The sequence below is a fragment of the Hydrogenophaga sp. genome, from assembly GCF_011772445.1.
GTDB lineage: Bacteria > Pseudomonadota > Gammaproteobacteria > Burkholderiales > Burkholderiaceae_C > Hydrogenophaga.
Window position 1 is genome coordinate 55696 of the sequence record NZ_WVZN01000036.1, and the last position, 104635, is coordinate 160330.

Annotated in this window: 110 protein-coding genes, 2 tRNA genes and 1 pseudogene (1 of these 113 cut by a window edge); 35 read left to right on the forward strand and 78 right to left on the reverse strand. The window is 68.2% G+C overall.

Features of this window, described 5'->3' with window-relative positions; translation table 11 throughout:
* The 5 genes from GTO19_RS14835 to GTO19_RS14855 all read left to right on the forward strand — a co-directional run.
* Positions 1-797 carry the 3' portion of a sigma-54 dependent transcriptional regulator gene (locus GTO19_RS14835; RefSeq protein ID WP_291021949.1) on the forward strand. 706 nt of this gene lie to the left of the window's left edge, so the window shows 797 of its 1503 coding nt (coding positions 707-1503); the start codon falls outside the window, past its left edge; it ends in the stop codon at positions 795-797.
* The gene (ampD, locus tag GTO19_RS14840) at positions 772-1404 is read left to right on the forward strand and encodes a 1,6-anhydro-N-acetylmuramyl-L-alanine amidase AmpD (RefSeq protein WP_291021951.1); all 633 of its coding nucleotides are present in this window, start codon (positions 772-774) and stop codon (positions 1402-1404) included. Before GTO19_RS14835 ends, ampD begins: the two co-directional genes overlap by 26 nt.
* Before the next feature lie 331 nt (positions 1405-1735).
* Entirely contained in the window at positions 1736-4624 is a 2889-nt protein-coding gene (locus GTO19_RS14845) for a ribonucleoside-diphosphate reductase subunit alpha (protein ID WP_291021953.1), read from the forward strand.
* Positions 4625-4770: 146 nt separating this feature from the next.
* The gene (locus GTO19_RS14850) at positions 4771-5955 is read left to right on the forward strand and encodes a ribonucleotide-diphosphate reductase subunit beta (protein ID WP_291021955.1); all 1185 of its coding nucleotides are present in this window, start codon (positions 4771-4773) and stop codon (positions 5953-5955) included.
* 216 nt (positions 5956-6171) lie between these two features.
* A complete protein-coding gene (locus tag GTO19_RS14855) occupies positions 6172-6690 on the forward strand; it encodes a histone H1-like DNA-binding protein (protein WP_291021957.1) in 519 nt (172 codons plus the stop codon).
* A 66-nt stretch (positions 6691-6756) separates the two neighbouring features.
* Here the strand turns inward: GTO19_RS14855 and GTO19_RS14860 are convergent, their stop codons facing one another.
* The 7 genes from GTO19_RS14860 to GTO19_RS14890 form a co-directional block, all read right to left on the reverse strand.
* Positions 6757-7656, reverse strand: a complete 900-nt coding sequence (locus tag GTO19_RS14860) for a carbohydrate kinase family protein (RefSeq protein WP_291021958.1) — start codon at positions 7654-7656, stop codon at positions 6757-6759.
* An 18-nt stretch (positions 7657-7674) separates the two neighbouring features.
* Positions 7675-8910: a DUF3426 domain-containing protein gene (locus GTO19_RS14865; protein WP_291021959.1), complete on the reverse strand. Its 1236-nt coding sequence runs from the start codon at positions 8908-8910 to the stop codon at positions 7675-7677.
* A gap of 34 nt (positions 8911-8944) precedes the next feature.
* On the reverse strand, positions 8945-9862 hold the full coding sequence (gene prmA / locus GTO19_RS14870; protein ID WP_291021960.1) for a 50S ribosomal protein L11 methyltransferase: 918 nt from the start codon (positions 9860-9862) through the stop codon (positions 8945-8947).
* Positions 9852-11201, reverse strand: a complete 1350-nt coding sequence (gene accC, locus GTO19_RS14875) for an acetyl-CoA carboxylase biotin carboxylase subunit (RefSeq protein WP_291021962.1) — start codon at positions 11199-11201, stop codon at positions 9852-9854. Before accC ends, prmA begins: the two co-directional genes overlap by 11 nt.
* A 13-nt stretch (positions 11202-11214) precedes the next feature.
* A complete protein-coding gene (gene accB / locus GTO19_RS14880) occupies positions 11215-11679 on the reverse strand; it encodes an acetyl-CoA carboxylase biotin carboxyl carrier protein (RefSeq protein WP_291021964.1) in 465 nt (154 codons plus the stop codon).
* A gap of 175 nt (positions 11680-11854) precedes the next feature.
* On the reverse strand, positions 11855-12385 hold the full coding sequence (locus GTO19_RS14885) for a TlpA disulfide reductase family protein (protein ID WP_291021966.1): 531 nt from the start codon (positions 12383-12385) through the stop codon (positions 11855-11857).
* 61 nt (positions 12386-12446) lie between these two features.
* Positions 12447-13058, reverse strand: a complete 612-nt coding sequence (locus tag GTO19_RS14890) for a hypothetical protein (RefSeq protein WP_291021968.1) — start codon at positions 13056-13058, stop codon at positions 12447-12449.
* Between the two features lie 66 nt (positions 13059-13124).
* Between GTO19_RS14890 and mpl the strand changes: the two genes are divergently transcribed.
* The gene (gene mpl, locus GTO19_RS14895; RefSeq protein WP_291021970.1) at positions 13125-14510 is read left to right on the forward strand and encodes a UDP-N-acetylmuramate:L-alanyl-gamma-D-glutamyl-meso-diaminopimelate ligase; all 1386 of its coding nucleotides are present in this window, start codon (positions 13125-13127) and stop codon (positions 14508-14510) included.
* 9 nt (positions 14511-14519) lie between these two features.
* Here the strand turns inward: mpl and GTO19_RS14900 are convergent, their stop codons facing one another.
* The 7 genes from GTO19_RS14900 to rodA form a co-directional block, all read right to left on the reverse strand.
* Positions 14520-14840 carry a hypothetical protein gene (locus GTO19_RS14900; RefSeq protein ID WP_291021972.1) on the reverse strand — a complete coding sequence of 107 codons (321 nt, stop codon included), beginning with the start codon at positions 14838-14840 and terminating at the stop codon, positions 14520-14522.
* Between the two features lie 79 nt (positions 14841-14919).
* A complete protein-coding gene (locus tag GTO19_RS14905) occupies positions 14920-16047 on the reverse strand; it encodes a 3-deoxy-7-phosphoheptulonate synthase (protein ID WP_291021974.1) in 1128 nt (375 codons plus the stop codon).
* Between the two features lie 214 nt (positions 16048-16261).
* Entirely contained in the window at positions 16262-17605 is a 1344-nt protein-coding gene (gene chrA, locus GTO19_RS14910) for a chromate efflux transporter (RefSeq protein WP_291021976.1), read from the reverse strand.
* The gene (locus GTO19_RS14915; protein WP_291021978.1) at positions 17602-18438 is read right to left on the reverse strand and encodes a chromate resistance protein ChrB domain-containing protein; all 837 of its coding nucleotides are present in this window, start codon (positions 18436-18438) and stop codon (positions 17602-17604) included. The genes chrA and GTO19_RS14915 overlap by 4 nt, the downstream gene beginning before the upstream one ends.
* 122 nt (positions 18439-18560) lie before the next feature.
* Positions 18561-20021 (reverse strand): metalloprotease TldD, encoded by a 1461-nt coding sequence (tldD, locus tag GTO19_RS14920; protein WP_291021980.1) that lies wholly within the window; start codon positions 20019-20021, stop codon positions 18561-18563.
* 37 nt (positions 20022-20058) lie between these two features.
* Positions 20059-20964: an NAD(P)-dependent oxidoreductase gene (locus GTO19_RS14925; protein ID WP_291021982.1), complete on the reverse strand. Its 906-nt coding sequence runs from the start codon at positions 20962-20964 to the stop codon at positions 20059-20061.
* Positions 20965-20966: 2 nt separating this feature from the next.
* Positions 20967-22124 (reverse strand): rod shape-determining protein RodA, encoded by a 1158-nt coding sequence (rodA, locus tag GTO19_RS14930; RefSeq protein WP_291021984.1) that lies wholly within the window; start codon positions 22122-22124, stop codon positions 20967-20969.
* A 22-nt stretch (positions 22125-22146) separates the two neighbouring features.
* Between rodA and GTO19_RS14935 the strand changes: the two genes are divergently transcribed.
* Genes GTO19_RS14935 through ruvC form a run of 7 tightly spaced genes read left to right on the forward strand, consistent with a single transcriptional unit; the run spans position 22147 to position 28673 of the window.
* Entirely contained in the window at positions 22147-22761 is a 615-nt protein-coding gene (locus tag GTO19_RS14935; RefSeq protein ID WP_291021986.1) for a YqiA/YcfP family alpha/beta fold hydrolase, read from the forward strand.
* A 58-nt stretch (positions 22762-22819) separates the two neighbouring features.
* Complete coding sequence (locus GTO19_RS14940) at positions 22820-24883, forward strand: RNB domain-containing ribonuclease (RefSeq protein WP_291021988.1); 2064 nt, start codon at positions 22820-22822, stop codon at positions 24881-24883.
* 8 nt (positions 24884-24891) lie between these two features.
* Positions 24892-25770 (forward strand): energy transducer TonB, encoded by an 879-nt coding sequence (locus GTO19_RS14945; RefSeq protein WP_291021990.1) that lies wholly within the window; start codon positions 24892-24894, stop codon positions 25768-25770.
* Complete coding sequence (mtgA, locus tag GTO19_RS14950; RefSeq protein ID WP_291021992.1) at positions 25770-26519, forward strand: monofunctional biosynthetic peptidoglycan transglycosylase; 750 nt, start codon at positions 25770-25772, stop codon at positions 26517-26519. The genes GTO19_RS14945 and mtgA overlap by 1 nt, the downstream gene beginning before the upstream one ends.
* Positions 26516-27133 carry a lysophospholipid acyltransferase family protein gene (locus GTO19_RS14955; protein ID WP_291021994.1) on the forward strand — a complete coding sequence of 206 codons (618 nt, stop codon included), beginning with the start codon at positions 26516-26518 and terminating at the stop codon, positions 27131-27133. Before mtgA ends, GTO19_RS14955 begins: the two co-directional genes overlap by 4 nt.
* Positions 27133-28119 carry a phosphatidate cytidylyltransferase gene (locus GTO19_RS14960; protein WP_291021996.1) on the forward strand — a complete coding sequence of 329 codons (987 nt, stop codon included), beginning with the start codon at positions 27133-27135 and terminating at the stop codon, positions 28117-28119. The genes GTO19_RS14955 and GTO19_RS14960 overlap by 1 nt, the downstream gene beginning before the upstream one ends.
* A gap of 5 nt (positions 28120-28124) precedes the next feature.
* Positions 28125-28673, forward strand: coding sequence for a crossover junction endodeoxyribonuclease RuvC (gene ruvC, locus GTO19_RS14965; protein ID WP_291021998.1), 549 nt, complete (start codon positions 28125-28127; stop codon positions 28671-28673).
* Here ruvC and GTO19_RS14970 read toward each other — a convergent pair.
* The 18 genes from GTO19_RS14970 to GTO19_RS15055 form a co-directional block, all read right to left on the reverse strand.
* Positions 28667-30409 carry an ATP-dependent DNA ligase gene (locus tag GTO19_RS14970; protein ID WP_291022000.1) on the reverse strand — a complete coding sequence of 581 codons (1743 nt, stop codon included), beginning with the start codon at positions 30407-30409 and terminating at the stop codon, positions 28667-28669. The genes ruvC and GTO19_RS14970 overlap by 7 nt on opposite strands.
* Complete coding sequence (locus GTO19_RS14975; protein WP_291022001.1) at positions 30406-31458, reverse strand: ligase-associated DNA damage response exonuclease; 1053 nt, start codon at positions 31456-31458, stop codon at positions 30406-30408. Before GTO19_RS14975 ends, GTO19_RS14970 begins: the two co-directional genes overlap by 4 nt.
* Before the next feature lie 31 nt (positions 31459-31489).
* On the reverse strand, positions 31490-32746 hold the full coding sequence (gene clsB / locus GTO19_RS14980) for a cardiolipin synthase ClsB (protein WP_291022151.1): 1257 nt from the start codon (positions 32744-32746) through the stop codon (positions 31490-31492).
* Positions 32747-32763: 17 nt separating this feature from the next.
* Positions 32764-33504: an endonuclease/exonuclease/phosphatase family protein gene (locus GTO19_RS14985; RefSeq protein WP_291022003.1), complete on the reverse strand. Its 741-nt coding sequence runs from the start codon at positions 33502-33504 to the stop codon at positions 32764-32766.
* 52 nt (positions 33505-33556) lie between these two features.
* Complete coding sequence (locus tag GTO19_RS14990) at positions 33557-34099, reverse strand: hypothetical protein (protein WP_291022005.1); 543 nt, start codon at positions 34097-34099, stop codon at positions 33557-33559.
* Positions 34100-34200: 101 nt separating this feature from the next.
* Positions 34201-34680, reverse strand: coding sequence for a dihydroneopterin triphosphate diphosphatase (nudB, locus tag GTO19_RS14995; RefSeq protein WP_291022007.1), 480 nt, complete (start codon positions 34678-34680; stop codon positions 34201-34203).
* On the reverse strand, positions 34670-34975 hold the full coding sequence (locus tag GTO19_RS15000; protein WP_291022009.1) for a hypothetical protein: 306 nt from the start codon (positions 34973-34975) through the stop codon (positions 34670-34672). The genes nudB and GTO19_RS15000 overlap by 11 nt, the downstream gene beginning before the upstream one ends.
* A complete protein-coding gene (locus GTO19_RS15005; RefSeq protein WP_291022011.1) occupies positions 34975-35349 on the reverse strand; it encodes a phage holin family protein in 375 nt (124 codons plus the stop codon). Before GTO19_RS15005 ends, GTO19_RS15000 begins: the two co-directional genes overlap by 1 nt.
* Before the next feature lie 8 nt (positions 35350-35357).
* Positions 35358-35672, reverse strand: a complete 315-nt coding sequence (locus GTO19_RS15010; RefSeq protein ID WP_291022013.1) for a YqjD family protein — start codon at positions 35670-35672, stop codon at positions 35358-35360.
* A 134-nt stretch (positions 35673-35806) separates the two neighbouring features.
* The gene (aspS, locus tag GTO19_RS15015; protein WP_291022015.1) at positions 35807-37609 is read right to left on the reverse strand and encodes an aspartate--tRNA ligase; all 1803 of its coding nucleotides are present in this window, start codon (positions 37607-37609) and stop codon (positions 35807-35809) included.
* Positions 37610-37628: 19 nt separating this feature from the next.
* The gene (locus GTO19_RS15020) at positions 37629-38303 is read right to left on the reverse strand and encodes a DUF502 domain-containing protein (RefSeq protein WP_291022017.1); all 675 of its coding nucleotides are present in this window, start codon (positions 38301-38303) and stop codon (positions 37629-37631) included.
* A gap of 10 nt (positions 38304-38313) precedes the next feature.
* Positions 38314-38682, reverse strand: coding sequence for an FmdB family zinc ribbon protein (locus tag GTO19_RS15025; RefSeq protein ID WP_291022019.1), 369 nt, complete (start codon positions 38680-38682; stop codon positions 38314-38316).
* 112 nt (positions 38683-38794) lie between these two features.
* Entirely contained in the window at positions 38795-40360 is a 1566-nt protein-coding gene (ubiB, locus tag GTO19_RS15030; RefSeq protein WP_291022021.1) for a ubiquinone biosynthesis regulatory protein kinase UbiB, read from the reverse strand.
* Positions 40357-40959, reverse strand: a complete 603-nt coding sequence (locus tag GTO19_RS15035; protein ID WP_291022023.1) for a hypothetical protein — start codon at positions 40957-40959, stop codon at positions 40357-40359. Before GTO19_RS15035 ends, ubiB begins: the two co-directional genes overlap by 4 nt.
* Before the next feature lie 49 nt (positions 40960-41008).
* Entirely contained in the window at positions 41009-42031 is a 1023-nt protein-coding gene (locus GTO19_RS15040) for a Tim44 domain-containing protein (RefSeq protein ID WP_291022025.1), read from the reverse strand.
* 58 nt (positions 42032-42089) lie between these two features.
* Complete coding sequence (gene ubiE / locus GTO19_RS15045; protein WP_291022027.1) at positions 42090-42821, reverse strand: bifunctional demethylmenaquinone methyltransferase/2-methoxy-6-polyprenyl-1,4-benzoquinol methylase UbiE; 732 nt, start codon at positions 42819-42821, stop codon at positions 42090-42092.
* A 15-nt stretch (positions 42822-42836) separates the two neighbouring features.
* Positions 42837-43262, reverse strand: coding sequence for a DUF971 domain-containing protein (locus GTO19_RS15050; protein WP_291022029.1), 426 nt, complete (start codon positions 43260-43262; stop codon positions 42837-42839).
* A 17-nt stretch (positions 43263-43279) separates the two neighbouring features.
* A complete protein-coding gene (locus GTO19_RS15055; protein ID WP_291022031.1) occupies positions 43280-47146 on the reverse strand; it encodes an FAD/FMN-binding oxidoreductase in 3867 nt (1288 codons plus the stop codon).
* A gap of 178 nt (positions 47147-47324) precedes the next feature.
* On the opposite strand from GTO19_RS15055, the gene ugpB reads away from it, so the two are divergent.
* The 5 genes from ugpB to ugpQ all read left to right on the forward strand — a co-directional run bounded on the left by ugpB (position 47325) and on the right by ugpQ (position 52262).
* Complete coding sequence (ugpB, locus tag GTO19_RS15060) at positions 47325-48644, forward strand: sn-glycerol-3-phosphate ABC transporter substrate-binding protein UgpB (RefSeq protein WP_291022033.1); 1320 nt, start codon at positions 47325-47327, stop codon at positions 48642-48644.
* 105 nt (positions 48645-48749) lie between these two features.
* Positions 48750-49631, forward strand: coding sequence for a sn-glycerol-3-phosphate ABC transporter permease UgpA (gene ugpA / locus GTO19_RS15065; RefSeq protein ID WP_291022035.1), 882 nt, complete (start codon positions 48750-48752; stop codon positions 49629-49631).
* 13 nt (positions 49632-49644) lie between these two features.
* Complete coding sequence (gene ugpE, locus GTO19_RS15070) at positions 49645-50499, forward strand: sn-glycerol-3-phosphate ABC transporter permease UgpE (RefSeq protein ID WP_291022153.1); 855 nt, start codon at positions 49645-49647, stop codon at positions 50497-50499.
* A gap of 12 nt (positions 50500-50511) precedes the next feature.
* Positions 50512-51522, forward strand: coding sequence for a sn-glycerol-3-phosphate import ATP-binding protein UgpC (locus tag GTO19_RS15075; RefSeq protein ID WP_291022037.1), 1011 nt, complete (start codon positions 50512-50514; stop codon positions 51520-51522).
* The gene (gene ugpQ, locus GTO19_RS15080) at positions 51519-52262 is read left to right on the forward strand and encodes a glycerophosphodiester phosphodiesterase (RefSeq protein ID WP_291022038.1); all 744 of its coding nucleotides are present in this window, start codon (positions 51519-51521) and stop codon (positions 52260-52262) included. The genes GTO19_RS15075 and ugpQ overlap by 4 nt, the downstream gene beginning before the upstream one ends.
* Positions 52263-52266: 4 nt before the next feature.
* Here the strand turns inward: ugpQ and GTO19_RS15085 are convergent, their stop codons facing one another.
* On the reverse strand, positions 52267-52527 hold the full coding sequence (locus GTO19_RS15085) for a hypothetical protein (RefSeq protein ID WP_291022040.1): 261 nt from the start codon (positions 52525-52527) through the stop codon (positions 52267-52269).
* 49 nt (positions 52528-52576) lie between these two features.
* Here GTO19_RS15085 and hemA point away from each other — a divergent pair, with 49 nt between their 5' ends.
* The 5 genes from hemA (at position 52577) to GTO19_RS15110 (ending at position 57399) form a co-directional block, all read left to right on the forward strand.
* On the forward strand, positions 52577-53869 hold the full coding sequence (gene hemA / locus GTO19_RS15090) for a glutamyl-tRNA reductase (RefSeq protein WP_291022042.1): 1293 nt from the start codon (positions 52577-52579) through the stop codon (positions 53867-53869).
* A 62-nt stretch (positions 53870-53931) separates the two neighbouring features.
* Entirely contained in the window at positions 53932-54963 is a 1032-nt protein-coding gene (gene prfA, locus GTO19_RS15095; RefSeq protein ID WP_291022044.1) for a peptide chain release factor 1, read from the forward strand.
* A gap of 61 nt (positions 54964-55024) precedes the next feature.
* A complete protein-coding gene (prmC, locus tag GTO19_RS15100) occupies positions 55025-55858 on the forward strand; it encodes a peptide chain release factor N(5)-glutamine methyltransferase (RefSeq protein ID WP_291022046.1) in 834 nt (277 codons plus the stop codon).
* 42 nt (positions 55859-55900) lie between these two features.
* On the forward strand, positions 55901-56224 hold the full coding sequence (gene grxD / locus GTO19_RS15105; RefSeq protein WP_291022048.1) for a Grx4 family monothiol glutaredoxin: 324 nt from the start codon (positions 55901-55903) through the stop codon (positions 56222-56224).
* Positions 56225-56391: 167 nt separating this feature from the next.
* Positions 56392-57399, forward strand: a complete 1008-nt coding sequence (locus tag GTO19_RS15110; RefSeq protein ID WP_291022050.1) for an AAA family ATPase — start codon at positions 56392-56394, stop codon at positions 57397-57399.
* Between the two features lie 6 nt (positions 57400-57405).
* On the opposite strand, the gene GTO19_RS15115 is transcribed toward GTO19_RS15110, so the two are convergent.
* Positions 57406-58032, reverse strand: coding sequence for a lytic transglycosylase domain-containing protein (locus GTO19_RS15115; protein WP_291022052.1), 627 nt, complete (start codon positions 58030-58032; stop codon positions 57406-57408).
* A complete protein-coding gene (locus GTO19_RS15120; protein WP_291022054.1) occupies positions 58029-59774 on the reverse strand; it encodes a proline--tRNA ligase in 1746 nt (581 codons plus the stop codon). The genes GTO19_RS15115 and GTO19_RS15120 overlap by 4 nt, the downstream gene beginning before the upstream one ends.
* Before the next feature lie 167 nt (positions 59775-59941).
* On the opposite strand from GTO19_RS15120, the gene GTO19_RS15125 reads away from it, so the two are divergent.
* Positions 59942-60595, forward strand: a complete 654-nt coding sequence (locus tag GTO19_RS15125) for an RNA pyrophosphohydrolase (RefSeq protein ID WP_291022055.1) — start codon at positions 59942-59944, stop codon at positions 60593-60595.
* Positions 60592-61104, forward strand: coding sequence for a CNP1-like family protein (locus GTO19_RS15130; RefSeq protein ID WP_291022057.1), 513 nt, complete (start codon positions 60592-60594; stop codon positions 61102-61104). The genes GTO19_RS15125 and GTO19_RS15130 overlap by 4 nt, the downstream gene beginning before the upstream one ends.
* 6 nt (positions 61105-61110) lie before the next feature.
* Here the strand turns inward: GTO19_RS15130 and proB are convergent, their stop codons facing one another.
* From proB to rplU, 4 genes are all read right to left on the reverse strand, one after another.
* Positions 61111-62268 (reverse strand): glutamate 5-kinase, encoded by a 1158-nt coding sequence (gene proB / locus GTO19_RS15135; RefSeq protein WP_291022059.1) that lies wholly within the window; start codon positions 62266-62268, stop codon positions 61111-61113.
* An 18-nt stretch (positions 62269-62286) separates the two neighbouring features.
* Positions 62287-63357: an Obg family GTPase CgtA gene (cgtA, locus tag GTO19_RS15140; RefSeq protein ID WP_291022061.1), complete on the reverse strand. Its 1071-nt coding sequence runs from the start codon at positions 63355-63357 to the stop codon at positions 62287-62289.
* 73 nt (positions 63358-63430) lie between these two features.
* The gene (gene rpmA, locus GTO19_RS15145; RefSeq protein ID WP_009516509.1) at positions 63431-63688 is read right to left on the reverse strand and encodes a 50S ribosomal protein L27; all 258 of its coding nucleotides are present in this window, start codon (positions 63686-63688) and stop codon (positions 63431-63433) included.
* Positions 63689-63699: 11 nt separating this feature from the next.
* Positions 63700-64011 (reverse strand): 50S ribosomal protein L21, encoded by a 312-nt coding sequence (gene rplU / locus GTO19_RS15150; protein ID WP_009516508.1) that lies wholly within the window; start codon positions 64009-64011, stop codon positions 63700-63702.
* A gap of 289 nt (positions 64012-64300) precedes the next feature.
* On the opposite strand from rplU, the gene GTO19_RS15155 reads away from it, so the two are divergent.
* The 8 genes from GTO19_RS15155 (at position 64301) to GTO19_RS15190 (ending at position 70956) form a co-directional block, all read left to right on the forward strand.
* On the forward strand, positions 64301-65230 hold the full coding sequence (locus tag GTO19_RS15155; protein WP_291022154.1) for a polyprenyl synthetase family protein: 930 nt from the start codon (positions 64301-64303) through the stop codon (positions 65228-65230).
* Between the two features lie 50 nt (positions 65231-65280).
* Positions 65281-65357: transfer RNA gene (locus GTO19_RS15160), tRNA-Pro, on the forward strand.
* Positions 65358-65510: 153 nt separating this feature from the next.
* Positions 65511-67241 (forward strand): type IV-A pilus assembly ATPase PilB, encoded by a 1731-nt coding sequence (gene pilB / locus GTO19_RS15165; protein ID WP_291022064.1) that lies wholly within the window; start codon positions 65511-65513, stop codon positions 67239-67241.
* Positions 67242-67275: 34 nt separating this feature from the next.
* Positions 67276-68493, forward strand: a complete 1218-nt coding sequence (locus tag GTO19_RS15170) for a type II secretion system F family protein (RefSeq protein WP_291022066.1) — start codon at positions 67276-67278, stop codon at positions 68491-68493.
* Positions 68493-69350 (forward strand): A24 family peptidase, encoded by an 858-nt coding sequence (locus tag GTO19_RS15175; protein WP_291022067.1) that lies wholly within the window; start codon positions 68493-68495, stop codon positions 69348-69350. Before GTO19_RS15170 ends, GTO19_RS15175 begins: the two co-directional genes overlap by 1 nt.
* Positions 69347-69955: a dephospho-CoA kinase gene (coaE, locus tag GTO19_RS15180; RefSeq protein ID WP_291022069.1), complete on the forward strand. Its 609-nt coding sequence runs from the start codon at positions 69347-69349 to the stop codon at positions 69953-69955. Before GTO19_RS15175 ends, coaE begins: the two co-directional genes overlap by 4 nt.
* A 43-nt stretch (positions 69956-69998) precedes the next feature.
* Positions 69999-70754, forward strand: a complete 756-nt coding sequence (zapD, locus tag GTO19_RS15185; protein ID WP_291022071.1) for a cell division protein ZapD — start codon at positions 69999-70001, stop codon at positions 70752-70754.
* 4 nt (positions 70755-70758) lie between these two features.
* Positions 70759-70956: a DNA gyrase inhibitor YacG gene (locus tag GTO19_RS15190; RefSeq protein ID WP_291022073.1), complete on the forward strand. Its 198-nt coding sequence runs from the start codon at positions 70759-70761 to the stop codon at positions 70954-70956.
* A gap of 13 nt (positions 70957-70969) precedes the next feature.
* Here the strand turns inward: GTO19_RS15190 and GTO19_RS15195 are convergent, their stop codons facing one another.
* From GTO19_RS15195 to petA, 11 genes are all read right to left on the reverse strand, one after another.
* Positions 70970-71419 carry a (deoxy)nucleoside triphosphate pyrophosphohydrolase gene (locus GTO19_RS15195; protein WP_291022075.1) on the reverse strand — a complete coding sequence of 150 codons (450 nt, stop codon included), beginning with the start codon at positions 71417-71419 and terminating at the stop codon, positions 70970-70972.
* A complete protein-coding gene (locus tag GTO19_RS15200; RefSeq protein ID WP_291022077.1) occupies positions 71416-72294 on the reverse strand; it encodes an ATP-binding protein in 879 nt (292 codons plus the stop codon). The genes GTO19_RS15195 and GTO19_RS15200 overlap by 4 nt, the downstream gene beginning before the upstream one ends.
* On the reverse strand, positions 72291-73538 hold the full coding sequence (gene argJ / locus GTO19_RS15205; RefSeq protein ID WP_291022079.1) for a bifunctional glutamate N-acetyltransferase/amino-acid acetyltransferase ArgJ: 1248 nt from the start codon (positions 73536-73538) through the stop codon (positions 72291-72293). Before argJ ends, GTO19_RS15200 begins: the two co-directional genes overlap by 4 nt.
* Before the next feature lie 52 nt (positions 73539-73590).
* Complete coding sequence (secA, locus tag GTO19_RS15210) at positions 73591-76344, reverse strand: preprotein translocase subunit SecA (protein ID WP_291022081.1); 2754 nt, start codon at positions 76342-76344, stop codon at positions 73591-73593.
* 175 nt (positions 76345-76519) lie between these two features.
* A complete protein-coding gene (locus GTO19_RS15215; protein WP_291022083.1) occupies positions 76520-77473 on the reverse strand; it encodes a M23 family metallopeptidase in 954 nt (317 codons plus the stop codon).
* Between the two features lie 402 nt (positions 77474-77875).
* Positions 77876-77951, reverse strand: a tRNA-Thr gene (locus tag GTO19_RS15225).
* A 19-nt stretch (positions 77952-77970) separates the two neighbouring features.
* Positions 77971-78447: a ClpXP protease specificity-enhancing factor gene (locus tag GTO19_RS15230; RefSeq protein WP_291022087.1), complete on the reverse strand. Its 477-nt coding sequence runs from the start codon at positions 78445-78447 to the stop codon at positions 77971-77973.
* Between the two features lie 25 nt (positions 78448-78472).
* Positions 78473-79084: a glutathione S-transferase N-terminal domain-containing protein gene (locus tag GTO19_RS15235; protein ID WP_009516494.1), complete on the reverse strand. Its 612-nt coding sequence runs from the start codon at positions 79082-79084 to the stop codon at positions 78473-78475.
* 106 nt (positions 79085-79190) lie between these two features.
* On the reverse strand, positions 79191-79946 hold the full coding sequence (locus GTO19_RS15240) for a cytochrome c1 (RefSeq protein ID WP_291022089.1): 756 nt from the start codon (positions 79944-79946) through the stop codon (positions 79191-79193).
* 29 nt (positions 79947-79975) lie between these two features.
* Positions 79976-81376 carry a cytochrome bc complex cytochrome b subunit gene (locus GTO19_RS15245; protein ID WP_291022091.1) on the reverse strand — a complete coding sequence of 467 codons (1401 nt, stop codon included), beginning with the start codon at positions 81374-81376 and terminating at the stop codon, positions 79976-79978.
* 50 nt (positions 81377-81426) lie between these two features.
* Complete coding sequence (gene petA, locus GTO19_RS15250) at positions 81427-82044, reverse strand: ubiquinol-cytochrome c reductase iron-sulfur subunit (RefSeq protein ID WP_291022093.1); 618 nt, start codon at positions 82042-82044, stop codon at positions 81427-81429.
* A gap of 161 nt (positions 82045-82205) precedes the next feature.
* On the opposite strand from petA, the gene mscL reads away from it, so the two are divergent.
* Complete coding sequence (gene mscL, locus GTO19_RS15255; RefSeq protein ID WP_291022095.1) at positions 82206-82628, forward strand: large conductance mechanosensitive channel protein MscL; 423 nt, start codon at positions 82206-82208, stop codon at positions 82626-82628.
* A 7-nt stretch (positions 82629-82635) separates the two neighbouring features.
* On the opposite strand, the gene pdxA is transcribed toward mscL, so the two are convergent.
* Together pdxA and GTO19_RS15265 are read right to left on the reverse strand one after the other, a co-directional pair.
* Positions 82636-83667, reverse strand: coding sequence for a 4-hydroxythreonine-4-phosphate dehydrogenase PdxA (gene pdxA / locus GTO19_RS15260; RefSeq protein ID WP_291022097.1), 1032 nt, complete (start codon positions 83665-83667; stop codon positions 82636-82638).
* Entirely contained in the window at positions 83667-84422 is a 756-nt protein-coding gene (locus tag GTO19_RS15265) for a Nif3-like dinuclear metal center hexameric protein (protein ID WP_291022099.1), read from the reverse strand. Before GTO19_RS15265 ends, pdxA begins: the two co-directional genes overlap by 1 nt.
* Before the next feature lie 93 nt (positions 84423-84515).
* Between GTO19_RS15265 and GTO19_RS15270 the strand changes: the two genes are divergently transcribed.
* The gene (locus GTO19_RS15270) at positions 84516-85670 is read left to right on the forward strand and encodes a Do family serine endopeptidase (RefSeq protein ID WP_291022101.1); all 1155 of its coding nucleotides are present in this window, start codon (positions 84516-84518) and stop codon (positions 85668-85670) included.
* A gap of 22 nt (positions 85671-85692) precedes the next feature.
* Here GTO19_RS15270 and tatC read toward each other — a convergent pair whose 3' ends face one another.
* The 26 genes and pseudogenes from tatC to GTO19_RS15400 form a co-directional block, all read right to left on the reverse strand.
* Positions 85693-86490: a twin-arginine translocase subunit TatC gene (gene tatC / locus GTO19_RS15275; RefSeq protein WP_291022103.1), complete on the reverse strand. Its 798-nt coding sequence runs from the start codon at positions 86488-86490 to the stop codon at positions 85693-85695.
* Positions 86490-86993: a Sec-independent protein translocase protein TatB gene (gene tatB / locus GTO19_RS15280; RefSeq protein ID WP_291022105.1), complete on the reverse strand. Its 504-nt coding sequence runs from the start codon at positions 86991-86993 to the stop codon at positions 86490-86492. The genes tatC and tatB overlap by 1 nt, the downstream gene beginning before the upstream one ends.
* 49 nt (positions 86994-87042) lie before the next feature.
* Complete coding sequence (gene tatA / locus GTO19_RS15285) at positions 87043-87288, reverse strand: Sec-independent protein translocase subunit TatA (protein WP_291022106.1); 246 nt, start codon at positions 87286-87288, stop codon at positions 87043-87045.
* A gap of 107 nt (positions 87289-87395) precedes the next feature.
* Positions 87396-87761: a histidine triad nucleotide-binding protein gene (locus GTO19_RS15290; RefSeq protein WP_291022108.1), complete on the reverse strand. Its 366-nt coding sequence runs from the start codon at positions 87759-87761 to the stop codon at positions 87396-87398.
* A 7-nt stretch (positions 87762-87768) separates the two neighbouring features.
* Positions 87769-88158 carry a hypothetical protein gene (locus tag GTO19_RS15295; RefSeq protein WP_291022110.1) on the reverse strand — a complete coding sequence of 130 codons (390 nt, stop codon included), beginning with the start codon at positions 88156-88158 and terminating at the stop codon, positions 87769-87771.
* A 4-nt stretch (positions 88159-88162) separates the two neighbouring features.
* The gene (locus GTO19_RS15300; protein WP_291022112.1) at positions 88163-88531 is read right to left on the reverse strand and encodes a phosphoribosyl-ATP diphosphatase; all 369 of its coding nucleotides are present in this window, start codon (positions 88529-88531) and stop codon (positions 88163-88165) included.
* Between the two features lie 4 nt (positions 88532-88535).
* Entirely contained in the window at positions 88536-88925 is a 390-nt protein-coding gene (gene hisI, locus GTO19_RS15305; protein ID WP_291022114.1) for a phosphoribosyl-AMP cyclohydrolase, read from the reverse strand.
* Positions 88925-89686 carry an imidazole glycerol phosphate synthase subunit HisF gene (gene hisF / locus GTO19_RS15310; RefSeq protein ID WP_291022116.1) on the reverse strand — a complete coding sequence of 254 codons (762 nt, stop codon included), beginning with the start codon at positions 89684-89686 and terminating at the stop codon, positions 88925-88927. Before hisF ends, hisI begins: the two co-directional genes overlap by 1 nt.
* 88 nt (positions 89687-89774) lie before the next feature.
* The gene (gene hisA / locus GTO19_RS15315; protein WP_291022118.1) at positions 89775-90515 is read right to left on the reverse strand and encodes a 1-(5-phosphoribosyl)-5-[(5-phosphoribosylamino)methylideneamino]imidazole-4-carboxamide isomerase; all 741 of its coding nucleotides are present in this window, start codon (positions 90513-90515) and stop codon (positions 89775-89777) included.
* A gap of 27 nt (positions 90516-90542) precedes the next feature.
* Entirely contained in the window at positions 90543-91202 is a 660-nt protein-coding gene (gene hisH, locus GTO19_RS15320) for an imidazole glycerol phosphate synthase subunit HisH (RefSeq protein ID WP_291022120.1), read from the reverse strand.
* Between the two features lie 19 nt (positions 91203-91221).
* A complete protein-coding gene (gene hisB / locus GTO19_RS15325) occupies positions 91222-91851 on the reverse strand; it encodes an imidazoleglycerol-phosphate dehydratase HisB (RefSeq protein ID WP_291022122.1) in 630 nt (209 codons plus the stop codon).
* Entirely contained in the window at positions 91848-92948 is a 1101-nt protein-coding gene (hisC, locus tag GTO19_RS15330) for a histidinol-phosphate transaminase (protein WP_291022124.1), read from the reverse strand. Before hisC ends, hisB begins: the two co-directional genes overlap by 4 nt.
* Positions 92945-94333 (reverse strand): histidinol dehydrogenase, encoded by a 1389-nt coding sequence (gene hisD / locus GTO19_RS15335; RefSeq protein ID WP_291022126.1) that lies wholly within the window; start codon positions 94331-94333, stop codon positions 92945-92947. Before hisD ends, hisC begins: the two co-directional genes overlap by 4 nt.
* On the reverse strand, positions 94330-94977 hold the full coding sequence (gene hisG / locus GTO19_RS15340; protein ID WP_291022128.1) for an ATP phosphoribosyltransferase: 648 nt from the start codon (positions 94975-94977) through the stop codon (positions 94330-94332). The genes hisD and hisG overlap by 4 nt, the downstream gene beginning before the upstream one ends.
* The gene (gene murA / locus GTO19_RS15345; RefSeq protein ID WP_291022130.1) at positions 94974-96254 is read right to left on the reverse strand and encodes a UDP-N-acetylglucosamine 1-carboxyvinyltransferase; all 1281 of its coding nucleotides are present in this window, start codon (positions 96252-96254) and stop codon (positions 94974-94976) included. The genes hisG and murA overlap by 4 nt, the downstream gene beginning before the upstream one ends.
* A gap of 4 nt (positions 96255-96258) precedes the next feature.
* On the reverse strand, positions 96259-96498 hold the full coding sequence (locus GTO19_RS15350) for a BolA family protein (protein WP_291022156.1): 240 nt from the start codon (positions 96496-96498) through the stop codon (positions 96259-96261).
* Positions 96499-96503: 5 nt separating this feature from the next.
* Positions 96504-97259, reverse strand: a complete 756-nt coding sequence (locus GTO19_RS15355; RefSeq protein WP_291022132.1) for an ABC transporter permease — start codon at positions 97257-97259, stop codon at positions 96504-96506.
* On the reverse strand, positions 97256-98203 hold the full coding sequence (locus GTO19_RS15360) for an ABC transporter ATP-binding protein (RefSeq protein ID WP_291022134.1): 948 nt from the start codon (positions 98201-98203) through the stop codon (positions 97256-97258). The genes GTO19_RS15355 and GTO19_RS15360 overlap by 4 nt, the downstream gene beginning before the upstream one ends.
* A 115-nt stretch (positions 98204-98318) precedes the next feature.
* Positions 98319-98591, reverse strand: a complete 273-nt coding sequence (locus GTO19_RS15365; protein ID WP_291022136.1) for a lipid asymmetry maintenance protein MlaB — start codon at positions 98589-98591, stop codon at positions 98319-98321.
* On the reverse strand, positions 98591-99223 hold the full coding sequence (locus tag GTO19_RS15370; protein ID WP_291022138.1) for a phospholipid-binding protein MlaC: 633 nt from the start codon (positions 99221-99223) through the stop codon (positions 98591-98593). The genes GTO19_RS15365 and GTO19_RS15370 overlap by 1 nt, the downstream gene beginning before the upstream one ends.
* Positions 99224-99348: 125 nt before the next feature.
* Entirely contained in the window at positions 99349-100083 is a 735-nt protein-coding gene (locus GTO19_RS15375; RefSeq protein WP_291022139.1) for a VacJ family lipoprotein, read from the reverse strand.
* A 26-nt stretch (positions 100084-100109) separates the two neighbouring features.
* Positions 100110-100598 carry an outer membrane lipid asymmetry maintenance protein MlaD gene (gene mlaD, locus GTO19_RS15380; RefSeq protein WP_291022141.1) on the reverse strand — a complete coding sequence of 163 codons (489 nt, stop codon included), beginning with the start codon at positions 100596-100598 and terminating at the stop codon, positions 100110-100112.
* Between the two features lie 20 nt (positions 100599-100618).
* Positions 100619-101404 carry a lipid asymmetry maintenance ABC transporter permease subunit MlaE gene (gene mlaE / locus GTO19_RS15385; RefSeq protein ID WP_291022143.1) on the reverse strand — a complete coding sequence of 262 codons (786 nt, stop codon included), beginning with the start codon at positions 101402-101404 and terminating at the stop codon, positions 100619-100621.
* On the reverse strand, positions 101404-102219 hold the full coding sequence (locus GTO19_RS15390; RefSeq protein ID WP_291022145.1) for an ABC transporter ATP-binding protein: 816 nt from the start codon (positions 102217-102219) through the stop codon (positions 101404-101406). Before GTO19_RS15390 ends, mlaE begins: the two co-directional genes overlap by 1 nt.
* A gap of 95 nt (positions 102220-102314) precedes the next feature.
* Positions 102315-103781, reverse strand: coding sequence for a glutamate synthase subunit beta (locus GTO19_RS15395; RefSeq protein ID WP_291022147.1), 1467 nt, complete (start codon positions 103779-103781; stop codon positions 102315-102317).
* A 39-nt stretch (positions 103782-103820) separates the two neighbouring features.
* Positions 103821-104635: pseudogene (locus GTO19_RS15400) on the reverse strand (glutamate synthase subunit alpha); the annotation flags it as partial.

Below are 104635 nucleotides of genomic sequence, written 5' to 3' on the forward strand. Positions count from 1 at the left end.
CCGACCGCGAGGGCTACTTCCAGGCCGCGCACGGCGGCACGCTGTTCCTCGACGAGATCGGCGACCTGCCGCTGGCCATGCAGGCCAAGCTGCTGCGCGTCATCCAGGAGCGCCGCGTGCGCGCGCTCGGCGCCGTGCAGGAAGACGCCATCGACGTTCGCCTGGTCAGTGCCACCCACCGCGACCTGCCCGCGCTGGTGCAGGCCGGCCAGTTCCGCCAGGACCTGTACTACCGCCTCAACGTCATCGGCCTGCGCACTCCCGCGCTGCGCGACCGCCCCGAGGACCTGCCCCTGCTCGCGCAGGCGCTGCTGGAGCGCCTGTGCGCCGAGGCCGGCCAGGCCGTGCCCGAGCTGTCGTCCGCCGCGCTGGCCTGGCTGCAGGCGCGCGAGCTGCCGGGCAACGTGCGCGAACTCGAGAACCTGCTGCAGCGCGCGCTCGCGCTCGCCAGCGGCCCGGTGCTCCATTCCGCCGATTTCGGTGAGACCGGCGACACCGAACCCGCCACGCTGCCCGATCCACTGCCCGAGGCCTCGGCGAGCGAGCCCTACCGCTTCGTGCCGCTGAACCCGCCCGAGGCGGGCGGTGACGAGGCGCTGCCCAGCGACCTGCAGCGCTACCTCGACGACCAGGAGCGCCAGGTGCTGCTCAAGGCCCTGCAGGAATGCGGCTTCAACCGCACCGCGGCGGCCGCCCGCCTGGGCCTGAACCTGCGCCAGATCCGCTACCGCATCCAGCGCCTGGGCATCGTGGTGCCCGGCGCGCCCGGCCATGGCGACAGCGACACCGCGGACTGAGCCCGGCTGGCGCGGCGGCTGGTGGCGCGGCGCGCGGCGCGTCGAATCACCCAACCACGGCCAGCGGCCCCGCGACACGGCGGTCGATCTGATCGTGGTGCACTCCATCAGCCTGCCGCCCGGCGTGTACGGCGGCGATGAGGTCGAGCGGCTGTTCACCAACCGGCTCGACTGGGACGCGCACCCCTATTTCCAGGCCATCCGCGGCATCGAGGTGTCGTCGCACTTCTTCGTGCGGCGCGACGGGCGTGTGCTGCAGTTCGTCTCCACCGCGCGCCGCGCCTGGCACGCAGGCGCCTCGCACTGGCTGGGACGCGACAACTGCAACGACTTCTCGGTGGGCATCGAACTCGAAGGCCTGGAAGGCGAGACCTTCGAAGCACCCCAGTACGAGGCGCTTGCACGCCTGTGCCAGGCCTTGCGTGCGCGCCACCCCATCCGGCACATCGCCGGCCACGAGCACATCGCCCCCGCTCGCAAACACGATCCGGGGCCCGGCTTCGACTGGGCCCGGTTGCGGCAGCTCGTCGGCTGGCCGCCCTCGTGTTTTCCCGAAGCCACACGCGAAGGAACCGCGGGCGCTCCAGTCGACACCGGCCACGATTGATCCGGCCATCGCAGGCCGCGCGCGGCCTGCAGCGCCGAATCGCGCCGCATCCCGCATGAATGCTTCGCTCCACGACCGAAACGCAGTCATGGCCGACGCTCTGCGCAAGTCGCCGCGTTCCGACGCATCGGCACCATCGATGCGTTGAGCGCTCCGGATGACAAAACGCTATCGGTAGTGCCTTGTTGCCCTCCGACACACCAGATATAGTGTGCCCCCAGATACCCCCCAGGCCTGTTTTCCGCGCCCCTCATCCGCATGAGCACCGCACCAGAAAACGGCGCCCGACCCGACCTGATCACCCAGAACAAATCCTGAATCGAGAGGAAACATGCTGAGCGCAGCCACCCCCCAGTCCCCCGTCGCCCCCGCACAGAAGTCCGTGCCCGGCGCTTCGCCCACCTCCTCCACCCCCGTGTCCGCCTACACGCAGTACCAGATCATCCGCCGCAACGGCGCCGTGGTGCCGTTCGAGCCCAGCAAGATCGCCGTCGCCATGATGAAGGCCTTCCTGGCGGTGCACGGCACGCAGGGCGCGGCCTCGGCCAGCGTGCGCGAAACCGTGGACGAGCTCACGCAGAACGTCGTGCGCGCGCTCATGCGCTCGCGTCCGGGCGGCGGCACCTTCCACATCGAGGACGTGCAGGACCAGGCCGAACTCGGCCTGATGCGCAGCGGCCACCATGAAGTCGCCCGCGCCTATGTGCTGTACCGTGAGCGCCGCGCCGCCGAACGCGCCACCCAGGCCGCCGCCGCGCGCGCCGCCGAGCCCGTGCTGCACGTGCTCGACGGCGGCCAGCGCGTGCCGCTGGACATCGACGCCCTCACCCGCCTGATCACCGACGCCTGCGCCGGCCTGGGCGCCGACGTCAAGGCCGACCCCATCGTCGCCGAGACCAAGCGCAACCTGTACGACGGCGTGCCGATCGACGAGGTCTACAAGGCCGCCATCCTGGCCGCGCGCACGCTGATCGAAAAAGACCCCGACTACACCTACGCCACCGCGCGCCTGCTGCTGCATACCATCGTGCGGGAGATCCTGGGCGCCGAGGTGCCGCAGGCCGAGATGGGCCAGCGCTACGCCGACTACTTCCCGCAGTTCATCCGCAAGGGCGTGGACGCCGAGCTGCTCAACCCCGACCTGCTGCAGTTCGACCTGGCGCGCCTGGGCGCCGCGCTCAAGCCCGAGCGCGACCTGCAGTTCGACTACCTGGGCCTGCAGACGCTGTACGACCGCTACTTCCTGCACGTGCGCAAGACGCGCATCGAACTGCCGCAGGCTTTCTTCATGCGCGTGGCCATGGGCCTGTCGCTCAATGAAATCGACCGCGAGGCCCGTGCGATCGAGTTCTACGAGATCCTGTCCACCTTCGACTTCATGAGCAGCACGCCCACGCTGTTCAACAGCGGCACGCTGCGCTCGCAGCTCTCCAGCTGCTACCTCACCACCGTGCCCGACGACCTCGACGGCATCTACGAGTCCATCAAGGACAACGCCATGCTGTCCAAGTTCGCCGGCGGTCTCGGCAACGACTGGACCCGCGTGCGCGGCATGGGCTCGCACATCAAGGGCACCAACGGCAAGTCGCAGGGCGTCGTGCCGTTCCTCAAGGTCGTCAACGACACGGCGGTGGCCGTCAACCAGGGCGGCAAGCGCAAGGGCGCGGTCTGCGCCTACCTGGAGACCTGGCACCTGGACATCGAGGAATTCCTGGAGCTGCGCAAGAACACCGGCGACGACCGCCGCCGCACCCACGACATGAACACCGCGAACTGGATTCCGGACCTGTTCATGAAGCGCGTGCTGGAAAAAGGCGAGTGGAGCCTGTTCTCGCCCTCCAACACGCCTGACCTGCACGACAAGTTCGGCACCGACTTCGAGAAGGCCTACGTCGCCTACGAAGAAAAGGCCGCGCGCGGCGAGATCAAACCCTACCGCAAGGTCCCCGCGTCCGACCTGTGGCGCAAGATGCTCTCGATGCTGTTCGAGACCGGCCACCCCTGGATCACCTTCAAGGACGCCTGCAACGTGCGCAGCCCGCAGCAGCACGCCGGCGTGGTGCACAGCTCCAACCTCTGCACCGAGATCACGCTCAACACCTCCGACACCGAAACCGCCGTCTGCAACCTCGGCTCGGTCAACCTGCTGCGCCACCTGAAGGACGGCGCCATCGACCACGACAAGCTCAAGAAGACCATCGCCACCGCGATGCGCATGCTCGACAACGTGATCGACATCAACTACTACGCGGTCAAGAAGGCGCGCGATTCCAACCTGCGCCACCGCCCGGTGGGCATGGGCATCATGGGTTTCCAGGACGCGCTGTACGAACTTCGCATTCCCTACGCCTCCAACGAAGCCGTCGAATTCGCCGACCGCTCCATGGAAGCCGTCTGCTACTACGCCTACTGGGCCTCCACCGAGCTCTCCCGCGAGCGCGGCCGCTACAGCAGCTTCAAGGGCTCGCTGTGGGACAAGGGCATCCTGCCGCCCGACACCCTGGACCTGCTGGCCAAGGAGCGCGGCGGCTACGTCGACGTGGACCGCTCCAGCAGCCTCGACTGGGACGCCCTGCGCCAGAAGATCGCCCGCGACGGCATGCGCAACTCCAACTGCGTGGCCATCGCCCCCACGGCGACCATCTCCAACATCATCGGCGTGGACGCCTCCATCGAGCCTTGCTTCGGCAACCTCTCGGTCAAGTCCAACCTGTCGGGCGAGTTCACCGTCATCAACAGCTACCTCGTCAAGGACCTGAAGCGCCTGGGCCTGTGGGACGACGTGATGGTCATGGACCTCAAGCACTTCGATGGCTCGCTGCGCCCCATCGACCGCGTGCCGCAGGATGTGAAAGCCCTGTACGCCACCGCGTTCGAGGTCGAGCCGGTGTGGCTGGTGGAAGCCGCCGCGCGCCGCCAGAAGTGGATCGACCAGGCACAGAGCCTGAACATCTACATGGCCGGTGCGTCGGGCAAGAAGCTCGACGAAACCTACAAGCTCGCCTGGCTGCGCGGCTTGAAGACCACCTATTACCTGCGCACCACCTCGGCCACGCAGATCGAGAAATCCACCGGCCGCACGGGACAACTCAATGCGGTGTCGGTGACGCCGAGCGCACCGATGGCCGCGGCCGCGAGTGCAACGACGGTTGCGAGCGAACCCGCCACCGACGTGAAGTTCTGCGCCATCGATGACCCGGGTTGCGAGGCCTGCCAGTGAATCGGATTGCGTGCAATCGAAGCCGCAGCGGTGCAATGCGTTGATTCATTCGATGCAACACCGCAACAAAATTCGTGAGCATGCGGCCTGATTGCTTTGCAATTCGCGCAGACACTTTGATAATTCGCTGAATCGGACCGACCCCTATGTTGAACTGGGACGAACCCACAACACCTTCTTCGACGTCGACGCACAGCCCCCGCCCTTCCGGCCAGCCGGGCTTGCAAGTCTCATCCATCGGTGAGACCACCTCCGCCGTCACCCGTCACGTCGCCTCCTCCGCCACGCCGTCGAGCCAGGCGGCCGCGCCGCAGCGCCGCATCAACGTGGCCGACAAGCGCATCATCAACGGCCAGACCGACGTCAACCAGCTCGTCCCCTTCAAATACAAGTGGGCCTGGGAGAAGTACCTGGCCACCTGCGCCAACCACTGGATGCCGCAGGAAGTGAACATGAGCCGCGACATCGCGCTCTGGAAAGACCCGAACGGCCTCACCGAGGACGAGCGCCGCATCGTCAAGCGCAACCTCGGCTTCTTCGTCACCGCTGACTCGCTGGCCGCCAACAACATCGTGCTGGGCACCTACCGCCACATCACGGCGCCCGAGTGCCGCCAGTTCCTGCTGCGCCAGGCTTTCGAAGAAGCGATCCACACGCACGCCTACCAGTACATCGTGGAATCGCTGGGTCTCGACGAGTCCGAGATCTTCAACGCCTACAACGAGATCCAGTCGATCCGCGACAAGGACGAGTTCCTGATCCCCTTCATCGAGGCGATCATGGACCCGAACTTCCACACCGGCACGCCCGAGAACGACCAGACCTTGCTCAAGAGCCTGATCGTTTTCGCCTGCCTGATGGAGGGCATGTTCTTCTACGTCGGCTTCACCCAGATCCTGGCGCTGGGCCGCCAGAACAAGATGACCGGCGCCGCCGAGCAGTACCAGTACATCCTGCGCGACGAGTCGATGCACTGCAATTTCGGCATCGACCTGATCAACGCCATCAAGATGGAGAACCCGCTGCTCTGGACGGCGGAGTTCAAGGCCGAGATCAAGGAGCTGTTCCTCAAGGCCGTCGAGCTCGAGTACCGCTACGCCGAGGACACCATGCCGCGCGGCGTGCTGGGCCTCAATGCCTCCATGTTCAAGGGCTACCTGCGCTACATCGCCAACCGGCGCGCCACGCAGATCGGCCTGGAACCCCTGTTCCCGAACGAAGAGAACCCGTTCCCCTGGATGAGCGAGATGATCGACCTCAAGAAGGAACGCAACTTCTTCGAAACACGGGTGATCGAGTACCAATCGGGCGGAGCGCTTTCCTGGGACTGATGTCCCGGCCGGGCCTCCGCATTGCCAGCGAACAAGAAGACGAATCGAATCATCAGGACAGCCGCAGGGCGCGCAGACGCCCGCACTGGCCTGAGCCCGGATTCAGGGCCCTGGGGTCTGTTGTGGATGCATCCACCTGACCGCAGAACCTTGAATCGCTTCACCGGCCATCCGACCGGCTGAAGTGCTCTTTGCAACTTGATCAAGGAGAAAGCAATGGCAACTGCGAAGAAAGCCCCGGCCAAGAAGGCTGCGGCGAAAAAGGCGCCGGCGAAGAAGAAAGTCGCCGCCAAGAAAGCCCCGGCGAAGAAGGTCGTGGCCAAGAAGGCTCCGGCGAAGAAAGTCGCGGCCAAGAAGGCCCCGGCGAAGAAGAAAGTCGCCGCCAAGAAGGCCCCGGCGAAGAAAGTCGCGGCCAAGAAAGCCCCGGCGAAGAAGAAAGTCGCGGCCAAGAAGGCTCCCGCCAAGAAAGCGGCAGCCAAGAAGGCCCCGGCGAAGAAAGCCGCGGCCAAGAAAGCGCCGGCGAAGAAAGCCGCTGCGAAGAAGGCGCCCGCGAAGAAAGCGGCAGCTAAAAAGGCCCCTGCGAAAAAGGCAGCCCCTGCGAAGAAGGCAGCCCCCGCAAAAAAAGCTGAGCCGGCCAAGAAGCCGGCTGCCCCTGCTCCCGCGGCCGCTCCCGCCGCTCAGACCAAGCTCAACCCTCAAGCCGCCTGGCCGTTCCCGACGTCCAGCAAGCCCTGAGTCAGCCTTGAGTTGATCTGAAAGCCCGGTGCGAAAGCACCGGGCTTTTTTCATTCCGGACCACGTTCAGGCCCGCAGCGTGGGATCCACCGTGTAGTTCTGCGGACCGCGGACCGCAATCTTGAGCGCCCCCAGGCGGTTGCCCAATTCCGCGCAGCGCGTCAGCGGCCAACCCTTGGAGAGGCCGTGCAGCAGCGCCGCGCGAAAGGCATCGCCACAACCCGTGGGATCGACCACGGCTTCGGCCTTCACGCCAGGCACGCGCGTGGCCACGCCGTTTTCCCACACGTCGCAGCCCTGGTCGGCGAGCGTGACCACGAGGCCGCGCACGCGCTGAGAGATGTCGGCCAGTGACAGGCCGGTGCGGTCGCAGAGCATGCGGCCTTCGTAGTCGTTCACCGCCACCCAACTCGCCTGGTCGATGAAGCGCAGCAGCTCCTCGCCATTGAACATGGGCAGGCCCTGACCCGGATCGAACACGAAGGGCACGCCTGCGGCCTTGAGTTGCGCGGCGTGGGAGACCATGCCCTCGCGGCCATCGGGCGCGATGATGCCCAGGGTGAGGTCCTTTCGCGCGGGCACCGGTGTGTCGTGCGCGAAGGACATCGCGCCCGGGTGGAAGGCCGTGATCTGGTTGTTGTCGCGGTCGGTCATGATCATGGCCTGCGCGGTGTAGGCGTCGGCCACGGTGCTCACGTGGGCCGTGTCCACGCCCAGCTCGCGCATGCGGGCAAGGTAGTCGGCGCCATCGCTGCCCAGCGCCGCCAGCGGGGCCACCTCGGCGCCCAGTTGCCGCAGCCCGTAGGCGATGTTGCCTGCGCAGCCGCCGAAGTCGCGCCGCAGGCCGGGCACCAGGAAGGACACGTTGAGGATGTGCAACTGGTCGGGCAGGATCTGGTCGGCGAACCGGCCTTCGAAGGTCATGATGGTGTCGAAGGCCAGCGAGCCGCAAACGAGGATGGGCATGGTGTCGAAGGGGGGGGTTCAGGGATAGAAGACGAGGGCGCGATAACCCGCGGTGGGCACGCCCTCGCCGAGCGAGATGGAGAGGCGGAAACTGACCGACACGCGCTCATGGGGCGGCAGTGCCGCCACACCGGCGGGCCAGTCTTGCGGCAGGAAGACACGGCGGGCCACGACCACCTGTTGGGTGTCGGTCAAGGTCAGCTCGAGCGCCGGCAGGGCCACTTCCAGCGGTGACTGGTTGTGCAGCACGATGTCGAACGAATGGAAGTTGCCGAGCCGGCGCACCAGCTCGGCGCTGTCGATCACGATGGCGTCGATCTGGCGCACCGGTGCGAGGTCGCAACCCAGGTGGTCGCAGGCCTGCAAGATCCAGGGCTTGAGCGCCGGCTGCGCCGCCACCAGACGGTGGCGCTCCTGGATGGCCCATTGCGCCGCGAGAAGCAGCGCGAGCATCAGTGTCAGCAGCGCGAGCCCGACGCGCATGCCCGGTGAGTTCCAGAACGCGCGGCGGCGCGCCTGGCGCACGAAGCCGGGCTCCGCGTCGGGGGCGTCCGCGTCGCGGTCGCGAGCGGCCGGTGCGGGCGGCGCGGCTTCGGCGGTCTCGGGGGCATCCGCCAAGGCCGTGTCCGGCGGGGCCGCGGGCAATGGCGCTCGCGTGGAGTGCGCAAAGCGTTCCAGCTCGGCGTGGAAGTCGGATTCGGGTTCGTCCCGCGACGCCACGGCGAGCGTGTTCGATACGCTGGGCATCCACACATCGTCGGGCTCGGACTCCGGCTGGGGCTCGGGCACCGGCTCGGTCACCGCTTCGGCGACGGGCTTCGGCTGTGCGGGTTCGGGCGCGGGCTCGGCCACCGGGGCGACTTCCTCGACGCGCGGCTCGGTGACCGGCGACGCATCGAGCGGGCCATCGCCAAACCAGGCCCGCAGGTCGTCGTCCTCGGGCGGCTGCGCGGGTGGGGCCGGCATGTCATCGGCCGCGTCCGGCAAGGTGGGTTCAGGAACCGGCGGGGGTGGCACCGCGGGTTCCACCATGGCGGTTGGCGCGGGCACCGGTGCGCTTGCCGGCGCGGCCGGGGCTGCATCAGCGGACGCAGCCGGGGCCGCGGCCGACGGCACCCAGGCTTCCAGGTGGATGGTGGCGTCGAACACATCGGAGCAGTGTCCGCAGCGCACCCAGCCGTCCGAGATCTTGAGTTGATCGGCCACCACGCGGAACACGGTGCCGCAAGCCGGACAGCGGGTGGTGAAACTCATGGGGCCGATTATCGCGGGCCGCGACGCGCGGGGCTCAGGGCTTGCGCGCGGTCATGAGGATCCAGCCGTCCTCTTCGTCGCTGACCTCGAGCGCGAGCCAGGGCGCATAGGCCTCGCGCAGTTCATCGGCCTGGCGCGCCAGGATGCCCGCGAGCACCAGGTGGCCACCCGGGCGCACGTGCGAACACAGCAGCGGCGCGAGCACCTTCAGCGGCGTGGCCAGGATGTTGGCGAGCACCAGGTCGTGCTCGCCCTTCGCGGCATCGGGCAGGCCAGCCTGCAACGCGACGCTGTTCGCGTCGGCGTTCAGGCGCGTGGACTCCACCGCCGCCGGGTCGATGTCGACGGCAAGGATGTCGCGCGCGCCGTGCTTGGCCGCGCCGATGGCCAGGATGCCCGAGCCGCAGCCGTAGTCGAGCACGCGCGGTCCCACGGGGGCCTGCGCGGCCGTCCAGCGCAGGCACATGCGCGTGGTGGGGTGGGTGCCGGTGCCGAAGGCCAAGCCCGGGTCGAGCCGGATCACCTCGCGCGCCTGCGCGGGCGGCTCGTGCCAGGAGGGCACGATCCAGAAGGTGGGCGTGATCTCGACCGGCTCGAACTGCGACTGCGTCAGGCGCACCCAGTCCTGTTCGGGCACGGCGCGCACGCCTTGCACGCGGCAGCCATCAAAGAAGTCCTGTGCCGACAGCAGCGTGGCGGCCTCGCGCGCGGCGGCCTCGTCGGGAAACAGCGCGACCACGCGCGAGCGCTGCCAGCCTTCCTTGGGTGGCGGCATGCCGGGCTCGCCGAACAGGGCCTGCTCGGCCTCGGTCATGGCGTCGGCGTCTTCCACCGACACGCTGAGCGCATCCAGCGCGTCGAGCGCCTCGCCCACGGCCTCGATGGCCGCCTCGGGCACCACCAGGACCAGCTCGAAAGGCGTGGCCGCGCCAGCGGCGGAATCAGCGCTCACGCTGCGACAGCCACTCTTCGAGGTAGTGGATGTTCGTTCCACCGGCCACGAAATTGGCATCGACCATCAGCTCGCGGTGCAGCGGGATGTTGGTCTTGATGCCCTCGACCACCGTTTCGGCCAGCGCGGTGCGCATGCGCGCCAGCGCCTGCTCACGCGTGTCGCCGTGCACGATGATCTTGCCGATCATGGAGTCGTAGTTGGGCGGCACGAAGTAGTTGTTGTAGACGTGCGAGTCGACGCGCACCCCCGGCCCACCCGGCGGGTGCCACAGGGTGATGCGGCCCGGTGAGGGCGTGAACTTGTAGGGATCCTCGGCGTTGACGCGGCATTCGATGGCGTGGCCCTTGAGCTGCACCTGGCGCTGCGTGAACGGCAGCTTCTCGCCGGCGGCCACGGCGATCTGCGTGCGCACGATGTCGATGCCGGTGATCCACTCGGTCACCGGGTGCTCCACCTGCACGCGCGTGTTCATCTCGATGAAATAGAACTCGCCGTTCTCGAACAGGAACTCGAAGGTGCCCGCGCCGCGGTAGCCGATCTTCTTGCAGGCGGCCGCGCAGCGCTCGCCGATCTTTTCGATCAGGCGGCGTGGAATGCCGGGCGCCGGCGCTTCTTCGATGACCTTCTGGTGGCGCCGCTGCATGGAGCAGTCGCGCTCGCCCAGGTGGACGGCGTTGCCGTGCTGATCGGCCAGCACCTGGATCTCGATGTGCCGCGGGTTCTGGAGGAACTTCTCCATGTAGACCTCGGCGTTGCCAAAGGCCGCGCCGGCCTCGGCCTTGGTGGTCTGCACGGCGTGCAGCAGCGCCGCTTCGGTGTGCACCACGCGCATGCCGCGTCCGCCGCCACCGCCTGCGGCCTTGATGATGACCGGGTAGCCCACGGCCTTGGCCGTGCGCTTGATGACCACGGGGTCGTCGGGCAGCGCCCCATCGGAGCCGGGCACGCAGGGCACGCCCGCGCGGATCATGGCCTGCTTGGCCGAGACCTTGTCGCCCATGAGGCGGATGGAATCGGGCGTGGGTCCGATGAAGGTGAAGCCGCTGCGCTCCACGCGTTCGGCGAAGTCGGCGTTCTCGCTCAGGAAGCCGTAGCCGGGGTGGATGGCCTCGGCGTCCGTCACCTCGGCGGCCGAGATGATGGCGGGCATGTTCAGGTAGCTCTGACCCGACTGCGCCGGACCGATGCACACCGCCTCATCGGCGAGCTTGACGTACTTGGCGTCGCGATCGGCCTCGGAATAGACCACCACCGTCTTGATGCCCATCTCGCGGCAGGCGCGCAGGATGCGCAGGGCGATCTCGCCGCGGTTGGCGATCAGGATCTTCTTGAACATGGGTGCGCGGCCCTCACTCGATCGCGAACAGCGGCTGGCCGTATTCCACGGCCTGGCCGTTCTGGACCAGGATCTGGGTCACGGTGCCGCTCTTGTCGGCCTCGATCTCGTTGAGGATCTTCATCGCTTCGACGATGCAGATGGTGTCCCCCTCCTTCACCGTGTCCCCGACTTCGACAAAAGGCTTGGCGCCGGGGGCCGAAGCGCGGTAGAACGTGCCGACCATGGGCGACTTGACCGTGTGGCCGGCCGGCTGCGCGGGCGCGGCGGCCGCCGCAGCGGGCGACGCCACTTCCACCACCTGCGCGGCAGGCGCGGTGGGGGCCACGGGGGGCATGCTGTAGGTGATGGGGGCGGGCATCACGGCCGGCGTGGCCTTGACGATGCGGACCTTGCCCTCCGCTTCGGTGATCTCGAGCTCCGACACGTTCGATTCCGACACCAGATCGATCAGCGTCTTGAGTTTTCGCAAATCCATGATTTCTCCAACGAAGTTCGGCGAAGTTGGTACTAAATGCTCTCAATTTCGTCGAATGGAGATGCCCCAACCGCCAAAGGGTGGGGCAGTGTACACGAAGTCACACCTGATACCAGCCCGGCAGTCCAGGCCCGAAATCAATGCAGAAGAACGCGCTTGCCGTCTGTTCAATGCATCAGGCCAGTTCGGCCCATTGCGACAGGTCGGACTCGTGCACCTGGCCGATCTTGCGGTGGACCACGCGGCCATCGGCACCGAACACCACGGTGAACGGCAGGGCGCCCGTGGCGTTGCCCAGCGTTCGGCTGAGCTCGGTGCCGGCGAAGCCGGTCATGCCGACGGGAAAGGACAGCGGCAGGCGCTGGAGGAACTGGCGCACCGGCTCCACGCGATCGACCGCCAGCCCCAGCAACTGCCAGCCCTTGGGCGATTGCTTCTGGTGAAAGGCGTTGAGCAGCGGCAATTCCTCCACGCAGGGCGGGCACCAGGTGGCCCAGAAGTTCACGAGCAAGGGGCGGCCGCGCAGAGCGGCCACCGCCAGCGGGGCGCCGCCTTCGGGCGTTTCGAACGAGGTCTGCCAGAACGCGGTCTCGGCGCCATCCATCAAGGGCGCCGGGCTCAGGCGCCGCTCGGCCCACCACACCCCGGCACCGGCCGCGGCGAGCGCGACGCCACCCGCCAGCCAATGGCGACGCTGCAATTTCATCGGAACACCTCCGCGCGCTGCGTTGCGGTGCAAGCGCCTTCGGGCGGCCGTGCGGCGCCCATCACGCCCCCTCCCCGGCCTCGGCCGCCAGGCGCTCGCGCAGCGCGGCGGCGTCGCCGCGCGGCTTGCGCCCCTGGCTGTCGGGCTTGAGCGCGCCGCGCAGGCCGTCGAGGTCGTGCACCAGCAGGTGCATGAGAACCCACTGGCCGAGCGCTTCGCTGCGCGTGCGCACCGTGAGCGCCTCGACCGGTTCGCCGCGCCAGCCCGTGCCCGTTCCGGGGTGGTAGTCCACGCGGTGGTCGATCAGGGCCCATTCGGCCTGCTTGGGGTCGTCGCAGAAGAGGTGCATGTGAAGGTCGCTGTGGCGCGTGGCCGTGCCATGCCAGGCGGCGCCACCCAGGTGCGGGCGGAAGACCTGGAGTCGATCCATCCAGACCAGCGCCAGTTCCCGCAGCGCGCGCAGCTCGGCGGGCTGGGTGTCGGCGCAGAACACGGCGATGTGCTCGCGCACGGCGGCTTCCAGCGTGTCGTTGTCGGGCAGCGGGGTGCGGGCAGGCAGGCCCAGCTGGCGGATGGCGGCGCGCTTGGCCGCGGCGTAGTCCTGGCCTTCGTCGACCACCAGGCGCGCGGCCACGGCGGCGATCTCGGCGGCGGTGTCGTCTCGCGAGAGCATCCCGGGATTGTGCCCCGTGGGCGATGCCTGCCGGGCGGGCACTGCCCACGTCCCTAGAATCCGCGCATGCATATTCATATCCTGGGCATCTGCGGCACCTTCATGGGCGGTGTCGCGGCCCTGGCCCGCGAGGCGGGTCACCGCGTGACGGGCTGCGACGCCGGCGTCTACCCGCCCATGAGCGACCAGCTCCGCGCCCTTGGCATCGACCTCATCGAGGGTTTCGATGCGGACCAGATGGCGCTCAAGCCCGACGTCTGGGTCATCGGCAACGTGGTCAGCCGCGCGCGACTGCCCGACGGCACGCCCAAGTTCCCGCTGATGGAAGCCATCCTGGAGGCCGGCGCACCCTACACCAGCGGCCCGCAGTGGCTGGCCGAGCACGTGCTGCAGGGCCGTCATGTGCTGGCCGTGGCCGGCACGCACGGCAAGACGACCACCACCTCGATGCTGACGTGGATCCTGGAAGCTTGTGGCCAGAAGCCCGGCTTTCTCGTGGGCGGCGTGCCCATGAACTTCGGGCTTTCAGCCCGGCTGGGCCAGGGCAAGGCCTTCGTTATCGAAGCAGACGAGTACGACACCGCCTTCTTCGACAAGCGCCCCAAGTTCGTGCACTACCGCCCGCGCACGGCCGTGCTGAACAACCTCGAGTTCGACCACGCCGACATCTTCGACGACCTCAAGGCCATCGAGCGGCAGTTCCACCACCTGGTGCGCACCGTGCCCGGCAGCGGCCGCGTGGTGGTCAACGGGCTGGAGGACAGCCTGGAGCGTGTGCTGCACCAAGGCTGCTGGAGCGAGGTTCGCAGCTTCGGCGCGGCCGTGAGCGACTTCACTGCCCAGGGCGAACCGCACGATTTCGACGTGCTGGTGCGTGGTCAGGCCATGGGCCATGTGCGCTGGGCGCTCAGCGGCGTGCACAACCAGCTCAATGCGCTGGCGGCCATCGCGGCGGCCGACCACCTGGGCGTGCCGCCCGCCGAGGCCGCGCAGGCCCTGGCGCGTTTCGAGAACGTGCGCCGCCGCATGGAGCTGCGCGGCGTCGTGCCGCGCGCGGGCGGCGACATCACCGTCTACGACGACTTCGCCCACCACCCCACGGCCATCCGCACCACGCTCGATGGCCTGGCGCGCCGGCTCGGCCAGCCGCGCGGGCGCATCCTCGCGGTGTTCGAGCCGCGCAGCAACACCATGAAACTGGGCACGATGAAAGCACAACTGCCCTGGAGCCTGGAGAACGCCGACCTGGCCTTCTGCCACTCGGGCGGGCTCGACTGGGACGCCGCGGAGGCGCTGGCGCCCATGGGCGCGCGCGCGGTGGTGGGCGCGAACATCGAGACGGTGGTGAACCAGGTGACGCAGGCCGCGCGGGCCGGCGACCACATCGTGTGCATGAGCAACGGCGGCTTCGGCGGCATCCACGAGCGCCTGCTCAAGGCGCTGGCCGGCTGATTCAATACTTCAATAACTCAGCGACTGGGCCGGCACGTCCACGGTGACGATGGGCTTGGCCAGCGCCGCGCTGGCCGCGCGCGCGAAGGCCAGGGCCCAGTCGCGGTGCGCCGCGTCCTGGAAGCGCGGCTGGCCCGCGGCCTGCGCGATGCACAGGATCTTGTCGGCCGTGAGTACCTTGCCCGTGAGGCGGATCGGCTCGCAGCCCATCTGCGTGAACTGCTCGTCGAGCCAGTGCCGCGCCTGATCGTGCGGCATGGGCTGCACCTCTTCCAGGTCGATGCGGTAGGTGGCGGGCTCGCCCCAGGTGACGATGACTTGGCTGCGCATGGGTGTGTCTCCGCGAGGCTGGTTGTCGGGCCATTGTGCCGCGCCCACCGGGCGCGGCACCGCGGAAAACCCTCCTCGCTCAGCGGCGGCGCGCGGCCTCAACCGACTGCGACAGGATCTCCAGCGCCTGCACCGAATCGCTCCAGCCCAGGCAGGCGTCGGTGATGCTCTGGCCGTACCGCAGCGCGGCGGGGTCGTCCTTGCCCGGGGTGAACTTCTGCGCGCCGGCCTCGATGTGGCTCTCGATCATCACACCGAAGATCGACTTCGAACCACCCGCGATCTGCGCGCCCACGTCGCGCGCCACATCGATCTGCTTCTCATGCTGCTTGCTGCTGTTGGCGTGGCTGAAGTCGATCATGAGGCGCGGCACCTGCTTGGCCGCTTCCAGGTCCTTCACGGCGGCGGCCACGCTGTCGGCGTCGTAGTTGGGCGCCTTGCCGCCGCGCAGGATCACGTGGCAGTCCTTGTTGCCCTTGGTCTGCACGATGGCGACCTGGCCGTTCTTGTGCACCGACAGGAAGTGGTGCCCACGGCCCGCCGCCTGGATGGCGTCGGTGGCGATCTTGATGTTGCCGTCGGTGCCGTTCTTGAAGCCGACGGGCATCGACAGGCCGGAGGCCAGCTCGCGGTGGACCTGGCTCTCGGTGGTGCGCGCGCCGATGGCGCCCCAGCTGATGAGGTCAGCGATGTACTGCGGGGAGATCACGTCGAGGAACTCGCTGCCCGCCGGCAGGCCCTGGCGGTTGATCTCGATGAGCAACTGGCGCGCGATGCGCAGGCCCTCGTCGATGCGGAAGCTCTCGTCGAGGTAGGGGTCGTTGATGAGGCCCTTCCAGCCCACCGTGGTGCGCGGCTTCTCGAAGTAGACGCGCATCACGATCTCCAGCGTGTCGGCGTACTGTTCGCGCAGCGGCTTCAGGCGCCGGGCGTAGTCCAGGGCGGCGCCGGGATCGTGGATGGAGCAGGGGCCGATCACCACGAGCAGCCGATCGTCCTTGCCGTGCAGGATGCGGTGGATGCGCTGGCGCGTCTGGCTGATCAAGGCCTCCGTCGCCGTGCCGGCGATGGGGAAGAAGCGGATGAGGTGTTCGGGCGGCGGAAGCACGGTGATGTCCTGAATGCGTTGGTCGTCGGTCTCGCTGGTCTTGTCGAGAGGACGCGCATACCAGGCGTCGCTGGCGGCATTGGTGGCTTTGGCGTTCATCAGGTGCTCCTGGTGGGGGGGTCTAGGGGAAAACGGTGAGGGCGAAAAAAAACCGCCGGGCTTGAGGCTCCGGCGGTTTGTGTTCGAGATGCTTGGCGCGCTTACGTCTTCGCCTCTCGTCCGCCGGGGACAGAGAACCAAAAGTAAAAGGCGAAGTAAACGGCGCGCGAGGGCATGGGGCGCAATGTAGCACAGGGCCTGTGACGAACCGGCGTCAGGCCACCCAGCCGGTGGTTTTGAGCAACACCCCCAGCGCGCCGCAGGCCGCGATCACCGGGATGACACCCAGCTTGAACCGCACCAGTGCCAGCGCCGCCAGCGCCGCAATGGCCAGCGCCGCGACATCCACCGGCCCGCCCGGCACGGGCCGCGCGATGTGGGCCAGGAAGAACACACCCAGGCTCGCGATCACGCCCACCACCGCCGCCGAGATGCCGGTGAGCGGCGCGGTGAAATGCATCTGGCCGTGCGTGCTCTCCACCAGCGGGCCACCCGCCAGGATGAACACGAACGAGGGCAGGAAGGTGAACCAGGTGACCACCGTGGCCGCCAGCGCCGCGCCCCAGAAACGGGCGTCCAGGCCCAGCACCTCGGTGTGCCAGCCACCGAGGAAGCCGACGAAGGCGACGACCATGATCAGTGGCCCCGGCGTGGTCTCACCCAGCGCCAGCCCGTCGATCATCTGCGGCCCGCTGAGCCAGCCGTGCTGCAGCACCGCGCCCTGGTACACGTACGGCAACACCGCGTAGGCGCCGCCAAAGGTGAGCAGCGCCGCCTTGGAGAAGAACAGGCCCATGGTGGACAGCACCCCCTGCGCGCCCTGCCAGGCGAGCAGCGCGGCCATGGGCGCCGCCCACAGCATGCCGCCCACCAGCAGCACACGCGCCAGCCGGCCGCGCGAGAAGCGCGCGTGCGCCGGCGGAGGGGTGTGGTCGTCAATGAGCGCCGGCGCGTGAGTCGCCGCGGCGGCGGCGTGGCCGCTGGCGGGCAGGAACTGCGCGGGCGCGAGCCGCCCCCCCAGCCAGCCCAGCGCCAGCGCCGACAGCACCACCAGCGGGAACGGCAGCTGGAGCACCGCGATCGCGATGAAGCTGCCGATGGCCAGGGCCCACAGCCAGGGCGCGCGGCGCGGCGAGCGCAGCACCTTGCCGCCGATGCGCCACACCGCCTGCACCACGATGGCCGCCACGGCGGGCTTGATGCCATAGAGCACACCCGCCACCCAGCCCACGTGGCCATAGACGAGGTAGGCCCAGCTCAAGCCGATGAGCAGCAGCAGCGAGGGCAGCACGAACAGCACACCGGCCGCGATGCCACCCCAGGTGCGGTGCAGCAGCCAGCCGATGTAGGTGGCGAGCTGCTGGGCCTCCGGGCCGGGCAGCAGCATGCAGTAGTTGAGCGCGTGCAGGAAACGCCGCTCGCTGATCCAGCGGCGCTGCTCCACGAGTTCGCGGTGCATCACCGCGATCTGCCCCGCCGGGCCGCCGAAGCTGATGAAGCCGAGCTTGAGCCAGAAGCGCAGGGCTTCGCCGAAGGACACGGTACGGGCATCGCTCACGCGGGCCTCCAGGTATGGGTTTCGTTGTCGCGGCGCTGCTCGGCCGCGCACCAGGCGTACAGGGCGTCGTAGACCGGCACACCGGCAGCCAGCAGGGCGTGGTCGTCGCCCTCGTGCAGGCGTGCCAGGCCGAGCGAGACGGCCAGCAGGCCGGCGCTGACGGGATCGAGGTCGAGCCGGTCGGTGTCGGCACCGCGCACGATGGTGGCGAGCCGGTCGAGCGCGGGCAGTTGCAGGCCGAAGGCATCGATCAAGGCGTCGAAACTGCAGCGCTCGCCCACGTGGGTGATGGGCGCGCCGGGAATATCGAACGCCACCGCACCCAGGGCCTGCGCGCGCGCCAGCACCTCGGCCGTGGGTGCGAAGTGGAACTCGGCCAGCGGGTCGATGAAGCGGCGCACCAGCCAGGGACAGGCGATGCGGTCGATGCGGGGGCGTTCGCGCGTGATCCAGCGACTCGGTGCTTCACCGCTCACGCCGAGATCGCGCCGCTGGCGCAACACGGGCAAGGGTTCGGCGCGCACGCGGCCAATGAAGGCGCTGCCATCGACCCCGGGCTCGCCACCGTCGATGCCGCCTTCCAGCGCCCAGGCCCGGCGGCCGGCCGCGCGCAGCTCGCGCGCCGCGCGCTGGCTCACCTCGTGGCCATGCACGCAGTACACGATCACTTCGCGGTCGGCATCGTCTGGCGGGAGGGTGCGCAGCGCACCCGCCACCCGATGGGTACTGGCGTCGAAGCGTTCGGGGCGGCGCACATCCAGGATCCAGGGCGCGCCAGCGTGGCCCAGGCGCGCGGCCAGGGCTGTGCGTGAAATGAAAAGATCGTCGTCCATGACAGGCTCCGTGAAGGGCTGTTCAGCGCTTGGACGACGTGTCTTGGCCCGGTGCGGGCCGCGGGAGGCTGTGGTCCCGAGGGGCGCAGTGTAGCGCCGCTTGACCGGCGGCGCTACCGGGATCAGGCCGTGCCGCCGACCGTCAGCGCCTCGATGCGCAGCGTGGGCTGGCCCACCCCCACGGGCACGCTCTGGCCTTCCTTGCCGCAGGTGCCCACGCCGGTGTCCAGCCGCATGTCGTTGCCGATCATGCTCACGCGCGTCAGCGCGTCGGGGCCGTTGCCGACCAGGGTGGCCCCCTTCACCGGGTACTGGATCTTGCCGTTCTCGACCCAGAAGGCCTGGCTGGCAGAGAACACGAACTTGCCGCTGGTGATGTCGACCTGGCCGCCACCGAAGTTGGTGGCGTACAGACCTTTCTTGATGCTGGCGACGATCTCGTCGGGGTGCTTGTCGCCGCCCAGCATGTAGGTGTTGGTCATGCGCGGCATGGGCATGTGGGCGTAGCTCTCGCGCCGGCCGTTGCCGGTGGGCTTCACGCCCATCAGGCGCGCGTTCATCGCGTCCTGCATGTAGCCGCGCAGGATGCCGTCCTCGATGAGCACGTTGCGCTGCGAGGCGTGGCCTTCGTCGTCGATGTTGAGCGACCCGCGGCGGTCGGCGATGGTGCCGTCGTCGAGCACGGTGACGCCCTTGGCCGCCACGCGCTGGCCGATGCGGCCGGCGAAAGCGCTGCTGCCCTTGCGGTTGAAGTCGCCCTCCAGCCCGTGGCCCACCGCCTCGTGCAGCAGGATGCCGGGCCAGCCGGGGCCCAGCACCACCACCATCTCGCCGGCCGGCGCGGGGCGCGACTCGAGGTTGGTCAGGGCCTGCTCGACCGCCTCATCCACGTAGCTTTGCACCATGGCGTCGTCGAAGTACGCCAGGCCGAAGCGGCCACCGCCGCCGGAGTTGCCCATCTCGCGCCGGCCGTTCTGCTCGGCGATGACGGTAACGGACAGGCGGATGAGCGGGCGCACGTCGGCCGCCAGGGTGCCGTCGGCGCGCGCCACCAGCACCACGTCGTGCTCGGCGGCCAGGCCGGCCATCACCTGCGCCACGCGCGGGTCCCTGGCCTTGGCCAGGCGCTCCACTTTCTCCAGCAGCGCCACCTTGGCGGTGCTGTCCATCGAGGCGATGGGGTCCACGTCGGCGTAGAGCGAGCGCGACTTGGCGACCTTGGAGGCCTGGACCTTGACCTTCTTTGCCTGACCCTGCCCCGAGATGCTGCGCACGGTGCGCGCGGCGTCGAGCAGGGAATCCCAGGACAGGTCGTCGGAGTAGGCGAAGGCGGTCTTCTCACCGCTGACGGCGCGCACGCCCACGCCCTGTTCGATGTGGAAACTGCCGGTCTTGACGATGCCCTCTTCCAGGCTCCAGCCCTCGTTGCGGGTGGCCTGGAAGTACAGGTCGGCGTCGTCCACGCCGTGGGAGCGGATTTCCGCCAGCGCCTGGTGCAGGTGGGCGGTGGTGAGTCCGAAGGGTTCGAGCAGGAGCTGCTCGGCGGTGGCCAGGCGGGCCAGGGTGGGTTCGCGGGCGATCATGCGGCCATTGTAGGAACGGCCCGCCCGCCTGTGGGGCTCAGGGCTTTGGCAAACCGTCGGGGTGCGCGCGCATCCAGTCGATCAGCGCGCCGTCGTCGAGCCCGGCCATGCCCTCTTGCAGCGCGGCGGCAAACACCGCGGCCGCCTGCGGGCCCAACACGCCCCCGTGCCCCGCGGCCCGACCGGCGGCGACCGCCAGGCGCGTGTCCTTGGCCAGCAGCGTCATGTGGGCGCGCGGCGCGGTGTCGCCGGCCAACTGGCGGCGCAGGCGGTCGGAGCCGATCCAGCTCTGCCCGCTGGAGCGCTCGATCACGTCCAGCGTGCGCGCCAGATCCAGCCCCAGGCGCTGGGCCAGGGCCAGGGCCTCGGCGGCGCCCGCGAGGTTGATGCCCGCCAGCAGGTTGTTCACGAGCTTGGTGCGGGCGCCATCGCCCACGCGCTCGCCGACGCGGAACTGGCTGTTCGACAGGTCCGCCAGCAAACCCGCGTGGCGTTGCAGCGCGGCCTCGGGACCCGCGAGCATCAGGCTCATGGTGCCGGCCCGGGCGCGCGCCGGGCCGCCGGACATGGGCGCGTCGATCGTGTCCACGCCCAGCGGCGCAAGCCGCGCAGCGATGGCTTCGGTGTCTTCGGGCGCGATCGTCGGGCACAGCAGCAGGGTCTGGCCTGACCGCAGCGCGGCGGCCGCGCCCCGTTCGCCCCACAGCACCTCGCGGCACTGCGCGGCGTCCACCACCACCAGCACGAGGAGACCGCCCTCCTCCAGGTGCTCCGCCGCTTCGCGTGCGCTGGCACAGACCGTGGCACCGGCCGATCGGGCGCGCTCGGCACAGGCGGGGTCGACATCGTGCACCGCCACCGGCCAGCCGCGCTCGCGCAGGCGCTCCACCATGGCGCCGCCCATCAGGCCGGCGCCGATGAAGGCAACAGGAACGCGGTTCATGCTCAGGAGGGGACGAGCCGCTTGGCCCGCGAGATCGCCAGCAGCATGCCCAGCCCCACGCCCATCGTCACCATGGCCGTGCCGCCATAGCTGACGAAGGGCAGCGGCACGCCCACCACGGGCAGGATGCCGCTGACCATGCCCATGTTGACGAAGGCGTAGACGAAGAGGTTGAGCGTGAGCGCGCCGGCCAGCAGGCGCGAAAACAGCGTGGGCGCCTCGGCCGCGATGATCAGCCCGCGGCCGATGAGCGCGGTGAAGCCGGCCAGCAGCACCAGCACGCCCACCAGGCCGAACTCCTCGGAGAAGGCGGCGTAGATGAAGTCGGTGGTGCGCTCGGGGATGAACTCCAGGTGCGTCTGCGTGCCCTGCATGAAGCCCTTGCCCCAGACGCCGCCCGAGCCGATGGCGATCATGCCCTGGATGATGTGGAAGCCCTTACCCAGCGGGTCCTTGGTCGGGTCCAGCAGGGTGCACACGCGCTGGCGCTGGTACTCGTGCAGCACCTGCCAGTCCACACCGGGGGCGCACCAGCTCGACTCATTGAAGATCAGCACCACGATGCCGACCGCCAGCAGCACCACGGGCGGAACGATGAGTTTCCAGCTGAGGCCGGCGAAGAAGATGACGGCCAGGCCCGAGGCCATCACCAGCAGCGTGGTGCCCAGGTCCGGCTGCAGCAGGATGAGCGCGATGGGCACCGCCAGCAGGCCGCCCGCGACGATGAAATCCGTGGCCTTGAGCTGGCCCTCGCGACGGTGGAACCACCAGGCCAGCATCATGGGCATGGCGATCTTCATGATCTCGCTGGGCTGGATCACGGTGACGCCGATGTCCAGCCAGCGCTGCGCGCCCTTTCGCATGACGCCGGCGAACTCCACGCCCAGCAGCAGGGCCACGCCCACCAGGTAGACCGGCAGCGCCAGGCTCATCAGGCGCTGCGGCGGGATCTGCGAGAACACCAGCATCACACCCGCGCCGATGAGCATGTTGCGGCTGTGCTGGGCGAAGCGCGAGCCGTGGTCGAAGCCCACGGAGTACATGGTGACCAGGCCCAGCGCGGCCATGAAGCAGACGATGGCGATCAGCGGCCAGTCGAAACCCCGCATGAAGGGAATCGCGCGCTGCAGCAGACTGGGTTTGTCGAGGACGACGGCCATGGGGCGCGATTATCCTCAGTCGATGGACACCCCCACCACCACCCACCTGCTCTACCTGCACGGTTTCCGGTCCTCGCCGCTGTCGATGAAGGCGCGGATGGTGGGCGAGCGCGTGCGAAGGGAACATCCCGCCGTCACCTGGTGGTGTCCGCAACTGCCCCCATCGCCGCGCGCCGCCGCGGACCTCATCCGTCAGGGAACGGCCGCCTGGCCAGCCGAGCGCCTGGCGGTGGTCGGCTCCTCGCTGGGCGGGTTCTACGCGCGCTGGTTTTCCCTGCACACGGGCTGCCGGGCGGTGCTGCTCAACCCGGCCAGCTTCCCGGCGCGCGACCTGTCGGCCCACATCGGCGAGCAGGCCACCTGGCAGAACCCCGAGGAGCGCTTCTTCTTCGAGCCGGCCTTCGTGGACGAGCTGCGGGTGCTGGAGAGCGACATCGCGCGGCTGGCGCCCGCTCGCCCGGCCACCCCCGATCGTCTGATGGCCGTGATCGCCAAGGGCGACGAGGTGCTCGACTGGCGCGAGATGCAGGCCTTCTGCGCGGGCGGCGCCATCCGCCTGCTGGCGGGCGGCGACCACGCGATCAGCGATTTCGAGGCGCACATGGACGCGGTGTTCGGGTTCCTGCGGCTGGCCTGACCGCCGACGGGCCGCCCGAGGTGACGGCCGTCATGGCCGGGATGGGACAATCCCGCCCATGCACATCCTGTTCGACGAGGCCGGCAAGTTCCTGACCGGCCGCCTGCTGTCCGAGGCCGAAAGTTCACTTCAGGTGGAACTGGACTCCGGCAAGCGGGTGAAAGTGAAGGCGGCCAACGCGCTGCTGCGATTCGAGAAACCCGCGCCCGCCGAGCTCATGAAGGAGGCGACGGCGCTGGCCGAGGGCATGGAGCTCGAACTCGCCTACGAGTTCGCGCCCGAAGACGAGTTCGGTTTTGCCGACATCGCCCGCGAGTACTTCAGCGCCCAGGCCGGCACGGCCCAGCAGGTGGCCGCCCTGCTCACCCTGCAGAACGCGCCGCACTACTTCCGCCGCGCCGGCAAGGGCCGCTTCAAAAAGGCGCCGCCCGAGATCGTGGCCCAGGCCCTGGCCGCCATCGAGAAGAAAAAAGAGCTCCAGGCCCGCATCGAGGCCTGGGCGGCCGAGCTCGTGGCCGGCCAGTGCCCCGAGCCGGTGCGTCAGCAGCTCTACCGCATCCTTTTCAAGCCCGACAAGAACGGCCCCGAGTACAAGGCCGTGGTGGAGGCCGCGCGCCAGAGCCACACCGCGCCACTGGTGCTGCTGCAGAAGGCAGGCGCCATCACCAGCGCCTACCAGTTCCACTGGCAGCGCTTCCTGTTCGAGCACTTCCCCAAGGGCACGGGCTTTCCTGCGCTCAGCGCGCCGCCGGTGGCCGACGAGCTGCCCCTGGCGAACGTGCAGGCCTTCTCCATCGACGACTCCGCCACCACCGAGATCGACGACGCGCTGTCCGTGCAGGGTCTGGGTTCGGGCACGGTCACGCTGGGCATCCACATCGCGGCGCCGGGCCTGGCCATCGCGCCCGGCAGCGCGCTCGACGAGATCGCGCGCCATCGTCTGTCCACCGTCTACATGCCGGGCCACAAGATCACCATGCTGCCCGACGCGGTGGTGGAGGCCTATACGCTGCAGGCCGGGCGCGACTGCCCGGCCGTGTCGCTGTACGTGGAGATCGACGAGGCCACGCTGGCCGTGGGCGCCAGCCGCACCGCGCTGGAGCGCGTGCCCATCGCCCACAACCTGCGCCACGACCGGCTCGACGCGATCGTCACCGAGGCCTGGCTCGGGGGCGAGGCGAACGCCGCGGCACCGGCAGAGCTCGCCGGCCTGCAGCCCGCGCTGGTCTTCCTGCATCGATTCGCCCGCGAACACAAAGCCCAGCGCGAGGTGGCGCGCGGCAAGCCCGAGACCTTCACGCGCCCCGACTACACGTTCAAGCTGGAAGGTGTGCAGGGCGACGAGCCCGCCGGCGACGAACGCGTGATCATCGGCACACGCTCGCGCGGCGCGCCACTGGACCTGATGGTGGCCGAAGCCATGATCCTGGCCAACAAGACCTGGGGCCTGTGGCTGGCCGAGTGCGGCGTGCCCGGCATCTACCGCAGCCAGGCCAGTCTGCTGCCCGGCATCAAGGTGCGCATGGGCACCAAGGCGCTGCCGCACGCGGGCATCGGGGTGAAGGCTTATGCCTGGAGTACCTCGCCGCTGCGCCGCTACGTCGATCTGGTGAACCAGTGGCAGATCGTGGCCTGCGCACGGCACGGCAAGACGGCCGTGCTGGCCGCGCCCTTCAAGCCCAAGGACGCCAACCTGTTCGCCGTGGTGAGCGCCTTCGACGCCGCCCACGCCGCCTACAACGGCTTCCAGGGCGGCATGGAGCGCTACTGGACGCTGCAGCACCTGCGCCAGAACGGCATCACCGAGCTCACGGCCACCTTGATCAAGGACGGCCTGGTGCGCGCCGACACCCTGCCCCTGGTGCTGCCCGTGCTGGGCGCCGAAGGCCTGATGCGCGGCGCCCACCTGCGCGTGCGGCTCGGCGCCATCGACGACATCAGCCTGGAGGTGAGCGGCACGGTCATCGAGCGGCTCGACCAGCCGGTGGAAAGCGCCGACGCACTGGAAAGCGAGGCCGAGGAAGACGAGGAAGAGCCGTTGGGCGCCCCGGTGGCGCTGGCCATCGATCTGGACGAGCCGGCCGCCGCCGATACCCCTGGGGACACCCCGCAGAACGGATAATCCCCCGCGTGAAATCCGCCCGCGCCAAGGCCGTCCACCGACTGAGGAATCTGAGCACGCTGCAGCTCGCGCTGCTCGTCTCGCTCGGCGTGCACGCGGCCCTGCTGGCGGTGCGCTTCGTCGACCCCGAGCGCTTCGACCGCGTGTTCCAGGACACGCCGCTCGAGGTGATCCTGGTCAACGCGCGCAGCGACCAGCGCCCCGAGAAGGCCCAGGCCATCGCCCAGGCCTCGCTGGCCGGCGGTGGCGATGCCGAGCGCGGGCGCGCCACCTCGCCGCTGCCGCCCGCGGCCACGGCCCGCCTGGGCGACACGCCCGACGAAGAGGTGCGCCGCCTCGAAGCCCTGATGGAGCAGCAAACGCAGCTGCTTGCGCAGGTGCGCCGCGCCCTGGCCACCATGCCGCCGCCCGCCCCCGCGGCCGAGCGCCAAAGCCGCGAGTCGATCGAGCGCGAGCAGAAGCGCCAGGCCCTGGTGCGCGTGCTGGCCGAGATCGAGAAGCGCATCAACGAAGAGAACGCGCGGCCACGCAAGCGCTACATCAGCCCCGCCACGCGCGAGGCGGTGTACGCGGTGTACTACGACGGCCTGCGCCGGCGCATCGAACAGCACGGCACCGCCAACTTCCCCGAATCGGGCGGGCGCAAGCTCTACGGCGAACTCACCATGGTGATCACCGTGAACCATACCGGCCAGGTGCTCGACACCGAGGTGGTGCAGGGCTCGGGCAACCGCCTGCTCGACGGCCGGGCCCGCGCCATCGTGCGCGGCCTGTCCTTCGGGCGCTTCAACGAGGCCATGCGCCGCCAGGCCGACCAGATCGTGGTCGTCTCGCGCTTTCGCTTCACGCGAGAGGACGGCCTGCAGACCCAACTGTCGGGCCAGTAGTGGGTCGCGCCTTCGGTCGCTGGCTGCTGTGGTTGGTGCTCGCGGGGCTGGCACTGCAGCTCTACTTCCTGGCCGGCATCGCGTTGATGGCGGTGCTCGACCCCCACAGCACCGCCTTCCAGCGCTCCGAGGCCTGGCGCGTGGCCACGGCCAGCGTGCGCGGTGAGACCGAGTGGCGCTGGCGCCAGCGCTGGGTCGACGGCGAGCAGATCAGCCCCCACCTGTGGCGCGCGGTGGTGGCCTCGGAGGACGCGGGCTTCTTCGAGCACGGCGGCGTCGATTGGGAGGCGATCGAAAAGGCCTGGCAGAAGAACGAGCGCCGCCAGGAGCAGGCCGAGCGCCGCGCCGCCCGCAACCCCAATGGCACGGCGCGCGAACCCAAGGTGGTGGGCGGCTCCACCATCACGCAGCAGCTCGCCAAGAACCTGCTGTTGTCGGGCGAGCGCAACCTGCTGCGCAAGGGCCAGGAGCTGGTGCTCTCGCTCATGCTCGAGCTGGTACTCGACAAGCGCCGCATCCTCGAGATCTACCTCAACAGCGTGGAATGGGGTGAAGGCGTGTTCGGCGCCGAGGCCGCCGCGCAGCGCTACTTCAACAAGCCGGCCGCGCGGCTGAACGCGCACGAGGCCGCGCGCCTGGCGGTGATGCTGCCTTCGCCGCGCTTCTTCGAGACGCGCCAGGGCTCGGCCTACCTCGCGCGCCGCACCGGCACGATCGTCGCCCGCATGGGTGATGTCAAGCTGCCATGAGGGCCGCCGCCACCGCCGTCAGCTACTTCCTGCTGGGCCTGGTGCGCCTGCTCACCGGCGCGCAGGCGCGCTGGTACGGCTGCCCGCCCAAGGCCGAGCAGCGCATCTACTTCGCCAACCACCAGAGCCATGCCGACCTGGTGCTCATCTGGGCCGCGCTGCCGCAGGAGCTGCGCGGCATCACACGCCCCATCGCCGCCAAGGACTACTGGACCGCCTCGCCACTCAAGCGCTGGATCACCACCGAGGTGTTCAATGCCGTCTACGTGGAGCGCGAACGCAAGGGCGACGAGGACCCGCTGGCCCCGCTGATCGCCGCGCTGGACAACGGCGACTCGCTGATCCTCTTCCCCGAAGGCACGCGCGGCTTCGAGGAAGACCCTCAGCCCTTCAAGAGCGGCCTGTACAACCTGGCCATGAAGTTTCCCGAGGTGGTGCTGGTGCCCACCTGGATCCACAACGTGCAGCGGGTGATGCCCAAGGGCGAGGTGGTGCCTGTGCCGGTGTTGTGCTCGGTGACCTTCGGCGAGCCGGTGAAGCCGGGCGCCGACGAGCCGCGCGCCGATTTCCTCGCACGCGCCCGTCTCGCCGTCATGGCCCTCAGGGACGTCTGATGACCGGCTTCCTGCGCAGCCTCAGTTCCAACCAGCAGGTGAGCCTGTTGTTGCTGGTGGTGTTCGGCCTGCTGGCGCTGGTGACGGTGGCGGGCGTGCTGCTCTCCTTGCGCGAGCGCCGCGCGCACGGCGACGACGCGGCCCTGGCCCAGCGCCGCCACGACAACGCCAACCTGCTGCGCGTGTCCTGGATCATGGCCGGCGTATTCTGGATCGGCTGGGTCATGGGCCCGGGCGCGTCGCTGGCGTTGTTCGGCAGCCTGTCCTTCTTCGCGCTGCGGGAGTTCATCAGCCTGTCGCCCACGCGGCGCGGCGACCACCGCAGCCTGGTGCTGGCGTTCTTCGTGGTGCTGCCCGTGCAGTACGCGCTGGTGTGGAACGCGCAGTTCAACCTGTTCACGGTCTTCATCCCCGTGTACGTCTTCCTGGCGCTGCCGGTGGTGAGCGCGCTGCGCGACGACCCGCAGCGCTTCCTGGAGCGCAACGCCAAGCTGCAGTGGGGCATCATGGTTTGCGTCTATGGCCTGAGCCACGTGCCCGCGCTGATGCTGCTGCAGTTTCCGCGCTGGCTGGGCAACAACGCCTTCCTCGTCTTCTTCCTGGTGCTGGTGGTGCAAACCTGCATGCTGGTGCAGCACCTCACCGCGCGCGGCCGCCAGCGCCCGGTGGCGCCGGCCATCAGCGCGAGCTTTCATTGGCAGAGCTGGGGCTGGGGTCTGCTGGCGGGTGGCCTGCTGGGCGCGCTGCTGGCGGGTTTCACGCCGTTCAAGCCGCTGCCGGCCGTGGCCATGGCCCTGGTGGCCTGTGTGGCCGGCTCCTTGGGCCACCTGGTGATGAAGGCCATCAAGCGCGACCGGGGCGTGACCAACTGGGGCGGCGAGCGCCGCTCGGTCACCGGTGCGGCCGGCCTGCTCGACCGCGTGGACGCGTTGTGCTTCGCCGCGCCAGTCTTCTTCCACTCGGTCCGCTGGACCTTCGGGCTCTGAGGGTCATGAGGATCCTCGGCATCGACCCCGGCCTGCAGTGCACCGGCTTCGGCGTGATCGACACCGAAGGCCCGCGCCTGCACTACGTGGCCAGCGGCACCATCCAGACCAGCCCGAAGGACGGCGCCCTGCTGCCCGAGCGGCTGAAGGTGCTGTTCGACGGCATCACCGAGGTCACGCGCCGCTACCAGCCCGAGGTGGCCGTCTGCGAGATCGTGTTCGTGAACGTGAACCCGCAGGCCACGTTGCTGCTGGGCCAGGCCCGCGGCGCCTGCCTCACGGCATTGGTGGCCAACGGGCTGGGCGTGGCCGAGTACACCGCACTGCAGCTCAAGAAGGCCGTGGCCGGCCATGGCCGCGCCAACAAGGAGCAGATGCAGGAGATGGTGAAGCGCCTGCTGCAATTGCCCGGCCTGCCCGGCAAGGACGCTGCCGACGCGCTGGGCCTGGCGATCACGCACGCGCAGGTCGCGCGCACCACGGCGGCCATCGAACGCGTGGCGCCACTGCGCGCGCGCACGCACGCGGCGTACAAGGGCGGGCGCAACTACTGAAGCAGGGCTTCGAGGTCAGCCAGGGTGTTGGCCTCGTGCAGCGGCTTGTCTTCGCGCACGCGCAGCATGCGCGGGAAGCGCAGGGCCACGCCGCTCTTGTGGCGCTTGCTGCGCGCGATGCCTTCGAAGGCCAGTTCCACCACCAGCGTGGGCCGCACGCTGCGCACGGGGCCGAAGTTCTCCAGCGTGGTCTCGCGGATGACCGCGTCCACGGCCCGGAACTCGGCGTCGCTCAGGCCCGAGTAGGCCTTGGTGAAGGAGACGAGCTGCAGGCCCCCGGGGTCGGCCGGGCGGCGCTCGGTGATGGCCTCGACCACGGCTTGCGCCTCGGCCGCATCGCGCGGCGCGCGGTTCCACACGGCGAAGGTGTAGTCGGTGTAGACCGAGGCGCGCCGCCCGTGGCCAGCCTGGGCGTAGATCAGCACGCCATCGACCGTGAGCGGCTCGATCTTCCATTTCCACCAGGCCAGGCGCTCGCCGCCCTCGCCCGATCGCTTCACGCGGCCGGTGCCGTAGGCGCTGTCGCGGTGCTTGAGCATGAGGCCCTCGACACCCAGTTCGCGCGAACGCGCGCGCGACTCGGCCAGGGTCGCCCAGTCGGCCGCCGTCAGCAGCGGTGAGCACGGCAGGGGCGGCACGCAGGCGCGCGCCAGGGCTTCCAGTGCGACGCGGCGCGCGTGCTGGGGCTGCGCACGCAGGTCCTGGCCGCCCTGCTCCAGCAGGTCGTAGGCGATGAAGCCCGCGGGGGCCTCGGCCAGCACGCGAGCGCTGAGCGTCTTGCGGCCGATGCGTTGCTGCAGCGTGGCAAAGGCCCCGGGCCGGCCGAGGGACTCGCCGCCGGGCAGCGGCGCCGCCAAGGCGTCCCAGGCCACGATCTCGCCATCGACGACCGTCCCGTCGGGCCAGGCGGCGGCCAGGCGCTCCAATTCGGGAAAGCGATCGGTCATCAACTCCTCGCCGCGCGACCACACCCACACGCGGCCCGCGCGCTTGACGATCTGTCCGCGGATGCCGTCGAACTTCCACTCCGCGAGCCAGTCGCCGGCCGGGCCGAGCGAGGCGTCGTCCGGTTCACCCGCGAGCGCCTGGGCGAGGAAAAAGGGATAGGGCTGGCTCGGATCGCGCTGGGCGGCGTCGCTGTCGGCCGGCGCCACGACGGCGCGCCAGGCGTCGGCGGTGGGCTCGCGCTTGCCGTCGGTGTAGCCCATCATGCGCGCGGCCACGAGCTTGGGGTCCAGCCCCGCGAGTTCGGCCACGGCGCGCTGCACCAGCAGCTTGCTCACGCCCACGCGGAAGCCGCCGCCCACCAGCTTGACGAAGAGGAAGCGGCCCAGGCTGTCGAGTTCCGCCCACCACGCGAGCACCGAAGCGCCCACCGCGGCCTCGTCGGCGCCGCGCAGCGGCAGCAGGCGCTGCGTCATCCAGGTGTGCAAGCCCAGGGCACCACCGCCATCGGCGGGCGCAGGCAGCACCAGGGCGATGGTCTCTGCGAGGTCTCCCACGGCCTGGTAGCTCTCCTCGAACAGCCACTCGGGCAGGCCCGAGGCCTGCAGCGCCAAGGCGCGCAGTTGCGCGGTGCGGATGAGCTGGCGCGGCTTGCCGCCCGCGAGGAAGTAGACCGCCCAGGCCGCGTCCTCGTCGGGCGCTTCACGCAGGTAGCGCACCAGGGCAGCCACCTTGGCGTGGGTGGAGGTGCTCGCGTCGAGCTCGGCAAACAGCGCCGCGAAACGCTTCATGCGGCCGGCGCCGCGCTGGCCGCGGCCTCCTGGTCGTCGTCGCCGCTGCCTTCCCCGCCGTACTCGGTCTTGAAGCCTTCGGCCTGCAGGCCCTGCTCCTGCAGGTAGCGCACCAGCGTGGGCACGCTGCCGTGCGTCACGATCACGCGCCCGGCGCCGGTGGCGCCAATGGCCGAGAGCAGACCCGGCCAGTCGGCGTGGTCGCTGATCACGAAGCCACGGTCGTGGCCCATGCGCCGGCGCCAGCCGCGGATCTGCATCCACCCACTGGCGAAGGCGTCGCTGAGTTCGCCGAAGCGGCGGACCCAGGGCGACGACAGGGCACTGCCCGGACACAGCACCAGCGCGCGGCGCAGGTCGGTCTTGTCACGCACCTCGTCGACCGCGAGTGTGTCCGGCAGGTCGATGCCGGCCGCGCGGTAGGCGCGGTTGATCGGCTCCACCGCGCCATGGCAGACGATGGGGCCGATGGACGGGTCCACCCCGCCCAGCAGGCGCTGCGCCTTGCCCAGGCTGTAGCAGCTGATGACGCTCGCGCGGCCGGCGGCCGCGTTGTCGGCCCACCAGCGGTTGACCTCGCCGAACAGCTCATGGTCGGGACGCCAGCGGTAGATGGGCAGGCCGAAGGTGGATTCGGTGATGAATGTGTCGCAGCGCACCGGCTCGAAAGGCGCGCAGGTGCGGTCGGGCGTGGCGTTCGCGGGCGTGGGGCGGTAGTCGCCGCTGGCGACCCACACGCGGCCCCCGTGCTCCAGGCGCACCTGGGCGGAGCCGAGCACGTGGCCCGCCGGGTGCAGGCTGATGCGCACACCGTTGTGGGTGATGGCCTCGCCGTAGTCCAGCGTTTGCAGCGTGATGCCCTCGCCCAGCCGCGCGCGCAGCAGGCCCGCGCCTGGCGCGGCCGCGAGGTAGTGGCCGTGGCCGGTGCGCGCGTGGTCGGCGTGGGCGTGGGTGATCACCGCGCGGTCCACGCGGCGCCAGGGGTCGATGTAGAAGTCGCCGGGCGGGCAATACAGGCCACCGGGGCGTTGGACGATCAGGTCCTGCATGGCGGGCAGTTGGGGGCGGCCTGCGGCGGGCTCAATAGCGATGGCCGGTAAGGAAAAGTACCGTTCGCATGACGCCGAAGGCGATGCGGTCCAGGATGCGCTCGCCCCAGGGCCGGCTGTTCAGCGAGTGGGCTTCCATGCGGTTGCTGCGGTTGCAGACGATGTCGTCGAGTTGCTCGCGCAGCAGCGCGGCAAAGCGCCGGTCGGTGGTCGTCACGTTTGCCTCGCGCGCCAGCAGCAGGGACAGCGGGTCGAGGTTGGTGGAGCCCACCGTGGCCCATCGCTCGTCCACCACGGCCACCTTGGCGTGCAGCGCGCTGGGCGCGTACTCGCAGATTTCCATGCCCGCGTTCACCAGACGTTTGAGCACCGGCCGGGCGGCGCGGTACTGCAGGAAGTGTTCGTAGCGCCCCTGCAGCAGCAGGCGCACGCGAACGCCGCGCTGCACGGCCATCAGCAGGGCCTTGCGCAGCTTGCGCCCGGGGATGAAGTAGGCGTTGACGATCAGCACCTCGTGGCGCGCCTCGCCAATGGCCTTGAGGTAGGAGCGCTCGATGTCGTGGCGGTGCGCCACGTTGTCGCGCAGCAGCAGCACGGCGCGCGCGTCGTCCACGCCCATCAGGGTGCTGCCCTCCTCGTCGCCGCCGCCGGCGAGGCCGCGCGCCCGGTGGCCCAGCTTGCGCAGGAGCCGGGAGAAGTCGCCGCTGCCGGAGCCGCTCGATCCCCGCAAGGCCTGCCAGGCCGCGGCGAACTCGCGCTGGCGCGCGGCGCGCGCGGCCTTCAGGCGCCACCACAGTTGCTCCATGGTCTCGGTCATGTCCTGCACCAGCGGGCCGGCCACGCGCAGCGAATAGTCCAGACGCGGCTCGTCCAGCCGGCCCAGGGCCACGTCGTCGCGGTCGTCGATGATGTTGACGCCGCCGCAGAAACCCACCGTGCCATCCACCACGCAGAGCTTGCGGTGCAGGCGGCGCCACAGCCGGGGAAACAGCAGGCCGAAACGGCCGAGCGGCGAGTAGATGCGCCACTGGACGCCAGCGTCGTCGAAGCGTCGGCGCCATTCCTCGGGCATGGCGGGCGTGCCCACGCCGTCGACCACGAGCCGGACCTCCACGCCGCGGCGCGCGGTGCGCTCCAGCGCCTCGGCCACGCCCAGCGCCGAACCGGCGAACTCGAAGATGTAGGTTTCCAGGTGCACCACCTGGCGCGCCGCGTCCATCGCTTCGATCAGCGCGGGGAACAACTCGTCGCCGCCCACCAGCAGCACCAGCTGATGCCCGGGCTTCATGGTGGCGTGCAGGCGTCTCACGTCAGCTCGAGGTCCGCGATCAAGGGAAGGTGGTCGGACATGCGGCGCCAGGCGCGCCCGTGCGGCACGTGGGCGGAGACGGGGCGCAGGCCCCGGAAGAAGATGCGGTCCAGGTGCAACAGCGGCAGGCGCGCGGGAAAGGTGGGCAGGCGGATGCCTTCGAAGGTGTGCAGGTCGAGCGCGGCCATGGGCTTGAGCAGTTGCGCGCTCCAGTCGTTGAAGTCGCCCGCCACCACCACCGGCGCGCCGGCGGGTACCTCGCGCGCGATGAACTGGCCCAGGCGGGCCACCTGACGCTCGCGGCTGGCGTGCACCAGGCCCAGGTGCACCACCACCACGTGCAGCTCCACGCCATCGACCAGCAGGTGCACGTGCAAGAGGCCGCGCTGCTCGAATCGATGGTCGGACATGTCGGAATGCCCCACGCCCACCACCGGCCAGCGCGACAGCAGCGCGTTGCCGTGCTCGCCGTGTTTCGTGATGGCGTTGCTGCGATAGACCGCCTCGTAGCCTTCGGGGGAGAGGTAGCCGGCCTGGTCCATCTCGGGCCAGCGGGTGAAGTAGCGCTCGAGCTTGCGGTGGTGGCTGCGCACCTCCTGCAGGCAGACGATGTCGGCGTCGAACTGCTCGACGGCGTGCACGAGGTTGTGGATCTCGAGCCGGCGCGCCGGCCCCAGGCCCTGCACGCCCTTGTGAATGTTGTACGTCGCCACGCGCACCATGCTCATGGCGCGCATGATCGCATGGGCCGCACGCCCGGCGCGGCGGGCCGGGACCGTGGAGCGGCCCTCAGTGGCGGGTGGCGCGCAGGTGCACGGCCACGTGCACCACCACCACCTCGCCCGAGGCATTGGCGGCCGGGTAGGCGAAGGTCTCGCTGCCTACGAAGCGGGCGCAGGGCGCGTAGGCGAAGCCACCGGCCCCGAAGAGCCGCAGGCCGCCGGCGAGCGACTGCCCCAGGCGCAGCCAGGGGCGCGGCGATGCGGAAGCTGGCGCCGTGTCCACCACCACCAGGGCGTCGCCAGCGAGCAGGTCGTCGGCCGCCTGCACGCCCACACGCAGGTCCACGCGGCGGCGCCCGCCACCGGCCAGCGTGAGGTCGAACACCAGGTGCTGCCAGCCCGCCGTGCCCAGGTCGGGCAGGAAGCGGAACTCGCCCCCGGGCGGCAGGCTCAGGCGGTCGGAGGGATGGCTTCGTTGGCCGTGCCCGCCGCCACCGGCGGATGGGCCGCAGAGGCGCCGCATGAGGCGCAGGAGCGTGGCGGGCGGGACGGAGCGCACGCGCGGTGCGTGCAGGGCCCGCAAGGCGGGCGATCGGTCGGAACGGGACATGGTGGCGGGTGAAACGCGAGGCGCGGCAGCATCCGCGCCCGCGGCCGCTGGCCACCCGCACGCGCGCCGGACGACCCATCACGCGGCCCGACGGCATGGCCCTACTGCCTCGGTATCCCGCCGAGCCGCGGCAGCCAGGCAATGGCTTCGGCGTTGGACGGCGAGAAGCAGCGCTCCACCGCGTCGCGCCAGGGCAGCCAGACCTGGTCGCGGTGCTCGCGCGGGCTCAGCCGCACCGGCCGGGCGCGCGGCACGCACAGGCCGAACACGTGTTCGGTGTTGTGCGTGATGCCGGGCGCATAGCGGTGCCGCCACTGGGGATAGATCTCGTAGACGTTCTCCAGTCCCCAGTCGCGCAAGGCATGGCCATCGGCTTCGACGTCGAGGCCGGTCTCCTCACGCACTTCGCGCGCGGCGGTCCGCTCGAAGGGTTCGTCGGGTGTGTCTTTGGCGCCGGTGACCGACTGCCAGAAACCCGGAGCGTCGGCGCGTTCGATCAACAGCACCTCGAGCGCGGGCGTGTGGATGACCACCAGCACCGACTGCGGGACCTTGTAGGCCCTCGCGGGGTCAGCGGCCACGGCGGGGCGGGTTGAAGCGCTGCCACAGGCGCCACAGCGGCAAGAGCCGCAGCGGCAAGGACAGCAGGCGGCTGGGCCGCCGCGCCAGCCACAGGCCAGCCACCGCGGCCAGTGGCAGGGTGAGCTGGGGCGGCCAGCCGCGCAGCCAGCGCCAGGCGTCCTGCACGCGATCGGCCCAGGCGAACAGCGGGCGCAGCGCCTCGGCCTGCACGCCGAAGCGCGCGCGCAGCAGGCGCGAGCGCCCGCGCAGGCTCAAGCGGCGCTGCCTGAGCTGCTCGGCGCGCGGAAGGTGCATCACGGCTCCAGTGCCTCGCGGTCCTGCCGCAGCTCGTCGATGGTGGCCGAGAACAGGCGAGAGCCGCGCAGCACGCGGGCGCGCGCCTGGCCGATGGCCACCAGGCCCACCAGCAGAAACAGGCCCGTGAACGCCCCGAGGGCCGCCAGGCGGTGCTCGTCCCACAGGGCCACGGTGATCAGGATGGCCAGGAAACACAGGCCCAGGGCCATGCATACCAGCGCGATGACCCCGTACACCACGAGGCCCGCGACACGCAGCACCTCCTCCTGCGCCTCGACGCTGAAGAGTTCAAGGCGGACCTGGGCAAGCTCGACGATCGTGGCCGCCAGGCCGCGCAGCGAGGCCGACAGGCGTTGGGCGGACGGCTCCATGGCCGCGCTCAGCGCCGGGCGATGAGCATGCCGATCAGCAGGCCCACGCCCGCGGCGGTGCCGATGGCCTGCCAGGGGTGCTCGTGCACATACTCATCGGTGACGCGCGCGGCTTCCTTGGTGCGCGCCGCCACGTTCTCCTCGATGTCGCCCAGCTTGTGCCGGGCGGCGAGCAGGTTCTCGCGGATGCGCTCGCGCATCTCGACGACCTTGCCCTCGGTTTCGTTCGCGGTGGCGTGCAGCAGCTCTTCTGCGTCGGTGATGACGCGCTGCAGGTCGCGCACGAGCTTCTTCTTGCTGGTTTCGGTGGTGGCGTCGGCCATGGCGGGCTCCTTTTACGGCGAGTTGAGGAACGATCGATCACTGGGATCGATGGGTGCGACTGCCCAAGGATACGCAGGTTCGCCAGCAAAAAGGCGCCCGAAGGCGCCTTTTGCGGTCTTGTCCTACAGCTATCTCACGCGTTCTTGACGGCGTCGGGGTTGCGCAGGCGGATGTGCAGCTCGCGCAGCTGTTTCTCGTCGACCGGGCTGGGCGCCTGCGTGAGCAGGCACTGCGCGCGCTGGGTCTTGGGAAAGGCGATCACGTCGCGGATCGACTCGGCGCCGGCCATCAGCGTGACGATGCGGTCCAGGCCGAAAGCCAGGCCGCCGTGCGGGGGCGCGCCGTAGTGCAGCGCGTCGAGCAGGAAGCCGAACTTCAGGCGCTGCTCTTCGGGGCCGATCTTGAGCGCGTCGAACACCTTGGCCTGCACGTCGGCGCGGTGGATGCGCACGGAGCCGCCGCCGATCTCCCAGCCATTGAGCACCATGTCGTAGCCCTTGGCGATGCAGCGGCCCGGGTCGCTGACCATGAAGTCCTCGTGGCCGTCCTTGGGGGCGGTGAACGGGTGGTGCACCGCGGTCCAGCGGTCCTCCTCGTCGTCGTGCTCGAACATGGGGAAGTCCACCACCCACATCGGGGCCCAGCGGTCTTCGAACAGGCCGTTCTTCTTGCCGAGTTCGCTGTGGCCGATCTTGATGCGCAGGTTGCCGATGGCGTCGTTGACGACCTTGGCCTTGTCGGCGCCGAAGAAGAGGATGTCGCCGTTCTGCGCGCCGCTGCGCTGCAGGATGGCGGTGAGCGCGGCGTCGTGGATGTTCTTGACGATCGGGCTCTGCAGGCCGTCGCGGCCCTTGGAGACGTCATTCACCTTGATCCAGGCCAGGCCCTTGGCGCCGTAGATCTTGACGAACTCGGTGTAGGCGTCGATCTCGCTGCGGCTCATCTCGCCACCGCCTGGCACGCGCAGGGCCACCACCCGGCCGTTCTTCATCTGCGCGGGCGCGCTGAAGACCTTGAAGTCCACGTCGGCCATCACGTCGGTGAGCTCGGTGAACTCCATGGTCACGCGCAGGTCGGGCTTGTCGGAGCCGTAGCGGTTCATGGCTTCGCTGTACGGCATGACGGGGAAGTCGCCCAGGTCCACGCCCAGCGTGTTCTGGAACACCGTCTTGATCATGCCCTGGAACATGTCGCGGATGTCCTGCTCGGTGAGGAACGAGGTTTCGATATCGATCTGCGTGAACTCGGGCTGGCGGTCGGCGCGCAGGTCCTCGTCGCGGAAGCACTTGGCGATCTGGTAGTAGCGGTCGAAGCCGGCCACCATCAGCAGCTGCTTGAACAGCTGGGGCGACTGCGGCAGCGCGAAGAACATGCCGTGGTGCACGCGGCTGGGCACCAGGTAGTCGCGCGCGCCCTCGGGCGTGCTCTTGGTGAGCATGGGCGTCTCGATCTCGATGAAGCCGTTGGCATCGAGGAACTTGCGCACCTCCATGGCCACGCGGTAGCGCAGCATGAGGTTGCGCTGCATGTAGGGGCGGCGCAGGTCGAGCACGCGGTGGGTGAGGCGCGTGGTTTCCGACAGGTTGTCGTCGTCGAGCTGGAACGGCGGCGTGACCGAGGGGTTGAGCACCTTCAGCTCGTGGCACAGCACCTCGATCTTGCCGCTCTTGATGGTGTCGTTGGTGGTGCCCTCGGGGCGCGCGCGCACCAGGCCGACCACCTGCACGCAGAACTCGTTGCGCACGTCCTCGGCGGTCTTGAACATCTCGGCGCGGTCGGGGTCGCACACCACCTGCACGATGCCTTCGCGGTCGCGCAGGTCGATGAAGATGACGCCGCCGTGGTCGCGGCGGCGGTGCACCCAGCCCGAAAGCGTGACGGTCTGGCCCAGCAGGGCTTCGGTCACCAGACCGCAGTAGTGGCTTCGCATGGACATGACGGAACTTCTTTCTGGCTCAGGGTTGGCTCTCGGCGTCGGCCGCGAGCTTGATCTTGGGGTTGCGGGGGCCACCGGGCACGATGACGCCCATGGAGACGATGTAGGTGAGGGCTTCGTCCACGCTCATGGCCAGCTCGACGCAGTCGCGCGCGCGCAGGAGCACGAAGTAGCCACCCGTGGGGTTGGGGGTGGTCGGCACGTAGACGCTGAGGAATTCGTCCTCGGGCGTGCCGGCGCCGGGCCGAGCCTGAAGCTGATCGAGCAGGTCGCCCTGCGGCGAGCCGGTGAGGAAGGCGATGGTCCACATGCCCTCGTGCGGCCACTGCACCAGCAGCGCCTTGCGAAAAGCGTTGCCTTTCTCGGAGAACAGGGTGTCGGACACCTGCTTCACGCCCGAGTAGATGGAGCGCACCACCGGGATGCGGTGCAGCAGCGCGTGCCACCAGTGCACGAGCTTGTTGCCGATGATGTTGGACGCCAGCGCGCCGATGGACAACACGATGACCAGCGCGAAGAGCACCCCCAGGCCGGGCACGTGCACGCCCAGCCAGGCATCGGGGCGCCAGGACGTGGGCAGGATGTTCAGGGTCTGGTCCAGCGTGCCCACCACCCAGTCGAGCACCCAGAGGGTGACGATGAGCGGCACCAGGACCAGAAGGCCCGCGAACAGCCACTTGCGCAGAGCGGTCATGCGGGCCCGATCAGGCGCCGGGGGTGGACGGCGCGGATGGCGCCGGCGCCGGCGCCGGCGCCGGTGCAGGGGCTGGCGCAGATGCAGGCGCCGCATCGGACTTCGCACCCGCGGCCGGCGCTGCGCCGGACGCGCTGTCGGCGGCCTTGCTGTCGCCCGGAGCGGCCGCCACACCCGAATTGGCGCCAGCGCCGTCGCCGCCGCGGAAGTCGGTCACGTACCAGCCCGAGCCCTTGAGCTGGAAGCCGGCGGCGGTGAGTTGCTTGCGAAAGGTGTCGGCGCCGCAGGCGGGACAGGTGCTCAGCGGGGCGTCGGAGATTTTCTGCAGCACGTCCTTGGCGTGGCCACAGGACTCGCACTTGTAGGCGTAGATGGGCATGGCGGAAACCGGTTCGGGAGGCAGACGCGAAAGCCGGCGCGCGGGAGCGGCCGGCCAGACAAAGCCCGCGATTATAAATTCCGGGGGTATTCCCCGGTGCGGGCCCGAGGGCTCACCACAGCCGTACGCGCAGCAGCACCTGGGTGACGATCAGGCCCAGCGCGAAGCCGATGCCGCCGTAGATGATGCCCTGCAGCAGCCGATTGGTGCGGCGCTGCTCGGCCAGCAGCACGCTGAGCTCCTTTCTCAGCTCGTTCGGGCGGTGGCGCAGGTAGTCGTGCAGCAGGCGCGGCAGGGCGGGCAGCAGCTTGGCGTACTGCGGCGCCTCGGCCTTGAGCTGGGCCAGCAGCTTCTGTGGACCGAGCTGCTCCAGCATCCATTTCTCGAGGAAGGGCTTGGCGGTGGCCCAGAGGTCCAACTCGGGGTCGAGCTCGCGCCCCAGGCCCTCGATGTTGAGCAGCGTCTTTTGCAACAGCACCAGCTGGGGCTGGATCTCCACCTGGAAACGCCGCGAGGTCTGGAACAGACGCATGAGCACCATGCCGAGCGAGATCTCCTTCAGCGGGCGGTCGAAGTACGGCTCGCAAACCGCGCGGATGGCCGACTCCAGTTCGTCGACCCGGGTACCGGGTGGCACCCAGCCCGATTCGATGTGCAGTTCGGCCACGCGACGGTAGTCGCGCCGGAAGAATGCCGTGAAGTTCTGCGCCAGGTACTCCTTGTCGTGCTCGGTCAGCGTGCCGACGATGCCGAAATCGAGCGAGATGTAGCGGCCGAAGGTGGCGGGCGCGACGCTGACCTGGATGTTGCCCGGGTGCATGTCGGCGTGGAAGAAGCCGTCGCGGAACACCTGGGTGAAGAAGATGGTGACGCCGTCGCGCGCCAGGCGCGGGATGTCCACGCCCAGGCGGCGCAGCTCGTCGGTGCGGTTGATGGGCACGCCATTCATGCGCTCCATCACCATGACGTCGCTGCGGCACCAGTCCCAGATCATCTCGGGAATGAGCACCAGGTCGAGCCCGGCCATGTTGCGGCGCAGCTGCGCGGCGTTGGAGGCCTCGCGCAGCAGGTCGAGTTCGTCGTGAAGGTACTTGTCGAACTCGGCCACCACCTCACGCGGCTTCAGGCGCTTGCCGTCGGCCGACAGACGCTCGACCCAAGCGGCCATCAGGCGCATGAGGGCCAGGTCTTTCTCGATCACCGGCAGCATGTTCGGCCGCAACACCTTGACCGCGACCTCGCGCCCTGCGTTGCGCCCGCCGCGCAGGGTGGCAAAGTGCACCTGGGCGATGGAAGCGCTGGCCACGGGCACCCGCTCGAACTGGCTGAACACCTCGTCGACCCGGCGGCCGAAGGCGCGTTCGATGGTGGCGATGGCCACCTCGCTCGGGAACGGCGGCACGCGGTCCTGCAGACGGGCCAGCTCGTCGGCGATGTCGGGCGGCAGCAGGTCGCGCCGCGTGGACAGCACCTGGCCGAACTTCACGAAGATGGGCCCCAGGCGCTCCAGCGCCTCCCGCAGGCGCTGCCCGCGCGGGTTGTTCAGGTGGCGGCCGGTGGAGACGATGCGGGTGAGACGGCGGATCCAGGGGTGGTCGAAGCTGGAGAGCACGAGCTCGTCGAGCCCGTATCGCAGCACGACCCAGACGATGAAGCAGCCGCGCAGCACCCGCCTCATTGGCCCGCACTCCCGCCGGTGCCGGGCGGGCGGGGCATGCGGGCTGCGAAGCCCTTGATCGCTTGCGCCGCCTGCCGCGCGAACCCGACGAGGGTGTGCGCCGCCGCGTCGCCGATCAGGCGCGAGAGGTCTTCCTCCAGGTCCCAGCGCACGTTGTCCACCAGCCAGGCCACCTCGGCGGCGAACTGCACGTCGCCCTGGATGTCCACCGCGGGCTTTTCACCCGACAGCACGCGCCGCGCGAGGTCGGCGGGCGAGGCCTGGGTGAGACTGACAGTCAGCTCGGGCGGGTGCATCACGGGGTCGACGCGCTCCAGCAGGCCGGCGCGCGTGGGCGCCACGCAGAGATGGAAGTCGCCCCACTGCACGCGCAGCGGCTTGCCGGCCTGGCGGCGCAGCCGCTCGGTGGCGGCGGGCTCCTGCTGGAGCACGTGGTTGAGAAAGAGCACCAGCTTGTTCTGCAGCTCGTCGATCACCCAGCCGGGCGGGCGCAGGAGTTGCAGGATCGACCGCAGTGGATCGTTGGGCGCACCGGCGGAGCCGCCGGGGCTGGCGCCAGGGGTGGCGCCAGACGTGGAATCGGGTGGTACATGGGACATGGCCACCGGATTCTGACGGATAACGGCGCCGCGCCGACGCCGCAAAGGCTTACTGCAGGGCCTGGACGCCGGCCACCAGCCAGCCCCCGGGGCCGCTGCTGGGGCGGGTGATGTTCCAGACCTCGCGGAAGGGGTTGGGGCCGGCCGAGGGCTCCTCGCGGATCAGGCCGGAGAACTCCACGCTGGCCATGTACTCCCCATCCAGTTCCTCGATGCCCAGGAGTTGCGCCTCCAGCATCACCACCTCGGTGCGGTGGGCGCCGCCACCCTGGCGCTCACGCTCGGCCAACTGGCCCTTGATCTGCTCGAGCATGTCGTCCGTCATCATGGCGCGCAGGCTGGGGATGTCGGCCTTGTCCCAGGCCGCCTGCAGGTTCACGAAGTTGGCCTTGGAGGCCTTGAGGAAACCCTCGACGTCGAAGCCGGCCGGAATGCCCCAGGTCTGGCGGCCCAGCAGGGCGGAGCCGATCATGGAGCCGCCCTGGCCGTGGTCGAGCGAGGCGGGCGCGCTGCGCTCCCAGGGACGGGCCGAGGCGTCGTTGCCGACGTTCTTGGGGCTGTAGCTGGCCGGCGCGGCCGGCTCCAGGTCGAGCGGCGCGCGCGCGGTGGCACCACCCGCGCCCTGGTACGCCAGGCCGGCGCCACCACCGGTGGCCTGGGCCGGCGCCTTGCGGCGCATCACCATGCCGACGACGGCCAGCACCACCACCGCCAGCAGGGCGAACAGCAGGAACTGCGCGAAGGCTTCGCCGAAGCCGAGGGCAGAGGCCAGCCAGGCCAGGCCCAGGCCAGCCGCCAGGCCGCCGAGCATGGCGCCCCAGGGGCGCTTGGGCGCGGCGGCGGCTGCGGGCGCCGTGGCCGGGCGCGTCGCCGCGCTGTTCTGCGCGGGGGCAGGCGCCGCCTGCTGGGCGGGCGCCTGGTTGGGCGGGGTCGGTGCGGTGCTGCGTTGCGTGACGTTGCCCGACTGCTTGCCGATGGACAGGCCCCCGCCCAGGCGCTTGGCCATCACGTCGGCAGAGCCGACGGCCAGGGCACAGGCCAGCAGAAAGGACCAGAGTTTGTGCTTGTTCATGCGATTTGCCTCCGATTGCAACGCTTGCAGTCCGAATGTGCGGGCGACCGCGCCCGCGTCAACACTTGATGCCCAGGTGCAGCGCGACGACGCCTCCGGTGAGGTTGTGCACGTCGACGTGCCCGAAGCCGGCCACTTTCATCATCTGCCTGAGGCTCTCCTGGTCCGGGTGCATGCGGATCGACTCGGCCAGGTAGCGGTAACTGTCGGCGTCTCCCGCCACCAGCTGGCCCAGTTTCGGCAGCACATTGAACGAATACCAGTCGTACGCCTTCTCCAGCGGCTTGGCCACCCGGGAAAACTCCAGAACGAGCAGCCGGCCACCGGGTTTGAGCGTCCGATGCATTTCGGCCAGCGCAAGTTCCTTGTGCGTCATGTTGCGCAGGCCGAACGCCACCGAGACGATGTCGAAGCTGGCGTCGGCGAAGGGCAGCTTCTCGGCGTCGCACACCAGGGTGGGCAGCACCACGCCGGCATCCAGCAAGCGGGTGCGGCCTTCGCGCAGCATGGCCTCGTTGATGTCGGTGTGCACCACGCGGCCCGTGGGCCCCACCTGGCGCGCGAAGGCCAGGGCCAGGTCGCCGGTGCCGCCGGCGATGTCGAGCACCTGCTGGCCTGGCTGCGCGTGGGCCACCGTGGTGGTGTAGCGCTTCCAGATGCGGTGCAGGCCGCCCGACATCAGGTCGTTCATGACGTCGTAGCGCGAGGCGACGGAGTCGAACACGCCGCGCACGCGCTGGGCCTTCTCGCCCTCATCAACGGTCTTGAAGCCGAAATGGGTCTGTGCCATGGGCGCTCTTCCCTGTCAGTGGTGGCCGCAGCTGTGCCCATGCGCGTGGCCGCCGGCCGCCGGCATGGGATCGTCGCGGTTCGCGCCCGCGGCCTGCAATCGGGCTTCGTAGTCGGCCCAGAGCTGACCCTGCTGCGAGCCCAGGAAGTACAGGTAGTCCCAGGAGAAGATGCCGGAATCGTGACCATCGTCGAAGGTGGGCTGCACGGCGTAGTTGCCGATCGGCGCCAGGCCCACGATGCGCACCTCGCGCTTGCCGGTCTGCAGCACCTCTTGCCCGGGGCCGTGGCCCTGCACCTCGGCCGAAGGCGAGTACACGCGCATCAGCTCGAAGGGGATGCGAAAGCTCTGCCCGTCGGAGAATGAGACCTCGAGCACGCGCGAGGCGCCGTGCAGAGTGATGTCCTGCGGGATGGGGGTGTTGCGGTCCAGGCCGGCCATGGGCGGTCTCCGTTGAATCAGACGAGGACGCGTTCGATGCCGCCCTGATTGGCGCGCTCGACGTAGTCGGGCAGCCAGTTCTCGCCGAGGATATGACGAGCCATCTCCACGACGATGTAGTCGGCTTCCAGCAGCCCGTTCTGCAGGTCCTCGCCGTAGCGGCTGAGCCCCTGCAGGCAGCTCGGGCAACTGGTGAGGATCTTCACGTTGGCGTCAGCGGCCACGGCGCCGCTGGCGCGCAGCGCGGCCTCGCCCTTGCGGAGTTCCTCTTCCTTGCGGAAGCGCACCTGGGTGGACACGTCCGGCCGCGTGACGCCCAGCGTGCCCGACTCGCCGCAGCAGCGCTCGTTCTTGAGCACCTGATCGCCCACCAGCGCCTTCACGGTCTTCATGGGGTCCTGCAGCTTCATGGGGCTGTGGCAGGGGTCGTGGTAGAGGTAGGCGCCCCGGGATTCGAGGCGGATGCCCTTTTCCAGCAGGTACTCGTGGATGTCGACGATGCGGCAGCCCGGGAAGATCTTCTCGAATTCGTAGCCCTGGAGCTGGTCGTAACAGGTGCCGCAGCTCACCACCACGGTCTTGATGTCCAGGTAGTTGAGCGTGTTGGCCACGCGGTGGAACAGCACGCGGTTGTCGGTGATGATCTTCTCGGCCTTGTCGAACTGGCCCGAGCCGCGCTGCGGGTAGCCGCAGCACAGGTAGCCCGGCGGCAGCACGGTCTGCACACCGGCGTGCCAGAGCATGGCCTGCGTGGCCAGGCCGACCTGGCTGAACAGGCGCTCCGAGCCGCAACCGGGGAAATAGAACACCGCCTCGGTCTCGGCCGTGGTGCCCTGGGGGTTGCGGATGATGGGGACGTAGTCCTTGTCCTCGATGTCCAGCAGGGCGCGCGCGGTCTTCTTGGGCAGGCCGCCCGGCATCTTCTTGTTGATGAAGTGGATGACCTGTTCCTTCACCGGTGCCGGGCCCAGCGTGGCCGGCGGCGCGGCGGTCTGCTTGCGCGCCACGCGCTTGAGCAGGTCGTTGGCCAGGCGCTGGGCCTTGAAGCCCACGCCCACCATGGCGCCGCGCACGAACTTGATGGTCTCCGGGTTGGTGGCGTTGAGGAAGAACATGGCCGCCGCGTTGCCGGGGCGGAAGCTCTTCTGGCCCATCTTGCGCAGCAGGTTGCGCATGTTCATGGTCACGTCGCCGAAGTCGATCTTCACCGGGCACGGTGTGACGCACTTGTGGCAGACCGTGCAGTGGTCGGCCACGTCCTCGAACTCCTGCCAGTGCTGGATGCTCACGCCGCGGCGCGTCTGCTCCTCGTACAGGAAGGCCTCGATCAGCAGCGAGGTGGCCAGGATCTTGTTGCGCGGCGAGTAGAGCAGGTTGGCGCGCGGCACGTGCGTGGCGCACACCGGCTTGCACTTGCCGCAGCGCAGGCAGTCCTTCACCGAATCGGCGATGGCGCCGATGTCGCTCTGTTGCATGATCAGCGACTCGTGCCCCATGAGGCCGAAGCTGGGCGTGTAGGCGTGCGAGAGGTCGGCGAGCCGCGCGCCGTCCGTGGCGCCGCGCAGCAGCTTGCCCTTGTTGAAGCGACCCTCGGGGTCCACCCGCGCCTTGTAGTCGGCAAAGGGCTTGAGCTCCTCGTCGGTCAGGTACTCGAGCTTGGTGATGCCGATGCCGTGCTCGCCCGAGATCACGCCGTCCAGGCTGCGCGCCAGCACCATGATGCGGTCCACCGCCTCGTGCGCGGTCTGCAGCATCTCGTAGTCGTCGCTGTTGACCGGGATGTTGGTGTGCACGTTGCCGTCGCCGGCATGCATGTGCAGGGCCACCCAGACGCGGCCCTTGAGCACGCGCTTGTGCACGGCGTTGCACTCGGCCAGCAGCGGGCCGAAGGCGGCGCCATTGAAGATCTGCTGCAGCGGGGCGCGGATCTGGGTCTTCCAGCTCGCGCGCAGGCTGTGGTCCTGCAGCTGAGGGAACAGGCGGTCCACATCGCGCAGCCAGCCACCCCAGAGGGCACGCACCTCGCGCACCAGGGCCAGGGCCTGTTGCACGCGGTCTTCCAGCAGCTCGGCGGTGGGAATCTCGCTGGCGTCGTCGCCCTTGCCCAGGGGCAGGTTGCCGCGCTGGAAGAAGGCCTCCAGCTCGTCGGCCAGGCGGATCTTGTTGCGCAGCGAGAGCTCGATGTTGATGCGCTCGATGCCTTCGGTGTACTCGCCCATGCGCGGCAGCGGGATCACCACGTCCTCGTTGATCTTGAAGGCGTTGGTGTGCTTGCTGATGGCCGCCGTGCGCTTGCGGTCGAGCCAGAACTTCTTGCGCGCCTCGGGGCTGATGGCGGTGAAGCCCTCGCCGTGGCGGGTGTTGGCGATGCGGATGACCTCGCTGGTGGCGCGCGCGACCGCGTCCGGGTCGTCGCCCACGATGTCGCCGATCAGCACCATCTTGGGCAGGCCGCCATTGCCCTTCTTGCTCTTGGTGGCGTAGCCAACCGCCTTCAGGTAGCGGTCATCCAGGTGCTCCAGGCCGGCCAGGACCACGCCCGAGCGCTTCTGCTCGGCGAACATGAAGTCCTTGATCTCGACAATGCTGGGCACCGCGTCCTTGGGGTTGCCGAAGAACTCCAGGCACACGGTGCGGGTGTGCTCGGGCATGCGGTGCACGATCCAGCGCGCGCTGGTGATCAGGCCGTCGCAACCCTCCTTCTGGATGCCGGGCAGGCCCGAGAGGAACTTGTCGGTGACGTCCTTGCCCAGGCCTTCCTTGCGGAACGTGCGGCCCGGGATGGTCAGGGTCTCGGTGCGGCGCGGGGTCTTTCCGTCGGGGGCGAAGTATCGGCACTCGAAGGTGGCGACCTCGGCGTCGTGGATCTTGCCGCGGTTGTGGTCCAGGCGGGTCACCTCCAGCCACTCGGCCTGGGGCGTGACCATGCGCCAGCTCACCAGGTTGTCCAGCGCCGTGCCCCACAGCACGGCCTTCTTGCCGCCCGCGTTCATGGCGATGTTGCCGCCGATGCACGAGGCCTCGGCGCTGGTGGGATCGACCGCGAAGACGTGACTGGCGCGCTCGGCCGCGTCGGCCACGCGCTGGGTGACCACGCCGGCTTCCGTCCAGATGGTGGGCAGGGGCTCGTCGTGGCCGGGCACCTTGACCCACTCGACCTCGGTCATGGCCTCGAGCTTTTCGGTGTTGATGACCGCACTCTTCCAGGTGAGCGGGATGGCGCCGCCGGTGTAGCCGGTGCCGCCCCCGCGCGGGATGATGGTCAGGCCCAGCTCGACGCAGCCCTGCACCAGGCCGGCCATTTCCGCCTCGGTGTCGGGGGTGAGCACGACGAAGGGGTACTCGACGCGCCAATCGGTGGCGTCGGTGACATGCGAGACGCGCGACAGGCCGTCGAACTTGATGTTGTCCCTGGCGGTGAGGCGCCCCAGGGCCTTCTGGGCGCGCTGGCGCAGGGCCGCCACCTCGTCGAAGGAGCTGGCGAAGGCCTTCACGGCCTCGCGTGCGGCCACCAGCAGCTCACCCACCAGGGCGTCACGGGCCGGGTCGTCCGCCGGGGTGCGGCGCTTCTGCACCTCGGCCAGGCGGTGGTTCAGGGCATCGACGAGCTGGCCGCGGCGCTTGGCGCTGGACAGCAGGTCGTCCTGCAGGTAGGGATTGCGCTGCACGACCCAGATGTCGCCCAGCACCTCATACAGCATGCGGGCCGATCGGCCGGTGTGGCGCTCGCCGCGCAGCTGGTCGAGCAGGGACCAGGAGCGCTCGCCCAGCAGCCGGATCACGATCTCGCGGTCCGAGAAGGAGGTGTAGTTGTAGGGGATCTCGCGCAGGCGGGGGGCGTCGTCCGTGGCGGTGAGCAGCGTGAGCGGTGTGGGAGCGTTCATGGGGCGCTCGGCACCGTCATAGGGCACCGAGGCGGGGATGGTATCGCAGTGCACCATCCCATCCGTCCCTTATGGAAACCCCGGTTGTCATACCCGGGCAACGCCTGTGCAATCGATCCGTCACACAAGACCGATAGCCTGCGGCTTCCGCAGTGTCCTACCCAACAGAGGAGCATCCATGAGATTCCGCTTCATGCCGCTGGCCGGTGCCATGACCCTGGCCGCCGCCTTCGCCACCCCAGCCCACGCACAGACCGAGATCCAGTGGTGGCATTCCATGGGCGGAGCCCTGGGCGAGTGGGTGAACGACCTGGCCAAGGACTTCAACGCCACCCAGACCCAGTACAAGGTGGTGCCGACCTTCAAGGGCAGCTACGACGAATCCATGACGGCCGCCATCGCGGCCTTCCGCGCCGGCAACGCGCCCCACATCCTGCAGGTCTTCGAGGTCGGCACGGCCACCATGATGGCCAGCCGCCAGGCCATCGTGCCCGTGGGCGAGGTGATGAAGAAGGCCGGCGTCAGCTTCGATCCGAACGCCTACGTGCCCGCAGTGGCTGGCTACTACACCGCGCCCAACGGCCAGATGCTGAGCTTCCCCTTCAACAGCTCGACCACCGTTTTCCACTACAACAAGGACGCCTTCAAGGCCGCCGGCCTGGACCCGGAGCAGCCCCCCAAGACCTGGCCGGAAGTGGCCCTGGCGGCCGGCAAGCTCAAGGCCTCGGGCCACAAGTGCCCCTTCACCACCAGCTGGGTGAGCTGGACGCAGCTCGAGAGCTTCTCGGCCTGGCACAACACCGAGTTCGCCACCCTGGGCAATGGCATGCGCGGCCTCAACACCCGGCTGAGCTTCAACAGCCCGCTGCACGTGCGCCACATCGAGAACCTGGCCAACATGGCCAAAACCGGCCTGTTCGTCTACAAGGGCCGCGGCAACGCCGCCGACGCCACCTTCGTCTCTGGCGAGTGCGCGATGACGACCGGCTCCTCGGCCCTGTACGGCAACGTCAAGCGCAACGCCAAGTTCACGGGAGGCATCAGCACCCTGCCCTACTACCCCGACGTGACCGGCGCGCCGCAGAACACGGTCATTGGTGGCGCGAGCCTGTGGGTGATGTCGGGCAAGAAAGACGCCGACTACAAGGGCGTAGCCATGTTCTTCGCTCACCTGTCCAAGGCCGAGGAAGCAGCCAAGAGCCACCAGCGCACCGGCTACCTGCCCGTCACCAAGGCGGCCTATGAGCTCACCGAGAAATCGGGCTTCTACAAGCAGAACCCGGGCACCGACGTGTCGGTGGAGCAGATGATCCGCAAGACCACCGACAAATCGCGCGGCATCCGCCTGGGCAACTTCGTGCAGATCCGCACCATCAACGACGAAGAGCTCGAGCAGGTCTGGGCCGGACGCAAGGCGCCCAAGCAGGCGCTGGACGACGCGGTCAAGCGCGGCAACGAGCTGCTGGCCCGCTTCGAAGCCGCCAACAAAGGCAAGTGATGGTCCGCCGGGCGCCACCGGCGCCCCGCCCGCCCCGCACCGGCGCGACCCGGGCGGGGCGGTTTTTGTTGTAGCGTCGCACACCCCTCTTTTGCTTCGGCCGACATGGAAAAACGCGTCCGATTCCGATCCGCCTGGCTACCCTGGGCCCTGGTGGCCCCTCAAATGGCCGTCGTGCTCGTGTTCTTCTTCTGGCCGGCTGCGCAGGCGCTGTACCAGAGCGTGCTGCAACAGGACGCTTTCGGCCTCTCCACGGAGTTCGTGGGTATGGCCAATTTTCAGCGCCTGTTCGACGACCCGAGCTACCTGGCCTCCTTCAAGGTGACGGCGCAGTTCTCCATCATGGTGGCCGGCTTCGGCCTGGTCATCGCCCTGCTGCTGGCCGTGATGGCCAACCGCGTGCTGCGCGGCGCATCGGTCTACAAGACGCTGCTGATCTGGCCCTACGCGGTGGCGCCGGTGGTGGCGGGCGTCCTGTGGCTGTTCATGTTCGCTTCTCCCTATGGCGTGGTGGCCTATGCCCTTCGCTGGCTGGGCATGGACTGGAACCACCTGCTCGACGCGGACCATGCCCTGGCGCTGATCGTCATGGCCGCGGTGTGGAAGCAGATCTCCTACAACTTCCTGTTCTTCCTGGCGGGGTTGCAGTCCATTCCGCAGTCGCTGATCGAGGCCGCCACCATCGACGGCGCCTCGCCCTGGCGCCGCTTCTGGACCATCGTCTTCCCGCTGCTGTCGCCCACCACCTTTTTCCTGCTGGTGATCAACATCGTCTACGCCTTCTTCGACACCTTCGCCATCGTGGACGCCACCACCCACGGGGGCCCGGGCAAGGACACGGCGATCCTGGTCTACAAGGTGTACTACGACGGCTTCAAGGCGCTGGACATGGGCGGCTCGGCCGCGCAGTCGGTCATCCTCATGGCCATCGTCATTGGCTTGACGGTGCTGCAGTTCCGATTCGTCGAAAAGAAAGTCCAGTACTGAGGAACCGGCCATGATGATCGAACGACGCCCCGTCCTCACCGCCGTCTCTCACCTGATCCTGCTGATTGGCGTGCTGGTGGTGGCCTTCCCGGTCTACATCACCTTCGTCGGCTCCACGCAGTCGGCCGAACAGGTGGCCACCAGCAACCCACTGTCGCTGGTGCCGGGCAGCCATTTCTTCGAGACGTACAAGCTCGCCCTGCTGGGTGGCAAGACCACGGGCGGCTCCACCATCGCACCGGTGTTGCCCATGCTGTGGGTCAGCTTCGTCTGCGCCATGGTCATCGCCCTGGGCAAGATCGCGATCTCGCTGCTCTCGGCTTTTGCCATCGTCTACTTCCGCTTCCCCGCGCGCGGCCTGGTGTTCTGGATGATCTTCGTCACCCTGATGCTGCCGGTGGAGGTGCGCATCGTGCCGACGTACGAGGTGGTATCCAACCTCGGCATGCTCAACAGCTATGCGGGCCTCACGGTGCCGCTGATCGCGTCCGCCACGGCCACTTTCCTGTTCCGCCAGTTCTTCCTCACCGTGCCCGACGAGCTGGTGGAGGCCGCGCGCATCGACGGCGCCGGGCCGATGCGTTTCTTCTGCGACGTGCTGCTGCCGCTGTCGCGCACCAACATCGCGGCGCTGTTCGTGATCCTGTTCATCTACGGCTGGAACCAGTACCTGTGGCCGCTGCTGGTGACCACCAGCGAGGACATGTATCCGGTGGTGCTGGGCATCAAGCGCGCCATCTTCGGCGAGGTCTACGTGGAGTGGAACGTCGTGATGGCCACCGCCATCCTGGCCATGCTGCCACCGGCCATCGTGGTCATCCTCATGCAGAAATGGTTCGTCAAGGGCCTGGTCGACACCGAGAAATAAAGAGACGCATCCATGGCAACGCTGCAGTTCAAGAACGTCATCAAACAATACCGCCAGGGCAAGCAGTCCCTGCAGGTGATTCATGGCATCAGCGCCGACATCACCGACGGCGAGTTCATCGTGATCGTCGGCCCCTCGGGCTGCGGCAAGAGCACGCTGCTGCGCATGGTGGCCGGCCTGGAGGAAGTCACGGGCGGCGAGATCCTCATCGGCCCGCGTGTGGTGAACGGGCTCGAGCCCGCCGAGCGCGACATCGCCATGGTGTTCCAGAACTACGCGCTCTACCCGCACATGAGCGTGTTCGACAACATGGCCTACGGCCTGAAGATCGCCAAGGTGCCCAAGGACGAGATCAAGGCGCGCGTGGACAAGGCCGCGAAGATCCTGGAGCTGGGCCACCTGCTGGAGCGCAAGCCGCGCCAGCTCTCGGGCGGGCAGCGCCAGCGCGTGGCCATGGGCCGCGCCATCGTGCGCGAGCCGCAGGTCTTCCTGTTCGACGAGCCGCTGTCCAACCTGGACGCGAAGCTGCGCGCGCAGATGCGCATCGAGATCCAGAAGCTGCACCGCGAACTCGGCATCACCAGCCTGTTCGTGACCCACGACCAGGTGGAGGCCATGACCCTGGCGCAGCGCATGATCGTGATGAACGCCGGCCACATGGAGCAGTTCGGCACGCCGGAAGAGGTCTACAACCGGCCCGCCACCACCTTCGTGGCCAGCTTCATCGGCTCGCCGCCCATGAACCTGCTCAAGCAGGCCCCGGGCGGGCGCGAAGGCCGCACCCTGGGCATCCGACCCGAGCACCTGGACCTGGGCACCGAGGGTTGGGCGCTGCAGGTGGAGACGGTGGAGTTGCTGGGCGCCGAGCGCCTGGTTCATTGCCGCCTGGGCGACGAGGCGGTGATCATCCGCACGCACGAGGACGAGGGTGCGCCGGCCGTGGGCAGCACCATCCACGCCAAGCCCCGGGAGGACCGGCTGCACTGGTTCGACGCGGCCACCGGCCAGCGGGTCGAGCGGTGACGGCTCCCTGGCCCTACCCGCGCTGGATCGCGCACCGCGGCGCCGGCAAGCTGGCGCCCGAGAACACCCTGGCCGCCTTCCGCCTGGGCGCCGCCCACGGCTACCGCATGTATGAGTGCGACGCCAAGCTGAGCGCCGACGGCGTGGTCTTCCTGCTGCACGACGCCACGCTGGAGCGCACCACCAATGGCCAGGGCGTGGCCGGCGAGCGGCCCTGGAGCGAGCTGAGCCGGCTGGACGCTGGCGGCTGGCACTCGCGCGCCTTCGCGGGTGAACCGCTGTGCACGCTGGAGGCCCTGGCCCGCCACTGCCAGGCGCAGCGGCATTGGCTCAACATCGAGATCAAGCCCACCCCGGGGCAGGAACTGGCCACCGGCCGCGCCGTGGCCGCCGAGGCGCGGCGCCTGTGGGCGGGCCGGCCGGGCGACCCGCCCTTGTTGACCTCGTTCCGCCCCGAAGCGCTGCAGGGCGCGCGCGAGACCGCGCCCGAACTGCCGCGCGGCCTGCTGATGGACACGCCCTGGGACGGCTGGCAGCGCATGGCCCGCGATCTGGGCTGCGTGGCCCTGGTGTGCAACCACGCGCTGTGGGACCAGGCCCTGGTGGACCTGGCCCGCGCCGAGGGCTGGCGCGCCCTGGCCTACACGGTGAACGACGAATGGGCCGCGCAGCGGCTCTTGGACCTGGGGCTGGACGGGATCATCACGGACCGGGTGGACTTGTTCCCCCCGGCGGGCTGAAAGTTCAGCGCCCGCGCAGCCACCAGGCCAGGCTGCCCTGCACCAGCACCAGGGCGGCGTAGGTCGCCACCCGGCCATCGCGGCCGAAAACGATCAGCCCCGCCAGCAGCACCAGCACACCGCCGGTGACGAGGACGGCCACCTGGGTGCCGCGCGCGAACCGACCGGCCCGGCGCAGCCGCAGGCCCAGGGCCAGCACCAGGGCCACGCCCAGGGCAGGCGCGATGAAGGCCAGCACATGCTCAAGCAGCAATATCGCGGTCATTGAGAATGATCAAGGCCGTTCATAAGCAGCAAATTTTATAATCCGGGGCATGTCTGTCTGGACGCTCGGCATCAACCACCAGACGGCCCCGCTCGACCTGCGGGGCCGTTTCGCGTTCGCGCTCGACCAGATCCAGCCCACCCTGCACACCCTGCGCAGCGCCCTGCCCCGCCAGCCCGAGGCCACGCTGCTGTCCACCTGCAACCGCACCGAGCTCTATGGCGCGGGCGATCCGGCCGTGCTGGACCCCACGCTGGACTGGCTGGCCCAGGCCGGCGGCGTCAGCTCCCAGGTGCTGCGCGACCACGCCTACGTGCTGCGCGACGACCAGTCCGCGCGCCACGCCTTTCGCGTGGCCAGCGGCCTGGACAGCATGGTGCTGGGCGAGGCCCAGATCCTGGGTCAGATGAAGGATGCCGTGCGCGCGGCCGACGAGGCCGGCGCCCTGGGCACCACCCTGCACCAGTTGTTCCAGCGCTCCTTTGCCGTGGCCAAGCAGGTGCGCAGCTCCACCGAGATCGGCGCGCACTCCATCAGCATGACGGCGGCCGCCGTGCGCCTGGCCTCGCAACTGTTCGAAGACCTGCGCGAGGTGCGCGTGCTCTTCGTCGGCGCGGGCGAGATGATCGAACTCGCCGCGACGCACTTCGCGGCCAAGACGCCCCGGGCCATGGCCATCGCCAACCGCAGCATGGAGCGCGGCGAGAAGCTGGCCAGCCGCTTCGGCGCCCAGGTGATGCGCCTGGCCGAGCTGCCCGAGCAATTGCACGAATTCGACGTGGTGGTGAGCTGCACCGCCAGCACCCTGCCGCTGATTGGCCTGGGAGCGGTGGAGCGCGCGCTCAAGAAGCGCAAGCACCGCCCCATGTTCATGGTCGACCTGGCCGTGCCGCGCGACATCGAGGCCGAGGTGAAAGCGCTCGACGATGTCTACCTCTACACCGTGGACGACCTCGCCACCGTGGTGCAGACCGGCAAGGACAACCGCCTGGCCGCCGTGGCCCAGGCCGAGGCCATCATCGACGCCGGCGTGCTGAGCTTCATGCACTGGATGGAGCGCCGCGACCCGGCCAACGGCGTGGTGCCGCTCATCCAGCAGATCAACGCCCAGGCCGACGCCTGGCGCGCGCACGAACTCAACCGCGCCCGGCGCCTGCTGGCGCGCGGCGAGCCGGTCGAGGCGGTGCTGGAAGCCCTGTCCAAGGGGCTCACCCAGAAGATGCTGCACGGCACCCTGGCCGAGCTGCACAGCGGCGACGCCGCCGCGCGCGCCGCCACGGCCGAGACGGTGTCGCGCCTGTTCCTGCGCGACGGCCGCCTGCCGCAAGATCCCCAGTCCTAGCCCGCCCGGCGCGCGGCCGCCGTGGCGCTCTGCCACGCGCGCGCCGCTGCCGGGCCCCGCCCATGAAACCTTTCGTCCGCCACGCCCTGCTGAAACAGCGCGCCCGCCTCCACGAACTGGACGCCCTGCTCTCCGCGCCCGACGTGGTGGACGACATCGCGCGCTTTCGGGCCCTGAGCCGGGAGCACGCCGAGGCCAGCGAGGTGGTGGCCGTGTTCGACCGCTTCCTGGCGCGCGAGGCCGACGAACAGGCCGCGCGCGAGATGCTGCGCGACCCCGAGATGGCCGCGATGGCGCAGGAAGAAATCACCGCCTGCGNNCCCGACGACGCCCGGCCGGCCTTCCTGGAAATCCGCGCCGGTACGGGCGGCGACGAATCCGCCCTGTTCGCGGGCGATCTGGCGCGCATGTACACGCGCTACGCCGATCGCCAGGGCTGGCGCACGGAAATCATGAGCGAATCCCCCAGCGAACTGGGCGGCTACAAGGAATTGGTGCTGCGCATCGAAGGCGACGGCGCCTACGGGCGGCTGCGCTTCGAATCCGGCGGTCACCGCGTGCAGCGCGTGCCGGCCACCGAGACGCAGGGCCGCATCCACACCAGCGCCGCCACCGTGGCCGTGATGCCCGAGCCAGACGAGGCGGTGGCCATCGAGCTCAACCCTGCGGAACTGCGCATCGACACCTTCCGCGCCAGCGGCGCGGGGGGGCAGCACATCAACAAGACCGACTCGGCCGTGCGCGTGACGCACCTGCCCACGGGCATCACCGCCGAATGCCAGGACGGCCGCAGCCAGCACAGCAACAAGGCCAAGGCCCTGCAGGTGCTGGCCGCGCGCCTGCGCGAGAAAGACCGGGCCGAGCGCGCGGCGAAGGAAGCCGCCACCCGCAAGGGCCTGATCGGCAGCGGCGACCGCAGCGAGCGCATCCGCACCTACAACTTCCCGCAGGGCCGGCTCACCGATCACCGCATCAACCTCACGCTGTACCAGCTGGGCAGCGTGCTGGAAGGAGAGCTCGACGAGGTCGTACACGCTCTGCAGGTGGCGCGCGGCGCCGAGTTGCTGGCCGAACTGGAACAGGCGGCGGCATGAGCGCCACCGGGCCGATCCCAAGCCGCTCAGCCCCGCGGCGCGCAGCGCGGGGGATCATCCCGTGACCATTGCCGACACCTTGCGCGCCCTGGTGGCCAGCGGCGTGCCGCGCCTGGAGGCCCAGCAGTTGCTTCTGCTGGCCCTGGGCCGCGACCCGCAGGCCCGCGCCTGGCTCGCGGCGCACGACGAACTCACGCTGGACGACAGCGCCCGCACCCGCCTGGCCGCGCTCGCCCGACGCCACCGCGACAGTGAGCCCATGGCCTACCTGCGCGGCGAGCAGGGCTTCCACGGCCTGGTGCTGCGGTCCGACCCCCGCGCTTTGGCGCCGCGCCCCGATACGGAAACCCTGGTGGACTGGGCGCTGGAACTGCTGGCCAGCCTGCCGCCCGACGCCCGGGCCATCGACCTGGGCACCGGCAGCGGCGCCATTGCCCTGGCGCTGATGAACGCCCGGCCCGGCTTGCGAATGACCGCCACCGACACCAGCGAGCCCGCGCTGACCCTGGCGCGCGAGAACGCCGAGCGCCTGGGCCTGCGACCCCGCTTCGCAGCCGGCCCGTGGCTCGCCGCCGTGCCCGGCGAGCGCTTCGATCTGATCCTGAGCAACCCGCCCTACATAGCCGCCGGTGACCCACACCTGACGGGCCTTCGCCACGAACCGCTGTCCGCCCTGGTCTCGGGCGTCGATGGCCTGGACGACATCCGCGCCATCGTGGAGCAGGCCACCCGCGCCCTGGCGCCGGGTGGCTGGCTGCTGCTCGAACACGGGCATGACCAAGCCGGTGCCGTGCAGGCCCTGCTGGGCGCCGCCGGTTTCGAGGCCGTGGGAGGCCGCACCGACCTGGCGGGCATCGTGCGCTGCAGCGGCGCCCGCTGGCCGTCGGCGCGATAATTCCCTCCATTCCGGGGCCCACCCCGCCAGCAGGACCACGACATGAGCGACACCCAGACCCGCATCGACCAACTGGTCAAATCCCACGACATCGTGCTCTTCATGAAGGGCAGCGCCAGCTTTCCCATGTGCGGGTTTTCGGGCCGCGCCATCCAGATCCTCAAGGCCAGCGGTGTCGATCCCCGCAGCCTGTTCACCGTGAACGTGCTGGAAGACGACGCCATCCGCCAGGGCATCAAGGAATACAGCAACTGGCCGACCATTCCGCAGCTCTACGTCAAGGGCGAGTTCGTCGGCGGCTCGGACATCATGATGGAGATGTACCAGTCGGGCGAACTGCAGCAGGTACTCAGCGCGCAGAACTGAACCCCCATCCGCATCTCTTCCGAGGCCGCCCACCGGGCGGCCTCGTGCTTTTTGCACACTCCGCGCGAAAGTGAACTCCTGCGGGCCTTTTCCGGTCCTTATCAGCAGGTCAGACGGGCACGCCACGTGCTTGAATGTCCCCACTGCCGCGTTCTAAGGAGAATTCCATGAGCAGCTCACGCAGCCTGGTTGCCTCATCCCCTTTGGGTCTGCCCATCGCCCAGATGCGCAGCGTGTTCGACACGGACGAAGTCGAGCGCAAGCTGGCCAAGCTGCAGGCCAGTGGCAATGAGCGTGAACATGAAGGCCTGCGCAACACCTGGCAGCGCATGCTCGAACGCGGTTCACAGCGCTTCGCCGTGAAGCCCTCCGGCCTGCCCGACATGGCCCCTCTCTACGAACTGATGCCCAACTTCGGCGACGCGCTGGACGATGTGAAGCGCCACGTGGCGCTGAGCCAGGACAGCCGCGACAGCCTGGAGGTGACGCCCATGCTGCTGCTGGGCCCGCCCGGGGTTGGCAAGACCCACTTCGCGCGCCAGCTCGCCGAGTTGCTGGGCACCAGCATGAACCTGGTGCCCATGAGCAGCATGACGGCAGGCTGGCTGCTCTCGGGATCGTCCTCGCAATGGAAAGGTGCGCGCCCGGGCAAGGTGTTCGAGGCCCTGGTGGACGGCCAGTACGCCAATCCGGTGATCGTCGTGGACGAGATCGACAAGGCCAGCGGCGACGCGCAGTACGACCCGCTCGGTGCGCTTTACAGCCTGCTGGAGCACGACACGGCGCAGCACTTCGTCGACGAATTCGCCGAAGTGGCCATTGACGCCAGCCAGGTGATCTGGGTGACCACGGCCAACGACGAGCGCGCCATCCCCGAGCCCATCCTGAACCGCATGAACGTGTTCGAGATCCAGCCGCCCTCGCCCGAGGCGGCGCGCAAGATTGCCGCCAACCTGTACCGGGGCATCCGCGGCGAGCACGACTGGGGCCAACGCTTCGACCCGGAGGTGCCCGCCGATGTGCTGGACATCCTCGGCGGCCTGCCGCCGCGAGAGATGCGCCGCGCCTTGGTCACGGCCTTCGGCAATGCGCGCTTGGACGATCGCTACCGCATGGAGCCCGAGGACCTGCCGCGCGGCGGTCCGGGGAAAGGCCGTATCGGCTTCCTTCAGTAAGGGCGCTCAGGCGTCGGGGTGCGCCCATTGGCGCGCCGCGGCCTGCACGGCGTTCGGGTACACGTCCTTGCCGCGGCTGCCGTTGTAGCGGCCCAGGGCCATGAAGGCGTTGCCGCGCTCGCGGTCGAGGTAGTGCCGCAGGATCACACAGCCGAAGCGCAGGTTGGTCTGCATGTGGAACAGGCCCCCCACGTCGCCATCGCCGATGAGGCGAGCCCAGAACGGCATGATCTGCATGTAACCGCGCGCACCCACGCTGGAGATGGCGAACTTGCGAAAGCCGCTTTCCACCTGGATCAGACCCAACACCATGGTGGTGTCCAGCCCCGCGCGGCGCGTTTCGTACCACACGGTCTGCAGAAATTCGATGCGGGTCTGGAAGTCGGGCTTGCGTCGGCGCAAGCGCTCACTGTTGGCGCCCAGCCAGCGCAGATAGGCCAGCCGGCGCTCGGTATCGGTGAACTCGGGAACGGGTGGCGAGCCATTGGCGATCGCCGCGCTCAGCGCCGTGCGCACGGAGTCGGCCAGGGGTTCTTCCAGTTGACCCGCGCGCGCGGGCGGCAGCCAGACGTTGCCCGCCAGAGCGGCCATGGCGGCCAGCCCTTGGCGTCGGGTCCAGCCGTCCATGCTCATGCCGTGAGGCGGGCCTTCACGTGAGCCGCCACTTCCGCCAGCGGCACCGCCGTGGCCGCGCTGTCCCGCCGGTGCTGGTATTCGGCCTGACCGGCCTTCACGCCGCGGTCGCCGAGGGTGATGCGGTGGGGCACACCAATGAGCTCCCAGTCGGCGAACATCGCTCCGGGTCGCTCTCCACGGTCATCCAGAATCACATCCACGCCCAGCTCCAACAACTCGGAGTAGAGATTCTCTGCGGCCGCCTTGACATCCGGACTGCGGTCCATGCCGATCGGGCACACCACCACGGTGAACGGCGCGATGGCGTCTGGCCAGATGATGCCGCGCTCGTCGTGGTTCTGTTCGATGGCCGCTGCCGGCAGGCGCGTGATGCCGATGCCGTAGCAACCCATCTCGAAGTGCTTGGGCTTGCCGTCCTCGTCGAGGAAGGTGGCGTTCATCGAGCGGCTGTACTTGGTACCCAGGTAGAACACGTGACCGATCTCGATGCCGCGCTCGATGGCCAGCACGCCCTTGCCGTCGGGCGAGGCGTCGCCCTCGACGATGTTGCGCAGGTCGGCAACGCGCGTGGGCTCGGGCAGATCGCGGCCCCAGTTCACACCGGTCAGGTGCACGTCAAGCTCGTTGCCGCCGCAGATCCAGTCGGCCATGACGGCCACCTCGCGGTCCACCACCAATTCGACGGGCCGCTTGAGCCCGATGGGGCCCAGGTAGCCTGGCCGACAGCCGAAATGCGATTCGATCTCGGCCGTGGTGGCGAAGCGCCAGCCCTGGTCGAGTCCGGGCACCTTGCCCACCTTCACCTCGTTCATGTCGTGGTCGCCGCGCAGCAGCAGCAGCCAGACCTTCGAGGCCTTCACGGCGCCCGTTTCGTCGAGTTCGTCGGTGGCCAGCACCAGGGACTTGACGGTGGTGGCCAGCGGCACACCCAGCAGCTGCGCCACGTCGGCGCAGGTGGCCTTGCCCGGGGTGGGCGTGCGCGTGAGCGCGTTGGCCGGCGCGGGGCGCGGGCCCGGGGGCGCCAAGGCCTCGGCCTTTTCCATGTTGGCGGCGTAATCGCTCGTGGGGCAATAGACGATGGCGTCCTCGCCGGTGGCCGCGATCACCTGGAACTCTTCGCTCAGGTCGCCGCCAATGGCGCCGCTGTCAGCGGCGACCGCGCGGTACTTCAGGCCGAAACGGTCGAAGATGCGGCGGTAGGCCGAGGCCATCACCTGGTAGCTGGCCTTGGCAGTCGCCTCGTCGCGGTCGAAGCTGTAGGCGTCCTTCATGATGAACTCGCGACCACGCATCAGGCCGAAGCGCGGTCGGAGCTCGTCGCGGAATTTCGTCTGGATCTGGTACAGGTTGCGTGGTAGCTGCTTGTAGCTGCGCAACTCCTGGCGCGCGATGTCCGTCACCACCTCTTCGCTGGTGGGCTGCACGATGAAGTCACGATCGTGGCGATCCTTGATGCGAAGCAACTCGGGGCCCATCTTTTCGAAGCGACCGCTTTCCTGCCAGAACTCGGCGGGTTGCACCACGGGCATGGTGAGTTCGACCGCGCCGGCGCGGTTCATCTCCTCGCGCACGATCTGCTCGACCTTGCGGATCACGCGCAGCCCCATGGGCATGTAGTTGTAGATGCCGGCCCCCAGCTTGCGGATCATGCCGGCGCGGGTCATGAGGCGGTGGCTCACCACCTCCGCGTCGGCGGGCGCTTCCTTGAGCGTGGTGATCAGGAACTGGCTGGCTTTCATGAAGGGGCCTGCACCGGTGGTGCGCGAAAGGGGGGTCTGGAGGGGTGGCTCCGGCGCCGCTTGCGGGTATATCCCTAGGCGGGACGCGGGGCCGTGCGGTGTGCGATCACTTCGCTGGGCGCGGGGTGCGATGCATAATGGTCGCAGTTCAAAAATCGAGGTTGATTATGCTTGACAGAGAGGGCTTTCGGCCCAATGTCGGCATCATTCTGCTCAACCAGAAAAACCAGGTGTTCTGGGGCAAGCGCATCCGCTCCCACTCCTGGCAGTTCCCGCAAGGCGGCATCGACCGCGGCGAAACGCCCGAGCAGGCGATGTACCGGGAACTGCACGAGGAAGTGGGGCTGCGCCCTGAGCACGTGGCCATCGTGGCCCGCACGCGGGACTGGTTGCGCTATGAAGTGCCTGACCGCTTCATCCGGCGCGATGCGCGCGGCCACTACAAGGGGCAGAAGCAGATCTGGTATTTGTTGCGCCTGGTGGCGCAAGACTGGCACCTGAACCTGCGCGCCACGAACCACCCCGAATTCGACGCCTGGCGCTGGAACGACTATTGGGTCCCCCTGGACGTGGTCGTCGAATTCAAGCGGGGAGTCTACGAAATGGCGCTGACCGAATTGGCGCGCTACGTGCCGCGCCACGAAGGCCACCGCAACCGCTACCTGCGCAACCAGCAGGGTCGCGGTCCTCGTCCGGCCGACGGCGATCAGGGCCCGGACACCGTGCCATCGCCGCCGCCCGGCCTGGAGTTGCCGCCGGGGGCCAGCTTCGAGCCCGGGCCGCAACCGCTCAACAGCCCCCAGGGCGTCCCTTCCAAATGAACAGCAGGTTCTTTCACGCGGCGGCTTGCGCCGCTGCGCTCGTCACCGTGCACGGCGCCGTCCGGGCCCAGTACCAGGAGCCGGAACCCTGGAAGGAAGCCGAGGTGGCTTTGCCGCAGCGCTTCAGCACCGAGAAACTGCTCACCGTCGACATCGAGGATCGCTCGTCCTTCGAATACGGCATCGATCCAGACACCCTGAGTGTGGGCACCGATGGCGTGGTGCGCTACGTCTTCGTTGCGCGCAGCCGCAGTGGGGCCGTCAACGTGCTTTACGAAGGCGTGCGCTGCGACGCCGCCGAGGTCAAGGTCTATGGCCGCTGGGACCCGGGCAGCGAACAATGGCGCACCAGTTCCACGGACGAGTGGCAAGCCATGGACACGCGAGGCAGCACCCGCCGCGCGTTCAAACTCGCGCAAACCGGCTTGTGCGATGGGCGCGCGCCGAACGGATCCCCGCGCCAGATCCTCGACACGCTGCGCAACGGCCACTCGTACCGCTTGCGCTGATGGTGCCTAGCCTCGGCTGAGCACCAGGTTGTCACGGTGGATCATCTCGGGCTCGGCCGTATAACCCAGCAAGCGCTCGAAATCAGCCGAGGACTTGCGGCACAGCAGTCGGGCCTCGGAGCTGGCGTAGTTCGCCAGACCTCGCGCCACTTCCTGCCCGCGCGCGTCACGCACCGAGATGACATCGCCGCGCGAGAAGTCGCCCTCGACGCTCGTCATGCCGATGGGCAGCAGACTCTTGCCTTCTCCTGCGATCTTGGCCACGGCGCCGTCGTCCACCACCACCGCGCCTCGCAGTTGCAGGTGATCGGAAATCCAGCGCTTGCGGGCCTGGTGCTTGGCCGTCTGTGCCACGAGCGCCGTGCCGATGGCCTCGCCCGCGCACAGGCGCAGCAACACGTCCGGCTCACGCCCCCAGGCGATCACCGTTGACGCGCCGGACGCCGCCGCGCGCTTGGCCGCCAGGATCTTGGTGATCATGCCGCCCTTGCCGATGCCGCTGCCCGCCCCACCCGCCATGGCCTCCAGCGCGGCATCGCCCGCGCGCGCCACGTGCACGAAGCGTGCGGCAGGGTCACGCCGGGGATCGGCCGTATAGAGGCCTTTCTGGTCGGTCAGGATGATCAACACGTCGGCCTCGACCAGATTGGCCACCAGCGCACCCAGGGTGTCGTTGTCGCCGAACTTGATCTCGTCATTGACCACCGTGTCGTTCTCGTTGATCACGGGCACCACGCCCAATTGCAGCAGCGTGCGCAGAGTTGACCGGGCATTGAGGTAGCGCTCGCGGTCGGCTAGGTCGGCATGGGTCAGCAGCACCTGCGCGCTACCGACGCCGCAAGCGCGCAACTGCGTCTCGTACATCTGCACCAGGCCCATCTGCCCCACAGCGGCGGCGGCCTGCAGCTCGTTCACCTCGTGCGGCCGCCTGCTCCAGCCCAGCCGTTTCATGCCCTCCGCGATGGCGCCGCTGCTCACCATGATGAGTTCGCGCCCCTGTTGAACCAGCGCTGCGAGCTGCTGACTCCAGTGCCGGATGGCCTCTTCGTCGAGGCCGCGGCCCTCATTGGTCACCAGGCTGGAGCCGACCTTGACGACGATGCGACGCGCGTGGCGCAGGAGGTCGGCTGTCTCGGTGGCCGTGTTGTCGATGACCTGGCTCATGGTGTCATTGGTATCGAATCAACCGTTATCCCCCGCCACGAAGCGCGGATCGACCTCGGTGGGCTCCTGCTCCTGCTGGCGCAGTGCCTCGATGTGCTCGTATGCCTTCTGCACCAGTCGCTCGCAGCCCTCGCGCGTCAGCGCCGAGATCTCGAACACGGGCCCCTTGTAGCGCAGGCGCCGCACGATGTCCTTGACGCGGGCCTCGCGTTCCTCGGGCGGCAGCATGTCCACCTTGTTGAGCACCAGCCAGCGCGGCTTGGCATGCAAGTCGGGGTCGAACTTCTTGAGCTCGGCCACGATCGCCTTGGCTTGCGTCACTGGATCGACGGTTTCGTCGAAGGGCGCGGCATCCACGAGATGAAGCAGAAGGCGCGTGCGCTGCAAATGCCGCAGGAACTGATGCCCCAAGCCAGCGCCCTCGGATGCACCCTCGATCAAGCCCGGCACGTCCGCCACCACGAAGCTCTTCTCGGGGCCCACGCGCACCACACCCAGGTTGGGGTGCAGGGTAGTGAACGGGTAGTCGGCAATCTTGGGCCGGGCGTTCGAGACAGCGGCGATGAGGGTGGACTTGCCGGCGTTGGGCATGCCCAGCAGCCCCACATCGGCCAGCAGCTTGAGCTCCAGCTTGAGCGCCTTGCGCTCGCCGGGCCAGCCGGGTGTCTTCTGACGCGGCGCGCGGTTGGTGGAACTCTTGTAGTGCATGTTGCCAAAGCCGCCGTCGCCGCCCTTGGCCACCATCACACGTTCACCCGGCTGGAGCAACTCGCACACCACCTGGCCCGACTCCGCGTCCGTCACGATGGTGCCGACCGGCACTTTCAGCACAACGTCGTCGCCCTTGACGCCGAACATGTCGGAACCCTTGCCATGCTCGCCGCGCTGCGCCTCGAAGCGGCGGGTGTAGCGGAAATCGACCAGGGTGTTCAGGCTCGCGTCGGCCAGCATGATCACGTGGCCACCGCGCCCGCCGTCCCCGCCATCCGGACCGCCGAATTCCTTGTACTTCTCATGTCGGAACGAGGCGCACCCGTTCCCGCCATCGCCGGCGGCGACGTCGATGGTGGCTTCGTCAACGAACTTCATGGGATGCCAATGCTAGCCGAGGGCAACAAAAAGGCCCGCATGCGCGGGCCTCTTGCGCGAGGATCGTGCGGGATCAGGCCGGGGTGACGCTGACCACGTGGCGACCCAGGGCACCCTTCACCGCGAACTGCACGTGGCCGTCTGCGGTGGCAAACAGGGTGTGGTCCTTGCCGACGCCCACATTAGTGCCGGGGTGGAACTTGGTACCGCGCTGACGCACGATGATCGAACCGGCCGACACCAGTTCGCCGCCGAACGCCTTCACGCCGAGCATCTTGGGCTTGGAGTCGCGCCCGTTGCGGGTAGAGCCGCCGCCTTTTTTCTGTGCCATCTTGCTGCTCCTTAGCCCGAAATCGAGGCGATTTCGATTTCAGTGAAATTCTGCCGGTGACCCTGGCGCTTCTGGTAGTGCTTGCGACGGCGCATCTTGAAGATGCGCACTTTGTCGTGACGGCCGTGCGCCACCACCTTGACCGTGACCGATGCGCCGGAGACCAAGGGAGTGCCCACTTTCAGCTCGGTGCCGTTGCCGACAGCCAGAACCTGATCGAACACGATCTCTTGGCCCACATCCGCAGCAATCTGTTCTACTTTGATTTTTTCGCCGGCAGCGACGCGATATTGCTTGCCACCGGTTTTTATGACCGCGTACATAGGAACCTCTTGAAGTTGGCCTCGCGGAAGCCGGACTTGACAGTCGGCGAACCCACAAGGCTATCGGCAGACGGATTTCCGCCGAACCGCGAATTATAGCCACTGGGGCAGCCCCAGGCAAATTGCTCTCGCCCCGCCCCAATCCAGACCGCGCGCGAAGCCCACCCGGGCCGGCTTCCTATAATCCAGCGCGCTCTCGCCTGCGAGTGCGCTCTCGCCTCTGACCACCGGCCCTCAATTGTCCCTTGCTTTGCCGACGAACAACCCGCTCGACCTGATCCGCGCCGACATGGACGCGGTTGACCGGGTGATCCATGAACGGCTGACCACCGACGTGCCTCTGGTACGGGAAGTGGCCCAGTACATCATCTCGGCGGGCGGCAAACGCCTGCGCCCGGCCCTGCTGTTGCTGGTCAGCGGCGCCCTGTCCTGCAATCACCCGCACCGGCACACGCTGGCCGCCGTGGTGGAGTTCATCCACACTGCCACGCTTCTGCACGATGACGTGGTCGACGAATCGACCTTGCGCCGTGGCCGACCCACAGCCAATCAGACGTTCGGCAATGCCGCCAGCGTGCTGGTGGGCGACTTCCTCTATTCCCGCGCCTTTCAGATGATGGTGGACGTGAATCACATGCGGGTGATGGAGGTGCTGTCGGACGCCACGAACGTGATCGCCGAAGGCGAGGTGCTGCAGCTAATGAATATGCGCGACGCCTCGATTGACGAAGCGTCGTACCTGCGCGTGATTCGCTCCAAGACCGCCAAATTGTTCGAGGCCAGCGCCAGACTGGCGCCAATCCTCGCGCACGCCGACCCGGCCGTCGAACAGGCTTGCGCCACGTATGGCCAGGCCCTGGGCACGGCGTTTCAGGTCATTGACGACGTGCTGGATTACGAAGGCAGCGCCGATGAACTCGGCAAGAACCTGGGCGATGACCTGCGCGAAGGCAAGGTCACCCTGCCCATCATCTGCGCCCTGCGATCGGGCGATGAGGCCCAGCGCTCCCTGATTCGCGACGCCATCGAACACGGTCGAATCGAGAACCTGCCGGACATCCAGCGCATCATTCTCGATACCGGCGCCCTGGACACCGCGCGCGCCGCAGCGCAAGCCGAAGCACGGCGCGCCCTCGACGCCGCGGCTACGCTTCCGCCCAATCCGCATCGAGAGGCTTTGCTACAATTGGCGGCTGCACTGCTGGAGCGTCGCTCCTGAAGTTCACGGCTCTGGCGCCGTCATCAGCCAATGGATCCAGCAAATCCACACGGGGTGTAGCTCAGCCTGGTAGAGCGCTACGTTCGGGACGTAGAGGCCGGAGGTTCGAATCCTCTCACCCCGACCATCATCTGGTCATATCGACGGTCCGGGCGAAGCGGCCTCCGCGCGACGCCCGCGCGTCCCCGATGCAACGCCAATCGACGTGAGCCCCTGATTTCCAGATAACTGGCGTCAAATGTGGCGTCCAAGTTATTGATTTCCGTTAGATTACGCAGATATGGCGTCAGTTGATACGGTGAACCAGGACAGCCCGTCCATGGCCCTTCCAGGGCTTGGGCGCGCGCTCGTGTCGGCCGGCAAGCTCAATCAAAGGGCGGCCGAGGACCTGTACCGCAAGGCGCAAAGCAGCCGGACCAGTTTCATCGCCGAACTGACGGGCTCGGGCGCCGTATCACCGACCGACCTGGCTCACACGATGTCGGTGGCCTTCGCGGCGCCGCTGCTGGATCTGGACGCGATCGATGTTCAGCGGCTGCCGGCCGGCCTGCTCGACGCCAAGATCTGTGCAGACTTCCGCATTGTTGTCCTCAGCAAGCGCAACAACCGCCTGATCGTCGCCACGGCCGATCCCTCCGATCAACAAGCGGCCGAAAAAATCAAGTTCGCCACGCAGATGGGCGTGGACTGGGTCATCGCCGAGTTCGACAAGCTCAGCCGCCTGGTCGAGGCGCAGACCAAGTCCGTCACCGAAGCGATGGAGAACATCGTCGGAGACGTCGAATTCGACGAACTGGCCGCCGAAGCAGTCACCACCGAGGCGGCCGACAAGTCGAGCGAGGTCGACGACGCACCGGTCGTCAAGTTCCTGCACAAGATGCTGATCGACGCGTTCAACATGCGCGCCTCTGACCTGCACTTCGAACCGTACGAGCACCAGTACCGCGTGCGCTTCCGCATCGACGGCGAACTGCGTGAAATCGCCTCGCCCCCGATCGCCATCAAGGAAAAGCTGGCCTCCCGCATCAAGGTCATTTCCCGGATGGACATTTCCGAGAAACGCGTCCCTCAGGACGGGCGGATGAAGCTCAAGGTGGGCCCCGACCGGGTGATTGACTTCCGCGTCAGCACGTTGCCCACGCTGTTCGGCGAGAAGATCGTCATCCGTATCCTCGACCCGAGCCAAGCCAAGATGGGCATCGACGCCCTCGGCTACGAGCCCGAGGAAAAGGAGCGCCTGCTCGACGCCATTCAGCGCCCCTACGGCATGGTGCTCGTGACCGGCCCCACGGGCTCCGGCAAGACGGTCTCTCTCTACACCTGCCTGAACATCCTGAACAAGCCCGGGGTGAACATTTCGACGGCTGAAGACCCGTCTGAAATCAACTTGCCCGGGGTCAACCAGGTCAACATGAATGAGAAGGCGGGCCTGACCTTTGCGGTCGCGCTCAAGGCCTTCCTGCGCCAGGATCCTGACGTGATCATGGTCGGTGAGATCCGCGACCTGGAGACCGCCGACATCGCGATCAAGGCCGCGCAGACCGGCCACATGGTGATGTCGACGCTGCACACGAACGACGCGCCGACAACGCTCACGCGGATGATGAACATGGGCATTCCCACGTTCAACATCGCCTCCAGCGTGATCCTCATTACCGCCCAGCGCCTGGCGCGGCGCCTGTGCCCCAATTGCAAGGCGCCCCTGGACGTGCCCCGCAAGGCGCTGCTCGAGGCGGGCTACAAGCCCGAAGAACTCGATGGCACCTGGACGCCCTACAAGCCGGTCGGCTGCTCAGCCTGCAACAACGGCTACAAGGGGCGCGTCGGCATCTATCAGGTGATGCCGATTTCCGAGGAGATCCAGCGCATCATTCTGCGCGGCGGCACCTCGCTGGATATCGCCCAGCAAGCCAGCAAGGAAGGCGTTCGCTCGCTGCGCGAGTCGGGCCTGCTCAAAGTCAAGCTGGGACAGACCTCCCTCGAGGAAGTCCTCAGCGTGACGAACGAATGATCACCCGCACACCCACAGCCCCCTGAGGAATTCCATGGCCACCGTCGCAAGCAAGAGCGTCAAGGACTTCGTGTTCGAATGGGAGGGCAAAGACCGAAATGGCAAGGCGGTGCGCGGCGAAACGCGCGCGCAAGGCGAAAACCAGGTCACCGCCACGCTGCGTCGGCAGGGCATCATCCCGATCAAGATCAAGAAGCGGCGCACGTCTTCCGGCAAGCGGATCAAGCCGAAAGACATCGCGATCTTCACGCGGCAGTTGGCGACGATGATGAAGGCGGGCGTGCCCTTGCTGCAGTCTTTCGACATCGTGGGCCGCGGTAACCCCAATCCCAACGTCACGCGGTTGCTCAACGACATTCGCGCCGACGTCGAAACCGGCACCTCGCTGAGTGCAGCCTTCCGCAAGCACCCAATGTACTTCGACAGCCTCTACTGCAACCTGATCGAAGCGGGTGAGGCGGCCGGTATCCTGGAAGACCTGCTCGACCGCCTCGCCACCTACATGGAGAAGACCGAGGCGCTGAAGTCGAAGATCAAATCGGCCCTGATGTACCCCACGGCGGTGATCATCGTGGCCTTCGTGGTGGTGGCCATCATCATGATCTTCGTGATCCCTTCCTTCAAGGAGGTGTTCACCTCGTTCGGCGCTGACCTGCCGGCGCCCACGCTGTTCGTGATCGGCATGAGCGAGTTCTTCGTGCAGTACTGGTGGCTGATCTTCGGCGGCCTGGGTGGCGGCATCTACTTCTTCATGCAGGCCTGGAAGCGCAATGAGAAGGTCCAGCGCTTCATGGACCGCCTGTTGCTCAAGTTGCCCATCTTCGGCGAACTGATCGAGAAGTCGGTGGTGGCGCGTTGGACGCGCACCCTGGCCACCATGTTCGGCGCGGGTGTTCCCCTGGTCGAGGCGCTCGACTCCGTGGGGGGCGCCTCGGGCAACTCGGTGTATGCCATTGCCACCGAAAGAATCCAGCAGGAGGTGTCCACCGGCACCAGCCTGACGGCGGCAATGACCAACGCGAACATCTTTCCTTCGATGGTGCTGCAGATGTGCGCGATCGGCGAAGAGTCGGGGTCGATCGATCACATGTTGGGCAAGGCCGCCGACTTCTACGAAGCCGAGGTGGACGACATGGTGGCCGGCATCTCCAGCCTGATGGAGCCGATCATCATCGTGGTGCTGGGTACCGTGATCGGCGGCATCGTCGTGTCGATGTACCTGCCGATCTTCAAGCTCGGCCAGGTGGTCTGATGCCTGAGTGGGTCACGGGCGCGCCCGGTGTGGCGCTGCTGGGCGTGCTTGGCTTGCTGGTGGGCAGTTTCCTCAACGTCGTCATCCACCGCCTGCCGCGGATGATGGAGCGTCAGTGGGCCGCCGAATGCGCCGAGCTGCAGGGCCAGGTCAAAGAAGCCACCACCCCGGTCGAGCACTACAACCTCATGGTGCCGCGGTCGGCCTGCCCCCATTGCGGCCACGTCATTCGCTGGTACGAAAACATCCCGGTGCTGAGCTACCTCGCCTTGCGAGGGCGTTGCAGCCAGTGCCACGCCGGCATCGGGCTGCGCTACCCGCTGGTTGAAGTCGCCACCGGCCTCCTGTTCGCCTGGGCTGGCTGGCGCTGGGGACTCACGTTCACCGGCCTGGCCTGGTGTGGCTTTGCCGCGGCCGTCGTGGCGCTGGCCTGCATCGACTGGGACACCACGCTGTTGCCGGACGACATCACGCTGCCGCTGCTGTGGGCTGGCATCGTGGCCGCCGCCCTGGGCCTGACCGCGACGGGACTGAGCGATGCCGTGTGGGGCGCTGTCGGCGGCTACCTCTCGCTGTGGCTCATCTACTGGGCCTTCAAGCTCCTCACTGGCAAGGAGGGCATGGGCTACGGCGACTTCAAGTTGTTCGCGGCCTTCGGCGCGTGGTTCGGCTGGCAGGCGCTGGTGCCCATCATCCTGATGGCGTCGGTGATCGGCGCCGTCATCGGCATCGGCATCAAGCTGGTGGGCCGCTTGCGGGAAGGGGGCTATGTGCCCTTCGGTCCCTTCCTCGCTCTTGGCGGCCTCACCGCCATGGTCTTCGGTCCTGCGGCCATCCTGGCCGCCGTTGGACTGTGAACCTGGCGGGGCCGGTGCGCCGAATCGGTCTCACGGGCGGCATCGGCAGCGGCAAGAGCACGGTCGGTGCGCGCCTGCAGGCGCTGGGCGCCGAGCTCATCGATGCTGACGCCATCTCCCGCGCGAGCACGGCGGCGGGCGGCGCGGCGATCTCCGCCGTGCTGGAAAGATTCGGCCCCGATTTCATCGACAGCGACGGCGCGCTGAACCGGGCTCGCATGCGCGAGCGGGTGTTCGCCGACCCCAGCGCCCGCCACTCACTGGAAGCCATCGTTCATCCCATCGTGGCGCGCGAGATTGCGCGTCGCGTTGCGCAAAGCAACAAGCTTTGCATAGTGTTCGACGTGCCCCTGCTCGCCGAATCACCGCGCTGGCGTCCGCAACTCGACCGCGTGGTCGTGGTGGACTGCAGCGAGGCGACTCAGCGACGCCGCGTGCGCGCCCGCAGCGCTTGGGATGACAACGTGATCGATGGCGTGCTGCGCAGCCAGAGTTCGCGCGCCCAGCGCCTGGCGGTGGCAGACGTGGTCATCTTCAACGACGAGGACGATCTCGACCGTTTGCATCGCCTGGTTGACCGGCTATCGACAAGCTTCGGGCTATGATCCGCCCACGCGGGGCCATCACGGCCCCGCACCCAGCGAGCCCGTGATCCTCTACGAATACCCTTTCAACGAACGCATCCGCACCTACCTGCGGCTCGAGCAGTTGTTCAAGCGGCTGGCCGTGCTGGTGCCGCGCGAGCACCCGCTGGATCACCACTACGCGATCCAGACGCTGTTCGAAATCATGGATGTGGCCTCGCGCGCCGACATGAAGTCGGATGTGCTCAAGGACCTCGATCGGCAGAAGCAGGCCCTGGCGAGCTTCCGGGGCAACCCTGCCATCTCGGAAGCGGCGCTTGATACCGTGATCGGCCAGCTCGACACCTGCTTTTCACAGATCGCCGACGTGCCGGGCAAGCCCGGCCAGGCCTTGACGGAAAACGACTGGCTGATGGCCATCCGCAGCCGCATCGGCATTCCCGGCGGCACCTGCGAATTCGATCTGCCCGCCTATTTCCATTGGCAGCACCTTGACACCGCGCTGCGCCAGGCCGCCCTGGCCGATTGGTCCCGCACGCTGGCGCCCCTGGCCGAGGCCCTGGTGCTGCTGCTGAAGATGATGCGCGAGACCGGCGCACCGCAGAAAGTCGTCTCCACCGCCGGGCATTTCCAGCAGAACCTGCCTCAGGGCCGCACCTTCCAGTTGCTGCGGCTGCGAATCGATCCCTCGGCCGGGCTGATTCCCGAGATCAGTGGCAACCGGCTGATGTTCTCTGTGCGGCTGATGCGCCTGGGTGAGGACCACCGGCTTCACCCCTCGGGCGAGGACGCCAGCTTCGAACTGGCGCTGTGCGCCTGAGGCGATGACATCTCCCGCCGAACCCCGCATCGTGCGCTGCCCCGCCTGCGGCGGCGACAGCGTCTATGCGCCCAGCAACCGCTGGCGGCCATTCTGCAGCGAGCGCTGCAAACAAGGCGATCTGGGCGCCTGGGCCAGCGAGCAGTACGCCCTGCCCGACCAGGGCGCACCCACCGACGACTGGGACGCCGAGCAGCGCTGAGCGCCGCGCCTCCTCAGGCGGCGTCGGCCTCTTCCTGCAGCCAGCGCAGCACCGGCACGGTGCCGGGCAACACCGGCTCACATTGCACTGGCAAGCGCTCCCAGCGGCTGTCCTGTCCCTCGTGCATCTGCAACTCGCCTGACCACTCACGCACCTTGCAGAAATGCAGGCGCACCAAGCCATGCGGGTAGTCGACCAACTGAATCCGCCAGACAGGAGCCGGGCCGATGGTCAGGCCGATTTCCTCCTGCAGTTCGCGTCGCAGCGCCTGTTCCACGGTCTCACCCGCTTCGAGCTTGCCACCCGGGAACTCCCAATAGCCGGCATAGACCTTGCCTTGCGGACGCGAGGTGAGCAGGAAGCGTCCCTCGCCGTCGATGAGCACGCCCACTGCCACGTCCGTGGCGCTTTTGGCTGTGGCCGCGTCACGTCCGCCGTCCACGACGAGAACATCCGCAGTCATCCCTCGCCGCCGTGCGAGCCGGCGTAGTCGCGCGCGAACTGGTAGGCCACGCGCCCGCTGCGCGAGCCGCGCTCCAGTGCCCACACCAGGGCCTGGGGCCGGGCCGCCTCGATCGCCGAGGGCGCCACGCCGAAGTGCGACAGCCACTGCGCGACGATCGCCAGGTACTCGTCCTGGCTGAAAGGGTAGAAGCTGATCCACAGGCCGAAGCGCTCGGACAGCGAGATCTTCTCTTCGACCACTTCACCGGGATGCACTTCGCCGTCCGCGGTGTGCGTGTACGTGAGGTTCTCCTTCATGTACTCGGGCAGCAGGTGGCGGCGGTTGCTGGTGGCGTAAATCAGCACGTTCGCGCTCGATGCCGACACCGAGCCGTCGAGGATGGACTTGAGCGCCTTGTAGCCGGGCTCGCCGTCCTCGAAGCTCAGGTCGTCGCAATAAACGATGAATTTTTCGGGACGCCCGGCCACCACATCGACGATGTCGGGCAGGTCGACCAGGTCGGCCTTGTCGACCTCGATGAGCCGCAGGCCCTGGACGGCGTAGGCATTGAGGCAGGCCTTGACCAGCGACGACTTGCCGGTGCCGCGAGCGCCCGTGAGCAGCACGTTGTTGGCCGGCAAGCCCTTCACGAAATGTTCGGTGTTGCGCTGGATGCGCTCCTTCTGAGGCTCCACTTCCTTCAGATCGGCCAGCGCGATGCTGGCCACGTGGCGCACGGGCTCCAGCAGGCCGTGGCCATTGCTGCGCTTGCGGTAGCGGAAGGCGTGGGACGCCGACCAGTCCGGCTCGGACAGCGGCTGAGGGAGCACGGCTTCGATGCGGTCGATCAGGGCTTCGGCGCGCTGCAGCAAGCGCTCGAACGAGGGGTTCATGAGCGGTAGTCGGCGTTGATGGTGACGTACTCGTGGCTGAAGTCGCAGGTCCAGACAGTTTCGCTGGCCGAGCCTCGACCCAGGCCGATGCGCACCCCGATCTCGGCCGGCTTCATGACACGTTGACCGTCCTCCTCGCTGTACCCGGGGTGGCGGCCGCCGCGCGTGACCACGTGCACGTCGCCCAGCCACAGGTCGATGCCGCCCACGTCCAGGTCGTCAATGCCCGCGTAGCCCACAGCGGCCAGGATGCGCCCCAGGTTGGGGTCGCTGGCGAAGAAGGCCGTCTTGACCAGCGGCGAATGCGCAACGGCATAGGCCGCGCGCAAGCATTCCGACGTGTCGCGACCGCCTTCCACGCGGATGGTGATGAACTTGGTGGCCCCTTCGCCGTCGCGCACGATGGCGTGGGCCAGGCGCTGGGCCAGGGGCGTGAGCGCCTCCAGCAGCGCGCGCCCCGCAGAACTGGACAGGTCGCTGACAGGCGGATTCCCTGCCTGGCCGGTGGCAATGACCACGAAGGAATCGTTGGTGCTCGTGTCGCCATCGACCGTGACGCGATTGAACGAGACATCGGCCAGCCGGCGGGCCAGTTCATTCATGAGCGCGGGCGCAATCGCTGCGTCGGTGGCCAGGAAGCCGAGCATGGTGGCCATGTTCGGCCGGATCATGCCGGCACCTTTGGCGATGCCGGTGGCACGCACCGCGCGACCATCGAGCGTGAACGACACGCTCGCCGCCTTGGGCAAGGTGTCCGTCGTCATGATGCCTTGCGCCGCGGCCAGCCACTGCGCACCCGAATCGTGCTGCGCCGTGGCGGCGTTGCTCAGGGCCGCCGGCAGGCCACCCAGCAGACGGTCCATGGGCAGAGGCTCCATGATCACGCCGGTGGAGAACGGCAGCACCTGCTCATGGTGCAGGCCGAGCGAGCGCGCCAGTGCGGTGCAGGTCTGGCGCGCGTCGGCCAGGCCACTCTCGCCGGTGCCTGCGTTGGCGTTGCCCGTGTTGATGACCAGGGCGCGCACACCTTGCCCGCTGGCCAGGTGCTCGCGGCACACCTGCACCGGCGCTGCGGCGTAGCGGTTGCGCGTGAACACCGCCCCTACCGCACTGCCTTCGTCCAGCAGGAAAACCGACAGATCTTTGCGGTTGGCCTTGCGGATGCCGGCTTCGGCGATTCCGATTCGCACGCCCGCGATGGGCAGCAGGTCGGCCACGGCGGGACTGGAGAGCTGGACAGGCATGGAAGGAATCTCGGATCGGGGGAATCGGACGACCGGCCTACGCGCCGGTCACTCAATCGAGTTTGCCGTGGCAGTGCTTGTACTTCTTGCCACTGCCGCAAGGGCAAGGGTCGTTGCGTCCCACACGGGGCATCTCGCCGGCCATCGCTTGCGCGACGGCGACTTCGGGGCGCGTCTCGGCCTCTCCGGTTTCGGTCGGTGCGGTGTACGTCACGTTGCTGATGGCCTCGGCGCGCTCTTCCAGCTGCTCGGCCGCCTGCGAGATCTGCTCGGCCGACTGCACGCGCACGTTCATGAGGATGCGCGTGACATCGTTCTTCACCGAGTCCAGCAGTTGGCCGAACAGCAGGAAGGCCTCGCGCTTGTACTCCTGCTTGGGCTGCTTCTGCGCGTAGCCGCGCAGGTGGATGCCCTGGCGCAGGTAGTCCAGCGCGGCGAGGTGCTCGCGCCATTGGGAATCGATGGTTTGCAGCAGCACCACGCGCTCGAAGGAGGTGAAGTTCTGTTCCCCGACCTGCTCGACCTTGGAGACGAACACCGCCTTGGCGGCTTCGCGCACACGCTCGACGATGTTCTCCACCTCGACCGCCTCCGACTCGGCCACCCAGCTGGCGAGCGGCACGTCCACCGCCCATTCCTCGCGCAGCGTCTTCTCCAGGCCCGGCAGGTCCCACTGCTCTTCCACGCTTTCCTCAGGCACGAACTGATGCACCACGTCGGTCAGGGCGCCGTCGCGCAGCGCGTCGATCTGAGCGCGCAGGTCCTGCGCGTCGAGGATGTCGTTGCGCTGCTGGTAGATGACCTTGCGCTGGTCGTTCGACACGTCGTCGTACTCGAGCAGCTGCTTGCGAATGTCGAAGTTGCGCGCTTCGACCTTGCGCTGCGCGCTCTCGATGCTGCGGGTGACGATGCCGGCCTCGATGGCCTCGCCCTCGGGCATCTTCAAGCGGTCCATGATGGCGCGCACGCGGTCGCCCGCGAAGATGCGCATCAGCGGATCGTCCAGGCTCAGGTAGAAACGGCTGGAGCCCGGGTCACCCTGGCGCCCCGAGCGGCCGCGCAACTGGTTGTCGATGCGGCGCGATTCGTGGCGTTCGGTGGCGATGATGCGCAGGCCACCCAGCGCCACCACCTTCTCGTGGTCGGCCTGCCACTGGCCGCGCAGCGTCTCGGCGCGCGACGCGCGGGTGGCCTCATCCAGGGCCGGGTCGGCCATCACGGCTTCCACCATCTTTTCCAGGTTGCCGCCGAGCACGATGTCGGTGCCGCGACCGGCCATGTTGGTGGCGATGGTGACGGCGCCGGGGCGTCCCGCCTGGGCAATGATGTCCGCCTCGCGCGCGTGCTGCTTGGCGTTGAGCACCTGGTGCGGCAGCTTCGCGGCCTCGAGCAGCTGCGCGATGATTTCGGAGTTCTCGATCGACGAGGTGCCCACCAGCACGGGCTGGCCTCGCTCGTGGCATTCGCGAATGTCGGCGATCGCGGCGTCGTACTTTTCCTTGGTGGTCTTGTAGACGCGGTCGAGTTGATCCTGGCGCTTGCTGGGCCGGTTCGGCGGAATCACCACCGTCTCCAGGCCGTAGATCTCCTGGAATTCGTAAGCCTCGGTATCCGCCGTGCCGGTCATGCCCGACAACTTGCCGTACAAGCGGAAGTAGTTCTGGAAGGTGATGGAGGCCAGCGTCTGGTTCTCGGGCTGGATGCCCACGCCCTCCTTCGCCTCCACCGCCTGGTGCAGGCCGTCGCTCCAGCGGCGCCCGGGCATCAGGCGGCCGGTGAATTCGTCGACGATGACGATTTCGCCGTTCTGATTCACGTAGTGCTGGTCGCGGTGGAACAGGTGGTGCGCCTTCAGCGAAGTCACCAGGTGGTGCAGCAGCGCGATGTTCGACGGGTCATACAGCGAGGCACCTTCGGGCAGCAGGCCGGCCCTGGACAGCAGGGCCTCGGCGTTCTCGTGCCCCTGTTCGGTGAGGTGCACCGAGCGCGCCTTCTCGTCGAGCGTGAAATCACCCGGCTTGATGACGCCCTCGCCGGTGCGCGGGTCGGCCTCGCCCTCCTGGCGGCTGAGATGCGGCACGAGCTGGTTGATGGCCACGTACACAGCCGTCTGGTCCTCGGCCGGGCCGCTGATGATCAGCGGCGTGCGGGCCTCGTCGATCAGGATGGAGTCCACCTCGTCGACGATCGCGTAGTTCAGGCGGCGCTGCACGCGGTCAGCGGCCTCATAGACCATGTTGTCGCGCAGGTAATCGAAGCCGTACTCGTTGTTCGTGCCGTAGGTGATGTCGGCGCGATAGGCCGCCTGCTTTTCCTCGCGCTGCATCTGCGGCAGGTTCACGCCCACCGTCAGGCCCAGGAAGTTGTAGAGCTTGCCCATCCATTCGGCGTCGCGGTTGGCCAGGTAGTCGTTGACCGTCACCACGTGCACGCCCTGGCCGGCCAAGGCATTGAGGTAGACCGGCAAGGTGGCGATCAGCGTCTTGCCCTCGCCGGTGCGCATCTCGGCGATCTTGCCGTGGTGCAGCGCGATGCCGCCGATCAGCTGGACGTCGAAGTGGCGCATCTTCATGACACGCTTGCCCGCCTCGCGGACCACGGCAAAGGCCTCGGGCAACAGCGCGTCGAGCGTTTCACCCGCCGCCAGGCGCTGGCGGAACGACTCGGTCTTGGCTTTGAGCTCGTCGTCGCCAAGCGACTCGAACTGCGACTCCAGCGCATTGATGCGCTCAACCGTCTTGCGGTACTGCTTGAGCAGGCGGTCGTTGCGGCTTCCGAAGAGCTTGGTGAGGAAATTGGTGGCCATATGAGGACGCCCGGGACACCAAGCCCGGAGGCGTTGGCACGGACGGCGATGATCGATCGGAAGGACGCTTGCGCGTCCGCTGGCGGCGGCGAGGGGGCGCAAAGCCCCCAGGTGCCGGCGAACACGCGGCTTTCAAGCGCGAAGCCGGCATTTTAGCGGCCGGCCATTCTCTGCTTCAGCGCGTGCGAGAGACGTTCGGCCCAGGGGGAGCACGCGCCAGGTGCTCACCGGCTTGCAGGAATTTTTGCGGGTTCTGCGGTACACCCGCGACCCACACCTCGAAATGCAGGTGCGGGCCGGTGGAACGCCCGGTCGAGCCGACCTCGGCGATCTTCTGGCCGCTCTTGACGATGTCGCCCTTCTTGACATGCACCTTGGACGCATGGGCGTAACGCGTGACCAAGGCATTGCCGTGGTCGATCTCGACCAGGTTGCCGTAGGCGGAGTGGTATTCCTGCGCAATCACCACGCCACCGGCGGCCGCCACGATGGGCGTGCCCGTGTCGGCCGGGAAATCCAGACCCGTGTGCAGCGCCGACTGACCCGTGATCGGGTCGATGCGAAAACCGAAGGCCGAGCCGACACGCCCGTCCACCACGGGCTTTTCGGTCGGCACCAGCGTGCTCTGGATCTTCTGATCGAACAGGCGGGACTCGATCGCGGTCAGCCAGTCCACCCGGGCGCCGCTGCCGGCATCCACCGCTTCCATCTCGCGCATCAGTTCTTCAAGCGTCAGCGAGCGGTTCGAGATGAGCACGCCGCCCGAGCCGGGCAGCGGTGGGCGAGCCTGCGCGGGCTCCAGGCCGGCCAGGCCGGCCACGCGCTCGCCGAGGGAGTCGATCTGCATCATGCGGGCCTGCATCTCGCCCAGCTTGCGCGCCATGGCGTCGAGGTTGGCGCGCAGATAGGCGTCGCGCTCGCCCGGGTTGTCCGGGTGCACCAGGCGGGCCACGGAGGCAAAACCGGGCCAGCCCTGGCGAATGCCTTCAAGGAACACCCAGTGGTAAGCGGCCACCGCGCTGAACATGAGGCCCAGCACGGCCATCACCGCCGCGGCAATGAGCTTCCAGCCGTTCAGGTGCAAGGCTTGACGTCGTGCGAGCCAGGCGTCGGTGATGATGATGTGCACGTCTCAAATCCATTGTTGACCGACCCGCTCGACGCGGCACGACCGACTCGGTCAGAATCGACCGCATGCCGACCCGACAGACTCCCTCCGTCTTCAGCCTTCAGGAGGCCGTTGGCGCCGCGCCCGGGCTGGCGGAGCTTCAAGCCAGGATCCGTCTATCGCAGCGATGTCTCGATCTTGTTCGGGACCGTATTCCTCACGCCCTGCGCACCCAGGTCACCGCCGGGCCCTTGCAGGACGCCGAGTGGTGCCTGCTGGTCCGCAGCAGCGCGGCGGCCGCCAAACTGCGACAGCTTCTGCCTGCGCTGCGTGACGCATTGCACGAAAGCGGGGCGCAGGTTAGCGCAATCCGCATCAAAGTCCAAACGCCCGGGCGATAAGCGCGCCCTGCGGCGGACCGGGTGGTGCCGCTTGTCTGACTCGAACAGACGACCTATCGCTTACAAGGCGATTGCTCTACCAACTGAGCTAAAGCGGCCCGGGCAGGGATTCTAGGTTCACTTCACCCGCTTGAGCTGCGGCCGACCACCTGGACGGCCGGGGCCATCGCCGCCGGGCTCGGGAGGCGACGCATCGTCGTCCGGCGTCACGGCCCGCAACGACGATGGCGCCGGCGCATCCCCCGCCGCTGGCGCTTGTGCGGGCGCCGGCGCGGGAAAGGCCATGCCTTGCCCGTTTTCGCGCGCGTAGATCGCAATGACGTGGGTGATCGGCACCAGAATTTCTCGCGACACGCCGCCGAACCGCGCCTTGAACGAGATGTACTCGTTGCCCAGGTGCAGGTCCTTGGTGGCCTCCATGCTCACGTTGAGCACGATCTCGCCATTGCGCACGAACTCCATCGGCACCTGCACCGACGCGTCGACGTGCACGGCGATGTAGGGCGAGAACCCGTTCTCGCTGCACCATTCGTACAGCGCCCGGATCAGGTACGGGCGGGTCGACGGGACCGGTGGTTCTGCCTGCTGGCTCATGGCACTGCTGCGTCGCCGGGCCCGCTTACTTGCGCATCACCTTTTCGGACGGGGTCAGCGCCTCGATGTAGGCGGGACGCGAGAAGATGCGCTCCGCGTACTTGAGCAGCGGCGCGGCGTTCTTGCTGAGTTCGATGCCGTAGAAGTCCAGGCGCCACAGCAGCGGCGCGATGGCCACGTCGAGCATGGAGAAGTTGTCCCCCAGCATGAACTTGTTCTTCATGAACACGGGAGCGAGCTGCGTGAGGCGGTCGCGGATGTGCGAACGGGCCTTCTCCAGCGCCTTGTCATTGCCCTTGCTGCTGCGAGATTCCAGCACCGACACGTGCGTGAACAGTTCCTTCTCGAAGTTGAGCAGGAACAGGCGCACGCGGGCGCGGTCAACCGGGTCACCGGGCATGAGCTGCGGGTGCGGGAAGCGCTCGTCGATGTACTCGTTGATGATGTTCGACTCGTACAGGATCAGGTCGCGCTCGACGAGGATCGGCACCTGGCCGTACGGGTTCATCACGGCGATGTCTTCGGGCTTGTTGTACAAGTCGACGTCGCGGATTTCGAAGTCCATGCCCTTTTCGAACAGCACGAAGCGGCAGCGGTGCGAATAGGGGCAGGTGGTGCCCGAGTACAGAACCATCATGGTTGGCGTCTCCTGAAACAGAAAACAGTGGCTGCGATTGTGCCGCGTCGGCACCGCAAGCCACTGTGGGCGAAAAAGGGGGTGGATCGCACCCCGAGACGGGGGCTTACTTGACGTCTTTCCAGAACGCGGCGTTGAGGCGCCAGGCGACCACGGTGAACGCCGTGAGGAACAGCAGGACCCACACGCCGATTCGCACGCGGTTGTTCGCGGCGGGCTCGGCCATCCACTGGAGGTAAGCCACCAGGTCACCGACGTTCTGGTCGTACTGGGCCTGGGTCATGGTGCCGGGCTTGACCTGCTCCCAACCGCGCAGCACCTCGACCTCGTGGCCATGGCTCATGACCTTGTCGTAGACGGGCTTGCGCTCGCCCTGCAGCTCCCACAGAGGGTGCGGCATGCCGATATTGGGAAAGGCCTTGTTGTTCCAGCCGGTGGGCTTGGTGTCGTCGCGGTAATAGGTGCGCAACAGGGTGTAGAGGTAATCGGGCCCGCTGCCGGCCGAGCTGGCGCGCGATCGCGCCACCAGGGTCAGGTCGGGTGGCACCTTGCCGAACCAGTCCTTGGCCATCTTGGGATCGATGGCTGCCTTCATCGTGTCGCCGATCTTGTCGGTGGCAAAGGTCAGGTTCTCGGCGATCTGCTTGTCGTTCAGGCCGATGTCGCGCAGGCGGTTGTAGCGCATGAAGGCCGCCGAGTGGCAGCTCAGGCAGTAGTTGACGAACAGCTTGGCGCCGTTTTGCAGGGCGGCCATGTCGTTGGTGCGTTGGGGCGCGCGGTCCAGCGGGATGCCACCGCCAGCGGCCAGGGCGGTGCCACTCAGGCCCAGGGACAACGCGAGGCCCAGAAGAATCTTTTTCATAACGTTCGCTCTCCGGATGTCGCGTTGACTCAGTGCGGCTGGAAGGTCACCCGGTCGGGGACCGGCTTGAACTCACCCAGGCGGCTCCACCACGGCATCAGCAGGAAGAAGCCGAAATAGAACAGGGTGCCCACCTGCGACACGCGCTCGCCGATCGGCGAAGGCGCCTGGATACCCAGGTAGCCGAGCACGAAGAAGTTGATGACGAATACCGTGTAGAGCCACTTGTTCCAGCTCGGGCGGTAGCGGATCGACTTCACCGGACTGTTGTCGAGCCAGGGCAGGAAGAACAGGATGATCACGGCCGCGCCCATGACGATCACACCCCAGAACTTGGCGTCGTAGGTGAGCATGGCCGCCGAGGCCAGCACGGCGGCGACCACGATCACGCCCTTGAGCGCCGCGTTGACGCGCGCCTTGATGACCCCGAACACCGCTGCCAGCACCACGCAGGCCACCAGCACGTACATGAACTCGGCGGTGATGGCGCGCAGCATGGAGTAGAACGGCGTGAAGTACCAGACCGGCGCGATGTGCAGCGGCGTGGTCAGCGGGTCGGCCGGGATGAAGTTGTTGAACTCCAGGAAGTAGCCACCGAACTCGGGCGCAAAGAACACGATGGCCGAGAACACCATCAGGAACACGGCCACACCCAGGATGTCGTGCACGGTGTAGTACGGGTGGAAGGGGATGCCGTCCACGGGCTTGCCGGAGGCGTCCTTGTTGGCCTTGATCTCCACGCCATCGGGGTTGTTGGAGCCCACTTCGTGCAGCGCGATGATGTGCGCCACCACCAGGCCCAGCAAGACCAGCGGCACGGCGATGACGTGGAAGCTGAAGAAGCGGTTCAGCGTGGCGTCGCCCACCACGTAGTCGCCACGGATCAGCAGGGCCAGGTCGGGGCCGATGTAAGGAATGGCGGAGAACAGGTTCACGATCACCTGCGCGCCCCAGTAGGACATCTGGCCCCAGGGCAGCAGGTAGCCCATGAAGGCTTCGGCCATCAGGCACAGGAAGATCGCGCAGCCGAACACCCACACCAACTCACGCGGCTTGCGGTAGCTGCCGTAGAGCAGGCCGCGGAACATGTGCAGGTACACCACGACGAAGAAGGCCGAGGCACCGGTGGAGTGCATGTAGCGGATCAGCCAGCCCCAGGGCACGTCGCGCATGATGTACTCGACGGAGGCGAAGGCCACGTTCGCGTCGGGCTTGTAGTGCATCGCCAGGAAGATGCCGGTGACGATCTGGATGACCAGCACCAGCAGCGCGAGCGAGCCGAAGAAGTACCAGAAGTTGAAGTTCTTCGGCGCGTAGTACTTGGCCAGGTGCTCGTTGTAGAGCTTGGACAGCGGGAAGCGGTTGTCGACCCAGTTCAGCGCTTTCTGGCTCAGCGGGGCGTCGGGGGAGATTTCTTTGAATTCGGCCATGGCGTGCGTGCCTCGATGTTCCGTGGGTGTTCAGGCTCGATGGCGCGGCCTCAGGCCGGCTTTTCCTCGCCGATCAGCAGCATGTTGTCGGAGACGTAGTAATGCGGCGGGATCTCGAGGTTGTCGGGTGCGGGCTTGTTCTGGAACACGCGGCCAGCCAGGTCGAAGGTTGAGCCATGGCAGGCGCACAGGAACCCGCCCTGCCAGTCGTCCGGCAGGGAGGGTTGCGGGCCGGTGGCGAACTTGTCGCCAGGCGAGCAACCCAGGTGGGTGCAGATGCCGATGGCGACCAGGATCTCGGGCTTGATCGAGCGGGTGCGGTTCTTGGCGTACTCGGGCGTGGGGAACGCGGTCCGCTCGGAATTCGGGTCGGCGAGCTGGGCCTCGTCTTTCTCCAGCGTGGCGAGCTGCGCCTCCGTGCGACGCATCACCCACACCGGCTTGCCGCGCCATTCCACGACGCGTTTCTCGCCAGGGGCGATGGTCGAGATGTCCACCTCGACCGCCGCACCCGCGGCCTTGGCGCGCTCGGAGGGCTGGAAGGAACTCACGAAGGGCACGGCGACTGCCGCGGCACCCACGCCACCCATGGCGCAGGAGGTGATCAGCCAGGTCCGGCGACTGTTGTCCACAGCGGCCTTGCCTTGGTTGGCGGGAGCTTCACTCATGGGGGACTTTCTCGTCTTGCGGGAGGGGAATCAGGACAACCCGGCATTGTACTGGACCATGTCAAGGGCCCAGCCGCGTTCGCGCCTGCGCCGCCATGGGCTCGAATGCCGGTTTCGCGTGTGACAATGCCCGCCCGACCAATACCCTCTGGAGGATGCGCATGGGCATGATGCAGGAGTTCAAGGAATTTGCCGTCAAGGGCAACGTCATCGACCTGGCCGTGGGCGTGATCATCGGCGGCGCGTTCGGCAAGATCGTCAGCTCCCTGGTGGACGACGTGATCATGCCGGTGGTGGGCCTGGTGTTCGGCAAGCTCGACTTCAGCAACCTGTTCGTGGTGCTGGGCACGGCGCCCGAGGGCACGGCCCGCACCCTGGCGGCCATGAAGCAGGCCGGTGTGCCGGTGCTGGCGTACGGCAACTTCATCACGGTGGCGATCAACTTCGCCATCCTGGCCTTCATCATTTTCCTGATGGTCAAACAGATCAACCGCCTCAAGCGCGAGACGCCACCGCCACCGCCCGCCGCCGCGCCAGAAGACATCGTGCTGCTGCGCGAGATCCGCGACAGTCTGAAGAAGTAGGTCCCGCTCAGGCCGGGCTGGCAAGCATCGCGGCATCGATGGCCGCCAGCAGACTGTCCGCGCTGGCCCGGCCGGTGCCCGCGATGTCGAATGCGGTGCCATGGTCCGGGCTGGTGCGCACGAACGGCAGGCCGAGCGTGGTGTTGACGCCATGCTCCAGCCCCAGCAACTTCACCGGAATGAGCCCCTGGTCGTGGTACATGGCCACGACCACGTCGAAGGCACCCTGGCGCGCCCGCATGAATACGGTATCCGGCGGATGGGGCCCGCTGGCCTCGATTCCCTGATCGCGCGCCGCCTGCACGGCGGGCGCGATCGCCTCGATCTCCTCCCGCCCGAACAACCCGCCCTCCCCCGCGTGCGGGTTCAGTCCGGCCACCGCGATGCGCGGCCGCGCCATCCCGGTGCGGCGGAAGTGGGCATCCGTGATGCGGATGGTCTCCAGCACGCCTTCGGTCGTCACCGCCGCCAAGGCCTCGCGCAGCGACACATGGATGCTCACCAGCACCGTCGCCAGGCCGGGCGCGCTGAGCATCATGCGCACAGGCAAGGCCGTCACGGGCACGCCCTGGTGCCGGGCAGCGACGGCCTGCAGCAATTCGGTGTGGCCAGGGTAGGGTTCGCCGGCGGCGGCCAGCGCCTCCTTGTGGATCGGCGCCGTGACCAGGGCGCGCGCGCGGCCCTCCAGCGCCGCCTGGGCGCCGAGACGGATGGCGGCGGCGGCGGCCCGGCCCGCGATGGCGCTCACCTGGCCCCACGGCGGCGGCGCCAGCGGCTCGCCCGCCTGCAGAACCCCTACCGAGCCGGGCGGCAGGCCGGCCAATTGCGCCGGCTCGCTCAGCCCGGCCAGCACCAGACCGCCCTCGGCCGAGTCGGGGGCTGCTGCGCCCAGGCTCGCCGCGCGGCGCAGCGTGGCCATGTCGCCCACCACCACCACGTCGCGCCGCAGCGCGGGCCGCTCGCGCAGGGCGCGCAGCACGATCTCGGGGCCGATGCCCGCGGCATCGCCCATGCTGATCAGGACCGGGCGCTTGGCCATCACGCGGGGTTGGGGATATCGATGAAGTGGTGCTCGATGCCCAGCGCCGAGGCCACGTGGGTGGCGACGGCGGGCGCGCCGTAGCGCTCGCTGGCGTGGTGCCCGCAGGCCAGGAAGGCCACGCCGCACTCCCGGGCGTAGTGCGCCTGGGGCTCAGAGATCTCGCCGGTGATGAAGGCGTCGACGCCGGCCGCGATGGCGGCCTCGAAGTAGCCTTGCGCCCCGCCCGTGCACAGGCCGATGCGGCGCACTGTGTGCCCCGGCGGCCCCACCAGCGTGACCGGACGGCCCACAGCCTGTTCCACGTGCGCCGCCAGCGACTCGGCCGGTGCCGCCGGGCGCTGGCCCACGAAGCCGAGCCACTGATCGCCGAAGCGCACGCCATCCTCCAACGCGATGTCCAGCACGCGGGCGAGCTGCGCGTTGTTGCCCAGTGTGGGGTGGGCGTCCAGCGGGAGGTGATAGGCGATCAGGTTGATGTCGTGCGCCAGCAGCCGCGACAGACGCTGCTTCATCCACCCCGTCACGCGCCCGTCCTGGCCGCGCCAGAACAGGCCGTGGTGCACCAGGATGGCATCCGCCTTCGCCTCGATCGCGGCCTCGATCAGCGCCAGGCTGGCGGTCACGCCGCTGATCAGCCGGCGGATCTCGAGGCGGCCCTCGACCTGCAGCCCGTTGGGTCCATAGTCCTTGAACTGCGCAGGCTGCAGCAGGGTGTCGAAGGCGTGAACCAGCGTGTCTCGGGAGGTGCTCATGCGGCGCGGCGGCTTGAAAAACGGCATTCTGACAGCCACATCTCCACCAGCCGAATGCGGGACAATTCCCCACTTTCCTTCGCCGACTCTCTCATGAAACGACTCTGGCTCGTGTTTGCCCAAACCGTCACCGTGCTGGTGGCGGTGCTCTTCGTTGTGGCCACGCTGCAGCCGCAGTGGTTGGGCCGGCGTTCGCTGCCGTCGGTGGTGCCGGTGTTCGAGGCCCCTTCCAGCGCCCCGCCTCCCGCCGATCCGGGGACCTTGAGCCTGCGTGCGGCGGCCAAGATCGCTGCGCCCGCCGTCGTGAGCATCAACACCAGCAAGGCGCCAGCCAACAACCCCCACAGCGTCGACCCCTGGTTCCGCTTCTTCTTCGGCGACCAGCTCAACAACCAGCCGCAGACCGGGCTGGGGTCGGGCGTCATCGTCAGCCCGGCCGGCTACGTGCTCACCAACAACCACGTCGTCGAGGAAGCCGACGAGATCCAGGTGAGCCTCAACGACGGCCGCCAGACCGTGGCCAAGGTCATCGGCACCGACCCCGAGACCGATCTCGCCGTGCTCAAGGTCGAACTGAGCGACCTGCCCGTCATTACCCTGGGCAACTCCGACGCGCTCCAGATCGGCGACCCGCTGCTGGCCATCGGCAACCCCTTCGGCGTGGGGCAGACCGTCACCAGCGGCATTGTCAGCGCGCTGGGCCGCACGCAACTGGGCATCAACACCTTCGAGAACTTCATCCAGACAGACGCGGCCATCAACCCGGGCAACTCGGGCGGCGCCCTGGTGGATGTGCAAGGCCACCTCATGGGCATCAACACCGCCATTTACTCGCGCTCGGGCGGCTCCATGGGGATCGGCTTCGCCATTCCCACGTCCACCGCGCGCAGCGTGATGGAGGCGATCGTCAAGGAAGGCAAGGTCACGCGTGGCTGGATCGGCGTGGAGCCGCAGGACCTGACGCCCGAATTGGCGGAGAGTTTCGGCGTCGGCACGCGCAGCGGCGTCATCATCACGGGCGTGCTGCAGAACGGTCCCGCCGCGCAGGCGGGTATCCGCCCGGGCGACGTCATCACCGCGGTCAAGGGCCAGGAGGTCAGGAACGTGCCGCAGCTCTTGGCGGCCGTGGCGGCGCTGCCGCCCGGTGAAAAAGCCCGCCTCGATGTCTTGCGGCGCGACGCATCGATGCAGATCGAGGTGACGCCAGGCCGTCGCAACCTCGCCCAGCAGGCCGCCAACCGGCGCTGAACCTGGCCACAGGGGCCGCCGTTCAGGACGCGGTCTTTTCGCCTTCGCCTTCTTCGTCCTCGGCCCGGGTGCGCTTGATGAAGACCTGCGCTCCCCAGATGCCGGCTTCGTAGAGCACGCACATCGGCACCGCCAATGCCAATTGCGAGATCACGTCGGGCGGCGTGACGACGGCGGCGATGATGAACGAGATGACGATGAAGTAGCCGCGGAAGTCCTTGAGCTTCTGCACGGAGACCATGCCCATCTTGACCAGCAGCACCACCACGATGGGCACCTGGAAGGCGAGGCCGAAGGCGAGGTACAGGCCCAGAATCGCCTCCACATAGGACGCGATGTCGGGCGTGGCCGCCACGCTGGCCGGCGTGAACTTCTGGATGAAGCCGAACATCTTGTCGAGCACGAAGAACTGCACGAACGCGATGCCCGCATAGGCCAGCAAGCTGCCCAGGAAGATGAGCGGCACGGCGAATCGCTTCTCGTGGCTGTAGAGCCCGGGCGCAATGAAGGACCACAGCTGGTACATCCACCACGGCAGCGACAGCAGCACCGCGGCCATGGCCAGCACCTTCAGCGGCACGAAGAAGGGTGAGAACACGCCCACGGCGATCAGCCGGGCGTCGGGCGGCATGTGGGCGCGGATGGGAATGGCGATCAGGTCGATGAGGCCGCTCGGGCCGGGCCAGACCGCCAGGATGGCCATGCACACCGCCAGGCCGATCACGCTGTAGAGCAGGCGGTCGCGCAGCTCCATCAGGTGCTGCACGAAGGGCTGTTCTGTACCGGCGAGTTCGTCGTCGGAATCGGGCTTGGTGGACATCAGCGAGACGGGTTGGACGGGCGCGGGCGGAAGCGGGCCACGCGCGCGGCCCCCGACTGGGTGCGGGTGCGCACCCCCGTGCGCGCCTTGAACCACTGCGGCACGGCCTTCTGCTTGAGGCGGAAGTTCTTCTTGGGACGCGTGTAGACGGGGTACACCGGTTGCCCGATGGACTGCATGACGTCCGCCTCGGTCGGCTCGCGCAGCGTGTCACCCTCGAGGCCGGCCGTGGCGTCGGACCAGGATTTCTCGAACTCGTTGGTGGTGTCCTGCACGGAGGACTGCACGTCGCGCGCCGCCGTCTCCACCGAGTCCTTCATCTTCTTGAGCTCTTCGAGCTCCATGGACCGGTTGACCTCGGCCTTGACGTCGGCGACGTAACGCTGGGCCTTGCCCAGCAAGGCGCCCACCGTGCGGGCCACGCGCGGCAATTTCTCGGGGCCGATGACGACCAGCGCCACGGCACCGATGAGGGCCAGCTTGGAAATGCCGAGATCGATCATGGGTCAGCCAGGACCGCGGCGTCCGCACCGGGCGCCGGGGTGGTTCACGTCAGCTTTTCTGCTTGGCTTCGACGTCGATGGTGCCCTTGTCGGTCGCGCTGTTCTGCGTGACCTGGGGGGCGGGGGTGCCGGTGGCGTCGGACGGGCCGTTCTGACCGCCCTCCTTCATGCCATCCTTGAAACCCTTGACGGCGCCACCCAGGTCGGAGCCGATGTTCTTGAGTTTCTTGGTGCCGAACACCATGACCACGATGAGCAGCACGATGAGCCAGTGCCAGATGGAAAACGTACCCATGTCAATCTCCAGAGAGGTGGGGTGAGCGCGCGCGCAATGCTGGGATTCTAAGCCGCGGCCCGGGGTTCAACCGGTTGTCCCGGGGATGCCGCAGAGGACCGGATGGATCAGCCCTTGGCCCAGGGGCGAGGACCGCCGATCACGTGGATGTGCAAGTGGTGGACCTCCTGTCCGCCCTCTTGACCCGTGTTGCACACGATGCGAAATCCACCCTCGGGATAGGGGTTGCAGCCCTGCTCCATGGCCAGCTTCGGGGCCAGGGTCAGCATGCGGCCCATCAGGCGCTCGTGTTCGGGACCGACCTGTGCCATCGACGGGATGTGCACCTTGGGCACCATGAGGAAATGCACGGGCGCCCAGGGGTGGATGTCGTGGAAGGCAAACAGGTCCTCGTCCTCGTACACCCGGCGGGACGGGATCTGGCCGGCAACGATCTTGCAAAAAACGCAGTTGGGGTCGTGCTGAGCGCTCATGGGGGCCTTATTGCGGCATGGGGCGGTTGGCGTTCATGTTCACCATGCCCCGGACGATGCGGTAGAGGAACCAGATGGAGATCAGGCACCAGGCGATCCAGCCCGGCACGAAGAGCAGCAGCCACAAGGGAATGGTCACCACGTACAGGATGGCGGCCCAGATGACCGAACGGATGCGCCAGGAGAAGTGGCTGGCTTGCCAGGTGCCCACAGCCTCGTCCCGCTTCACCAGGTCGATGATCAGCGCCACGATGAGCAGCGCAACGCCGGGCTGGGCCGAAGGCAGCACCGCGCCCACCGCCACGATGAGGTGCAGGATGTAACTGAGCCAGCCCACGCTCTTGAGCGATTGGGCTTTCTCGTTGTCGGTGGTGTCCACATCGATCACGTCGCTCATGGTCTCACTCCTTCGCTTCGCGTTCGCGCACCTTGCGCAGGGCCTTCTCTTCCAGTCCGCTCAGGCCTTCGCGGCGCACCAGCTCGGCCACCACATCGGCCGGCCCCAGGCCGAAGTGGGCCAGGGCGATCATGCTGTGGAACCACAGGTCGGCGGTCTCGTTCACCAGCTTCTGACGGTCGGTGCCGCCGTGTTCCAGGTCCTTGGCGGCCATCACGGCCTCGGTGGCCTCTTCGCCAATCTTCTTGAGGAAGGCCTCGGGTCCCTTGTGCAACAGGCGCGCGACGTAGCTCTTCTCGGGATCGCCGCCGTTCGCCGGCTTGCGGCTCTCGATCACGGCAGCCAGGCGGGCCAGGTCGTCGGTACTGGTCATAGGGCTATCTGTAGATGGATTCCGGGTCTTTCAAGACCGGTTCCACGGTGACCCAATGGCCATTCTCGTGGCGCTGGAAGAAGCAACTGTGTCGGCCCGTGTGGCAGGCGATGCCGGGCTCGTGTCCGAGCTGGGTGACCTTGAGCAGCACCACGTCGTTGTCGCAGTCCAGGCGGATCTCGCGCACCGTCTGCACGTGGCCGGACTCCTCGCCCTTGAACCAGAGCTTGCCGCGCGAGCGGCTGAAGTAGACGGCGCGGCCCAGTTCGGCCGTCTTCTGCAGGGCCTCGCGGTTCATCCAGGCGAACATCAACACATCGCCAGTGGCGGCCTCCTGCGCGATCACGGGCACCAGCCCCTGATCGTCCCACTTCACGGCGTCGAGCCAGTCCATCACAGCCTCACGGGAATGCCGCGCTCAGCCATGCGGGCCTTGGCTTGCGCGACGGTGTATTCGCCATAGTGAAAGATGCTGGCGGCCAGCACCGCGTCGGCGCCGCCTTCCTGCACCCCGTCGGCCAGGTGGTCCAGCTTGCCCACGCCACCCGAGGCAATCACCGGCACGTCCACCGCGTCGCTCACCGCGCGCGTGAGCGCGAGGTCGAAGCCCGACTTGGTGCCGTCGCGGTCCATGCTGGTGAGCAGGATCTCGCCGGCGCCGAACTCGGCCATCTGCTTGGCCCAGGCCACGGCGTCCAGGCCGGTGTTCTTGCGCCCACCGTGGCTGTAGACGTCCCATCCTTCGCCCTGTGCGCGGCGCTTGGCGTCGATCGCCACCACGATGCACTGCGAGCCGTACTTGTCGGATGCGTCGCGGATGACCTGCGGGTTGGCGATGGCGGCCGAGTTGAAGCTGGTCTTGTCCGCGCCCGCGTTCAGCAGGCGGCGCACGTCGTCCACGGTGCGCACGCCGCCGCCCACGGTGAGCGGTATGAAGACCTGAGAGGCGACTGCCTCGATGATGGGCAGGATCAGGTCGCGGCCGTCGCTGGTGGCCGTGATGTCGAGAAAGGTGAGTTCGTCGGCACCCTGCTCGTTGTATCGGGCCGCGATTTCCACCGGATCACCCGCATCGCGCAATTCGACGAAGTTGACGCCCTTGACGACACGACCACCGGTGACGTCAAGGCAGGGGATGATCCGTTTGGCCAGCATCAGGCCGCGGCGCCGGGCCGCCCCAAGCAAGGCCGCACCCCCTCGGGGGGCAGCGAATACACGAAGTGAGGAGCGTGGGGGTGCATGTTCATCCGTTCAAATCGTCCGCGAGCTTCTGTGCCGCCTCGAAATCGAGGTCGCCGCTGTAGATGGAACGCCCGCAGATCACGCCCTCGACGCCTTCCTCCTCCACCGCGCAGAGCTTGCGGATGTCTTCGAGGTTGGACAGGCCACCCGAGGCGATGACGGGGATGGACAGCGACTGCGCGAGCTTGACCGTGGCCTCGATGTTGATGCCGCTGAGCATGCCGTCGCGGCCGATGTCGGTATAGACGATGGACTCGACGCCGTAGTCCTCGAACTTCTTGCCCAGATCGACCACCTCGTGGCCGGTGAGCTTGCTCCAGCCATCGGTGGCGACCTTGCCGTCCTTGGCGTCCAGGCCCACGATGATGTGGCCGCCGAACGCGGTGCAGGCGTCCTGCAGGAAACCCGGGTTCTTCACCGCCGCGGTGCCGATGATCACGTAGCGCAGCCCGGCGTCGAGGTAGCGCTCGATGGTGTCGAGGTCGCGGATGCCACCGCCGAGCTGCACATCCACCTCGCTGCCCACCTCCTTGAGGATGGCGCGGATGGCCTGCTCGTTCCTGGGTTTGCCCGCGAAGGCGCCGTTCAGGTCCACCAAGTGCACGCGGCGCGCGCCCTTGTCGACCCAGTTGCGCGCCATGGCGGCCGGGTCCTCACTGAACACCGTGGATTGGTCCATGTCGCCCTGTTTGAGGCGAACACAGTGGCCGTCCTTGAGGTCGATGGCGGGAATCAGCAGCATGGTCGTGGGCGGGCGCTGGCGCGCGGCTCAGGGGTTCCAGTGGAGGAAATTGCGGTAGAGCGCAAGACCCTGGTCAGCGCTCTTCTCGGGGTGGAATTGGGTCGCAAAAATGTTATCGCGCGCAATGGCCGCTGCAAAGCGACCACCGTAATCGGTTTCGCCGACCACGTGCTCGGGCCGTTCGGGCCGAGCGAAGTAACTGTGCACGAAATAGAAGTAGGCGCCATCGTCGATGCCCGCCCACAACGGGTGCACGCCGCGCCCCAGGTCGTGAAACACACGGTTCCAGCCCATCTGGGGCACCTTGTAGCGGCTGCCGTCGGGCTGGCGGCGGCCTTCCAGCTGGAAACGCACCACCCCGCCGGGAATGAGGCCCAGGCCATCGGTGGGGCCTTCGTCGCTGCGGTCCAGCAGCATCTGCATCCCCACGCAGACGCCGAACAGCGGCTTGTTCGCGCAGGCGTGCAGCACGGCGTCCTTCAGGCCCGAGGCCGCGAGCGCGCGCATGCAGTCGCCCATGTGGCCCTGGCCGGGCAGTACCACGCGCTCGGCAGCCATCACCTCCTCAGGGCGTTGTGTGACGACGACCTCCACACCGCTGCCCTGAGCGGCGTGCAGCACCGCCTGGGAAACCGAGCGCAGGTTTCCGCTCTCGTAGTCGACGACGGCGACCGTCCTGGCTTTCATCACGCGGGAAACGGAGGGTTCAGAGCGAACCTTTGGTGGAAGGAATCGCGTCGCCCAGGCGCGGGTCGCGTTCGAGGGCGAAGCGCACGGCGCGCGCGAAGGCCTTGAACACGGTCTCGGCCTGGTGGTGCGCGTTCTCACCGTGCAGGTTGTCCACGTGCAGCGTGACACCGGCGTGGTTGACGAATCCCTGGAAGAACTCGTAGGTGAGCTGGGTGTCGAACGCGCCGATCATGCCGGCCTTGAACGGCACGCGCATGTGCAGACCGGGGCGCCCGGAGAAGTCGATCACCACGCGCGAGAGCGCTTCGTCGAGCGGCACGTAGGCATGGCCGTAGCGGCGGATGCCCTTCTTGTCGCCCACGGCCTTGGCGAAGGCCTGGCCCAGGGTGATGCCCACGTCTTCCACCGTGTGGTGGCCATCGATGTGCAGGTCGCCCTTGGCGATGATTTCCAGGTCGATCAGGCCATGGCGGGCGATCTGATCGAGCATGTGGTCGAAAAAGCCGATACCGGTGGACAGCACGGCCACGCCGGCGCCGTCGAGGTTGATGCGCACACCGATCTGGGTCTCGTTGGTGTTGCGCTGCACCTGGGCGGCACGGTCATTGGGGCCCGGGACGGGGAAAACGGGCGGGGTGGAAGTCATAGGGCGGTTTGCAGGGCCTGGAGGAGCCGGGCGTTCTCGTCGGGCGTGCCCACGGTGAGCCGCAGGCATTGGGCCAGCAGCGGGTGCATTTTAGAAACATTCTTCACGAGCACGCCCTGGGCCTTGAGCCCGTCGAAGGCGCGCTGTGCGTCGGGCACGCGCACGAGCACCATGTTGGCTTCGCTCGGGAAGGGCGTGACACCCGGCAGCCGCGCCAGCGCGGCCATCAGCGCCTCGCGCTGTTCGCGGATCACGGCCGCCTGCTGCGCGAACACCTCGGCGTGTTCCAGCGCGAACAACGCGCACTCGGCGTTGAGCGCGCTCACGTTGTAGGGCGGGCGCAGCTTGTCCACCTCCTGAACCAGGGCCGCGGGGCCCACGAGGTAGCCGATGCGCACGCCAGCCAGGCCGAACTTGGACAGCGTGCGCATGAGCAGCACGTGGGCGTTGTCCTGCGGCCGGGCGCGCATCTCGTCGAGCCAGGTGTGACTCGAGAAGGGCTGGTAGGCCTCGTCCACCACCACCAGGCCGCCGAAGGCAGCGGCCTCGGCGATGAGGCGGCGCATGACGTCCGGGTCGAAGCGATTGGCCGTGGGGTTGTTCGGATAGGCGAGGTACGTGATGGCCGGGCGGTGCGCGCGCATCGCGGCCAGCATGGCCGGCTCGTCAAGCTCGAAGTCGGCGGTGAGCGGCACGCCATGAAAGCCCAGGCCCTGCAACTGCGCGCTCATGGCGTACATCACGAAGCCGGGCACGGGCGCCAGCACGCTCGCGCCGGGCAGGTCACAGCCCATGGCCAGCAGCGAAATGAGTTCGTCGGAGCCGTTGCCCAGCATCAGTGCCTGACCGGCCGGCAGATCGACGAATCGCTCCAGGGCGCGCTTGAGTTCGTCCACGCGCGCGCCGGGGTAGCGGTTGATGGCCACGGCGCCCAGGCGCCGGCCCAGCTCGGCCTGCAGTTCGTGCGGCAACGCGAACGGGTTCTCCATCGCATCGAGCTTGAGCATGCCGGCCGAGTCCTGGATGGCGTAGGCCTGCATGGACTGGATGTCCCGGCGGATGCGCGCCAGCGGCTGGGGCTTGAGGGCGCTGTTCATCGCGGCGTGCCTCGCATCGGCGGGACGGTGGGCAGGCGCAACTCGGCCGCGCGCGCGTGCGCCTGCAGGCCCTCACCGTAGGCCAGCTCGGCGGCCACGGTGCCCAGGGCCTGCGCGCCCTGTTCACTCACCTCGATCAGGCTGCTGCGCTTCTGGAAGTCGTAGACGCCCAGCGGCGAGGAGAAGCGCGCGGTGCCGCCGGTGGGCAGCACGTGGTTGGGGCCGGCGCAGTAGTCGCCGAGGCTTTCGCTGGTGTAGGCACCCAGGAAGATGGCACCGGCGTGCTTGAGCCGCGGCTCCCAGCGGTGCGGCTCGGCACTGGACACCTCCAGGTGCTCGGGCGCGATGCGGTTGCTGATGGCACAGGCCTCGCCCATGTCGCGGGTGAGAATGAGCGCGCCGCGGTCGTTGAGGCTCTTGGCGATGATGGCCGCGCGCGGCATGGTGGGCAGCAGGCGGTCGATGGCGGCCTGCACGGCGTCGATGTAGGCGGCGTCCGGGCACAGCAGGATGCTCTGCGCCAGCTCGTCGTGCTCGGCCTGGCTGAACAGGTCCATGGCCACCCAGTCGGCCGGCGTGCTGCCGTCGGCGAGCACCAGGATCTCGCTCGGGCCGGCGATCATGTCGATGCCCACGGTGCCGAACACGCGCTTCTTGGCGCTGGCCACGTAGGCGTTGCCGGGGCCGGTGATCTTGTCGACCTTGGGCACGGTGGCCGTGCCGTAGGCCAGCGCGGCCACGGCCTGGGCGCCGCCGATGGTGAAGGCGCGCGTGACGCCGGCCACGTAAGCCGCCGCCAGCACCAGCTCGTTGCGCTCGCCGCGCGTGTCGGTGCCACCGCCGTTGCCGCCCGTGGCCACACTGCCGCGCACGGGCGTGGGCACCACCATCACGATCTCGGGCACGCCGGCCACGTGCGCAGGCACAGCATTCATGATCACGCTGGACGGGTAGGCCGCCTTGCCGCCCGGCACGTAGATGCCCACGCGGTCCAGCGGCGTGACCTTCTGGCCCAGCAGGGTGCCGTCCTCGTCGCGGTAGCTCCAGCTTTCGCCGTTGGCCTTCTTTTGCGCTTCGTGGTAGCGGCGCACGCGCGCGGTGGCGGCCTGCAGGGCCTCACGTTGCGCCGCAGGCAGGGCGTCGAAGGCGGCCTTGAAATCGGCCTGGGTGAGCTCGAGTTCGCCCACGCTGGCGGCCTGCAGGCCGTCGAAGCGCGCGGTGTATTCCAGCACCGCCGCATCGCCGCGCCGGTGCACGTCGGCCAGGATGTCGGCCACCCGCTGCTCGATCGCGTGGTCCGTCTCGCTCGACCAATGCAGGCGCTGCGCGAAGCGCGCCTCGAAATCGGGCTGGGCGGTCGACAGGCGAAGGGGCGAGGCGTTCATGCGGGGGTGGAAACAATGGCGCCGGCGAAAGCGTCGATGAGCGGGCGCAGGCGCGCCTGTTTGAGTTTGAGGGCCGCCTGGTTGACCACCAGGCGCGAGCTGATGTCCATGATGCGCTCGACCTCGACGAGGTGGTTGGCCTTGAGCGTGTTCCCGGTGGACACGAGGTCCACGATGGCGTCGGCCAGGCCGGTGAGCGGCGCCAGTTCCATGCTGCCGTAGAGCTTGATCAGGTCCACGTGCACACCCTTGCCAGCAAAGAACTCGCGCGCGATGGTGGTGTACTTGGTGGCCACGCGCAAGCGCGAGCCCTGGCGCACGGCCGAGGCGTAGTCGAAGTCGGCGCGCACGGCCACGCTGACGCGGCAGCGCGCGATGTTCAGGTCCAGCGGCTGGTACAAGCCCTGGCCGCCGTGTTCGATCAGCGTGTCCTTGCCGGTCACCCCAAGATCGGCGCCGCCGTTTTCCACGTAGGTGGGCACGTCGGTGGCGCGAACCAGCACCACGCGCACATCGGGCTGGTTGGTCGGCAGGATGAGCTTGCGCGATTTTTCGGGGTCCTCCAGCACCTCGATGCCGGCCGCGCGCAACAGCGGCAGGGTCTCGTCGAAGATGCGGCCTTTGGACAGGGCAAGCGTGATCACTTGATTCTTTCGATGTCGGCACCGATGGCGCGCAGCTTCACTTCCATCTGGTCGTAGCCGCGGTCCAGGTGGTAGATGCGGTCGACGGTGGTCTCGCCCTCGGCCACCAGGCCCGCGATCACCAGGCTGGCCGAGGCGCGCAGGTCGGTGGCCATCACGGTGGCGCCGGACAGGCGCTGCACGCCCTCCACCATCGCCACCTTGCCCTCGGTCTGGATGCGCGCGCCCAGGCGGACCAGTTCGTTCACGTGCATGAAGCGGTTTTCGAAGATGGTCTCCGTCACCTTGCTCGCGCCCTCGGCAATGCAGTTGACGGTCATGAACTGCGCCTGCATGTCGGTGGGAAAGCCGGGGTACTCGGTGGTGCGGAAGCTCTGCGCCTTCATGCGGCCCGAGGCGCGGATGCGAATGAAAGGCCCGGCGGCATTGGCGCCCGCCTCGATCTCGGCGCCGGCCTCGGTGAGCTTGTCGATCACCGCGTCCAGGTGGTCGGCCCGGCCGCAGCGCAGCAGCACGTCGCCGCCAGTGGCGGCCACGGCGCACAGGAAGGTGCCGGCCTCGATGCGGTCGGCCACCACCTGGTGCTCGCAGCCCTTGAGGCGATCGACACCCTGCACGTGAATGCGACTGGTGCCGTGGCCCTCGATCTTCGCGCCCATGCGGATGAGCATCTCGGCCAGGTCGGTGACCTCGGGCTCCTGCGCGGCGTTCTCCAGCAAGGTCTCGCCCTGCGCCAGGGCCGCAGCCATCAGGAAGTTCTCGGTGCCGGTGACGGTGACCATGTCGGTGGCGATGCGCGCGCCGTGCAGGCGCGAGCGCCCTTGCGGCAGGCGCGCCTCCATGTAGCCGTGCTCGACCGAGATATCGGCGCCCATGGCCTGCATGCCCTTGATGTGCTGATCCACCGGGCGCGAGCCGATGGCGCAGCCGCCCGGCAGCGACACGCGCGCGCGCCCGAAGCGGGCCAGCAGCGGTCCCAGCACCAGCACCGACGCGCGCATGGTCTTCACCAGGTCGTACGGAGCCTCGGCCCGCAGGCCATCGGGCGCCTGCAGGCGGATGCCACCACGCTCGCCCAGCGTGTCCGTGCGCACGCCCATGTTGTTGAGCAGCTGGCGCATGGTCGCCACGTCGCGCAGGCGCGGCACATTGGTCAGCGTCACGGCCTCGTCGGTCAGCAAGGCGGCGCACAGTTCCGGCAGCGCGGCGTTCTTGGCGCCGGAAATCGGCACCTCGCCGCTCAGCGTGCGGCCCCCGCGGATCAGCAGTTTGTCCATGGTGTCAGTTCTGTTCCGCCCATTCGGCGGGGGTCAGGGTCTGCATCGACAGGGCGTGCACCTCGTCGGTCTGCATGCGGTTGCCCAGCGTGGCATAGACAGCCTGGTGGCGCTGGATCAGGCGCTTGCCTTCGAAGGCCGGCGACACGATGACGGCGGACCAGTGGCGGCCATCGCCCGTCACCTCGATGTGTTCGCAGGCCAGGCCGGCGGCGATGAGGGATTGCAGTTGTTCGGCGGTCATGGACATCAGTGGCGGACCTTGTAGCCGGTCTTGAGCAGGTGCAGCGCCAGCGCACTCACCGCCAGCAGCGCACCGCCCACCAGGCCCAGGCTGATCCATGGCGAGACGTCGCTCTGGCCGAAGAAGCCGTAGCGGAAGCCATCGATCATGTAGAAGAACGGATTGAGGTGGCTCACGCCCTGCCAGAACTCGGGCAGCGAATGGATGGAATAGAACACGCCCGACAGGAAGGTCATGGGCATGATGATGAAGTTCTGGAACGCGGCCATCTGGTCGAACTTCTCGGCCCACAACCCGGCAATGAGCCCCAGCGCGCCCAACAGGGCCGCACCCAGCACGCCGAACACCAGGATCCACAGCGGCGCCACCAGGCTGGGCTGCGCGAACAGCCCGGCCACGATCAGCACACCCAGGCCCACCGCGAGGCCGCGCACGATGGACGAGCCCACGTAGGCCACGAACCAGGCGCGGTGCGACAGCGGCGTGAGCAGCAGGAACACCAGGTTGCCCATGATCTTGCTCTGGATGAGCGAGGAGCTGCTGTTGGCGAAGGCGTTCTGCAGCACGCTCATCATCACCAGGCCGGGCACGAGGAAGGCGGTGTAGCTCACATCGCCGTACACCTGGGCCCGGCCTTCGAGCACGTGAGCGAACACGGCCAGGTACAGCAGCGCGGTGATGACGGGCGCGGCCACGGTCTGGAAGCCCACCTTCCAGAAACGCAGCACCTCTTTGTAGAACAGGGTTTGCCAGCCGGTCATACCGACACCTTCGCGGAAGGGGTAGAGGGCACCACCGGCGCGCCGCTGCCCGTGAGATCGAGGAACACGTCCTCCAGATCGGCCTTGCGGACCTCGATGTCCTCCGGCATCACGCCGGCCTCGCGCAGGCGCGAGAGCACGTGCTCCACCGCGTGAGCGTCGAGCGCAGGCAACTGCACCACGCGGCCGGTGATGCGCGCCTGCGCGGCGATGTCGGCCGGCAAGGGCGTGTCGGTCTTGAAGCGCAGCACGTTGGCGGCTGCGCGAGCCAGCAGGGCCGAGGTGGATTCGAGTGCGACCACCTGCCCCAGCTTGAGCATGGCGATGCGGCTGCACAGGGCCTCGGCTTCCTCCAGGTAGTGGGTGGTGAGCAGCACCGTGCTGCCCAGGCGCTTGTTGAGGCCCGAGACGAACTGCCACAGGGTCTGGCGCAGTTCCACGTCGACGCCGGCGGTGGGCTCGTCGAGCACGATGACCGGCGGCTTGTGCACCAGGGCCTGGGCGATCAACACACGCCGCTTCATGCCGCCCGAGAGCTGGCGCATGTTGGCCGTGGCCTTGTCGGCCAGCCCCAGGCCGGTGAGCAGCTCGTCGATCCAGTCGTCGTTGCGGCGGATGCCGAAGTAACCCGACTGGATGCGCAGCGCCTCGCGCACGTTGAAGAAGGGGTCGAACACCAGTTCCTGGGGCACCACGCCCAACTGGCGGCGCGCGGCCTGGTAGTCGGCTTGCACGTCGTGGCCGTGCACCGTGATGCGGCCCTCGGTGGCGCGCGCCAGGCCGGCCAGGATGCTGATGAGCGTGGTCTTGCCCGCCCCGTTCGGTCCGAGCAGGCCGAAAAATTCACCCGGTTCGATGTCGAAACTGACCGAACGCAGGGCGTGGAGGTCGCCACGCGAGGTGGCGTAGGTCTTGGAGACGTTCTGGAATGAGACGGCTGGCATGCGCAGCAACACCCTGGACTGCGCCGCTCACTCGGGACATCCGGGGCGGGCAGGGAACCGGGGATTCTACGGCTGGCCCCTCGCCCCCGCTGGCGAAGGGGCGTCCCACGCGGGCTCAGGCCGGCAGCAATTCCTGCACGCCATAAGCGGCCACCAACTCCCGCAGGCGCGGCGGCCAGTTCGTCACGTTCAGGGCGCGTCCGGCGCGCTGCGCGTCGCGCCGCAACTCGAGCAGCAGGGCCACGGCGGAGGAATCGAAGCTGCTCAGCCCCCCGGCGTCGACTGTGAAATCGCCCGCCGGCTGCGCCGCCAGCGCCCGCCGCAGGCTTTGCAGCGTGTCGGGCGCCTCGGACGTGGTGAGCCGCGCGGGCAGCCGGGCCTCGCTCATCAGTTGGTCTTGGCGGTGCCGCCGCCGCTCTTGTTGCGCTGGGCCAGGGAGTCGATCAGGCCGTCGATGCCCTTGGCGTTGATTTCCTGCGCAAACTGGGTGCGGTAGGTTTCCACCAGCCACAGGCCCAGCACGTTGAGGTCGTAGATCTTCCAGCTGTCGTTGGACTTTTCCATGCGGTAGTCGAGCTGGATCGGCTCGCCGCGGCCGCGCACCTCGGAGCGCACCACCACCTCGGTGTCGGTGGGCTGCATGCGCAGGGGCTTGAAGCTCAGGGTCTGGTCGCGCACTTCGCTCAGGGCGCCGGAGTAGGTACGCACCAGCATGGCCTTGAATTCGGCCTGCAGGCGCTGTTGCTGCTCGGGCGTGGCCTGGCGCCAGTGGCGGCCCACGGCGGAGGACGTCATGCGGGTGAAGTTCACGTTGGGCATGATCTTCTCGTCCACCACGGCCATGATGCGGTCGATGTTGCCGGCCTTGATCGCCGGGTCGGCCTTGATCAGCTCCAGCACCTCGGTGGACAGGCGCTTGACCATGGCGTCGGGGGCCTCGGCGGCGCTGGCGGGCAGGGTGAAGGCGGTCAGGGCCAGGGCGACGCCGGCCAGCCAGGAACGTCGGTGCAATTGGTTCATGTGTGAGTCCTTTCCAGGGCTCTTGGCCCGTGTGACGGCATTGTGGCGGTCCGAGGTGCGGCGAATGTGACCGGTTCCCCGCCGATGGTGACGAGGCGTATCAGCAGCGAGCGCCCACTATCGGTTCACTCCGCGTCGTCTCCGTCGCCCAGGCCGATGCCCTTGTCGATCATGTCGTCGATCTGGCGTTGGCGGCGGCCCAGGTAGAAGTCGCGCATGAGGCCGTAGGGATCGAGTGCGGCGTCGTCGAAGATCTGGCCGGCGCGCAGCAGACCGGCGCGCGTGTCCACCACGCGCAGGGCGTAGAGCGAGTTGCGGCTGGGCACGTGGTCCACGTGGCCCACCGGGTCGGCGGCGCTGTCGGCCACCAGGCCGCCGGTGTCGCGCACCGTGGACGGACCGAAAAACGGCAGCACCAGGTAGGCGCCCGAGGGCACACCCCAGCGGCCCAGGGTCTGGCCGAAGTCGATGCGGGTGCGCTGAATGCCGGCCTCGCTGGCAATGTCGAGCAGGCCACCAAAGCCCAGCACGGTGTTGACGCTGAAGCGCAGCAGGTTGTCCGCCGTTTCGCGCGGGCGCAGCTGCAGGCCGGCGTTGACGGCGGACCACAGGTCGCCCAGGTTGCCGAAGAAGTTGTTGACGCCCGTGCGCACCGGGCTGGGCGTGACGTCGACGTAGGCCGTGGCCACGGGCTTGAGCACCGCGCGGTCCACCGCGTCGTTGAAGCGGTACACGCCGCGGTTCAAGGGCTCCAGCGGGTCCTTGGGGTTGGCGTCGGGGCCGGTGGCACAGCCGGCCAGCAGCACCAGGGCCGCGGTCGCCGCCAACGCGGGACGGAAGACGAATCGTGGGGTGGTCATTCGTTGAACTCCCTGGGGATCGGGGCTTATTCGGTGCCCGCTTCGGGTTTCTTCTCGGCGCTGTCGGCCGCGCGGCTGAACAGGAACTGGCCGATCAGGTTTTCCAGCACCAGGGCCGACTGCGTCTGGGTCACCAGCGCGCCATCGGCCAGGTTTTCCGGGTCGCCGCCCGGCTCGATGCCCACATACTGCTCGCCGAGCAGCCCGCTGGTGAGGATCTTCATGGAGCTGTCACGCGGGAAGGCGTAGCGCTTTTCCAGCGTGAGTGCGACGCTGGCCTGGAAGGTCTTGTCGTCGAAACCGATGTTCTCGACCCGGCCCACCACCACGCCCGCCGAGCGCACCGCGGCGCCGGCCTTGAGGCCGCCGGCGTTGTCGAAGCGCGCGGTGACGCGGTAGGTGGGCTCGAAGCTGAGCTGCAGCAGGTTGGCCGACTGCAGTGCGAGGAACAGGATGGCCGCGCCGCCGATGAGCACGAACAGGCCAACCCAGAAGTCGTTTTTGGATGAGGTCATGGTGGTTCTCCGATGGGCCCTCAGATGCTGAACATCATGGCGGTGAGCACGAAGTCGAGGCCCAGCACGGTGAGCGAGGCCATCACCACCGTGCGGGTGGTGGCGCGCGAAACACCTTCGGGCGTGGGCTGGGCCAGGTAGCCCTGCAGCAGGGCGATGAAGGTGACGGCGAAACCGAAGACGGCGCTCTTGATGATGCCGTTGCCGACGTCGGCCCAGACATCGACGCCGCCCTGCATCTGGCTCCAGAAGGCGCCGCCGTCGAGCCCGATGAGGCCGACGCCGACCACCCAGCCGCCGATGACGCCGACCGCGCTGAACACGGCCGCCAGCAGGGGCATCGCGATGACGCCGGCCCAGAAGCGCGGCGCGAGCACGCGGCGCACCGGGTCAACGGCCATCATCTCCATGGCGCTGAGCTGCTCGCCGGCCTTCATGAGGCCGATTTCGGCGGTGAGCGAGGTGCCTGCGCGGCCAGCGAACAGCAGCGCGCTGACCACGGGGCCGAGCTCGCGCACCAGCGACAGGGCCACCAGCAGGCCCAGGGCCTCGGTGGCGCCGTAGATGCGCAGCGTGTAGTAGCCCTGCAGGCCAAGCACAAAGCCCACGAACAGGCCCGAGACGCCGATGATGGACAGCGAGTGGTTGCCCAGGAAGTGGATCTGGTCGCGCACCAGGCCGAATCGGCGCAGCGCCACGCCGCCCAGGGCCAGCAGGCGCAGGAACAGGCGCGCGCCGTAGCCCAGCGCGCTGAGGTGCTGCCGCACGGCGCGGCCCACGATGGCGGGGTGCAGGGCCTTGAGCATCAGGCGGCTCCCTTGCCGAAGTCCTCGGCCAGCGAGGGTGCGGGGTGGTGGAACTGCACCGGGCCGTCGGGCCGCGCATTGACGAACTGCGCCACCAGTGGGTCGGTGCTGTGGCGCACTTCGTCGGGCGTGCCCTGCGCGGCGATCTTGCCGTTGGCCAGCACGATCACCTGGTCGGCGATGCCGAAGGTCTCGTCCAGGTCGTGCGAGACCACGATGCTGGTGAGGCCGAGGGCGCCGTTGAGTTCGCGGATGAGCCGCGCGGCGGTGCCGAGCGAGATCGGGTCGAGGCCGGCAAAGGGCTCGTCGTACATGACGAGCTCGGGGTCGAGCGCGATGGCACGTGCCAGCGCCACGCGCCGCGCCATGCCCCCCGAGAGCTCGCTGGGCATCAGGTTGCGCGCGCCACGCAGGCCCACGGCGTTGAGCTTGAGCAGCACGATGTCGCGCACCAGGGCCTCGGGCAGCTTCGTGTGCTCGCGCAGCGGGAAGGCCACGTTGTCGAACACGCTCATGTCGGTGAACAGCGCACCAAACTGGAACAGCATGCCCATGCGGCGGCGCGCGGCGTAGAGCGCTCGCTGGTCCATGGCGGTGACGTCGGCGCCGTCGAACAGGGTCTGGCCGCGCTGGGCGCGGATCTGGCCACCGATGAGGCGCAGCACCGTGGTCTTGCCGCCGCCCGAGGCGCCCATGAGCGCCGTGACCTTGCCGCGCGGCACGGTCAGCGAGATGTTGTCGAGGATCACCCGCGGGCCGTAGCCGAAGGTGAGACCGCGCAGTTCAACGAGGGGGGTGGAAGGGCTGGTGCTCATCAAGCAAAAGCCGGGCATGAACCCGGCCGCCGCATGATACGGGATCCCGACTTACCGGGCTCCCGTCGCACCCTTACGTTTTGGTAATCGAGTGTTCAGCGCGGCAGGTCCGAATAGCCCATGAGGAATTCGTCCACCGAACGCGCGGCCTGGCGCCCTTCGCGGATGGCCCAGACCACCAGGGACTGCCCGCGGCGCATGTCGCCGGCGGCAAACACCTTGGGCACGTTGGTCGCGTAACCACCGGTGAAATCGGTGGTGGCCTTGGCGTTGCCGCGGGCGTCCTTGTCGACGCCGAAGGCCTCGAGCACCGTGGCCACGGGGTTGGTGAAACCCATGGCGAGCAGCACCAGGTCGGCCTTGTACTCCTTCTCGGTGCCGGGGACCTCGACGAACTTGCCGTCCTTGAACTCCACGTGCACGGTCTTCAGGCCCGTGACCTTGCCGTTCTTGCCGACGAATTCCTTGGTGGACACGGCGAACTCGCGCACACACCCTTCTTCATGGCTGGAGCTGGTGCGCAGCTTGAGCGGCCAGTAAGGCCACACCAGGGGCTTGTTCTCCTGCTCCGGCGGCTGGGGCATCACCTCGAACTGGGTGACGCTGAGCGCGCCGTGGCGGTTGCTGGTGCCCACGCAGTCGGAGCCGGTGTCGCCACCGCCGATGACGATGACGTGTTTGCCGTCCGCGCGCAGTTGTCCTTTGATCTTGTCGCCCGCGTTCACCTTGTTCTGCTGCGGCAGGAACTCCATGGCGAAGTGGATGCCGTCGAGCTCGCGGCCGGGCACGGGCAGGTCGCGGCTCTGCTCCGCGCCGCCGGTGAGCAGCACGGCGTCGAACTCCGCCTGGAGCTGCTCGGCGCTGACGGTTTCCTTGGCCCAGTTGGTGACCTTGCTGCCGGCGGGCATGGCACCCACCAGCACGCCAGTGCGGAATACCACGCCCTCGGCCTGCATCTGCTCGACGCGGCGGTCGATGTGCGACTTCTCCATCTTGAAGTCGGGGATGCCGTAGCGCAGCAGGCCGCCGATGCGGTCGTTCTTCTCGAACACGGTCACGTCGTGGCCGGCGCGCGCCAGTTGTTGCGCGGCGGCCAGGCCGGCAGGGCCGGAGCCCACCACGGCGACCTTCTTGCCGGTCTTGTGCTTGGCGGGTTGCGCCGGCACCCAGCCCTCGGCCCAGGCGCGGTCGATGATGGCGTGCTCGATGGACTTGATGCCCACCGGGTCGTCGTTCACGTTGAGCACGCAGGCGGCTTCGCAGGGCGCGGGGCAGATGCGGCCGGTGAACTCGGGGAAGTTGTTGGTGCTGTGCAGCACCGTGATCGCGTTCTTCCAGTCGCCTTGATAAACGAGGTCGTTGAAGTCCGGGATGATGTTGTTGACCGGGCAGCCGCTGTTGCAGAACGGCATGCCGCAGTCCATGCAGCGCGCGCCCTGAATCCTGGCCTGCTGGTCATCGAGCCCGACGACGAATTCCTTGTAGTGCTTCAGGCGATCGGGCACGGGCGCGTAGCCCTCCTCGATGCGCTCGTATTCCATGAAGCCGGTGACTTTTCCCATGGTGCTGTCCTGTGATTTCGTGGGGCTTTGTTCGTGGGCTTATTTCGCAGGCACGGTGGCCTTCTTGGCCGAGCCCTGTGCCTTGGTCGTGGCGGCGGCCGCCGTCTGCTTCGCGGCCATCTCGCCCAGCGCGCGCTTGTATTCGTTCGGGAACACCTTGACGAACTTGCCGCGCGCCGTGGCCCAGTTGTCCAGCAGCTCGCGCGCGCGCTTGCTGCCGGTCCAGCGGTTGTGGTCCTCCAGCAGCTTCTTGAGCAAGGCCTCGTCGGTCTGGCCGCGGTGCCAGGTGCCGGCGGCGGACGCGGCTTCCTGTTCCTTGGCCGTGAGCACGGGCTCCAGGCTCACCATGGCGGTGTTGCAGCGCTCGGCGAAGCGGCCATCCTCGTCGTAGACGTAGGCGACGCCGCCGCTCATGCCGGCGGCGAAGTTGCGGCCGGTCTTGCCCAGCACCACCACGGTGCCGCCGGTCATGTACTCGCAGCCGTGGTCGCCGGTGCCCTCGACCACCGCGGTGGCGCCGGACTTGCGCACCGCGAAGCGCTCGCCGGCCACGCCGGAGAAGTAGGCTTCGCCCGTCGTCGCGCCGTAGAGCACGGTGTTGCCGACGATGATGTTGCGCGTGGCCTCGCCACGGAAGTCGATGCTGGGGCGCACCACCACGCGGCCGCCCGACAGGCCCTTGCCGGTGTAGTCGTTGGCGTCGCCGATCAGGTACATCGTGATGCCCTTGGCCAGGAAGGCGCCGAAGGACTGGCCGCCCGTGCCCTCGAGCTGGATGCGGATGGAGTCGTCCGGCAGGCCCTCGGGGTGGTGCTTGGTGAGCTCGCCCGAGAGCATGGCGCCCACCGAGCGGT

Bases quoted from the DNA above. Each gene is read 5' to 3' on its own strand.
- grxD (WP_291022048.1), top strand. From the start codon at position 55,901: ATGAGCGACACCCAGACCCGCATCGACCAACTGGTCAAATCCCACGAC.
- hisA (WP_291022118.1), bottom strand. From the start codon at position 90,515: ATGCTGCTGATTCCCGCCATCGACCTCAAGGACGGCCACTGTGTTCGC.
- GTO19_RS15000 (WP_291022009.1), bottom strand. From the start codon at position 34,975: ATGCACCTTCCGCGCGCCGAGCAGCTCAGGCAGCGCCGCTTGAGCCTG.
- GTO19_RS15190 (WP_291022073.1), top strand. From the start codon at position 70,759: ATGACATCTCCCGCCGAACCCCGCATCGTGCGCTGCCCCGCCTGCGGC.
- GTO19_RS15300 (WP_291022112.1), bottom strand. From the start codon at position 88,531: ATGACCAGTACCGACGACCTGGCCCGCCTGGCTGCCGTGATCGAGAGC.
- GTO19_RS15245 (WP_291022091.1), bottom strand. From the start codon at position 81,376: ATGGCCGAATTCAAAGAAATCTCCCCCGACGCCCCGCTGAGCCAGAAA.
- mpl (WP_291021970.1), top strand. From the start codon at position 13,125: ATGCATATTCATATCCTGGGCATCTGCGGCACCTTCATGGGCGGTGTC.
- hemA (WP_291022042.1), top strand. From the start codon at position 52,577: ATGTCTGTCTGGACGCTCGGCATCAACCACCAGACGGCCCCGCTCGAC.
- GTO19_RS15360 (WP_291022134.1), bottom strand. From the start codon at position 98,203: ATGCCAGCCGTCTCATTCCAGAACGTCTCCAAGACCTACGCCACCTCG.
- GTO19_RS14845 (WP_291021953.1), top strand. From the start codon at position 1,736: ATGCTGAGCGCAGCCACCCCCCAGTCCCCCGTCGCCCCCGCACAGAAG.
- GTO19_RS15290 (WP_291022108.1), bottom strand. From the start codon at position 87,761: ATGAGCGCTCAGCACGACCCCAACTGCGTTTTTTGCAAGATCGTTGCC.
- GTO19_RS15395 (WP_291022147.1), bottom strand. From the start codon at position 103,781: ATGGGAAAAGTCACCGGCTTCATGGAATACGAGCGCATCGAGGAGGGC.
- GTO19_RS15120 (WP_291022054.1), bottom strand. From the start codon at position 59,774: ATGAAAGCCAGCCAGTTCCTGATCACCACGCTCAAGGAAGCGCCCGCC.
- GTO19_RS14905 (WP_291021974.1), bottom strand. From the start codon at position 16,047: ATGAACGCCAAAGCCACCAATGCCGCCAGCGACGCCTGGTATGCGCGT.
- mlaE (WP_291022143.1), bottom strand. From the start codon at position 101,404: ATGCTCAAGGCCCTGCACCCCGCCATCGTGGGCCGCGCCGTGCGGCAG.
- cgtA (WP_291022061.1), bottom strand. From the start codon at position 63,357: ATGAAGTTCGTTGACGAAGCCACCATCGACGTCGCCGCCGGCGATGGC.
- hisH (WP_291022120.1), bottom strand. From the start codon at position 91,202: ATGAAAGCCAGGACGGTCGCCGTCGTCGACTACGAGAGCGGAAACCTG.
- GTO19_RS15200 (WP_291022077.1), bottom strand. From the start codon at position 72,294: ATGAACCCCTCGTTCGAGCGCTTGCTGCAGCGCGCCGAAGCCCTGATC.
- clsB (WP_291022151.1), bottom strand. From the start codon at position 32,746: ATGAAGCCCGGGCATCAGCTGGTGCTGCTGGTGGGCGGCGACGAGTTG.
- GTO19_RS15085 (WP_291022040.1), bottom strand. From the start codon at position 52,527: ATGACCGCGATATTGCTGCTTGAGCATGTGCTGGCCTTCATCGCGCCT.
- argJ (WP_291022079.1), bottom strand. From the start codon at position 73,538: ATGCCTGTCCAGCTCTCCAGTCCCGCCGTGGCCGACCTGCTGCCCATC.
- GTO19_RS14865 (WP_291021959.1), bottom strand. From the start codon at position 8,910: ATGAGTTTCACCACCCGCTGTCCGGCTTGCGGCACCGTGTTCCGCGTG.
- ruvC (WP_291021998.1), top strand. From the start codon at position 28,125: ATGAGGATCCTCGGCATCGACCCCGGCCTGCAGTGCACCGGCTTCGGC.
- rpmA (WP_009516509.1), bottom strand. From the start codon at position 63,688: ATGGCACAGAAAAAAGGCGGCGGCTCTACCCGCAACGGGCGCGACTCC.
- secA (WP_291022081.1), bottom strand. From the start codon at position 76,344: ATGGCCACCAATTTCCTCACCAAGCTCTTCGGAAGCCGCAACGACCGC.
- accC (WP_291021962.1), bottom strand. From the start codon at position 11,201: ATGTTCAAGAAGATCCTGATCGCCAACCGCGGCGAGATCGCCCTGCGC.
- GTO19_RS14970 (WP_291022000.1), bottom strand. From the start codon at position 30,409: ATGAAGCGTTTCGCGGCGCTGTTTGCCGAGCTCGACGCGAGCACCTCC.
- GTO19_RS14915 (WP_291021978.1), bottom strand. From the start codon at position 18,438: ATGGACGACGATCTTTTCATTTCACGCACAGCCCTGGCCGCGCGCCTG.
- GTO19_RS15375 (WP_291022139.1), bottom strand. From the start codon at position 100,083: ATGACCACCCCACGATTCGTCTTCCGTCCCGCGTTGGCGGCGACCGCG.
- GTO19_RS15155 (WP_291022154.1), top strand. From the start codon at position 64,301: ATGGACGCGGTTGACCGGGTGATCCATGAACGGCTGACCACCGACGTG.
- rplU (WP_009516508.1), bottom strand. From the start codon at position 64,011: ATGTACGCGGTCATAAAAACCGGTGGCAAGCAATATCGCGTCGCTGCC.
- tatA (WP_291022106.1), bottom strand. From the start codon at position 87,288: ATGGGTACGTTTTCCATCTGGCACTGGCTCATCGTGCTGCTCATCGTG.
- ugpA (WP_291022035.1), top strand. From the start codon at position 48,750: ATGGAAAAACGCGTCCGATTCCGATCCGCCTGGCTACCCTGGGCCCTG.
- GTO19_RS14935 (WP_291021986.1), top strand. From the start codon at position 22,147: ATGGACACCCCCACCACCACCCACCTGCTCTACCTGCACGGTTTCCGG.
- mscL (WP_291022095.1), top strand. From the start codon at position 82,206: ATGGGCATGATGCAGGAGTTCAAGGAATTTGCCGTCAAGGGCAACGTC.
- GTO19_RS14990 (WP_291022005.1), bottom strand. From the start codon at position 34,099: ATGTCCCGTTCCGACCGATCGCCCGCCTTGCGGGCCCTGCACGCACCG.
- GTO19_RS15195 (WP_291022075.1), bottom strand. From the start codon at position 71,419: ATGACTGCGGATGTTCTCGTCGTGGACGGCGGACGTGACGCGGCCACA.
- tldD (WP_291021980.1), bottom strand. From the start codon at position 20,021: ATGATCGCCCGCGAACCCACCCTGGCCCGCCTGGCCACCGCCGAGCAG.
- GTO19_RS14860 (WP_291021958.1), bottom strand. From the start codon at position 7,656: ATGCCCATCCTCGTTTGCGGCTCGCTGGCCTTCGACACCATCATGACC.
- GTO19_RS15130 (WP_291022057.1), top strand. From the start codon at position 60,592: ATGAACAGCAGGTTCTTTCACGCGGCGGCTTGCGCCGCTGCGCTCGTC.
- ugpE (WP_291022153.1), top strand. From the start codon at position 49,645: ATGATCGAACGACGCCCCGTCCTCACCGCCGTCTCTCACCTGATCCTG.
- GTO19_RS15055 (WP_291022031.1), bottom strand. From the start codon at position 47,146: ATGAACGCTCCCACACCGCTCACGCTGCTCACCGCCACGGACGACGCC.
- GTO19_RS15040 (WP_291022025.1), bottom strand. From the start codon at position 42,031: ATGAACAAGCACAAACTCTGGTCCTTTCTGCTGGCCTGTGCCCTGGCC.
- GTO19_RS14890 (WP_291021968.1), bottom strand. From the start codon at position 13,058: ATGCTCTCGCGAGACGACACCGCCGCCGAGATCGCCGCCGTGGCCGCG.
- rodA (WP_291021984.1), bottom strand. From the start codon at position 22,124: ATGGCCGTCGTCCTCGACAAACCCAGTCTGCTGCAGCGCGCGATTCCC.
- GTO19_RS15020 (WP_291022017.1), bottom strand. From the start codon at position 38,303: ATGACCGCTCTGCGCAAGTGGCTGTTCGCGGGCCTTCTGGTCCTGGTG.
- hisC (WP_291022124.1), bottom strand. From the start codon at position 92,948: ATGAACAGCGCCCTCAAGCCCCAGCCGCTGGCGCGCATCCGCCGGGAC.
- GTO19_RS15005 (WP_291022011.1), bottom strand. From the start codon at position 35,349: ATGGAGCCGTCCGCCCAACGCCTGTCGGCCTCGCTGCGCGGCCTGGCG.
- mlaD (WP_291022141.1), bottom strand. From the start codon at position 100,598: ATGACCTCATCCAAAAACGACTTCTGGGTTGGCCTGTTCGTGCTCATC.
- GTO19_RS15295 (WP_291022110.1), bottom strand. From the start codon at position 88,158: ATGAGCGACGTGATCGATGTGGACACCACCGACAACGAGAAAGCCCAA.
- GTO19_RS15025 (WP_291022019.1), bottom strand. From the start codon at position 38,682: ATGCCCATCTACGCCTACAAGTGCGAGTCCTGTGGCCACGCCAAGGAC.
- GTO19_RS15175 (WP_291022067.1), top strand. From the start codon at position 68,493: ATGCCTGAGTGGGTCACGGGCGCGCCCGGTGTGGCGCTGCTGGGCGTG.
- GTO19_RS15365 (WP_291022136.1), bottom strand. From the start codon at position 98,591: ATGAGCGAGGCCCGGCTGCCCGCGCGGCTCACCACGTCCGAGGCGCCC.
- GTO19_RS14955 (WP_291021994.1), top strand. From the start codon at position 26,516: ATGAGGGCCGCCGCCACCGCCGTCAGCTACTTCCTGCTGGGCCTGGTG.
- GTO19_RS15390 (WP_291022145.1), bottom strand. From the start codon at position 102,219: ATGAGCACCAGCCCTTCCACCCCCCTCGTTGAACTGCGCGGTCTCACC.
- ubiB (WP_291022021.1), bottom strand. From the start codon at position 40,360: ATGAGGCGGGTGCTGCGCGGCTGCTTCATCGTCTGGGTCGTGCTGCGA.
- GTO19_RS15050 (WP_291022029.1), bottom strand. From the start codon at position 43,262: ATGGCCGGCCTGGACCGCAACACCCCCATCCCGCAGGACATCACTCTG.
- GTO19_RS15115 (WP_291022052.1), bottom strand. From the start codon at position 58,032: ATGAGCATGGACGGCTGGACCCGACGCCAAGGGCTGGCCGCCATGGCC.
- proB (WP_291022059.1), bottom strand. From the start codon at position 62,268: ATGAGCCAGGTCATCGACAACACGGCCACCGAGACAGCCGACCTCCTG.
- GTO19_RS15240 (WP_291022089.1), bottom strand. From the start codon at position 79,946: ATGAAAAAGATTCTTCTGGGCCTCGCGTTGTCCCTGGGCCTGAGTGGC.
- GTO19_RS14855 (WP_291021957.1), top strand. From the start codon at position 6,172: ATGGCAACTGCGAAGAAAGCCCCGGCCAAGAAGGCTGCGGCGAAAAAG.
- GTO19_RS15075 (WP_291022037.1), top strand. From the start codon at position 50,512: ATGGCAACGCTGCAGTTCAAGAACGTCATCAAACAATACCGCCAGGGC.
- GTO19_RS15370 (WP_291022138.1), bottom strand. From the start codon at position 99,223: ATGAACCAATTGCACCGACGTTCCTGGCTGGCCGGCGTCGCCCTGGCC.
- GTO19_RS15010 (WP_291022013.1), bottom strand. From the start codon at position 35,672: ATGGCCGACGCCACCACCGAAACCAGCAAGAAGAAGCTCGTGCGCGAC.
- GTO19_RS15170 (WP_291022066.1), top strand. From the start codon at position 67,276: ATGGCCACCGTCGCAAGCAAGAGCGTCAAGGACTTCGTGTTCGAATGG.
- ampD (WP_291021951.1), top strand. From the start codon at position 772: ATGGCGACAGCGACACCGCGGACTGAGCCCGGCTGGCGCGGCGGCTGG.
- GTO19_RS14940 (WP_291021988.1), top strand. From the start codon at position 22,820: ATGCACATCCTGTTCGACGAGGCCGGCAAGTTCCTGACCGGCCGCCTG.
- GTO19_RS15235 (WP_009516494.1), bottom strand. From the start codon at position 79,084: ATGATGGTTCTGTACTCGGGCACCACCTGCCCCTATTCGCACCGCTGC.
- GTO19_RS14900 (WP_291021972.1), bottom strand. From the start codon at position 14,840: ATGCGCAGCCAAGTCATCGTCACCTGGGGCGAGCCCGCCACCTACCGC.
- tatC (WP_291022103.1), bottom strand. From the start codon at position 86,490: ATGTCCACCAAGCCCGATTCCGACGACGAACTCGCCGGTACAGAACAG.
- ugpB (WP_291022033.1), top strand. From the start codon at position 47,325: ATGAGATTCCGCTTCATGCCGCTGGCCGGTGCCATGACCCTGGCCGCC.
- hisF (WP_291022116.1), bottom strand. From the start codon at position 89,686: ATGCTGGCCAAACGGATCATCCCCTGCCTTGACGTCACCGGTGGTCGT.
- tatB (WP_291022105.1), bottom strand. From the start codon at position 86,993: ATGATCGATCTCGGCATTTCCAAGCTGGCCCTCATCGGTGCCGTGGCG.
- pdxA (WP_291022097.1), bottom strand. From the start codon at position 83,667: ATGGCCAAGCGCCCGGTCCTGATCAGCATGGGCGATGCCGCGGGCATC.
- GTO19_RS14925 (WP_291021982.1), bottom strand. From the start codon at position 20,964: ATGAACCGCGTTCCTGTTGCCTTCATCGGCGCCGGCCTGATGGGCGGC.
- GTO19_RS14960 (WP_291021996.1), top strand. From the start codon at position 27,133: ATGACCGGCTTCCTGCGCAGCCTCAGTTCCAACCAGCAGGTGAGCCTG.
- murA (WP_291022130.1), bottom strand. From the start codon at position 96,254: ATGGACAAACTGCTGATCCGCGGGGGCCGCACGCTGAGCGGCGAGGTG.
- GTO19_RS15230 (WP_291022087.1), bottom strand. From the start codon at position 78,447: ATGAGCCAGCAGGCAGAACCACCGGTCCCGTCGACCCGCCCGTACCTG.
- GTO19_RS14975 (WP_291022001.1), bottom strand. From the start codon at position 31,458: ATGCAGGACCTGATCGTCCAACGCCCCGGTGGCCTGTATTGCCCGCCC.
- GTO19_RS14850 (WP_291021955.1), top strand. From the start codon at position 4,771: ATGTTGAACTGGGACGAACCCACAACACCTTCTTCGACGTCGACGCAC.
- GTO19_RS14985 (WP_291022003.1), bottom strand. From the start codon at position 33,504: ATGCGCGCCATGAGCATGGTGCGCGTGGCGACGTACAACATTCACAAG.
- GTO19_RS15125 (WP_291022055.1), top strand. From the start codon at position 59,942: ATGCTTGACAGAGAGGGCTTTCGGCCCAATGTCGGCATCATTCTGCTC.
- GTO19_RS15035 (WP_291022023.1), bottom strand. From the start codon at position 40,959: ATGTCCCATGTACCACCCGATTCCACGTCTGGCGCCACCCCTGGCGCC.
- pilB (WP_291022064.1), top strand. From the start codon at position 65,511: ATGGCGTCAGTTGATACGGTGAACCAGGACAGCCCGTCCATGGCCCTT.
- accB (WP_291021964.1), bottom strand. From the start codon at position 11,679: ATGGATTTGCGAAAACTCAAGACGCTGATCGATCTGGTGTCGGAATCG.
- GTO19_RS15270 (WP_291022101.1), top strand. From the start codon at position 84,516: ATGAAACGACTCTGGCTCGTGTTTGCCCAAACCGTCACCGTGCTGGTG.
- GTO19_RS15350 (WP_291022156.1), bottom strand. From the start codon at position 96,498: ATGACCGCCGAACAACTGCAATCCCTCATCGCCGCCGGCCTGGCCTGC.
- GTO19_RS15355 (WP_291022132.1), bottom strand. From the start codon at position 97,259: ATGACCGGCTGGCAAACCCTGTTCTACAAAGAGGTGCTGCGTTTCTGG.
- GTO19_RS14885 (WP_291021966.1), bottom strand. From the start codon at position 12,385: ATGAAATTGCAGCGTCGCCATTGGCTGGCGGGTGGCGTCGCGCTCGCC.
- GTO19_RS15265 (WP_291022099.1), bottom strand. From the start codon at position 84,422: ATGAGCACCTCCCGAGACACGCTGGTTCACGCCTTCGACACCCTGCTG.
- hisD (WP_291022126.1), bottom strand. From the start codon at position 94,333: ATGAACGCCTCGCCCCTTCGCCTGTCGACCGCCCAGCCCGATTTCGAG.
- GTO19_RS15110 (WP_291022050.1), top strand. From the start codon at position 56,392: ATGAGCAGCTCACGCAGCCTGGTTGCCTCATCCCCTTTGGGTCTGCCC.
- petA (WP_291022093.1), bottom strand. From the start codon at position 82,044: ATGAGTGAAGCTCCCGCCAACCAAGGCAAGGCCGCTGTGGACAACAGT.
- aspS (WP_291022015.1), bottom strand. From the start codon at position 37,609: ATGTCCATGCGAAGCCACTACTGCGGTCTGGTGACCGAAGCCCTGCTG.
- hisI (WP_291022114.1), bottom strand. From the start codon at position 88,925: ATGGACTGGCTCGACGCCGTGAAGTGGGACGATCAGGGGCTGGTGCCC.
- hisB (WP_291022122.1), bottom strand. From the start codon at position 91,851: ATGACTTCCACCCCGCCCGTTTTCCCCGTCCCGGGCCCCAATGACCGT.
- ubiE (WP_291022027.1), bottom strand. From the start codon at position 42,821: ATGGCACAGACCCATTTCGGCTTCAAGACCGTTGATGAGGGCGAGAAG.